Below are 115,343 nucleotides of genomic sequence, written 5' to 3'. Positions count from 1 at the left end.
CGCCAATACCCTCGGAGATGTATTCGAAGGTATAGGAAAATGGGAAATTGAACTGGACTTTATCGTTCAGTAACACCTCGTCAATAAACAAAACCCGCCGCAAAAATTCTGTGAAAAACTTTTCACGGTTTTTGCGCGCGCACGTCTTGTTGTTATTCAGACCATTTATTCAGGAAAGTTATGGACAATCAAGCTCTGCAGATAGTCAATCAGGCCCCGAGCAATATCGGGCAAGATTTGGCGAAACTTCGTCAGCAAGGCATCGCTAGGATACAGCAATTTGCACCTAACACTTGGACCGATCATAACCGTTTTGACCCCGGTGTGACCTTGTTGGAAGTGTTGGTGTATGTGCTGTCTGATCTCAGTTATAAATTGGATTACTCGGTCCCTGAGCTGCTTGCGCAAGCAGATACAGGGGGCAGTGTAAAATTCTATGAACCCGAACAAGTGTTATTTAGCCATTGTGTAACAGAGGATGATTATCGACGCCTTGTTCTTGATTTGCTCGACGTTAAAAATGTACATGTCACCACCCGTCAAAGCGTGGATGCAACTACCAATATCATTGACTTTAATGTGCTCCTTTACGCGCCCGATGAAAGCAAAAAAATGGCCGTGACGGAGCAACTAAACCGTGCTTTTGCACAAGCTCGCTGTGTTAACCATACCCTTGGCAACGTCGTATTTTATGACGTCAGCAAGGTGAATGTAGGCATGACGTTATCGCTCAAAAATGTGGATAACTTAGTTGCGCTCCTCGTTGAAATTTACACCCTGATTGGTCGTGAGATCTCACCGGATATTCCCAAGTATTCGGCTGAGCAACTACTGCAAAGGGGCCTTAGCATAGATGACATTTATCAAGGACCAAAACCTCAGTATGGGTTTGTACTGGATGAAGATTTACATAAGTCGGCTTACAGTGTGCGTTTATTCAGTTCCAATATTTTAAGTGTGCTGCATGAACATGAGCACATTGAGCAAGTGAATGCCTTTCACTTTGTCGCGGATCAAAACGGAAGTAATTACAACGCACAAGAGGGTTATGAGTTTTGGCAAATTCAATTTGGCAGTGACGACAATTCGCAAATCGTCAATATTGCAGAGCTTGGTTTTGATGAAGCTAACTTTTTTAATGAGTTAGCACTACTCATCGACGGCCAGCCCTATCAACTAACCGACGATGAAAAAGCTGCCATTCGTGCAGGCTTGCAAGGGCTTAAGCTACCGCCATCGCTGCCTGCAAACAGCATGCTGCCGCGCTATCAAAGTGGTGAATATTTAGGGCTCAGTGACTACCGCTCGTTGCAGCACGAATTGCCGCAGGTGTATGCCGTCACGGAACAAACCTTAGATGCGCGTATCGACAGCGAACAAAAAGCACAACTCCTTCAGTTCAAAGGTTATTTACAGCTATTCGACCAAATACTGGCGGATCAGCATAAACAACTGGATGTACTTCCCGATATTCTTTCTTTGCCACAAGCAAGCGTATTTGAAGGTTTAGGTAAGTTGCTAGATCGCATGCTTGCCAGTGAATCACTGAATGAAGAGCAAGTGAGCACATTCTGGCAGCAAGTCTGTGCTTTACCCCATACGCAATTGAGCCAAGCGCTAACCGGTATCAGCGGTATTGAACATCTGTTAGATACCGCTTCTTTGGCTTATTGGCAACGAGGTATGCAACTGAGTCTTGAAAGTGATTTTTCTATTGCGCAACTCACGCGACTGAATCAAAGCGCTCAGCATTTATTGGCGCGTTTTGCAGAACGAGCGGTAGATGGCAATTTACTGAAATACAAAGCGGTATTTGCGTTTTATGCACCGAGCTTAGAAGATGCGCGAGATCCAAACCCACAAGAGTCATTGCTAGAGCGTTTGGTGTTACTGCGTCAGTACATTGATAAATGTCGGTTGCTCAATGAGATTGGCATATTGGGTGAAAATCGCTGCCAAGGCTACGACTATCTGGCCAATGATATTGGGCAAAGCCAATGTAGCAGCATGGCAAAAGGCATCATGCGCCGACTCGGTTTATCGCATCCCGCTCATATGCCGTTAGCAATTCACAACCGTGAAAGCTTTTATCTGGTCGAAGGCAGCTTAGTTGAAGCGGGTATACAGCAAGGTGATGAATTGGACGCCGCACAGCGTATGCAACTTAGTCGCAGCCTGTACTTTGTGTTGCCCGATTGGACAACGCGCTTCGCCTCATTGGCGTTTCGTCAGTTTACTGAGCGCAAAATTCGAGAACAGACCCCTTTGCATATGCCCGTATATTGCTTGTGGCTTGATAGAGAAACCATGAGTTTATTTGAGCGTTTGTATTACGGTTGGTTGAACTATTTTTCTCAAACGCAAAAGGTACGTTTTACTGAGCCCAATGCGTCATTGTCTTCGGTGTTGCAGCAGTTAAGCAAAATTTTGGCCGAGTTTTTCACCTACCCACTGCCAATTGACCCAAACACGGGTCCAGCATGGCCATTGTCAACTGTGTTACTGGCGCATCAAGCCGGTCCTAACAATGAATGGGATGACGTGAAAGCGACCATGGTTGAGATACTCGACATGTATTGCACCGATGAGCCAGGCCATGAATTTGTTATAGAAGGTCAAACAAGTAGCGCAATTTACCAAAGCGTTGCCGCCAATATTACGCAGCATGTTGAACATTTTCCGAGTGGCTTTAGCGCCGATGATATTTTCTATCTCAGTGCTCAACATTATATCGACGAAATTTGCCGCCCCAGTATTTCGGACCATGTAGAGCGCTCACAAAGGCTGACGATTGGTTACACACCTTTGGCTTATTTAAGGCCGCTCTATCCGGTGTCTATTTCAACCATTAATCCCAGCACCGCTGCACAGTCCAAGTTTATCGTTGCCTACAGCAAGCCTAATCGTATTTAATCAAGGAATAACTCATGAACACAATAAATGAGCAAGAAGCTACGCTATCTGCACAAGCGACCACTTTGGTCGAAAAAGAAGGCCGTCAAACGCTAATTGAGAAGTTTGATGATTTAAAAAGCCCAACCGGTGATGACTTTGAAGCGATGATCCGCTCAAGCTTCAACCAAGTGGATGATCCCATCAAGGTGGTTGAACAAGACGGACAAACTGAAATTGAAGTTAGCTCCGCAGTGTCGGTTCGAACGGATGAGCAGGCTAATGAGCAATTGCGCCTTACACCGTCGCAATTGAATATGACGCAAGGCGGCGCAAACACGCTGAACGTCGATGGCGACACCATGGTGGTATTTGATGATGTATTAACCGTGTCCAATAGCGATAAAAAAGTCACCGTAGCCGATACACTGCAAGCCGATAACGTGATTGCGAATGCACAATTGAGTACAGCGCAAGTACAGACACAGGCTCTGTCGGTATCTCGTGGTGAGCTTGATGTGATGCGCGCGGAACTTGATGGCAATGATCAGCCTCGAGTGAGTGTGTTTGGTGATGCAGGTATTGAAGGCTCACTGAATGTCATCGATACCGTAGAGGCGGCCAATTTGAATGTCTCTGAGACGGCTTCTTTGGCAGAAACCCATATCAGTACACTAACCGTTGACGGGGAGACAGTCCTTAACGATAAACTAACCGGTCGCAACGGGGTATTTACCCAGCATTTAGAAGCCCGCGATGGCTTGGGTATTGGCATTGATGCGCAAAGCTCGCAAGCTAAATTACACATTTCTAAAACCAGCAGTGATATGGACGCCTTGTTACGTGTTGATGATCACAACAACGATAGCACGCCGTTTTACATCGACTCTGAAGGCAAGGTGGGCGTTGGCACGACTGATATTCAAGCCGACTTTCAGGTTGATGGCACCGCGCTTATCGGAGAATTATCCGATAGCCACTATGTGCAATTGAATGCGCAAGACAAGAGTTATTTCCAAGGCAACGTGAGCGTTTCTGAGTCGGTTTCAATTGGCTCTGACGAATTGCCAAGTGAAGCGGGGTGTTTATCGGTTGATGGAAAATTAGCTTTAGGTAAAACCAATGGAGATGCCAAGTTAGATGTGTTGGGCGATACCGACTCGGCATTATTTAAGGTTTCGACAGACTCGGCTACGTTTGTAAAAGTGACTGATGCGCCAATGCAAGGCGAGTCAAAAGTTACTCTATATCAACAAACAAATATTAAAGATAACTTACACGTTGATGGTGATACCACAGCCAGTAATTTGACTGCTCAAAATCATTTAGCCACTGACACTGCTTCAGTTGCGAGCAGCTTAAATGCAGGCCAAACAACCACCAATGCGCTAACCGTTAATGGTAATGCAACGGTGACGCAAAAAACCACATCGCAAAAATTATGGGTGGGTGATACACAGCAAGACGTATCAGAACAAGACAGTGCGACAGGCGCGCTCATCAATACCACCATGACGGTAAAAGAACGTGCCCAGTTCAAAGATATTCACGCCAGTGAAATGATTTCTACCCAAACGGCACTCAAAGCGCAAAGTGCCTATATCAACCAAGGGGTAAATATTGGTGATTTAGGTGAGTCGCTGCACGCTAAAGTCGCGGTAAAAACGGGTGGGGAAGATGAGTCTGCGCTGCTCGTTAAAGACTATGAAGATCACACGCTGCTGCGCGTGAAAAAACAAGGTGTGCAAGTGGGTTCTGCTGCAATGGCTGTGCCCGTTAATGTGGAAGGAAAAATCACCTCACCTGAGTTGAATGTGACTTACCACGCACAACTTGAACAGGCCAAAGTAAACAAAGGCGTTCATATCGCTTCACCTGTTGATATGTCGAACTGGCAACCCAGTGCCAAATTGGCGGTACTCAGTAATTTAACCAATAATACCGGCCTTGATGTCAGCTATTTTGATGGCCAAGGTATTAAGCCAATCATCACCACAAAGGCTGACAAACTCGGTATATTTGCATCTGAGCCATTAAAGCCATTCCACGTGGATTGTGAAGCCCTGTTAACGGGCCCAGTTGAGATCTTGGATGATGTGAATATCACTTACGATGACAATTGTTTGTTTAGTGTTAAAGACATGATGGTCACAGTTGGGCAAGCTGATTTTGCAACGCCATTTCAAGTGTTTGGTGAGAGTGCGTTTTGGGGCAGTCATAAGGTAATAGGCAGTTTTTCGGCTTATAACGAAGACGAAAAACAGCTCATCTATATTGGTGAATCACAAGTTCAGGTGACACAGCACACAGATGCCGCGGCATTAAGCATTAGCGATCTACAAAAAAGCAAGGCAACACATGTTGCTGCGGGGCAGCTAGCGATTAACCAAGCACTGCCTGAGGCTGATGTAAACTTTGCGCTGACTGGACAAGCGCATATCACAGGTAATGTGTACATCGACGGTGATGATGTGGCCTTGCATGTGGACGGCGATACACACCTAAACAATGACTTGGACGTGCATGGCGCGACAACAATTGAAGATGGACTCACTATTAGTGTGACCAACAACACGGCTGAGTTTGCCAAAGATGCTTTAACGGTAACGGGCAACACCACGTTGGACGGTACTTTATCGGTAACCGATTTAGTTGACCTACACAATGGTTTAACGGTCACCAATGGGCAAACGCACTTAAATGAAGCGCTGACGGTTGAAGGGCAAACCTTGATTGATAACACCCTGACCATCAGTGGCCGAGTAAATGCGAACGATGGCGTTAAAATCGCGAAGCAGTTCGAGGGCAATTCGCTGCAAGTTGAGGGTAAAGCACAATTTGATAGCCACGTAGATATTGATGGCGACTTAAATTTATCCGATAAGCCAGCCAGTGCGCGTGTGCATATTCAAGAGCAAGGCAAGCAAGGGCTATTGATTGAAAGGCAAGGTGGACAAGTTGGCCTCGTGTTCAACGATGGCCGCTTAGGCCTAGGCGTTGAGCGTCCAGATTATGCCCTCGATGTGGCGGAAGATAGTCAATTTAGAAAAGACGTGCAGATCAAAGGCCGCCTTGAAGTAGACGAAAGTTTGCATGTAGATGAGTACGCCAGCTTTAGAAGTAACATTAATGTGCATGGCAATGCGGAACTGGCTGGCGAAGCGCGTTTTGGCTTACCGTTTAGCAGCGTTATCGATGAACAAACTGTGGGCATGCCAGCAGGCATTGCGCAGGTGGCTATCGATCAAAATCACTTTGCAAAGGCCTTTGCGGTATACCATCAAGGTGAAAAACCGATTGTTATCGAAGATGGCAAGCTGGGTGTACAAACAGACTCGCCAAAAGAAGCCTTGGACATTAACGGCAACGCGGTGTTTAGGGGCGACATTGAGCTAGATGGTGTGTTGCGCGGTTCAGGTCGCTTAGAGTGCTTTGATGGCGCGAAAATTTTCGGTGATGTGGAACTACGCTCCGATTTAACCGTGCACGACGATGCCCGGTTAAAAGACACGTTAACGGTGGAAGGCAACGCGACATTTAACCGCCAAGTTGAGGTGAACAGTGACAGTACGTTCCAAGCGTCGGTGCGTTTGAACGATGAATTGTCAGTACAAAAACGTACGCTGCTACGTGATAACTTAGTGGTTGCCAAGCACACAACGCTGCAAGGTGGCTTAACTGTCGAAGGGCTGGAAGCAGACTCGCTTGTGGCCATTTCTCCCGCCGCCACCTTCAAAAGCGATGTAACTGTGTATGGTCAAGTGGCGTTTTTAAGTTCACTACAAACGGCCCATGAAGTGAGCGCCAAAGCGGTGCAAATCGTGGGTGAGGTGGGCGAGCATGCAATTTCAATTGATTCAAGCCAACATGCTGCACCTCTTAATATCAGTACTGCAGAGTCCGATGCATTGCATATCACATCAATGGGTGAGGTGGGCATTGGCACACAAGCACCTAGCCATAAACTGGATGTTGCGGGAGATGTACGGGTTCGCAATAGGCTGGTGGTTGAGCAAGGTTTAACCCTAGCACAAGGTGCAACCGCCGAAGGTGATTTCACGGTACAAGGTGCCGTGGCCTCTGCGTCACTACAGCTTGGAGAGACACTGGCTATTTCTGGTGTGTCGAGCGATGTTGAGCTAGGTGGCGACATGGCGTCGGATGAAACACTCGCAACGCAGGCGGCGGTAAAAGCCTATGTGGATGCGCATTGTTGGACGCTGGCAGAAAACAACAAGGTGTTGTTGATACAAAACCAGTTGGAATTCGATGAAGTGATGAGCCGCGAGATATTGTCAAATGTGACCATTTTGCTGTTACCACACATGTGCCATCCACAAATGAATCGCGCTTACAAATTGAAGCAACCGGTTCGTATTGGCTCTAACGTCAGCATTATCGGCTTTAACGAGCGTGAAACACGCATTGTTAAAGAGTATGCAGGCTGTCGTTTCCTTATTCACGGCCAAAGTGATGCACTGGTGAAAAGCGTCGAAATGCGCGGTTTCACTTTCGATGGCTCGCTGATGAACGGTGGCGTGTACGAAGGCAATGGGGGGGCATTCCACTTACGTTATGTACAAAGTGCCAAACTGAATTGTGTGATTGAGAACCATCATGTGAATGGCGATGGTGGTGCGCTCTACGGTGAAGCAGAAGTCAGCGGCATTGAGGCTCGCAACATCAAAAACTGTTCAGCCACACGTCAAGGTGGTGGGGTATTTGGTGTGACTGAGTCAACCATAAATGTTGCTAATTGTCGTGCTGAATACGGCGGCGGTATTGCCTATTGTGATGATTGCCAAGTGGTGGCGCGTTCGAATGTTGCTTTGGTGTACGGCGGTGGCGCTTACAAATGCCAAAGCCTCATGGCACAAGGTTACTGGCGTGACAACCGAGCGCAAGGTGATGTGGGTCATCATATTTATAGCTCTGGCTGTGATAACCCTGATGATGGACACACCCATCACGATTACTTGTGGCACGCACTGTACTTAGATGCGCCAGTGATGTGTGGTACGCAGCCTTGGCGTCATGACCATATCTAGTTATGAAACTGTCCATTAAACAAATAGGGGCCAATATTTTGGCCCCTAAATCGACCCTAGCAGCCACGGATTCCAGCCTAGCAGATATCGAAAATGAATTTGCTAGGTGGATTATGCGTGGCTTATCGCAGATGGATTGGTCTGAATTTGAGTCTTATGAGGTTGTGATTGACACGCTCAAATTGCCGGATATCGATATCGATTTGGCGCAAATCGATTGGCAATATGTGCAACTAGACCCATTTTCAGCATTCAAGCAGTATGTCTATCCACAATTTAAAAACGTGCTTGAGCGGCACCTAGAAAAGGCAAAACAAACCAACACCGCGCAAAGTCAATATGCGGTCAGTGAAGCGGTTAAACGCCAAGGTATTGCGCATTTGAACCTTGATGTGCAGCGTTTGCTTATTTACTTGTTGGCAGACAAACCGCCCACACAAATAGCCAAAGCCACTGTAAAACTTGAGCTAAAACGACTGATAACGCAGGCGTTCAAAGCACAGAAAAATGCACTGGCCGTTTTGCAACATCACCCGAGTTGGGCAAAGTTTCGTAGCCAGCTCGTGACGCTGTTTAGACACGAACCTGTGGTGCTATTTGAGCTATTAGCCCCGCTTTATCCAAGTGATGTGCATGCACGGTTAATGCAATTGTTCACTAAGCTATCGCCCAAACAGGTGTCGCGCTTCATTAGTTGGCTGGAGCAGACTTCAGGGAGTCAGACAGGATTGCATGCAAGCGACCAGCAACAGCGACATTTGCTGCTGAGTGTGCATGAACAGTTTGCAGCAACTCGTCATTTTGATGAGCGATTACTACAGCAAGTTTGTTTGGCTTTGAATTGGCCTAAACATCGACAAGCCATTGCGATGTGGTGCGCGGTGCAAAGCGGTAAAACAGACACAGGCAGTGTGGCGCATTTAAAGCGCATTGTGGCACATGCCGCCGCAAATACCGATCTCACGATAGAGCTGGTTGAAAGCCATACACTGGCGTCAAAGGCCAGCATGTCGGCATCAACGCTTAGCCAATCACGGTTACCAGCGCAACAACTGTTGGGCGCGAGTCGGGTGGCGAACAAGCTGGGGCGACGTAGCAAAAGTGCGTTGCTGCGCGACACGCTTGTTCAGCTACGAGGCTTGTTGCAACGGCTTGTTGAACCACAGGCTTTACTAGAGCAAAAAATCAAAGCATGGTTTGCTTTACAAGCCATGAGAGCAAATCAGTCGCTGTTGACTGCAGAGCTTGTTAAGCAATTGGCGTTGATCAGCAAAGAAATCAGCGACACTTGGTTGGTGCAAAATACGCCGCACGCTATTTTGCATCAAACCGAACAGCTCATCACCCGTTTGCAGGCACAAAAGACGAGTAAATCGCGCAATGCTATTAGCCGCTTTAGTTTGATGAAGGTGTATCGCTTGCTCGCTCAATTGCCGGATGTGCCCGCATCGTTGCTTGTTGTGCCAAGTTTGGCTGAAGAGGCGGATGTTAGCACGGAGCACGCCGTTACGAGTTGGCTGGATAAGGTCAGCGCTTGGTGCGCGCAACAACAAAAAATCGTAAACCAAAAGTCAGGTTCGGTGTTTGCAGATGCGATAGCGCCACAACGTTTTATTACCGTGTTAAGCGAATTAAAAATTTGGTTGCGTGCACAACAAGCGTCGCTGCAAAAGGCGCAACAAGAGTCACGGCAGCCCAACAATCATCAAGAAATAAGCATCTTATTCAGCGCACAAGTGGTGCTAAAAAGCTTGCCGATTGTGGGCTACTCCAATTTTTGGCTACAGGTGAATAGCATTAGCAGTATGGCCAGCTTACATAACGTGTTAGACAAGCTGCTGATCTATTGCCAGTCGGCATCAAGCAAAGAACACATTGAAAACCATGAAATTCAATCGGTTTACTCGGTTCAAGCAGAGGGTCGAGACTTAGAGCACACGCTGAGCCAACAAATTGAACTTGCATATCAGCAACTGAATTCAAACTTGCATGGGATGCAGCAGCGGTTTGAGCAACCACAGGCGTTATTGCCAGAGGGTTCTGCACAACGAAATACGCAGGCGCAGGTTTGGCAGTGTGCGCTGCGGGTAAAACAAATCGCCCAACTGGCCCACACGTTGCAGTTAAGTTATCAAGGCGCAATCGGTCGTTTATATGTCTTTATTACGGCGCAAAAAACGTGGTTTACTCATGAATTGAGCCAACTGCCAAGTAATAAAGCAGCATTGGGTGAGCAAGGCGAAAAACTGGTTAAGTTGTTAGCCGCGCATATCAAAGCACTGCAAACCATGAGCAAAACGATGACACAAGCTGTGCCACAGATTGCTCGCGCTTATTCTGGTCCAGATGCTTGGTTGCAGCCTTTGCTTGATGGCGTGTGTGAGCAAGTTGATGGTGATAACCACGCATTAATAGCCTCTTTGCTTGCGCCCATCGTGTCATTGCCAAGTGAGCAAGAAAACGCGCATAAGCCCGTATCGAGTATGGCTACTTCAAGCGGATTACCAGTGGAATTACAGGCACTTTATGGAGCGCAAGCCAATAATAATGCGCAGCCATATCAAGAAGGTGTTAGGCATGAGTTTGTAGAACAGCCTGTAAAAAGCGAAACCAGCACGACAGCACAACGCCAAGCACAGCTTACCCCTGCGTTTGATTTTGAAAGCCCAAATGTGCAATCAAGTGATCAACACCATTCTCAGGTGCAACACGCTGAACATGCTAGAAGCCAACAGCAAACATCAGCTACAGCGGCAAGTGATCAACGCTTTGATGAGGTTGTAGGGCAAGCACAAGCAAGCGATCAACATCATGATGAACAAGAGGTAAGCGCAAGCCAAGCGACTAAGTTATCCCAGCGTCAGCGCATAGACGAATTTGAGGCAACAGAGCAAGCAGCTTCTCAGCTCAGTCGCTCTGATCAAGTTGTCTCTAAAGAACAAAGCAACGCACAAGACAATAACTCTGTGCATGCCGTATTTCCTGAGCAAATCGCTGCGGTGTCAGTCACTCACGCTGTAAAAGATGAAACCTGTGCACAGCAACCCCCTGTAAGTTCTGATACTCATTCTGAGCCAGCTCGACTCGTACGCGCTTTAATGCAGGTGCAAACTGTGCAACAAGCACAGCAGCTATTGGCGAGTATTGAACAGCGCATTGCCGCACAGTCGTTGCCTGATATCACAACTGAAAATAGAGCGCAGTTACAAAGCGCTGTCACGCAAACTCGAAATAAGCTGCGTACATTGCATAAAGCAACCGCAAGCAAAGCCGAGCAAGGTTTAGTGACTAAAGCCATGCAGCAAGTGAAAGCACAGCTAGAACAACTTCAGCAGTTTGACGAGCAAGTAGTGAGCCCCGTTACCTTTGATGTGGGCTTAGTCATTGTGTGGCCATTCTTACCAACCTTGTTCTCGAAGCTCTCGTTATTGCATGACAGTGACCATGAGCAAGCGGGTATGTTTGTTGATGAATCTGCGCTTATGCAAGCTCATGCACTGCTGTGTTACATCGCCAATGTTGACCCGTTAATTGAAGTTAGCCACACCGCCAATGCGTTACTTGGTTTGCCTTTGGACATTGAAATTGAGGAAGTTATTGAGTTGGATGATGACAGCAAAGCGGCGGCCGATTACATGCTTCACGCTTTAATTAGCCGCTGGGAAATACTCAAAGGGATGCCTGTGGCTGAGTTTGTACGCTTATTTATCATGCGAGAAGGGCAGGTAGAACAAACCGATACGGGTTATCACATTAGCGCAGAAACCATGCCTCAAGACGTACTTATGGCAAAGCTCCCTTGGGGATTGGGCATGGTGCAATTGCCTTGGTTGGAACAAACACTCCTGCACATTGAATGGAAATACGGATTTTAACCGCAAGCTATTTTACAGAGGATTATTATGCATACCTATAATGAAGCGAATACCCATGAGCTGATCCTTGAGCATCAGCACCGGGCACAACTTTACGCCGATGCGAAAGCCAATGCCGATACGGTGGTGACGCACAATGAATATTATCGCAAACGCTATCTTGATGAATTGTTTTCCCATAGCGTGCTGATACAACTCAACGATGTGAAATCCGAGCTTGCCAGTCATGGTTATGGTAGCGAAATCGCCATAAAAAAGGAGCAGCTTGAAGACAATGGTGTGGTGGTTGACGTTATCTATGAAGTCGCCTTTAAGTTTAGTGGCAACTTGCAAAGTGATACGCCAGTGGTATCCGATGACAGCCAAATGGTATTTTTTACGCAAGCAGGCAGTCACTATATAGCCTGTCGTTATAAAACAACTCAGCTTACTAGTCAGGTGCAGGTGCTGTATTTTGATGATGAAGGCTATAGCCATTTTAGAGCGCATGGCAGTAGCAGAACCCAGTGGCATGAGCACACCAGCAGCGGCTCGGAATTGGCATCCATTATTAGCGATTTTGTGTCACTGATTTTTATTCAAAAAAGAGGCAATTTAAGCCGAATTTAACGTCACGTTTTTGCCAGTAGCTCGTCATCTAAAAAAGCCAAAAATGAGGTTTAAGATGGCAAGTTACACGCAAGCGTTTGAAAAAGTAATGGTGTTTAGCCATGAACAAGCTGATATTTATACCGTTGAGGCAGAGCAGTTAAACTGTTGGCAAACCATGAAAAACGCCGGCTTTTCGCAAAACGAACTTTACGAGCTATTTAGAAAACAATATTGCGAGGAGATCTGGATACAGCTTCGCGGTGATGAACTGGTTCATCAAAACGTGGCTAATTTATTGTTTAAAGCGTCGCTTAAAGGCTACATCGACATCCTACTGAGTGATTTACAGCAACACTTTTCTTTACCCGTGAGTGGTCAAGTTTGCGACCAAACCTTAGCGTATCTTAATCAACTGGACGTGACGGCTTTAACGACCTGGTTGGGCCTAACCATCCTGTATCTAGAGAACTCGTTGAACCAATCGGCACAACCTGAAAGCAGTGACGCAACGTCATGCCATCAGCCTATGTGGGTTCATTAAACCTTCTTCCTTACCTCTCTCCTTTTTCCTGTTTTGTTTTTATGCATGCAGCGACTGACTTATGGGAGGCGCTTGCCTCCTCCTTCCCTCTCTCAATTTTTGCTATCAATGGAGTATTTTTGATGAAAAAAAATTTTGATAACCCCACCGAGCCTAAGCCTCAAAAGCACCGTAAAAAACCACCGCGCTGTGAACATAAGCCCATCATCATGCCACAAGATATTGTGATGGTATTAGTCGGTAAATGGGCGATGCCAACCACAGTGATCTTGGTGCTAGTGACCTGTTTGTCGGGGTATTACCTTGAAGTTGAAGCCTTTACGGCGGTTGTAGGGATGATTTCTCCGGTGATTATGGCGCTGATCATGGTGATCAAAGAGGCGTCGGTTCCCAAGGAAGAAGATGCCACAATCAAGGAAAGAGAAGGTGAACGCAGCGAACGCATTGAGCAATACCATATTGAAAAGGATATTAAAATGGCGCAATTTGCGTTTGATGAAAATCGATACAATCAGGAACTTCATGAAAAAGCGCGCCAGTTTGACCAGTCTCAAGCAACAACTCGTGAGTTTTTTCATATCACAAAGGAAATGAACACCCAACTTGCCGATATGATGAAAAAAGAAACGGAACTGAGTATTGGCGATACCCATATTAAAGTTGCCGATGGCAACACCAAGTTGAGTAGTGTGCAAAAAAAGCAAGGTAGCGACAAATGAATACACAATGCTATGACGGCAAAACAAGAAAATCGGTCACCCATGGGGTGACCGATTTTTTTTGCGCTCAAACTAGAGCATGTTGCATGTAGTCGGTTTTAAACAGATTACTTGTACTGCGCATCCAATGTTAAGCCAGAGAACGAACGGTATGAATACACGCTTAGGTGCCATTTACCAGCAGCAGGCGTTGTAAAAGTACAAGTCTCAGCGTTACCATCATTCCAAGAACGACAATCGAAGCTTGAAGACGTTGGCTGGCTGCCTTGTTTTACATATAAGTCAGCATCACCAGAACCGCTAGAAGTTGTTACTGTGAAGCTATTCATGCCTGCTGGTACATCAATGGTGTAATGTAGCCACTGACCCGTTGATGCTGATAGGTTTGTTTCTGTACCGCCGCCCGGTTGAGGCTCAGTTGGGTTAGTGCCACCTGTGATGTCGGCTTGTAGGTTAACTTGTGCGTAAGCAGAGTAACCGTCAAGCATCACCCAGTATTTGCCTGCTGTTGGGTTATCGATAGTACAAGTTTCGTTGTTACCGCCTTCCCAAGGGCGACAGTCCCAGCTATTGCTTGTTGGTTTAGCACCTGCTTTAACGTACATATCCGCGTCACCCGTGCCACCGCTCATAGCAACGGTTAGTTTGCTTGCGCCAGCTGGTACATCAATGAAGTAGTAAGTTTGGCTGCCTTTTGCTGCGGCTAGGCCTGTTTTTGCCACGCCATCAAGTAGCTCTTCTTCAACAGGGTCAATGATGTCGCCTTTTGCTTTTGCAACAGCCGCTGCCGCATCAACAATACCGGTACCACAGCTTGTACATGTTGCTGGGAAGCTACGTGTAGTCGTTTTTAAAATGTCTTCAATTTCATCTGGCGTAGCAGACGGCTTAGCTTGCTTGATAAGCGCTGCAACACCTGCAACGTGCGGTGCTGCCATCGACGTACCTTGAGAGTAGTGATAGCTGTCTGATACTGGGCCTGTGCTACCCGAGTTATGTGTAGACAGTACGCCTTCAGAGTCATTAGCAAAGCTCTGTGCGCCACCCGGTGCAGCCACATCGATTGAAGAACCGTAGTTTGAGTAGTAAGCACGGCCACCGCTGCGGTTTACTGATGCCACGTTTACTACGCCGTTACAGTTACCTGGGTTGTAGTTATTGGCATTATCGTTGTCGTTACCTGATGCAATAACAATTACCGTACCGTTTGCACGTGCTTGGTTAATCGCATTTTGAGTGGTCGCGCTACATGCTCCACCGCCACCTAAACTCATGTTGATAACATCGGCTGGGTTCGCGTTTGCTGGTACACCAGATACAGAACCACCTGACGCCCAAATAATACCGTCAGCAATGTCTGACGTTAAACCACCACATTTACCAAGTACACGTACCGGTACCACTTTCGCGTCATACGCCACACCCGCAACACCTTCACCGTTGTTAGTAACGGCCGCCACAGTACCCGCAACGTGCGTACCGTGCCAGCTCGAGTCAATATCACGACTTGGTGAAGGATCGCCGTTACTGTCAGTACCACATTCGCCTCGAGTTATGGCATCACCCGGATCGCTTGCGTCGCTATCACGTAAACCGCCATCATTGGCCACGTCTAGGTTAGAGATCATGTCGTAACCCGGTAAAATATTCGCGTTTAAATCGATGTGTGGACGATAACCCGTATCAAGTACAGCCACAGTCACACCAGCACCTGTTGCGCTATCCCAAGCGGTTGGTAGGTTCAAGCCACCGTTCGCTTCATAGTAGTGCCACTGATCTGAGTAGCGCGGGTCGTTTGGTACCGCAAACGGTTTGAGCATTTGGTCAACTTCAATGTACTCAACGTTACCGGATGCAGCAATCTCTTGCATAAATGAGTTAGCTTCTGCTGCTGATAGCTTTCTATCAACGCGCATAACGTGGTGATTGCTGAGCGCCATAGGGCGAACATATTGCGCTTTGACGTTTGATTTTTTGCTCGCAAAGCCCTGCACGAAGCTTTGCGCACGTTGATTCATTGCTGCTGGAGAAACGTCAGCCCCCGCAGTCATCATCATGTGATCATTGTTTTTGTACTTGATGATGAACTGAGTGCCTAGTTTACTTTGGTCTTGTAATTTGACAGCCGTTTGCGCGTAGTTGATGTTTTGCACTGAAAGCGCTGGGTTTGCCATTGCACTATTTGCCGTGAACAGAGCGGTCATTGCTAAAGACAATGCACCTAATTTGAACTGATTTGTTGTTGTCATAATATCCCCTGACATGTTGTTGTGTGTATCGTCTAACTTACACTCGCTGCAAGAAAGACGTTACAGAACGTAAAGTTATGGTTAATTTTTTAAAAGAATCGTTTTGTTATTAACACAAATCATTCTGTTATAAGTGGATGGCTATATGACAAAAATATTACATTAACTATTTGTTTTAAAAGCAATAGCTCTAATTTTTTACATAAGGATAAATTGGTCTTTTGTTATGTAAATGATTGTAAATGTAAGCGGTTTTTTATTGTTTTGGTAAAAATATGTTCATTTGATCGTCAAATGTTCGATATTTTATTTTTCTAGCTAAAAGTGTTTATGAATGAGAATGGATAATCCAGGTTACGAACCTGCTTAAAAACTAGGTATAATGCGCGCTTGGCTTCTATTTGTTGGGTAAAACATGACGCAATTTGATGTTGTAATTATTGGTGCTGGTGCCGCTGGGTTAATGTGTGCAGCGCAAGCTGGTTTCCGAGGGCGCTCGGTGGCGGTGCTGGATATGGGTAAAAAGCCGGGCCGTAAAATTTTGATAAGTGGCGGTGGTCGCTGCAATTTTACCAATGAAGGTGCCTCTCCCAGTAATTACCTATGTGGCAATCCGCACTTTGTTAAATCCTGTTTAAGCCGCTATACCCAACATGACTTTATTGAACTGGTAGACCGTCATGGTTTGGCCTATCACCACAAAACCTTAGGTCAGCTATTTTGCGACAATAGTGCACAAGATATTGTTGATATACTTACAACAGAATGCGATTGGGCAGGCGTACAGTTATTTTTACGCAACGAAGTGCTGAGCGTGCAAGCCAAAGAACAAGGTGGCTATATTATTACCACTAACGAGCAAGCTTTTGAGTGTGAATCCTTGGTGATTGCATCAGGCGGTTTAACCATGCCAAAACTCGGCGCAACCCCCATAGGTTATAAAATCGCCGAACAATTTGGACTCAAAGTGCTACCCACTATGGCCGCATTAGTGCCGTTCACTTTGCACGATCACGACAAAGTACGCTTTGATGGTTTATCGGGTGTAAGTATTCCCTGCGAAGTGAGTAGCGAATGCGGTACACATTTTAAAGAAAACATCCTGTTTACACATCGAGGGCTGTCTGGCCCTGCGATATTGCAAATATCCTCATTTTGGCGAGCAGGGCAGGCGGTAACAATTAACCTTTTACCAGAGCAAAATCTCAATGAAACCATTCACCAATGGCGTGTTGAAAGCGCCAGTAAATCATTGAAAAACGCCCTCGGCGCCATTCTACCCAAGCGCTTTGTGGAAGTATTGATTGCCGAACAAGCCATCCCTGATAAAGCCTTAAACCAACTCACCCACGCTGAAATAGACGCCATTGCCAACTATCTCCACAATTGGCAAATAAAACCCAACGGCACTGAAGGCTACCGCACCGCCGAGGTGACACTCGGCGGCATCGACACCGATGAACTCAGCTCAAAAACCTTCGAAGCGAAAAAACAAAAGGGTTTGTATTTTATTGGTGAAGTCACCGATGTAACGGGTTGGTTAGGCGGTTACAACTTCCAGTACGCATGGAGCTGTGGATTTGCTGCAGGGCAGGCGGTTTAGTTAAGAGCCAAGTAGCTGGCCGGCTGCGATTGTTGCCTCAGTTCGCGAATATGTAGAACTAGCAGCAGTTGCGCCAGACCGTCTGGTTGGCGCTTCAATGCTTGAGCAGGCGCAGTACTTCCGTTCGTTCTCAGAGTTGCAACTGCGTTGCTCCAACAGTGCCCCTGCTCGACGCACGCGTCGAACAGTTCCTTGAGGCGTTTCAAATTAAACATGGTTTATCCACCCGGCGCCGTTTGGTTTGGGTTTATGCCGACCAAACGGGCAGTCTGCTGTGCAATTTGATGGTACTGCGACTCGGACGTCAGCTTGCTTTGCAACAAGGGCGCGGCGGCTGCGACTATTTCGCGGGCATTGTTGGTTTCACCCAGATGCCATAGGGCCTGCGCATCTTTAAGGCGGATTAATTGGCCCTCGACTGAACCCGGGGGATGGTATTTATCCGTCAAGCCCCAAGCCCGAGCTAGCACCTTGTGGGCCTCATGCCATTGTTGCGTCGCCAAATAGTGATCGCCTTCGATACGAAGCAAAGCGATATGGGCCACATGCTCTGGTGGGAAGTGAGCTTCGAAATTGGCTTTGGCAACCTGTATCTTGCGGCCTGCTTTTTCGAAGTCGTGACCGTTAAGGGCGACTGCGCCTTGCAGCAGTGAAACTAGGCCCAGATTATAGTCACCTTTTGGGAACTGCTGCTCGGCCTGAGCATAGAGCGCCTCAAGTGACCGTTCAGCAATGTCGGCTTCACCGAGAAACGAGCGACTGTATGCCAGAAATAATCGGGCCGGGAAGGTATCTAGGCTGGAATCTGGGTAATGGGGTCTTAACAGGCTTAACGCTTGTTCGAAATCGTCCTTACTGGCGTGAAAGTTGCCCATTTCTAGGTGGGCCTGACCTCTGTCAGAGTGATAACTACCCAGCGTGATGGGGTTGGTCAGACCGCCCGCCAGCTCTTTATTGAGAAGATCGATTTCTTCCTGATAGCGGCCCAGATCGGTGAGCAGATAGACATAAGACTGGGTCACCGCCTGATTGAGTTGCGAGTTTGGCTCAAGGATCCTGTCGGCCAGTTGATAGGCACGCACTATGCTGGTTTCAGCCTTGTCATAGTCACCGAGGTTACGGTAGTTGTTGGACAACATCCTCAGGGTATTTAGGTTCTGCGGATGATTTTCACCGAATAATCTCTGTGTGTCAGCTAACAGCGTAGTCAGTATCTCTATGGCCTGAGTATATTCTCCAGCATAGTAATGGATGTAGGCAATTTGAAAACGGATCTCCAGTGGCGTCGTTTCTTGTTCGTCCGGATGTTGCTGCCAATACGCATCAGCCTTGTGATAATAGTCCTGAGCCTGGTCGAATTGGCTTTGTTTTGTAAAGTAGAGACCTAGATAATAATCCACCAACGCCCGATCTTGTCCGCTGACATCGGGAGCGTGTGCCATCCGCTCCCCTTGGCGCAAGTAGTTGAGCGCTTTATCAAATTGACCTGCGATGATATAGGCGCTGCCAAGTTCGGCGAAATCGGCCACGGTTGGTTGCCCGCCATTTTGCTGTTTCAGTTTGAACGCTTCTTCCATCAGGGCGACGGCCTGTTGATCCTCTCCTAGGTTGTTTTGCACCTTCGAAAGTACCCCAAGCAGACGGGATTTAATATCAGGCTGTTGCGACAAGGTATTGCGGGTTTTGCTGATCGCGGTATCGACCAGCTTGGCAATACTGATGGCTTCACCTTGGGCGTTTTCCGGTGAGGCAGCTTCAAACATGTCGGTCAAAAGCTCTATGACTTTCTCCGAGGTATGAGTTTGTTGTTGCAGACCTTTTTGGGTGGCAATCAGTTCGTCTCTTTGCTTTGTCAGGCTTTGATTGAGGCTGTTGGTTACCACCAATCCCGTGGTCATCGCGATGGCCAGGGCCGAGCTCAATACCGCGGCAAGCGGGTGGCGTTTGAGCAATTTGCCAAGCAGATAGGCTGGTGTGGGGCGGGTCGCCGAGACAGCTTGCCCCTTGAGATAGCGTACGACGTCCCGAGCTAGGTTGTCGACGTTCTGGTATCTGTCTTCGGGGAGTTTTTCCAGCGCCTTGAGTACGATATTGTCAAGATCCCGGTGGATCTTGTTGTTATGGGTACTCGGGGCGGCCGGTTTATCGCGGCAAATGGCTTTCAGGGTCTCGGCCATTTCTTGTTTGTCTGTGGTATGAGGAGAGTGGTCGCTCAGCAGCTGATACAGTAGGGCGCCCAATCCATAAACGTCGGTCGCCGTGGTGGTCGGTTCGCCGAGGACTTGTTCGGGACTGGCGCAGGAGAGCGTCATGGCCAGCAGTCGCTGAGTATTTTCTTCGTCATGACTTTGTTGCAATACTCGGCTGGTGCCAAAATCGAGCAGTTTGACGACGCCGTCACTGTTAACCAGTATGTTTTCTGCCTTAATGTCGCAATGGATGATTAAGCGGTTGTGGGCGTAGCTGACCGCATCACAGACTCGCAAAAAGAGCTCGAGTTTTTCATCCAACGACAGCTGGTACTCAGAACAGTAATCGCGCAGGTTCTGCCCTTGGATATACTCCATCACCAGATAAGGTCGTCGATCATCGGTCAGGCCGCCGTCGAGCAGCATGGCGATATGGGGATGCTGTAGCTTGGCCAGCAACTGACGTTCCGAGGCGAATTGTCGGGCATCGTCTTCATCGGAAAACGCCGGGGCCAATTTGATGGCGACCTTCTGCTCGTATTGGCCGTCGGCCCGCTCCGCGAGAAATACCACACCCATGCCGCCGGCACCGATTTGTGCTTGGATCCGATATGGGCCGAGTAGTTGGCCAGGCTGCAATTGTTGCCCTAGTTCGCGAATATGTAGACCTATCAGTTGTTGCGCCTGACCGTCCAGATGTAATACCTGAGTCGCATTGAGGTGGCCGAGCAGGCGTTTTACTTCCTTGCATTCAGCCTCGTTGCATCCGCTTTGTTCGAGAAAGGCAGTGACTTCTTCGGATGAAAGGTCGATACAGGCGTCAAACAGCGCCTTGACGCGTTTAATATCAGGCATACAGGGTATTTCCTCCCGAGCTGAGGCGGTCGTGTAAAAAGGCACGGGCGAACGTCAGTTCCCGCTCGACGGTGCGCAAGCTCAGGCTGAGTGTGTCGGCGACTTTTTGCTGAGGAAAGCCGGCAAAATAATGGAGTTCGACAATCGACTCCATTCGCTCTCCGAGGGTGCACATTTGCTTGATGCACTGTTCAACCGCCAGCAGCCCCTCGTTTTCGTCGTCTTCACTGAGCAATTCGTCAAGCCACTGGGTTTTTACGGCGCTGCCGCCACGCTTGGAGGCCGACTTGGCGCGGGCGTAGTCGATCAGTAAGTGCCGCATCGCCTTGGCGGCTGTGCGGAACAGGTGTTCCTTGCTTTGATAGCTGCCATCGGCTTCGATCAGTTTTACACAGGCCTCATGCACTACCTCAGTGGTTTGCAATGTAATGTTGTTGCCGTATTGGGCCAAAATACGGTTGGCGCACGCCTTAAGTTCCCTGTAAAGCGTCGGGCTTACCATTAAGTCGGCGGGGGTAAGTTGGGTATCCATAGCTGGGACCTCTCTAGCTGATATTGGCAAAGCTGACATAGGCTCTGACGTTTTGGTCGTTGATTTGCATTCCATGTTGCAAGGTTCAACTTTAGAAAACATTAAGCGTTAAGTTCCATTTGACACGGCGAAGAGAAATTGGACCAAGATTATCTCATGTTCGAATTCGCTCGTCATGGGGTCGTGCTTACTTGCGCCGCTAACTTTAAGCATCGCGGTGCTAATTAATAGAAAGCACAATAAGTTTTTCAAGCAGTTTTTTTCACTTTGTTTTAGCCCCTTTAAGCAGTTCGTCCATCAGCTGCTCTATTTCCCTGCATTTCGCATCCAGCCTAGCAAACGCCTCGTCGGTGTTGTCGTACATACCGTCCTGAAGGGCTTCGACATATAACTTGATAACGGACAGCGGCGTACGCAACTGGTGGGACAGCGTCGCCAGAAACTGCGCCTTTTTGGCTTCGCACCCTTCTTCGCTCAGAGGGCCTTTGCTGCCATACTCTGGTAAGCGGGTTGCCCTGTCGGGGTGTTTCATCGGTTTTCAATCGCCATGTAAAATAGGTTCAACGCGAATTAAAACACACAAATATGCACTGAGAATGCAGAGAGGGAGTTTTTGGCAGTGAAATCGTCAGCAGCGGGATCCTGACGAATGGCCGGAATCAGCTCATCTCAAATTTATATCCAGCCCCGTAAATTGAGCGGATCAGGTCCTGTTCAAGGGGGAGTTTGGCGAGCTTTTTACGGATATTGCGGATATGACTGTCGACAGTGCGCTCAGAGGTATCGCTGTATTCTTGGTACACCAGATCCAAGATCTGCTGGCGGGAATAGATGCGATTTGGGGTTGAGTACAATAGATGAAATAGCTTGAATTCAACCGCCGACAATTCGACGGTCTCATCGTTCAGGCTGATCATAAAGCTGCTGTTATCGACCGTTAGGCTGTGTTCCGGCTGCAGGGGGCGATTCAACCGCCTGAGCTGCACCTTGACTCGGGCGACCAACTCCTTAACCGAATAGGGCTTGCAGACATAATCGTCCGCGCCGATTTCGAGGCCCACTAGTCGGTCAACTTCTTCCACCTTGGCGGTGGTGATAATGACGGGCACAGCACTAAAGGCGCGAATTTCCCTGCACACGTCCAGCCCCTGTTTGGTGGGCAGGTCGAGATCCAGCAATACCACTTCAGGCTCGTTGGCCCTGACCCAGTCGGCTACGCCGACCCCGTCCGCAAAGTATTGTGTGTTCATGCCTGCGGCATGCAGGTACAGGGTAACTATGTCGGCAATTTCCTGATCGTCTTCAACGATCACTATGGTGTCTGTCATGGGCATTCGGTATCTACAGCGGAAGTTTAATTGTAATGCCTAAACCACCCAAAGGGGAAGCCGACGCCGTAATTTCCCCGCCGTGGGCTTCGACGATGGAGCGGCAGATCCAAAGTCCGAGCCCGGAGCCCGACTTGCTTTTATCGCGGGTGGATTTTGCGCGATACAGGCGCTCGAACACCTGTTCAAGCTCCGTTTCGCTGATGGCGGGGTGGCTGTCTTCAAAGCATATCACAGCCCTGCCGTCGCTCTGCGTAAGGGTAATGCGAACGTGGCCCTGTTCGTCGGTATAGCGGTAACTGTTTTTCATCAGGTTGTTGAGCACTTGGTTAAGCCGGCTCTCATCAAGCATGAGTTTAAGTTCGCCGGAGGTGTCATCACGCAGTTCAAGGCGGATATTTTTTTGCTGCATCATGGGTCGGAAGGAATCCACCGCCGAGGCCAGTAGTTCGCTTAAATTCACCAGTTGCTTATTTAAAACAAGCACGTTCGACTCCATCAGCGATAATTGGTAGATGTCGCCGACCAGTTGGTTCAGCCCAGCAATGCGCTTTTGCATCGTCTCGTAGGATTTTTCATCCGCTTGCAGCACTCCATCTTGCAGTGCCTCAAGCTGCATTTTCACCATGGCCAGCGGGGTGCGCAGATCATGGGTTACCTCCGCCAGCATTTTATTTTTTTGATCCATCAGCTCCGTCATCATCTCTGCCCTGCGGATCGCTTCACGCTTTTCATAGGCCTCACGCTGTTTGGTTTTGGCAAGCGCCAGACGCCAGCGGAACAGGGCGGCGATAATGGCCGCACCGAGCAGCAATACAAGTGCCTTGAACCAGCCAGTTTCGAAAAATTTGGCCTCGACCGATACCGTCAGAGTCAGGGGGGCATTGCTCCAGTTGCCGTTGCGATTGCTGCCTTCGACAAGCAGGCTGTATTCTCCCGGCGGCAACGAGGTGTATTGAGCCTGTCGCACATCGGCTGGGGTGTCTATCCAATCGGTGTCGTAGCCTAGCAGTTTATAGCGGTAGCGGTTTGCCTTAGGGGCGGAATAGTCCAGCGCCGCGAAACGTAACGAAAATTGGTTCGCCGACGCGGGAACTCGAATATTTGGTCGCGTATAGTCGAAGGTTAGGGGCTGATTTCCTACGCTAAGTTCGGTGACGACCAAAGGGGGCTCGTAGCGCCATGGCTCGCCGGCGTCTTGTGCCATTAACACCAGGCCGTTAATCGAGGTATGCAACAGGCTGTCGTTAACGGGGATAATGCTTCTGCCGTGGCCGCTTTTTCGCACGCCGTCCGCTTCGCCAAACGTATGAACTGGCTTACCGTTTTCATTGAGCAAGAAGTGGGCGCCGAGTCTGTACTCACCGTTTGCCAGCTGAAACAGCACATCCTCGTTGTCCATATCGGCCGTTGTCTGTTCGGCAAAGGGAACTAGGTGCATGATGTTATTTTTATGCTCTAGCAGACGATCGATGCCGGATTTATTGTAAATCAGGATTTCACCGCGGCGATTTTGCAGAAACTGTACAATGGTGTTGTGCCTTAGGGTGCCTTCGGTGCCGTTTTCTTTGCTGTATAAACGTACTTCGCTCCGATTTTTATCTATCACTCCAAAGCCGCTGGTGGTGCCGACCCAAACGCGATTTTGCGTGTCGACCATCAGCTCCCGTACATAGTTGATAAAGGGCGTGCCGTCGCTATTGGCAGGTCTGGAAAACGCTAGCGTGTGCACGTTCAACTTGGCTAGACCTCTGTCCGAACCGATCCAAAGCTCACCATCGTGGCTAAGCGCGAGGTGCCTGACAAACACCCCGTCAGTTTTCGCCAGCGGCAGCTTGAATTCGTTTAACATTCGGCTGGTGGTATCGAAGCGGAATACATTGCCGTTGCCACCGCCAAGCCAATAGACATCTTCGGATTGTTTTACGCCGCTGAAAAACTGGATGTTGTTATAAGCCGGCTCCTTGAGCAGGGGCTTGGCTTGGCCGGTCGTTAGATCAAGCAGGGTCGGTGTATGCTGATTCAAAATGAGCAGTTCCGACTCGCTCACCTTTAACACGTTAGCCAGATAAGAATCGAAAGTGGTTTTTAACTGGGGCGCGTACTTGTCGAAATGACGGAATTTATCTGACTGCGGGTTGTAATATTGCAGGCCGACATTGGTGACGCCGAGCCACACCAGCCCCGAGCGTGCTCTCAGCAAGGGGTAGACCAAATCGCCCCGCAGGCCGTATTTGTCGAGCAGGTTACCTCGCAATGTTTTTTTCAGTCGACCGCTGGCAGCGTCGCGAATTTCAACGCCCATGGTGCCCGAAAGCCATACCTCGCCGTTATCTGTTTCAGTAATGGCCGTATTGGCGGCGGCCTGACGGGAGGGTGGGGTCTCCAGTTTGAGCACTGATTGGCGGTCACCGCTGATGACATAGGTGCCCTGCTTTTGCGTGGCAAGCCATATTCGGCCGTCTTTGGCAGTATAGAAGCGCCTGATCACTACGCCTTTGAGCAGGCGCTTAAAATCGCCCGTTTGCAGCAATGAAAATCGCTGCTCCTTTGGATTAAGCTTTGCCAGCCCCTTGGCTGTTGCAAGCCACAGCGAACCGTTCGTGTCGGTTTCCAGATCAAGCAGGTAATTAAAGTAGCGGTCCTCGGGGTTGTCGGCGGAGAGATGATGGCTAAATGTCAGTGTTGAGACATCGAACTTGTCTAGGCCGAAACTGTGAGCAATCCAGAGGTTGCCTTGTGAATCCTTCTGTAGGCCGTTGACCTGGTTGCCGCCAAGGGAGGCTGGGTTGTCTTTTTCCCGTTTGAAGTGACTGAATTGATAGCTGCGTAGATCGAGCCGAAACAGGCCGCTTGCCATGGTGCCTATCCATAAATCATCCCCGTCGGCCAGCAAGGAGCGCACGTAGATATTGGTCACGTCGAATGGCATACCTTCGGATGTCATTCTGCGGTTTTCATAGCCGTCGTAGCGGAACAGGCCGCGCTGGGTGCCGACCCAGATAAAGCCTTGGTCGTCTTGGGCCAGTTTTAATATTTCTTTGTTGGCCAGCTCCGTATGGGCGTCGGCGGTAAAAATAGTGGGGGCGAACAGGCTCGGGTGATAATCATTCTTCGCCTGAGCGGCGGAGCAAAATACCAACAATAAACAAAAGAACAGCTTGGTATAAAACGGGGACATATAAATCGTATCGGGCCTGTAGTTTCAAGAAGTTTGTCATAGTGCGGGCGGGAAAGCCAGCGACCGCCCCTGAACGACTGTTTGTGTGGTGAGTGGTTTCTCTGCTTACGTCCCGTATCCTAAATTCTCATCGCACACTTCCTAGGTTTAATTCGCCGCCTTGATGAAAAAATTTATTTTTTTTGGCGGGTTTTGCCGGGGCAATCCGTTTTTGTATTTAAGGCCGTTCTTTAGCCTGCGTGTCGGGCGAGGCAAACAGAATCGAGTTTATAGTATTTTCTGATTTATGGAGTCGTAATGAATAATGAATATCTAGGTGTTGAAAACAAGGTGGGGCGTCAGCCCCAAACGGGCAGCAAGAAGCGTTTGGCTCGCAGCTTGGTGGCCGCCGGTGTGCTCGGCGCTTTGGCAAGCCACAGTGCTCAGGCAGAAATCCTCCGCGATACCAGTATCGGCGGCAGTTCGTTCCAGATGGTGTCGCTTGATGGCGGTAAAGGCTGGTTTGACAGTACGTTCGAGGTGTCCGACCGGGTGACGGTGGATGCTCAGGGTCGGATGCTGATGGTCGGCATCACCAATCCTGGCATAGAAATGGGCGACGAGATCTATATCGAACGTCGCTTAGGCGACAACAGCCTAGACCCCAGCTTCGGCAACGGCGGCAAGGTGATGCTCAGCGACGCTAACTATAGCTTGAGTGGATTTGTCATTACCCTCGACAACCAGGGTCGTATTCTGGTTGCCGGTTATAGCAGCAACAAGGAAATGCGCCTGTACCGATTGCTCGAGAACGGCACCCTGGATACCAGTTTCGGCGAGGGCGGCGAAGCCATTTTCGCCATTAACGGCCAGGGCCCGAAAGCGACCAGCATTCTCAGCGACGCCCAGGGCCGTATTTACCTGGGCGGTTGGGTTTATCAATCGGGCTGGGATGCCTTTGTCGCGCGCTTTGACGCCAGCGGCAACATTGACACCAGCTTCAACGGCACCGGCTACCAGCTACTGGAAGATTCCGGTGGTGACGATCGCATCAATGCGCTGGCCCTTGCCGGCGACGGCGCGCTGCTGGCGGCAGGCCATATCGGCTTCAAATCGACCCTGTTCCGCTTCAGCGAAGACGGCACGTTTGATGCCAACTTCGGCACAAGCGGCATGGTGACGGTGAGCCGCTCGGCGACCCAATCCAACCAGGCGTACGACCTGGTCGTCGACGCCGGCGGCAAGATTTTGGTGACCACTACAGAACAAGCCAGCGACCTGGACACCACTGAAATCTTTAACCTGTACCGCTACAACAGCGACGGTACTCTGGACAGCAGCTTTGCCGACAACGGCTGGTTTGGCCTGGATGTGAACGGACAGGGAACCAGCGGCAGCAATACCTCGACGAGTATCAAAATAGACAGTCAGGGCCGTATTCTGCTCGGCGGCGAGATCTATAACGGCAGCACCAGGCATATGGCGCTGCTGCGCCTCAGCGATAGCGGCGTGCTGGACACCAGTTTCGGCGAGAGCGGCATCGGCAGTTATTATCTGGAACCGGGCAATGACAACAGCGACCCCTTGCTCATTCAGCAGGACGCCGCCGGCAATCTCGATATCTTCTCCCATCAAACAGGCTCTAATGACGACCTCGGTTGGAGCAGAGTAGATGCTAACGGCCATGCCACCCGGCCCTTTGCCAAAGACGGCGCGGTGATCGCCGGCGCCGACGACTTGACCCTGCCGTTTGACGCTAGCGAAGATTACAACTTGGTGCGGGTCGATGCCGAGGGCCGCACCCTAGTGGTCGGTTATGGCCAGGACAGCAGCAAGACCACGGGCAGCGACATTATTCTGCGTCGCTATAATGTCGATGGCAGCCTGGACACCGGTTTTGCGAGCAATGGTTCTTACCTGCTGCATGTCGGCAGCAACGACTATCCGCAAGACCTGCAGATCGACGCCAACGGCAATATCTGGCTGCTGGGGCAATCGGCGTGGAATGCCACAGGTTTTTACCTAGTGAAGCTCAATGCCGGCGGCCAGCCGGACGCAGGCTTTGGCACGGGTGGCCTGCTTGATATGCCGGATACCCTGAAACCTGTGAAGCTTATGCTGCACGCCGACGGCAGCATGCTGGTCGCCGGCGATAAATATAAGTTGGCGCGCCTGAATAGCGACGGTAGCTTGGACACCAGCTTCGGTAATGGCGGTACTTTCGCCGCCGCCGGTCTCGGCATGAACGACCACTTGGCCTACGCAGGTGAAGACAGCCAGGACCGTTTCCTGCTGACGGGTAGCTACTGGGATGGGGTCAATCGGGTCAGTAAGTCGATGACGATGCGGGTCAATGCCGACGGCACCCTGGACACCAGCTTCGGCACCGATGGCGTGACCATTTACACCCTGCCGAACCAGAGCTATACCGGGTTTAAAGGTGCCCTGGTCGAGGGCGACACCCTGTGGTTGGCGCTTACTGCGGGAACGAGCCTCAACTATCTGCTGCGCCTCGATGCCTCGGGCGCGGTCGATACCAACTTTAACGGCGGCACGCCGCTGCAGTTCGGCGCCGGCCAGAAGCTCTATGTGAAGGACATGCACAAGGACAGCGCAGGGCGTTTCCTGTTTGCCGGTAGGGTCGGCACCGACAATTACGATTTTGCTTACGTGCAGCGCCTCAATGCCGACGGCTCGGCGGACGAGAGCTTTGCCCCTGGCGGCGTGCAGACCTTTGATTTCGGCAACGGTGTCAACTTTGAATCCCTGGCCATCAAGCCGAACGGCGATTTGGTGGCGGCGGGCTATTACAGCTTAAATAGCGACCGCGGCATTCTGGTGCATTTGACCGAGAATGATGCCCCGACGATTAACGGCATGCCGGCAACCAGCGTCAACCAGGATGCGGCCTACAGCTTCACCCCGGCCGCTATGGATGCCAACGGCGATACCCTGACGTTCAGCATTCAAAACAAGCCGAGCTGGGCGAATTTTGATACCACCACAGGCATGCTTTCCGGCACGCCGGGCAACGCGGATGTCGGCAGCTACAGCAATATCATGATTTCGGTGAGCGACGGCCGCGAGACCGTATCTCTTGCGGCGTTTGACCTGACCGTGGTCAACGTTAACGACGCGCCGACGATTTCGGGTCAGCCCGCTATTTCCGTCGATCAGGACGTAGCCTACAGCTTTACCCCATCGGCCAACGATATCGACGGCGACACCTTAACGTTCAGCATTCAGAACAAGCCCGGCTGGGCGAGCTTCGACACGGCAACCGGAACCATTTCAGGTATACCGAGCAACGCGGATGTCGGAGAGTATCTCGACGTGTTCATTTCCGTTAGTGACGGCACGGTTTCAACACCGTTGGAACCTTTCCCGCTCACCGTTGTGAACGTTAACGACGCGCCGACGATTTCCGGCACGCCCGCCACATCGGTCGATCAGGGCGTGGCTTACAGCTTTATTCCATCAGCCAACGATATCGACGGCAATACGTTGACGTTCAGCATTGTGAACAAGCCCACGTGGGCCAGCTTTGATACCGCGACGGGAACCCTCAGCGGTATTCCGGGCAACGCGGATGTAGGCAGCTACAGCAATATCGTGATTTCAGTGAATGACGGCACAGTCTCAGTAAACCTGGCGGCCTTTGGCTTCACTGTGGTCAACGTGAACGACGCGCCGACGATTTCGGGCACGCCTGCGACGTCGGTCGATCAGGGGGCTGCCTACAGCTTTACCCCGACGGCCAACGACATCGATGGCGACTCCCTGACGTTCGTGATCGCCAACAAGCCAAGCTGGGCAAGCTTCGACACTAGCACGGGCACGCTTTCCGGCACGCCGGGTGATGCGGATGCGGGCAGCTTTGCAAATATTCAAATTGGCGTGAGCGACGGTACACTAACCACTAACCTGGCAGCGTTCGACATTGTGGTCGTCGACAAGGTTGCGCCGGTACTGACCCTGAACGGCGGTACCAGTGCCTCGGTTGGTCAGGGAGCAAGCTTCAAAGATCCTGGCTATACGGCTGTTGATAATAGCGACGGCGACATCACTAGCAAGGTTGTAGTGAGCGGCGCTGTGAATACAGGTACGCTCGGCGTCTATACCCTGACGTACAGCGTATCGGATGTGGCGGGCAATGCCACAACCGTGACGCGCAGTGTGTCTGTGGTGGACGAGATGCCACCGGTGATCACGGTCCCTGCGGCAATGACAGTGGCAGCGACAGATGCGTCGGGCACGGTTGTGACGAACAGCGCGATTGCGGCTTTCCTTGCCAGCGCTACGGCTAATGATGCGGTAGATGGGTCGCTTGTGGTGACCCATGATGCGCCAGCGGTGTTGCCGCTTGGTGCTAACACCATCACCTTTGAGGCGGTGGATGCAAGCGGTAACAGAGCAAGTCAAACGGCGGTATTGACCGTTGTTGACCAAACCAAACCTGTGCTGAGCTTGAACGGCAGCAACGCGATAACGCTCCCAGTTGGCGACGTATACAGTGAACTCGGTGCCAGTGCGTTGGACAATGTCGATGGTGACATCAGCGCTAAAGTGGTTGTCAGTGGTACGGTGGATAGTAGCACGGTGGGCGTGTACACCTTGACGTATACGGTGAGCGATGCGGCGGGCAATACCGCGACTGCGACGCGTAGTGTGTCAATTCAGGATGCCAGTGCACCGGTGGTGACGCCACCCAGTGATTTGGTGGTGGCCGCAACGGATGGCACAGGCACGGCAGCCAATGACGCAACGATTGCAACCTTCTTGGCTGGTGCGACGGCGCTGGATGCCGTCGATGGTGATCTGAGCAAGCAGGTAAGCCATGATGCGCCAGCGGTGTTCCCACTGGGCACCACGCAGGTCAATTTCAGTGTCACTGATGGTGCAGGCAACACGGGCACGGCGCGTGCGAGCGTGACGGTTGCAGATCAAAGCAAACCAGAGTTGGTACTCAGTAGCGGTAATACGTTGGTACTGAGTGTGGGCGAGGCGTTTGTTGAGCCGGGGTATACGGCATTGGATAACGTCGATGGTGATATCACCGCCAACGTAGTGCGCACGGGGACGGTGGATGTGAACGCCAAAGGGGTTTACACCCTAAGCTACACGGTTAGCGATGCGGCAGGTAATAAGGCCTCTGCGACACGCAGTGTCACGGTACAAGATGCGGCAGCGCCGGTGGTAACGGCACCGGCCAATATTGAGGTGGCGGCGACAGACGCAGAAGGTACGGCAGACACGGATGCGACGATTACAGCCTTCTTAACAGGCGCAAGCGCCCTTGATGGGGTTGACGGCGCGGTGTTGGTCACGCATAACGCACCACGGGTATTCCCTCTGGGTGTTACCACGGTTGTGTTCTCGGCAATAGATAAAAGTGGTAATACCGGTACAGCACAGGCCACAGTGACGGTGTCTGATCAGAGTAAACCCGTTATTACTTTAACGGGCGAATCTGCCATGCGCATCAGTCTGGGTGAGACGTTTGTTGAGCCGGGTTTCAGCGCACTAGATAATGTGGATGGTGATGTGACCACCAAGGTCAGTGTTAGCGGCAACATCGATACGGCGACCCTCGGTGCGTACATCTTAACGTACAGCGTATCGGATATTGCGGGTAATGCTACAACCGTGACGCGCAGTGTGTCTGTGGTGGATGCGGCAGCCCCGGTGGTCACGGCACCAGCCAATATTGAGGTGGCGGCAACAGATGCGTCGGGTACTGTGGCAACGAACAGCGCGATTGCGGCTTTCCTTGCCAGCGCTACGGCCAACGATGCGGTGGATGGCGCACTTACAGTAACCCATGATGCGCCAGCGGTGTTGCCGCTTGGCACGACAACCGTGACCTTTAGCGCGACCGACACGGCAGGCAACGTAGCAACCGCTAGTGCAACGGTGACGGTTGTAGACAGTAGCGCACCGGTGATCACGCTGACCAATGGTGCATCGCAAGAGTTAAATCTGGGTGAGCGATTCGTTGAGCCTGGTTTCAATGCAGTGGATAACGTGGATGGAGATGTAACGGCAAACGTGACGGTGACGGGCACGGTAAACACGACAACGGTGGGTGTTTATACGCTGAATTACACCGTACGTGATTTAGCAGGTAACCAAGGTAGTGCAAGTCGTACCGTGAGGGTGGTCGATAACACACCGCCTGACACAGCAGCCCCAGTGGTTAATGCCCCAGCGGGCGTGTCTGTGGTTGCACAAACGAGCAGTGGTTTAGCTGCCTCGGATGTTGCTATCAGCGCCTTCTTGGCAGCGGCAACGGCGGTAGATGCAGTAGACGGTGCGCTTACGGTGAGCAACGACGCACCAGCGGTGTTCCCAATTGGTGTGACCTCGGTAACCTTTACCGCAAGTGATAACGCGGGTAACACGGGGACGGCGACGTCAACGGTTACGGTGACGCTTGCGGTTGACAGCGAAGCCCCTGTGTTCGGCAGCGAACTGGCGGTGTTGGAAGTGGAAGCCACGGCGGCACTGACGCCGGTTGAGCTGGGTACGCCTTCAGTGACGGACAACAGTGGTCAGTTTGAACTGGTTGCGGACAACAAAGGGCCGTATCCGCTTGGCGAGACGGTGGTGACTTGGACGGCGGTGGATGCATCGGGTAACAGTGCAACGGCGACCCAGTTGGTACGCGTGGTAGATACCACGGCGCCTGTGATTGCCGGTGTGGCAGACCTTAACATTGATGCCCGCGGCGTACTAACAGACATCGGCAAGCGCCTGGCTTTAAGCGCCAGCGACTTGGTCGACGGTGACGTGAGCGTAGTGATTGAGGGCAGCAGCCAGCTGCGCTCTGGTGCGCACAATGTCTTGGTGAGCGCCACGGATAGCAGTGGTAACCGTGCACAAGCGACGCTTGCGGCGGCGATACGTCCACAGGTTGGTTTGGGTATTGACCGTATTGCCGAGAGTGGCGGCAGCGCGCGCATTGCGGTGCAGTTGAGCGGCAAGGCGCCGAGCTACCCGGTAACGGTCAGCTATGCTGTGACGGTAAACGGCAGCACAAGCAATGAAAGCGTGACGATTGACAGTGGCACATCGGGCGCGATAGCGGTTACGGTTCCGGCGACGCTGGTGACCGGCGATGTGGTCGAGGTGGTTCTAGTGGGGGCGACTAATGCAGTGCTTGGTGGCGACACGCAAGCGGTGGTTAACGTGGTGACGGGCAACAAGGCGCCGACGCTGAAGCTCAATGTAGCGCAGAATGGCCAGTCCGTATCGCAGGTTGACCCGGCGGGTGGTGTAGTGACCGTGAGTGCGGTTGTGAGCGACGTGAACGCGAACGACAGCCACGCTATCGAGTACGCCAACGATGCACTGGGTAACCTGGGCAGTGGTGACAGTATTGCCCTTGACCCGGCGACTCTGGCGGCGGGCTTCTACAGCATTGATGTGACGGCGACAGAAACCAACACGGACCCGGTGCTTGGCACGACGGCAAGTATCAGCTTCCGAGTGCTGGACGCGGCGCCGGTCCTGTCGGATACGACGGATACGGACGGAGATGGTATTGTCGATGCCCTTGAAGGGTTTGGCGACAGCGACGGCGACGGTATCCCGGACTATCTGGATGCGGATGCAGACACCGCACGACTGCCGCTGGCGGATAACGGCGATACGCTGCAGGTGCCAGCGGGCCTTGAGATGCGTCTTGGTGACACAATTCAGCAGGGGGCGACCTCATTGGATGCGGGCCTAACGGCGGAAGAACTGGTGGCACTGCTGGGCGAAAGCGCCCGTGACAACGGCCACGAAGGTGTGGGTTATCTGGTGGACTTCCAGGTCACGGGTCTGCAGGCTGGAGATTCGGTGCCTGTGGTAATGCCGCTGCCGGCGGGGCAGAGCATTCCGAGTGGTGCGACGTACCGTAAGTTCAGCCCGGCGCGCGGCTGGTTTGAGTTTATCGACGATGGCGCAAATCAGTTGCTGTCAGCACCGAGAGATGCAGACGGCAACTGTCCGGCGGCAGGCAACAGTGCTTACCGCAGGGGTCTTAACGCAGGCGACACTTGTATGCAGTTGGTGATAGTGGACGGCGGCGAGTACGACAACGATGGTCAGGTCAACGGCTCGGTTGCCGACCCGGGTATGCTGGCGGTGGCGCGCGTGAACAACGCGCCGGTGGCTTCAGTCCAAAATACTGACGTGACGGCGGATGAGCAAACGCGTGTGACGCTGGATGCTTCAAGCAGCACGGACTTGGACGGCGACAGCCTGAGCTACAGCTGGCAGCAGACGGGCGGCACACAAGTGCAGCTTGAGAATGCAGACAGTGCGGTGGCAAGCTTTATGGCGCCAGATATTCAGACGAATGAGCAGCTGATGTTTAGCGTGACGGTCAGCGACGGCATAGCCCAGAGCGTTCTGGACGTGACGGTTGCCTTGAACTTGGTCAACCAATTGCCAAGTTTGAGCGTGGATACGCGCGCAAGCGTTGATTCAGGCAAGAGCGTGCGCATAGCCGCGAGTGGCTCGGATGCGGACGGCCACGGCCTGACGTACCAGTGGGCGCAGCTTGATGGCACGGCGGTACAGCTTGACAACGCAAACGGCGATACTGTGATAGTGAGTGCACCTGAGGTCACGACAGATCAGACGGTTACGCTGCAGGTCAGCGTCAGCGACGGCTTTGATTCGGTCACCAGTCAGGTGATGCTGACGGTTAAAGCCCCAGCGGTAGTTACACCGCAGCCTCAGCCTGAAGCTAAGAGTTCGGGTGGTTCGATGCCGCTGTGGGCACTGGGCTTACTCAGCCTGTTGGGCCTGCGCCGACGCAACAAAAATTAATTACGACATTCCTTAATCGGAATACCCAAAGAGCGGCTTAGGCCGCTCTTTTTTATGGCTGAAGTTTACGGCAAGACGCCTTGTCTGTAGCGAAACCTGCGGATTTCAGAAAACTAGAAGGCCAGCCCGCATTGGTTATCTTCCATTTGGAGATCCAAACAGAACCGACGTTGTTCTTATTTCTTGGCTTTCGTGGCGGTTTTTTCGTGTGTTTACGTATTTACCTATAAAGCGGCATTTTTGCGTCCGTATATAGAGCGGCGGCTAACAAACCTGTTCGCAAATGGCATTTATGTAGGAAACTTGTATGGGAAAAAAATCGTCTCAATCCGACACGTTGACGGTGGAGTTTGGTGTTGAGGAATACAGCAGCAATCAGTTGGGTAGTGTTCTTGAACTAATCCGCGCGGAGCGCCGGGCCTTGGTCCTTGAAAGCCAGGCAAAATATGCGACAAAGCGGGCTGTAAAAGCTCAGGAAAGAAAGCAGGCTCTTAAAACCAAGCGTAAAGTTCAGGGGCTGTACGGCGCCTGTATTTTGGTTATTCTAGGCCTAATATGGAGTAAGTACGGTCATCAGGATATTACGTCGGAGGCGGAACATTTTCAGGAGCCAGCAAAAATTAGCTATAGCGTAGCACAGTTAAACCAGATCGAGCGGCGTATTCGAAGTCGGTTTTTATCCGATGACTGGCGTTTTCACGGGGCTAGTGCAGTAGGGCCGGATGTGATGCTTTACGTAGAGTTACCCGAGCCGCTCGATTTAGAAATTAATTACCAAGTCGATTACATTAAACGGACCCTATGTCCCAAGCCGGGCAGTGAAATATGGGGCTATATTGCACCAAAAAATTTGTTTTTTCACTTGTACGATTACGATATCTCCGATGCGGTTTCAGCCAACTGTGCGTTAAGTGGCGTGGACAAAGCCCGAAGCTAAGTGACTTAGCTGCTCGGGGTCGGGCAAAGGTTTGCTATGCTCGCGGCTACTTTACAACAGGGATTAAGGCTTAAATGCAGCAACGAGTGTTCTGGTACCGGGCGCCGTTTTAGGGGGGAAGGTAAAGCCTGTGAACAAGCTCCTGACCTTCGTCAGGATGACGGTGTGGAGGTTAGGGTGAAGCGTGTAGTGGTTAGGAAGAAATACTCGTTACCCTCAATCGACATTCTTTACACTGAACCAGAATCCGTCACCCTGAACTTGATTCAGGGTCTATGTCACCCTAAGCCGACATCGTCACCCAGAACTAGTTTCAGGGTCTAGTCAGGGTCTACTCAGAGTCTAAGTTTACTCACAACCGCTTTACCCGCTTCACTTAACACATACCGTTGTAAACGGCTGGTGGGTTTATCTGGCAACGTCATTGCAATCAAGCCCAACTCAAGCGCGGGTTTTAAATAACGCGCTTGAAATGACTTTCTATCTTTTAACCCAAGCGCCTGTTGTAAAGAGGTTCTATCAATTGGCGCAGGTTGCCCATCTAATACGAGTAATAGTTTTTCGACTTGGGGGGTGACTTGGGGGGTATTCTGCCCCCCATGATCTTGTAGAGTTTCTAAAATCACGAGTTCAACAGACGAATAAACCCTACAGCACTAAAGGTTATCGCACCGCCGAAGTGACACTCGGCGGCGTAGATACTGACGAGAACAGCTCAAAAACCTTCGAAGCCAAAAAACAACAAGGCTTGTACTTTATCGGCGAAGTCACCGACGTAACGGGCTGGTTAGGCGGATACAAGTTCCAGTACGCATGGAGCTGCGGATTTGCCGCAGGGCAGGCGGTTTAGGTGTGTAAGTAAAACTTTGGGGTTAAGATCTTGATCTTCGTCACGATGACAATGGGTGGTTGTTAGGGCGCGGGAGTGCTGATGATTAGTAAATACCGTGTAATTCGAATTACTTATTAGCAAACGTTTTTTATCGTTGTAAGCAGTTTGCCTTGTAAGGTTAAATTGGTAATATTTTGATGGGCAGGAGTTTAATGTAAGCTCTGGTAGGGGAGTGTTGTTATGTATTGCTAGTCATGGGAGCTTATTTTGGCCTTAACTGCTAGTACTAGCCCAGAGTATGGCAGTCGCCACAAAGCACTGACTTGTGGAAACAAAACTTGTGATAGGCACTCATGTGAATTGTTTTGAATATCGTCATCGGAATAACTGTGTGGTGGTTGAACCATCGCGTTAATTTAGTTCGAGCTTCATATGATTTAAGTCAGGCTTTATTAGTCCGTTATGCTGATGATGTTTTTAGGGTTAGCTACATGCCAGAAGAAGAGATTCTACTAATTTATGATAAAGAGTGTCCTGTTTGTGATAACTATTGTCAGATAGTTAGAATCAGGGAAAGTATAGGTAAGCTGGTGATTGTTAATGCTCGTGAAGAAAGTAAAGTGATGAGAGAGATCACTCAAATGGGCTTTGATATTGATCAGGGAATGGCTTTAAAAATGGGCGGACAAATTTATTATGGCCCAGAAGCGATAAATGCTTTAGCGTTAATAAGTAGCCGCTCTGGTGTATTCAATCGTTTTAACTATTGGTTGTTTAAGTCAAAAAAATTATCTCTGATTTTATATCCAATATTAAAATTACTAAGAAATATTCTGCTAAATATTCTGGGTGTTAGTAAAATTAATAATCTCGAAAAATCGAATAAAAAGTGATTATTACTTTAATCTATAATAAATAGGCTGCTTTGTCGATTTTTACCTAAACGTTAAAGTAATTTAAGTTGTTATAACTCTGTATGAAAGCGACTTTAATAGCAGGGAGGAACTTGTAGCCTAGCACTTGAATGACTATTTTTGAAGGGGATCAATCTCCGAATTAGAATATTCGATTGTTTTGTTATTTACATCATTTTATTGGTTCATTCTGTTCGTCAATCATGCTTAGTATGAGAGCAGGGCAAGATCATGAACTTTACCTTGGCATAATTTTATGATCTTATACTGCTTTTCAGATTAAGCAGCACAATTATGTCAGCCAATAAGTTGTTCGAACACTTTTCTTCAATTGATGACCCACGCCAGCAAGGTAAAGTGCAACATCCATTATTTGATATTCTGTTTCTAACAATCAGCGCCGTAATCGCAGGTTGCCAAGGTTGGGAGGAAATTGAAGAGTTTGCCCATGACAAACTAACTTGGTTACGTAAGTTTATAGCGTTAGCTAACGGCGTGCCGCGGCACGACACGATTGCAATAGTTATAAGTCGTATTGATATGACCCAGTTTCAAGCCTGTTTCTCTCAATGGATGCAAAGCTGTAGTGAACTCACAGACGGCAGTGTGGTTGCCATTGATGGAAAAAGGCTAAAAGGTTCATTTAAACAGCCAGATAGAAAAGATGCTATCCACATTGTCAGTGCGTTTGCCTGTGAAAATGGTGTTACGTTAGGTCAATGCAAGACCGACTCGAAGTCCAATGAAATCACCGCAATCCCAGAGTTGCTACAGTTACTAGAGCTAAAAGGTTGCTTAGTAACGATTGATGCGATGGGCTGCCAAAAGGAGATTGCGAAGCAAATTATAGAAAAAGAAGCAGATTATTTGCTGGCTCTCAAAGCCAATCAGGGCAACTTATTTGAACAAGTGAAACAACTCTTGCAACCAGAAATATCACGCCAGATAGCGACTGATAGCTTATTAAGTGAAGTAGATTATCAACGAGGTCGAGAAGAATTCAGAGCGGCTGTTGTCTGTCATGAAATGGCTCAAATTCCCGCAAGTGCTAGCTGGCCCAATTTACAAAGTGTAGGCGTGATAGTGTCTTACCGTAAATCGGATAACCAACAGCAAGGTGAATTAACCTATCGATATTACATAAGCTCAGCGAACTTGAGTGCGCAAAGACTAGCAGAAGCCACGCGAGCACATTGGTATATTGAGAACAGTCTTCATTGGTGTTTGGATGTGGCGATGAATGAAGATGGTTGCCGTATACGCCGCGGCGGAGCAGCAGAAGTGTTGGCTGGTGTAAGACATATTGCATTGAATTTATTGAAGAAAGAGACATCCTTTAACAAAGGTGTGCGCGCTAAACAGCTAAAAGCAGCTAGAAACGAGTGCTATCTAGAAAAGGTATTGAATAGCAAGTGATTTTTCATGCTCTTGCCCTGAGTATGAGAGTACTCTCATATTACCTATAGCTTTAGAGCAAAACATGGCCATGTATCTGACGAGTTTAACGCTCTCTATGGTTTACCACCTGGGTTACGTAGTGCAGATTCTTACTGAGTAGAGCGTGCTCAATAGTAACGCAGGTGACTATGTCCTAAGTAGATTTAAAAGTACCAAGTAAGAATAAATTCAGCGAAGTCATCATCATTTAATGGGCTGATAGGATCTCTACTATCAGTACCTGAGAAATACCACATATTTAAACTCCATTTAAGCTGGTTATTAATTCTTGATGAGGCTTCTAATTTTGACCAAGATGAATCTAATCCAGAAATGTCTTGGCTAGTCCCCAAAATTATTTCCGTGCCATCAATGTCATTGAATACCCAACGTAAACCTACAAAAATGTCTTGTTGAGAGAAGCTGGTGCTCTGTTCTTTCCTTGAATCGAATTGATATTCTGAGATTATACCTAAATTATAATTGCTACCAAAAAGCCCCGTTATTGAGTACTCAAATCCGGCTACACTTGCAAAATAATTTTCTCGCGTGTTTCGGTGTAAAGCTTCTAACTTCCATAGCCACGACCCTTGGGTTGCTTGCAGATCTAATGAGATTTGTTGCATCTGAGCGTAGTACGGTTGAACTCCTTCAAATGTTGGTAACAAATAGGGGTCACGTTGAGTCCCTTCAAACAGCGCAATACCAAAATCTATGTTATCCAATACATGGCTATATCTGAGAGCCACATCTACGTGTTGTTGCCCTGCGCCAGATTCGTATATCGCTTCTTGCTCAACGGTTAATTTTGAGCTTAAGCGGCCTTTTTTACTCGCAAATGTGCGCTCTCTAAAATAAGGCAATATCCAGCCTTGCAGTGTTCCCCAATCTTGATTAGAGATGATTGATAGCATTGGCTGGCCGAGTTTTTGCTCAAAGTCGACACTTTCAATCAGATCTGTTTGATTAATCGTGTCAACTAAATGGAGTGACTCGGTTACCCCCCAAAAGACCTTTCCAACCCCAACATGTAGTTCATATTGATCAGCAACGTGAATATACATTGCTTCTCTTATATCAAGTTTTGTCCGTTCCGCGTCTTGAAAATCTTTTCTAGCGAATATGTCTATGTTGATCTGATCAAAACTGCTTGAACTCAATCCTCGCCATTCTAGTGAGGTCGCGACTGATGAGTTGCTATCAGTCGCATGGCCGACAGAATGAGGAAACTGTCTGTTTTGTGCACTAACCTGTCCTTGAAAATCCCATTCAAAAGAACTCGCAATGCTCATATGTGAGCAGAATAAAATGGCTGAGCATGGCGCAAGCCAAGAAAAGAGCGTATTTCGCATATTATCTTGTCATTCCCTGTTAATTTTTTTTGAATTGTTTATTACTTAGATTATTTAATTATTATAAAAAATAATAACATTTGCTTTTAGTTTTATAAAGGCTGTGATTTAATACTGCGGCTTTTGCGTGTTATTTAACCGCGATCAAAAGACGCTGAGTGGGTGATGGGTGAATCTTGTTAATTTGTGGTTTATCTGGTTTTCTTGGTGTTGACTTTTTGTTTATATTTTTATTTGCCCTTATATCCTTTTCGGGTTGTTGGCGAAAGTGGGTAAATAAACAGTCGTATTAAAAGGAATATTTTGAAATGACAAAGTTAGGATTCGATCACCAAGATGTACAAACTTGGTTAGTAGATAAATTCGCAATGCGTTTAGAAGTTCCAGCAGAGCAAATAGATGTCAATATGCAATTCTCTGATTTCAATTTGGCTTCGGTAGAAGCTTTGTTGCTCGCTGGAGAGCTTGAAAAATGGCTAAATGTTGAAATGCAACCGACTTCAATGTGGTATTTTCCAACTATTCATGAATTGTCAAAGCATATCGTCGACGACTTACTTTCTCAGTAGTACGGATGAAGGCACATGAAAGTTGAAAAGTTCTCCGCAGTATTTGAGGTCAATACGCCTGCCAATACGCAAGAATTGATAGTGTGTTTACACCCCGGGGGATTATCCTCTAAGCACTATAGTGAATTAATTGATTATTCGAGTGCGCGTTTATTGGTTGTTGAGCTTAGTTTACTGCCGCAATATCAGTTAACAATGACAAGCCAAGAAGATAACTCAGTAAAATATTCAATGGCTGATGTTGTCAATGAAGTACACAAGCAGCTGCAGAAGTATCTAAACACAGATTGTCAAAAAGTCACTATTATTGGGTGGTCATTTGGTGGTGTGCTTGGATATGCGCTAACTGAGCTTATAAACATGCCATGCCAGTTGATTGCACTCGACTCAATTGCACCGCTAAAACAAAATCAGCAATGTACAGAACAAGTTGCACCTAGCATTGTGTATAAGTGGTTTATTGAATTTATAAGTGCGGTAAAAGCACACGAATTAGTCATAGAAACGTCCTACTCTTCTTATACACAAGATGAGTTTGTATCTACCGTGTTTGAGCACGGTCTAGCACAAGGTATTTTTAAACAATTTGATACTATTAATGGTGTAAATAAGCTGTTTGAGACGTTTGCACTTGGTCTAAAGCGTAACATGCTATTGTCTGCTGGTTTTTTCCCTAAACCCAAGCCTGATCTTAATATTTTACTGATACGAAGTCGTTCTGGGTTACAAGAGGTCAGTGCCTATCCAGATTGCATTGGCTGGTCAAAGTTATCATCAAATGTTCATATCGTTAATGTGGAAAAGGATCATTATGCATTATTCACAGACAACATATCTCTAGCCTCTATTTATGGGGCTACCTCAGTGTTTAGTCAATTGAAGTTGAGACATAAACATGGGTTGCTACATAAAATTCGTCGCTTGTTTAAAAAATAAGCAAACAAAGAAAAAATAAAAAAATAAAAAAAACAAAACAATAATCAAGCTTCTGAGCGCTGACGGTGAAAACGCTCGTGTTTTTTGCTGCCTGTTTTTGTTGTTTTGGCTGTAAATTAACTCTGATAAGGAAAGTGTAATGAGTAAAGAACCGATTGCAATTATTGGTTTGTCTAGCCTTTACCCCGGTGCAACTAATCTCAAAGAATATTGGGATAATATATTGATCGGTAAAGATTGTATCACGGATATTCCTGATACCCATTGGAACATTGAAGATTATTTTGACGATGATCCTATGGCTGAAGATAGGACATATTGTAAAAGGGGGGGATTCATTCCTGAAACTGATTTCAACCCCGTTGAATTTGGTATCCCACCTAATATCCTAGAAGTGACGGATGTCTTACAGCTGCTGAGTTTGAATGTCGCAAAAGCAGCATTCCATGACGCCGGATATTTAGCGGACGATGTTGATCATTCAAGGACAGGTGTCATTTTAGGGATTACGGGTGCGACCTCATTACAACATTCTTTAGCGCAGCGACTCGATTATCCAATTTGGCGAGAAGTTTTGACCAGCAAAGGGTTGTCAGAAGAAGAAGCCGAGCAGCTCATTAAGACAGCCAACACTGCGCATGCGCCTTGGGAAGAAAACTCATTCCCTGGCTTATTAGGTAATGTTGTTGCGGGTCGTATTGCTAACCGCTTTAATCTAGGTGCCACAAATTGCACCGTGGATGCTGCATGTGCCAGCTCTCTTGGTGCATTGAGAATGGCGATGGATGAGTTACAGATGGGACGTGCAGACCTCATGCTCACCGGGGGATGTGATTCAGAGAACTCAATTTTAACCTTTATGTGCTTCTCAAAAACGCCCGCTTTTTCGAAAGAAAATAAGATTCGTCCTTTTGATAAACACAGTGATGGCACTTTGATCGGCGAAGGCATGGGTATGATTGCGCTAAAACGCTTGTCAGATGCACAAAGAGATGGTGATCGTATTTATGCGGTTATTTCTGGCTTGGGTAGTGCAAGTGATGGCCGTTTTAAGAGTATTTATGCACCACGTGCCAGCGGTCAGGCGTTATGTTTAAGACGTGCTTATGAAGATGCACAATGTGAACCGAACGACGTGAGTTTAATTGAAGCGCATGGTACAGGTACTCCCGTGGGAGACGCTACCGAGTTCAGTGCGTTAAAAGAAGTATTTACAGAAGGAGATGGGCAGCATATTGCACTGGGTAGTGTGAAGTCGCAAATTGGCCACACTAAAGCTGCAGCAGGGGCTGCATCGCTGATTAAAGTTGCACTGGCCTTACATCATAAAGTGCTGCCTCCAACCAACAACATCACGGCACCCCATGACAATCTAGATATTGAGCAATCGAATTTCTATTTAAACTGTACAACAAGACCATGGTTCAAGCATCCACAGCAAGATAAGTTGAGAGCTGGTGTTAGCTCCTTTGGCTTTGGTGGGACGAATTTCCATGCTGTCATTGAGCAGTACGAGACATCGCAGCCAGCGAAACGTTTAAATAATATGCCTCATGCGTGTGTCATAAGCGCAGCTTCACATGAGCAGTTAATTGAATTGGCTAAGCAGCTTAAAGACATTGATTCCGTGACTGATATACCGTTTATGTCGGCAGAATCACAAGCGCCGAGAGTAGGCTTTGTGTGCCAAAGCATGTCTGAATTTCAAGAGAAATTAGAACTGTTGATCAATCAGTTACAGGGCGCTAAAGCGGATACCGCATGGCAGTTGCCTCAAGGGATATACTTTGCGCCAAATTCAGCCGTGACTGACAATACAAAAGTGGCTGCATTGTTTCCTGGGCAGGGTAGTCAGTATATTGATATGGGCTTGCATCAAACAATGAATGTGCCTCAAGCACGCTCACTGCTTGAAATTGCAAACGAAACTTTATGGTCTCACGCCAATACTGTACTGACGGATTTGATGTACCCTTTCACCAAGTTCACAGAGCAAGCTAAGCAAGCTGATTGGGCTAAATTACAACAGACACAACATGCACAACCTGCGATTGGGTGCGTATCAGCTGGCGCATTTGCATTTCTAAAATCTTGTGGTTTTACACCTGATTGTGTAGCTGGGCATAGCTATGGGGAGTTAACAGCACTATGGTCAGCTAATGTGTATGACGACGAGACATTTGTATCTTTGTCTGTGAAGCGTGGTTTGTCTATGTCTGAAAAGCCAGAAGGTACGCAATCAGGGGAGATGTACGCGGTTGGTATGTCGCAGGCTGATGTGGCGACGCTTATCAGTGAAGCACAATTGTCAGATGTGTACATATGTAATATTAATACGCAGCAGCAAACGGTCATTGGTGGTCACCCTGAGCCATTAGCTAAATTAGCATCACAGTGTGAGCAGCGTGGACAACAGCTTACTAAACTAGATGTATCGGATGCCTTTCATACGCCATACGTAGCACATGCAATTGACAAATTTTCATCTTACATTGAAGAGGCTGACTTTGCGCAGGCCAACTGCCCAGTATATTTAAACGAAGCTGGCACTGCCCACACGGATGCAAGCGATATAAAACTTAGTCTAAAAGGGCAATTAGGTAGACCAGTTCAGTTTCTGTCGGTCATTGAAAACATGTATCAAGATGGTGTACGTGTATTTGTAGAGTGTGGACCTAAAGGCACATTGAGCTCCATGGCAAAACGCATTTTGTCACAATATGACGATGTTACTTATATCAAAACCGATGGTGGAAAAGGTAAGCCTAGTGATAGTGCACTCCTGTCTAGCTTAGTCCAATTGGCGGTAGCAGGTGTGAAAGTCAACTCGCCAGATTTACCAATTAGAGTGTTTCAACCTGCTGAGTCGAAGGGTGGGTTTACAGTGCCCTTTAGTGGCGTGAATTATCAAGATCCTAATCGCTTGAGCCAATACAAAACGGGCTTAGAAGACATTGCAAATTCGGCGATTCAGCAGCAACACAATAATGCTTCCATAACAGAGACTTCAGCTGTGCAACGCTCGCATGATGCGTTCAATATATCCGTTGAGTCAGACGCGGGTAACTCAGTCGACACCACACAGGCACAAGCTGAAGAGTTATTAGTGGAGCCAAATATACCTCAAGTAACACCAGAGCACGTTATGTCGGTGCACAACGCGGAACATACAGGATTGGAAATACTAGGAAGAGCCATGAGCGACAATACAGAATTGCACAAGACCTATCTTAAATATATTGATGACAATGCACGTAGTACCACGGAGTTGGTTGATCGTGTGATCACGTCCACTACTGAACAACCTGCGGTGGCAGGCGCGATGATTCAATTAACTCAAAAAGCATTTGATTTAATTGAAAAAGGTCAAGACGAGACTGCGTTTGCACATCGCGTGTTTTTAGATGCAGCCCTACACGAAGAACGACCAGCCAAAGATGTATTGAGCTCTGATATTCCCTCTAATGTTGCACCTCAACAGCTACCAGTAAGTCAGCCAATCAACAATAAGCTTGTATCTGAACAACAATCAGAAGATAAACCGATTACAAAGCAACATGTTGAGCCAGTCGTGACTACATCGAAAAGCAACGTTGAAGATGTAAAACCGCAGCCTATGTCATCAAAAGCAACACCAAAAGTCAGTGCTGAAGTGGTTGAAATGCAAGTAATGACCATCATTGCAGATAAAACTGGCTATCCGATAGGTGTATTGGATGCGCAGATGAGTTTGGAATCAGACCTTGGCATTGACTCGATTAAACGTGTAGAGATTTTGGGGGCTGTTCAAGAGGCATTACCTGAACTAACTAATTTGCAAGACCATGCATCCGCACAAATCAATACTATTGGTGACTTACAAAAGGTCATTATGGCTGCCTTGCAGTCACCTAGCTCTGTATCATCAAATGAGGCCACAGCGACACCAACTACGGCTGATGTACCTCAGGTTGATATTGAGTCTATATTGCTTAAAGTGGTCAGTGAAAAAACGGGTTATCCATTAGATGTGTTGTCTTTAGATATGCACATGGAATCTGAATTAGGAATTGACTCAATTAAGCGTGTTGAGATTTTAGGTGCAATTCAAGAACAGTATAGTGATTTACCTGATTTGAATGCGGAAGATTTAACTGCATTAGAAACACTCCAAGAAATCAAGTCTTACTTTGAAAACCTGACTAGCAATAGTAACGCACAGAGTGTCGGGGCGCATGTAAAGGACGTTTCAACGAGCATTGATCTAAAGGCGGTATCAGCTGAAATTCTAAGTATTGTCAGTGAGAAAACAGGGTATCCCAAAGATGTGATCAGCCCAACGATGGCTTTTGAGTCTGATTTAGGCATTGACTCAATTAAGCGAGTAGAAATCCTCGGTGCAGTTCAAAGCGCATTTGATAACTTACCAGCATTGGATAGCAATGACCTTACTAACTTAGATACCATTGGGGATTTGCAAGCTTATATTGAAAATGCACTGAGTGGTCAAAGTAATGCTGCAACAGCAGAGAGCCAACAAGAAGAGATCGCGGCTTTTGACGTTGCTGGATTTGAACAAACTCTACTAAAAATTGTAGGTGATAAAACAGGTTACCCTGCCGATGTGCTCAATCTAGATATGGATCTGGAAGCTGATCTCGGGATTGACTCGATCAAGCGGGTAGAAATATTTGGCGCGATGCAACAATCTTTGGGCCAAGATATGGCGCTTCCTGCGGATGAATTGTCGGCTTTGGTCAGTTTAAGAGACATTGTAGATTACGTTGTTAGCCAAGTAGGCACACCTTCATCGGTGACTGATACAGATGTGCGTAACAATCAAGCTGAAAACTACAACCACGTACTGGAGGTGAACAATCAAGCAAAAGTATGTGAATATGACGTTCAGCTTTCAGCTATTCCACCGGTTGATGAAAGCCAAGTATTTTCACAAGGTAGTAAAGTATTATTGGTCTCAGAAGGTAGCCAAAGAACAGTAAAACTTTTCGAGGCTTTACAAGCACGCAAGCTTGCCGTGACTTTGCTGCGCTACCCAAATGTTGCTGATTTAGACGTTGATGCAGATGTGATTGACCTGCAATGGTCACAATCACCGAAAGAAATAGTGGCACATTTTGATAGCTTTAACGCATATGTACTACAAACACTTCCCAGTACTCATTCAATGCTTAGTCCGGCTGGTGCTGATGAACAGTTTAACTGGTTGTCGCAGCATTTATTGTTTGCAAAAGATGTAGTGACAAGAGATGTACATAGCGCAACAGAGCGCGTTGCATTTGTTTGCGTGAGTTACGAAGATGGCCAGTTGGGCTTATCACAACCAGAACAAGGGCTATATAGTGCAGGTGTGAATGGTTTAGTCAAAACCTTGGCACATGAAAATAGTTTAGTTTTTTGTAAGGCTGTTGATGTTGATAGCGCGTTAGACTCTGCATGTGCGGCAGAATATGTGGTCGCGGAGCTTCATGACTATTCAAATAAATACAAAGAGATAGCATACAACGCCGAGGGCCGCCATACGGTAACATTTAGCGAAGCTGTGTATGGTGAAACCGCACATACTAATAACGCTGAGCATGTCATTGTTACTGGCGGAGCTAGGGGGGTGACAGCTACTTGTATAAAGACTCTTGCCAAGGCGAATCAGAGCCATTATCACCTATTGGGACGCTCTGCACTGTTAGCTTCGGATCCTAGTTGGGCAGAAGGGTTAAACGATGCCGCGCTAAATGAAGGGGCAATGATATTTTTGCAATCAGGCAAAGATAAGGTCACACCCAAAGCAATTCGAACGCTGGTGCGTGAGGTGACGAATTCACGAGAGATCCGCGAGACATTAGAAGCAATCAGAGAAGTGGGGTCAAAAGCGGATTATCACACTGTTGATGTTAATAACTTAGAGTCTGTAACTAATTGGGCGAGCGAACAAGATTGGCTTAAAGAGCCAACTGGAATAGCGCTTGTACATGGTGCAGGTGCATTGGCTGACAAGTTGTTGAAAGATAAAACCATTACAGACGTACAGCATGTCTTTGCTCCGAAAATTTTTGGCTTAGTTAATTTACTATCCGTGCTTGACTTGTCGATGCTTGAGCGTGTTGTGTTGTTTTCATCTGTCGCTGGATTGTATGGCAACCCAGGTCAGTCTGATTACGCGATGGCAAATGAAATTCTCAACCGGTTTGCAGTATTACTCAATACGCAGCTAAAAGCACACAACACTGATGCGAGTGCGACATCCATTATTTGGGGCGCATGGGATTCAGGTATGGTCGATGCGAACTTAAAGAAAATGTTTGAACAACGAGGAGTTGCATTGATTGAAGAGTCGCAAGGAGCTGAGGTGTTTAGCAATGTGTTTATGATGCCGACTTCGCCTGTGTTTTTCTTTGGTCCAAACCGGGGACTGGCGGGTTCAGATAACATCGCGTCCATGTTTAAACATGGCTCTTGGTCTGTAAAACGTAACTTACAATCAATTGCGAGTAATCGCCTTCTGGCAGATCACAGTATCGATGGTCATATTGTACTACCGACAACATTTTCCTTAGGAATGGTGTTCAATATCATTGAAGGGTTATTCCCAGGATTGAGTGCTGTTGCATGTGAGCAGCATCAAGTGAAAAAAGGCATTGTGGCAGATGATAAGTTCAAACCAGAGTTAGAGTTTGTGGTGAATAAGTCTGCACAATGGCGAGAAGACAATCTTGTTGTTGATGTCGTTGTGAAAAACACCGCAAATGACCAAATACACTATGTGTGTAATGGCGTAAAACTCATTGATGGTGATTTGATGCCAATGATTGAACGTGCCTCCGGTGCTGAAATTAATCGCACGATGCAGCCGATCTACGATGACAAGATTTTATTCCATGAATCTCGCTTCCAATTATTGAAGACATTTGAACAGACTGCGGATCAGGCGCTTGAGTTTAGTTGCGAGTCGGACTTGATCAGCGACATGGTATTAGAACAACACGCAACCAGTAAGTTGTGTCCATTATATTTGGATGGTGCAATTCAAGCGGCTGCTTATGTGATTTACCACTTAGATGATGTGGTGAACCTACCGACAGAGGTGAGCAATGTCACGCTGTATCGACGTCCTAAATTTGCAGAACGAATTATCATTAAAGCAGTCTTGGTGAAACCCTCAGACTTTACACCAACGTTATCGATAAAGGGTCATACGGAGACAGGGGAAGTTCTCTTTAGCCTTGAAGGTACCTTTATAAAAAATAATGCACTACTTGAGAAGTTCCGCGCGAAGCCAGCACAAGTAGACTAGGGGTGTGAAAATGAGTGGAAAAATAGCGATAGTCGCTGTCTCGTGCATCCTTCCGGGTGCACATTCTCCTGAAGAGTTTTGGGAGTTACTCCAAGCGCAACAAGATGCGCGTAAAGAGGGGAGCGACGCTGATTTTGGGTTACCAAAATCAGAATTTATGAGTGATATACCCGTATCTGACAAGGTATATTGTGCGACGGGCGGGTTTGTAGAAAACTTTGCTTTTAATAGTGATAAGTATGTCCATCCTGATGTGAATATCACTGACCTTGATGATGTATTTAAGTGGCCATTGCACTGTGCTACAGAGGTATTAGAGCGAAAGACCAAACATGCAATAGATTTGAGCAGAACTGGAATTGTATTAGGTAACTATACATTCCCAACCAAGCAGTCTAATGCCCTGTACGTGCCATTTTGGCACGAACAGGTTGCACAGTTTATGGGCAGTGAACTTGATCTTGCGTTAAAGTGCCCAGAGCGTGAAAACATCGCGCCTGAAAACCGTCATGTATGCGGTAGCCCCCCTCAGCTAATTGCTAAGTTGCTTGGTTTAGGTGGCCCAGCATATGGGCTAGATGCTGCATGTTCTTCGGCGCTTTATGCTATCAAGCTTAGTATTCACCACCTGCTGAGTGGTCAAGCAGATCAAATGTTAGCGGGTGGCGTGAGTGCCAGCGATCCTTGGGTATTACACTCTGCATTTTCTGATTTTCATGCTTTTCCTCAAGATGGATATAGTCAACCATTTGAATCTCGTTCGCAGGGCATTCAGATAGGGCAAGGTGCTGGTATTTTTGTATTAAAGCGCCTAGAAGACGCTTTGTTACACGAAGATGAGATTTTGGCGGTGATCGAGGGCGTAGGTCTGTCTAATGATGGTGCGGGCAAGCATATGTTGGTACCTAGTAAGGCGGGACAAATACTTGCTTATGAGCGCGCCTTCAAAGAAGCGGGCATTGATAAATCTCAACTAGAGTATATTGAATGCCATGCGACAGGCACGCCGTTAGGGGATCAAACAGAGCTTAATTCTTTGGCGTCTTATTTCAATGAACAGTCATTGAAAATAGGATCAGTGAAAGGCAATACTGGTCATCTCCTGTCTGCGGCTGGCATCTCTAGTTTGATGAAGGTGATTTTGAGCTTACAGCACGACATGATCGCGCCGACTCGCATATTGTCTGAGACGCGCAGCGCAGATATCAATTTGGCGCTGGATCATAAAATTGTGACTCAGTTAACTCCTTGGCAAAGTGCGCATAAGAGCCGCTATGCAGCTATTTCTGCATTTGGTTTCGGTGGGACTAATGCCCATATGCTGCTTTCAGACAATACGGAATCTAGAGAGACACATGCTGTAGAGTTAAAAACTAACCATACGCCAATCGCCATTACCGGAATGGGTGCACACTTTGGCCCATTCGATAGTTTAAGCCGCTTTGAACAGGCTATTTTTAATGAACACTCTGGGGAGCGTCCGTTGTCTGAACAGCGCTTAAGAGGGTTTTCATTAGATAAGCAAGCCTGTAGCTATGTGGATGAATTTGATTTTGAGCCACTGCGATTTAAAGTGCAGCCTAAAACTTTGGCACAGTTCAATCAGCAACAGCTCTTGATGTTAAAGGTTGCCGAAGAAGCGCTTAAAAGTGCGAAGATAGAAAAAGGTAAATTGCGCAATGTAGCCGTTATTTTTGTTATGGAGTTGGACTCTTTTGCGCACATTCGTAGAGCGAAAGTGGAACTGCCGACATACATTGAAAATGTACTTCAAATCAACGGCATTAAATACGACGCTGAGCGTTTGTCACAATGGACTGAACAATGCGCCGAAGCGATATTCCCAAAAATTGGCTCAGATGAGGTACTCAGTTATATTGGCAATTTAATGGCGAGCCGCATTTCGTCAGCTTGGGATTTTAATGGACCCGCTTTTACGCTATCTAGCACGGGGGATGGGCTTCATTATGCAATGGAAGTTGCCAAACTATTAATGGCGGCGTCTGAGGTGGATGGCGTGTTAATCGGCTCGGTTGATATGGGCTGTAACCCTGAAGAGCTTTGGCTCGCACAATCGGATGCACAGAGTGTGCAACCAGGAGAAGGGGCAGGGGCTGTATTCTTGGAGTCGTCTGAATTGGCGCAAGAAAGAGCTGCTCGCGTGTTCGCTCATATTGAGCCTCAGTCAATGAATACTGAAGCAATGAACCTTGGCCTTATTGAAGTGCCTCAGGGTCATGCCAATACGGCAGATTTGGCGCAACGAATCCAAAATAGTGCTCAATCGGTAGCGATGGGAAGTGTACAGTCGGTGACTGGAACTGGCGCACAATCAACAGCATTGGCTGGATTAATTAAAGCAGCGTTATGTTTGCATCACAGATATATACCTAAATCAACAGCAGCTAGTACTTTGTTTGAACCGCTTCTGCAGACTCAAAACTGGCATGTTGCACAGCAAGGCTATCCGTGGGTATGCGATACGCGTAAATTGAAAAAGGCCGCCTTGGTCCACTTGTGCCCTGAGCAAGGGGCCCTGCACAATTGGTTGCTGACGGAGGGATGTTGGCCAAGCGACAATCATATTCTGGCGAACGAATTTATGATAATTCCATTTGCTGGTGAGTCGCTAGAACAACTCAGAACAACCTTGAATCAAGCCGTTGACGCCGTCAGCTCAGACAAGGATTTGATTGTACTTAGACGTAATCGCTTATTGGAATACGATGCCACTATTAGTGGCACGATGCGTGCTGCCATAGTGGCACAATCAGTAGAGCAATTTAAACAAGAAGTCGGTCGATTATTGCAGCATTTTGATTCCTCCGAGTTTGCATCTCGAACTCAATGGAAAACGCCTACAGGAAGCCGCTTTGAGGTGATCATACGGGATGAAGCACTGCCCGTAGCCTTCGTATATCCTGGTGCGTTCAACGCCTATGTTGATATGGGGAGAGGTTTCTTTAGATTATTTCCACAATTATTAAAAGGGTTTGAACAGCAATGGAAGGACCCCCACTTTGCAATGGCTATGGAGCAGGTGTACCCAAAGGCATCTGGTTCCTTGAGCCGTCGTGATTACATGCAGTTAGAGCTGGCCTTGCAAGATGATGTTGCGGCAATGATGTGCAGTGGCGGAAGTCTGGCCATTTTCCACACGCAGATGTTTAAGTCACAATTTAATGTCACGCCAGATTTTGCGTTTGGATACTCCCTAGGTGAAAGTTGTATGCTATTTGCCAATGACGTTTGGCAAATTGAGGGAGAGACATTCTATGAGCTTAAAACCAGTCCTTTATTTGAAGATGTGTTAGTCGGGCCGACCAAGGCTGCAAGACATTATTTTGGCGTTGAAGATTCATCAGAACCGGTGTGGAATAATTACGTTGTATTGGATGACGCACAAAAAATTATGCAACTTTGTGAAGGGAATGACGCAATCTTTCTCACCCACATCAATAGTCCATCAGAGGTTGTTATCGGTGGACAACCAGCAGCCTTATCATCACTGATAGAGACACACTCGTTGAGTGTCATTAAGACGCCAAACGGGCACATGTTACACAATGAAGCAATGCGAAGTGCAGAGCCTTTATTTAGAGATATGTGTGGATATCAAAGTCAAGGTGATGTGTCGGTACGCTTATTCTCTGGTAGCCAACAGGGTGAAATCATTGACTTCACAGCTGAGACATTGACACATAACATTGCCGATATGTTATGCAGAATGGTTGACTTCCCAAATATTATTCACCGTGCATATGCTGAAGGGGCAAGGTTATTTATTGAAGTTGGTCCAGGTGGTACATGTAGCCGGTGGATAGCAGAAACCCTTGCAGACAAACCGCACACAGTATTGAGCGTTGATTCGAGGAATCTGAGCGATATTGATGGCTTGAATCGTATGTTTGCACAGTTGTTTACGTTAGGTGTCTCCATTGATGTATCACACTTGATACCGGATGAACCGAGTAAAGTGATGTCTTTGCCGATTAAGGTTGGTGGACGTAACATGCTGGCAGATATCCAAGCACAAACCCCCGATATAGACTCATTGATTCAGGCTACGCCAGTGATTGATGAGCATACTATGTCTTCGTATGATGCAGAGGGATCTGTATCTCACCCTGTAAATAACACATCAACTATGTACAGAAAATCCGTTAATCACGATTTGTCGAGCAAACCAGTGTTGCATATTGAAGTTGCTGACAATGCTCACATCACTATTCGCACAGGCGCTTCAAGCAGTCTTGTTGCGCAATCAAGTGATCAAGCACATTTAACCGCAAAAGTGTCTGAATTGACCAAGCAAGGCTCGGTTGTTCGTGCTCAATCAAACAGTCAGTTGCCAGCAGAAGTGGAGCCAGTTACCTCGCTGCTTAATACGCAGCGTTTAATAAGTAAAGGTCAAGCGCATAAAGCCACACTGCATCATGCTTATTTGCAAACCCAGACAAAGTTAACCGAACAGGTGTTTGATTATGTACATACACAAATAGATGGAATGACGGGCACGGATACGATCACTAAGCCGGTTGCGGAAACGGTCTCCTTGCAACCTGAAAATGTTTCCACCTCTTGTGAGGTTGTTGAAGTTATTCCACATACAGAACATGAAAATGTGAAAATGGTAGGCTCGACAGAGGCACTGAACCACGTTACTCGTGATAACAAGCCTGAGGACGAGCAATTAAAACCAGTTGAAATACTGGGCTACAAAGAGCTTAAGGCGTTCGCCGCAGGCAAAATCGCAGATGCATTTGGTGAAGAATATGCCGAAATTGACCAATATGCTACGCGGGTTCGATTGCCTGATGACCCTTACTTTTTTGTCAGTCGAGTCACTCGCTTGGAAGCCAAGCTTCACGAACTCAAGCCGTGCATGTTGACCACGGAATACGATATTCCAGAGGATGCTTGGTATCTTATTGATGGTGTGGTGCCTCCGGGAATTGCAGTTGAAGCTGGACAGTGTGACTTATTATTAATCAGCTACTTAGGTGTCGATTTTTTCAATAAGGGGGAGCGTCGTTATCGATTACTCGATGGCAAAATGACGTTTTTAGATAACTTACCTCGTGGTGGACAGACACTAAGATTCGACATCTATATTGAAAACTTCGTTTGGCAAGGCGATGTACTGTTATTCTTCTTCCGATATGATGGCTATGCAGACGATAAGCCAATCATGCAGTTAGAAGGTGGCTGTGCTGGATTTTTCAACCAGCAGGAATTGGATAATAGTCTAGGCGTGGTGTTGAGTAACGTCAAAACACCAGTTCCGCAATTTGTTAAGCCGCTTTTACAACACAACAAAACCAGCCTAACTCGCGACGACTTGATTCAATTGAGTCAGGGGAAAATTGAAAACGTATTTGGAGAAACTTACAAAGTTAACCCTAGAAATACGTCGATTAGATTACCAGATGAAAAGCTAATTATGCTCGATGAGATCACGCATATGGCACAACCACAAGCTTCTGGCACCGTGAAGATGATAGGTACTCAGTATCTGGACCCCGAAGCTTGGTTCTTTAAGTGTCATTTTGTAGATGATCAAGTTATGGCTGGCTCATTGGTGGCTGAAGGGGCTATTCAGATGCTACGAGTTTACCTAATTTCATTGGGTATGCATCATTGTTTTGAGTTGTGCGAGTTCCAACCTGTCCCAGGCGAGCTTATGGATATTAAAGTACGGGGTCAAATTGATAACACGGTGCCGTCGCTGCGATATGAACTTGAGATATTTGAAACTGGCTTTGTGCCTCGTCCATACGTCAAAGCACATGCGGTGATTTACGATGGTGATAAGCCTGCTGTATTGGTAGAAAATCTTTCCTTTAGGATCACGGAGTCACCTAACGCGCAGATAGCACCAAGGGCAAATGATCCCGCCTATTTCAGCGGCAGAGTATGTAGTGATGGTACACCAGCGGTACTCAATGAGTTTCATATGGCACATTGTGGCACTGGCAGTTTAGGCATTGCCATGGGCAGTGACTTCGAATTGTATGATGGTCGAGTCGCGCCGAGGGTTCCTAATTTGGACTTTAAGTTTATTGACCGTGTCGTTGAACTTAATGGGCAATGTAAGGAGTATACCGATGGCTCAACCATGATTGCGGAATATGACGTGCCTAACGCTGATTGGTACTATGATGATAACTATGGAAAAATGCCACTTACGGTGTTGCTTGAAACCAGTTTGCAGTCTGCGCTGTGCTTGGGCTATTTGTTGGGTCCTACACTTAACTACCCCGACAAAACTTATCATATTCGTAACTTACAAGGCACCACGACCTATCTAAAAGATATCGACCTTCGCGGTAAAACGATCCGTCATCATATTACTTTACTGTCGACCACCGTCATGCCCGAATCCATCTTACAAAATTTACGCTTTGATATTCGCGTTGATGGAGAGAGTTTCTATCAGGGGGAATCTGTATTTGGATTCTTTACGCATCAAATGATGGCGAAGCAAGTTGGCTTGGACAACGGTGATACCACAAGCTTTTGGTATGAGCAGCAAGCATTAGATATCACGCCTTATAAAGTGGATGAAGCCAAAGTGAAACCAGCTTTAGATAACCAAGACGTGTTTGCGGTATCAAAAGGGCGTTTATCAGTAATGGATGAAGTGTATTACTGTCCGCAGCAAGGTATTCACAAAGCGGGTTATTTATTTGTTAAGAAGTTCATTCAGCCAGATGATTGGTACTTCCAATATCATTTTCATGATGATCCGGTCATGCCTGGTTCTTTAGGTATTGAGGCGTTTGTACAGGCTGTACGCTTATTTGCGGTAGCTGAAGGCATTGGCAAGGAGCAGTTTAGCCAGCCAAGTTTCAGTGTCGCCACAGAAATACCGATGAATTGGATGTATCGAGGTCAAATCTTGCCCACAGATGACATGATGAATGTTGAAGTGCATATAGAGCGCATTGAACATCAAAGCGACAGAATACTTATATTTGCTCAGGCAAACCTATTTAATGACCATTTAAGAATTTATAACTCAGACAGCGTTGTAGTTGAGATTAAGGAAAAACAGTAATGAGTGTATCAACAGCAAAATCACATATCGAAATTGACCAAAGCTTATTCTCTCAATCGTATATAAAGGAGACGCTGCTGTCGCTGGATAAAGCATTGTCTGTTTATGAATATCAAGGTCAAATTACAGCACTAGCGCGCACAGGTTCTAGCTTAGGCGAACCATACAAGCATATATGTGACTTACCTGCCACTTCTGGCACCTTGCTGGGAAGTGAGGCGTTTCTACGTGCTTACAATTTAAAATATGCTTATATGACAGGGGCTATGGCCAATGGCATTGCATCAGCTGATTTGGTTATTAAAGCTGCGAAGGCTGGGTTGCTTGGCTCATACGGTGCAGGAGGCTTGCACCCGAGTATTATCGAACAAGATCTCATTAAGATTTCAACTGCACTGACTGATGAATCATACGCTGTGAACCTCATCCACTCTCCAATGGAAGGCATGCTTGAAAAGCGCTGTGTTGAGCTGCTGTTTAAGTACGGTGTTCGTGTTGTAGAGGCTTCGGCCTTTATGAGTGTGAATGAGAACATAGTACTGTATCGAGTTGCTGGCCTTTACCATGATGGTGAACGCGTATGCGCAAAGAATAAGGTGATTGCAAAAATCTCTCGCCCAGAAGTGGCTGTGCAATTTGCATCGCCCGCGCCAGATCACATTTTAAATAAGCTCGTAGAGTCGGGCCAGATCACGCAACAACAAGCGCTTTGGGCGAAAGAAGTTGCAGTTGCGGATGATATCACGGTGGAGGCCGATTCGGGAGGACATACGGATCGCAGAGCATTGACTACATTGTTCCCGGTTATTCGTCGTTTGGTTAGCCAACAAAATGAGCAATATCAATACGTGACGCCAATTCGTGTTGGTGCAGCAGGTAGTATTGGTACACCCGATGCCGTGTTCGCAGCATTTTCTATGGGGGCTGATTACATTGTTACTGGGTCAGTCAACCAAAGTTGTGTTGAGAGTGGTTCCAGCGACAAAGTGCGTAAGGTACTGGCAAACGTATCGATTTCAGATGTGGATATGGCACCGGCCGCAGATATGTTTGAAATGGGGGTGCAACTTCAAGTGGTCAAAAAGGGGACGTTATTCCCCATGCGAGCAAAGCAACTGTATAGCCTGTATAAAGAATATACTTGCATTGAAGAAATTCCCATGGATGTGAAACAAAAAATAGAGAAAGACATTTTTCAAGATACGTTAGAGGGCGTATGGGATAAGACTAAATCTTATTTCGAACAACGTGATGCAAGTCAGATAGAAAAAGCATTGGCAGATCCAAAACAAAAGATGGCACTCATTTTCCGATCATATTTAGGACAATCCTCCTATTGGGCAAACCAAGGTCTCGATGGTCGAGAAATGGATTATCAAATTTGGGCTGGCTCTGCGCTGGGTGCATTTAATGACTGGGTTGCGGGCACTGAATTAGAAGCGATAGAGAATCGACATGTTGATGTTGTAGCTAAAACATTGATGTGGTCAGGGGCTTATCTTCAGCGTTTATCAATTCTCAGAGCACATGGATTAGAAGTTTCTCCTTCTTATTTTAACGTTAAATCTATATAATAATGACAATTGTAAATGGAGTGTTTTTATGTTGTCGCTTATTAAGGAATTAAGTGAGCTGGCGAATGGGCTTGGTTGCCCATTTGATGATGACAGTGTTTTGTCTTTTAAGAATATGATGCGACTGGACGATCTGGATGAGTTCCCAAGAGAAGCCGTTGAGCATCTAAAACGCAGTGGTATTTTTGACTACACGGTATGGCATGAATTTGATGGGAAAATGACTGATTTCCCACAGATTATGTACATTATTCGGCTGTTGTCACAGCGCAACCCCACCGTGGCATTGCAGTTTGTATTGCATTTTATTGGTTATATCAGTGTCCTTTTAAAGGGGACTGATGAGCAAAAGCGGTATTATTCAGCGGCCTCCCTCAAGGGCAAGGGGATTTCTTGGGGCATTTCAGAAAAAGCAGTTGGCAGCGATATTGTGGCTAACCAAACCTCGTTTCGCGTGGATGACGATGGTTACTATTTAACTGGTGAAAAATGGCCAATTGGTCATTGTTATCAGAACGATCTAGTCATTGTACTTGCCAAAGATGAGAACAAGTCGGGACCTGCGGCCCATACCATGTTCATTGTGGATAAAAAAAGTGTACCACAGAAGCAGTTTCAGGTGCTGCCAAGAACTCGGTTACTGGGTTTGAGGGGAATGGACCTCAGTGGTGTTCGTCTCGATAATGCGCGTGCAGATCATGTTATTGGAGCGCAAGGTCGCGGTTTAGAAGCGATGCTTTGCAGTCAGCATGTTTGCCGAATTGGTGTTGCTGCTTTTGCCAACGCACTGGTTGATACATCGTTGCGAATTGCGCTGACGTTCGCAACTAAACGCGAACTATTTGGAAAGCCTGTTTGTGAGCAACCAATTACTCGACGTACTTTGGTTGATGCATTTGCCGACTTGTTAAATGGTGACATAGCGCTGATGGTGTCTGCTCGAAGTGTACATGTAACGCCAAAGAGTGTGAGCTTTTTGTCCTCTGTTGCAAAATATCATGTTCCTCACACTTATGAGTCAACGATGAATTCGCTTAGAGACGTGCTGGGCGCGCGCTCTTATTTAAGAGACGATTGCTATTTTGGTATATTCCAAAAGCTTTATCGAGACATTAGCTGTACAGGCTTTGTGGATGGCAATAAGCAAGTTAATTTGAATAATATTACGGCACAGCTGAGCGCCATATTAGGCCAATGTGGTGTTTCTACCGTTGAGGAAGAGTGCGTCAAAGCACTGTATGATTTCAATGCTGAAATGCCTGATGTTCGGTTAAATGAAATCACTGTGCTTAGTGGTAAACATGAATGTACTTTATTGAATCTTGCCAGTCATGTAGAGCGTTTGCCCAAACGCTTATCCTCTCTTGGCGTGGATAACATTTTAACTCAGTCGATTATTGCTCATGGGCAAGCTTTGTCCGCTGAATTGAACCGTCTAATCGATGATGAATTATCGGCCAAGTCAGCGCTTGGTCATCATTACTTCTCAAGTGTTGAATCGTTTGAGCTAAGTGCTCGAGCAGCACGGATTGTCATGGGATCACACGTTATAAGCACTCTTTTGTATACGGATTTTACGGAACAGTTTGCCGACCTGTCTTGGGTTGCGGTGTGTTTAAATCGGTTATTATCCTCGCCAACAGATTGTCCAGTGCCAAGCGAACTGTATGAGCGTGCGTATGCAGTGATGCAAGCGCTAGCTGATAGTGATCGTGCATTTTCAATTGTAAATTATCATATCGGCGTTAAAGAGCAATTCGCTGCTGGAGACTTAAATTTAGGAGGGAGTCATGCAAAATGAAACAACGATGAAAGGAGAATTGGCTTATCGTGCAGCACAATTCTTTGTGGCTAAGCGAAAAATATTAGCTTTACTGTCCTTAGTTTTGTTTGCCATTACATTGTTGGGGTTTCAGAATTTCAAGATCAGCGCTGACTATAAATCATTTTTTTATGATGATGATCCCAATATGGTGGTGTTTAACAAGCTACAAGAAACGTTCAATAAAAGTGACAACATTTTCATTGCGGTGAGACCAAAGCAGGGGGATGTCTTTACTCCTGAGGTATTAAAAGTAGTTGAGCAAATCACTGAAGAGTCGTGGTTAGTGCCGTTTTCTAAACGTGTTGATTCAATCATTAATTACCAATATACCTGGGTTGATGGTGATGATCTGCTTGTGCAGGGGTTATTTGATTCTCCTTCGCAGTTGTCTGCCAACGAGATAGAAAGTCGACGTCAAATAGCGCTACACCAACCGGAAATTCTGCACAAAATTATCAATGCGGATGGCACGGTAACAGGTATCAATATCACGACGGAATTGCCAGGGCTAAACAAAACAACGGAAGTGCCTGAGGCGGTTGGTTTTGTCCGAGAGATGGTTGCTAAGTACGAGCAGTCACACCCGAATCTTGAGCTGTATTTAGCTGGAAGCAATATGCTCAGTATGGCTCATCCTGAAGCGAGTAAAGCAAATAATAAGCTTTATGGAGTGATGTTGCTTGTGATTCTTATCATGTTGTTTGTGATTTATCGCAGTTTTAATGCCTCTTTTATTACGCTATTGGTGATATTGTTCTCAGCGCTGTCTGGGATCGCGTTTATTGCTGCTTTTGATGTAACGTTTACCGCGATAGGGACTTCTGGTCCTATTATGATCCTTGCTTTGACGGTCGCTCACTGTATTCACTTAATCCAAGGGTATTGTAATCAGCTTAAGTTGACCGCATCGACCGAGCAAGCGCTAATAAGCTCACTGGCAATGAATATGAAGCCGATCCTATTGGCTTCAGCTACGACGATTATCGGCTTTATGACTTTAAACTTCAGTGCAACTCCGCCATTTGGTGTACTGGGTAATGTGGTCTCAGCAGGTATTGGTTACTCCGTTATTTTTGTTTTTTGTCTTTTGCCTTTTTTATTGTTGTTATTTAAAAACACTAGCGTAAAAGGTGGCAATGTTGTCAATATGGGGACTTTTGCGGATTTCTTAATCGCTAAAAAGAAACCCGTTTTTGTATTGTCAGCGCTTATCTCAGTGACTTTGTCTGCATTTCTGATGAAGAATATTATCAATGACAATAACTTTAATCACTTTGACGAAACCACTGAATATAGAAAAAACATTGATTTTGTAGACGAGCATATCACGGGCGTCAAAACCGTTTATTACAAAATTGCGGCTGAACAAGCATATGGCGTCGTTGACCCTGAATATATGCGTATCCTAGAAGAGCTTGCTCAGTGGATAAGAACTCAGCCCGGTGTAGTTCATGTGTCTAGCTTCACCGATATCATGAAGCGACTCAATCAGAATATGAATGGAGGCGATTCAAGCCTTTATACCCTACCATCGGATAAAACCTTGGCATCTCAGTACTTATTATTATATGAATTGTCTCTGCCTTATGGCTTGGGGCTAAATAATATCGTGGATATGGAGCAGTCAGCCACGAAATTAACCGTGTCGATAAATAAGCTCTCTGATGTAGAAGTATTCAAGTTAGAAGAAGGCATACGCTTATGGTTGCAACAAAATGCGCCAGAGCATATGTGGACAAAAGGAACGGGTCAAAACATGATGTTTATCTATGTTCAAAAAAGTAACATAGAAAGCCTACTAAAAGGAGTATTCACTGGTTTAGTTCTGATTTCAATGATACTTGTCGTGACCTTTAGATCGATTAAGATTGGGTTGTTGAGTTTAATTCCGAATATTCTACCTGCGTTGATAGCTTTTGGGATTTGGGGAATTTTTGTTGGAGAAGTTGGGCTTGCTTTGTCTATGGTAATGGGTATGACAATGGGTATTGTCGTCGATGACACGGTTCACTTTTTGAGTAAGTACCTACAAGCTAGAAGGCAAGGGGAAAGTTCAGAGGCCGCTGTGAAGTACAGCTTTATACACAGTGGAGAAGCAATCGTGATCACCACGATCGTATTATGTATCGGCTTTTTGGTGCTTTGCATTTCGCCATTTACGCTCAGTGCTGATATGGGTCTCATGTGTGCGTTAACGATATTTATAGCGTTATTAACTGACTTACTATTGTTACCAACACTACTGATGCTATTTGATCGAGACAAAGAGACTGTCACTTCAGATTCAAAAGTAGAAGCTGAATTGGCCTCGTAACGCTTATTTTAAGGACAGATATGAAAAATGTGACTAAAGGTATATTAGGTGTATCATTGATTTTGTTTGGTCAGCACGCGCTAGCGCAGACAAACTTTGAAAAGGGTTTAGAAATCGCGACGAAGGCTGAACAAAAAGACGATGGATTTAAAGATGTTAAATCTACAGTTGAAATGATTTTGACCAATAGAAGTGGTGCAAGTGCTACCAGACAAATGACTGTTAAAACAGTTGAAGGCACTGGCGGTGAAGGTGATAAAAGTATACTTGTCTTTAACTCCCCAAATGACCAACGGGGGACCGCACTACTTACACACAATAAATTTGGTAAAGATAATGAACAGTGGCTTTATTTGCCCGCATTGAAGCGAGTTAAACGGATAGCGTCGAGTAATAAATCGGGGCCTTTTGTTGGAAGTGAATTTGCATTTGAGGATATTGGTGGAAGAGAGTTAGAAGATTATAGCTACTCGTATATTAAAGACGACACTTTCAATGAGCAAGATTGCTATGTGATTGAAAGTTATCCTAAAAGCAAGTATTCAGGGTATAAGCGATTGCGCACATGGTTTGACAAAGAGCATTTAAGGGTGCAAAAAATTGAATTTTACGATAAGAAAGATAGCCATTTAAAAACATTACTCGCAAAAAGCTATCACAAGTATGATGAACGGTTTTGGCGGGCACACACATTGGAGATGGTTAATCATCAAACACAAAGTGTAACAGTGTTAAAAAGCTCTGAATATCAGTTTGGATTAGGGATGACTAAAAGGGAGTTTAGTCAGGCTGCATTGAAGCGGTAGTGCTTATAGCTCAGTGTCATTTCATTAAACACTCAACAATGAAATGGCACTGAGTCTCACTTGTGTTTTTTTAAGCAAGTTGGCAGCGGGATGTCTTAAACTTATTCCATGGATAGCGCTGAGTAGACGATTATAAAAATAGCGGCTATGGCTAAGTAACAAGGAAAATATGCAACAGATTTTATTATTTGCACAAAGGATTTCGGCTCCAAGAACGGTAGAGGCTGCCCCATTTTTATTCGAATTGTAAGCAGGAATGGGTAAATACCAGCGGACTTGTCAATTTAGCGTAACCTGCTATCACGTATATCCAGAAGAAGTATAATGACCAATAACCTAAGTGTTATTGATTTGCTAGTGAGTTGGACAGAGCTAACAAATAACGATACTTTTAAGAAAAATGGCTATCATCTTCTTATAAATAAATGACATTCTTAGTTGCGTTTCCAAAAGTATACAATGAATATAGAGCATTGTACTTTCCAACCCCAAGATTTTGATCAGTTAATGAATTTGTTTTCTACCCCCATCACGCTTGAAGTAGTGAGTTTGTTGCAAGTGGTGTTTGCGTTTATGACCGCATTTGGTGCCGCGCTGGTGTTTCAGGTGGCTAAGTTTCGGTTGTTGGCGTTGTTTTTGGCGTTTCAAAGTGTGTTGTGTGTGCTGAATATTGCTGAGAATAATGGGCTGTTGGGGGAGGTGTTGATCACGCCGGCATTTACCTTGCTGTTTGGACCTTTGTTGTATTTGTTGGTGAGTGCGCTAACGGGGAGTGAGCCAAAGGTAACGGTGAAAACGGCCGCGCATTTTTTACCGGCGTTATTAGCGTTGCCGTTTACCTCACAGGTGCAAACGGTGGTGTTGCTGGGCACGTTCAGTCAGCTGGCTTATATCTTTGTGTGTTTTATCAAATTGAGTCAATACCATAGCTTACTTAAGTCGGTCAGCTCGCAAGTCGATACTTACTCATTAAAGTGGCTATCAACGGCACTTGGGGTGTTTAGCGCTTTATTGGTGTTAGATTTAGTGCGAATGAACACCCAAACCATCACGCCGTTGTTACTCAAAAAGGGGCTGTATTTTGCCAGTGAACTGGTGTTTTTTAGTTTGTCTTGTTACTTAATTTTTAAAGTGGTGCGCAGCCCCGAGGTGTTTGACGATGTTAAGCGTTATCAAAGTTTGCTGAATGAGCCAGACAATGAGAAGCAAGATGATGCTTTGGCACAGACTATTTTTAGCGAAATTGAACAGGCGGTTTGGCATGAAAAGCTTTATCAACAGCCTAAATTGACCATTGCCGAATTGGCTGAACATACCGGGTTTAAAGTGCGAGATATTTCTTGGGCGGTGAATTCCATCGCGCGGCGCAACTTTAGTGATTACATTAACAGCCTGCGTGCAAGGGCGGTGAAAGAAATCATAGAAACAACGCCACATTCAACTCTGCCGCTAATAAATATCGCTTTAGATCATGGGTTTAATTCAAAGTCGACGTTTTTTAATAGCTTTAAAAAGGAGTTTGAAGTCACGCCAATGCAGTTTAAAAAGCAGTTATTTAGTCGCGGATCAGGATCTTAAACCTGATTTGGGGCGGGCTTTGTTATGCTGGTGGCAAGTAAATCGCGATAGCGGTATTAATCGCAAAGGAGACGTTGAATGTTGTATTTGAGTGGGCGCATGTTGTTAAGTGCTTTGTTGTTAGTTGGTGTGAGTTTCAATGCCGTGGCGCAAAATAAAGCCACCGAGATGGTAAACCAAGCCGACAATGTTTACCTTGCCAGCCAAGTTAAAAAACCAACGGACTATTTTACTGATAAACAACAAGCGGTGAAGTTTGCCAAGCAAGCTCAGTGGCAACAAGCCAAGCCTTTATTAGAAAAATTAACTAAGCAATATCAAAACGATGGTGCTACTTGGTATTTATTGGGGTTGGCGTATTTTAATCACAAGCAGTGGCTTGAAGCGGTGGGTGCGTTTGAGCAAGCGCTTTCGCTGGGCTATCGCTTAACAGGCATCCCCGATGGTGCCAGTACACCAAACGATTTGATGGTTAAAATTGCCCAGGCGTATGGCTTTGCAGGCGAACAAAGTAAAGCCATTGAATGGCTCAACAAAGCCCTTGCCGCGCGCTGGGATGATAAACCTAAACTGGCTGGCCGCAGTTTGTTCAGCCGTGACACCATGGCCGCGTTTAAGAGCATGGAAAATAGCGATACGTTTAAGCGCGTCGCAGGTGTGATTGATACACAAAACATAAGCCGAGATGAAGGCTGGCGCAGCGATTTAGCCTATCTTTATGCTGAAATTCAGCGCCTGCACGTCAATCCGTTTCATTCTATCAGTCAAGCTGACTTTAAAGCGCAAGTTGATGCGCTAGACAAACGTATTCCACAATTGAGCGACCAACAAATTGTGTTTGGCTTTATGCGGTTGATTGGCCTGCTTAACAATGGTCACAATATTTTAATTCCAGCATGGGGTGCGCAGGGGAATTTTGCCCAGTTGCCCGTGCAGTTTTACCTATTTAACGATGGCTTGTACATCGTTGCAGCAAGTGATGACTATCAACATTTGATTGGCAGTAAAGTTGAGCGTTTTGGTGATGTGAGCGTCGCTAAAGCCATTGAGTTGGTAGGCAGCATTAACGCACGCGACAATCAAATGCAGCAAAGTTGGTTAGCGCCGTATTATTTAAGCTTGGTCCCTGTGCTGCAAGGTTTAGAAATTGTACCGGCTGAGCAAGCGGTGACGCTGACGTTACGTAAACAAGACGAGCAGTTTACGGTAACACCAAGTACACGAGCTATGCGTTTTGGCGGATTTCCCAAATTACCTAAGCTACCTAATTTGCGCGCAAGCGAGTTACCGACTTACTTAAAACATAACGACAGACCTTATTGGCATGAACACTTCGGTGAAAAAGGTTTTTTATATGTGCAAGTGAACGATGTGAGAAATCGCAAGGATGTGTCACTGGCTGAATTTAGCACGCAGCTCAGAGATATAATTATAAGTAAAGATATCAATCATCTAGTTTTAGACTTACGCCATAATAGCGGCGGTAATGGCTCCATTACACCGCCCTTGATTGCTTTAACTGCGTTTTTTGAACTGTATAAACCACAGGGTAAGTTGTTTGTGATGGTGGGCCGTAATACCTTCTCGGCAGGCCACGATATTTTGGTTAAAGTGCAGGCTATTACAAACCCAATTATTGTGGGTGAGCCGTCGGGCACGCGCCCCAATACCATTGGTGAATCGGGCTGGTTTAACTTACCGTATAGCGGGCAGCACGGTTTATTGTCGTCGCAATTTCATCAAACCAGTGCGCCGGAAGATCACCGTATTTGGGTGGCACCCGACTTACCCGTAGAGCTCAGCGCTGATGATTATTTTGCGGGCAAAGACCCTGCACTTGATGCCATTTTCTCGCTCATTGAGCAAAACTAACAATCACGAGCGCGCACTCGGTGTGCGCTGCAGTATAGCTATTCGCGTAACTCGATTACTTTCTGATCTATACCGATAAACTGCTCCAGCAGGAGTTGCTCATTGTGTAAGTCAGTCACTTTCCACGCGGTGGGTTTCAGGGTTTTAAGTGTTTGAATAAATTGCCCGTTTAAGTGGTATTGGTTTAGGGCAAAGGTTTGCTTATCAACGCTATAGATAAACTCATTTTTGACCAATAAAGCTTTACCGTTGAGATGGGGGAGCGCAGTAGAGGGCGTTAAATTTGGCGCCAACGCACGACTAAATACTTCGCCTTGTGCGTTACTGTAAATCAGTTGCTTGTGACTGACCCACGCATTTTCAACGCCATCGATGTTGTATGGTGTGAGTGCATTTGTGATGATATTCAACTGGTAAAGCTGTGTAGTTAGCTTGCGCTTAATCAGTACTAGCACGGTGTCGTTATCCAGCCAGCGCAAAACAGAAAATAGAGGTTGGTGGGTACTTACAAATTTGCTCTGTTTTTTTAAATCAGAGCTTTTTAAATCAAAGCCTTTTAAATTATCACTTTGAATGCTGGTGAGTGCCAGTTGGCCATTGTCTACCCAGGCAATTGTTCGGCTATTCGCAGACCATGCATAACCGTGAATTTGACTGTGACTTTTTCGATGGGTTAATTGCACCGCATTGCCTGTATTTTGCCATAGCCATAATTCATCTTGCCCTGTTTGATCGCTAACAAAAGCGATGTTTTGCCCATCGGGAGAAAAGCGTGCCATGCGCTCTTGGGCGGGAGTACGAGCGAAACTTGGGTAGGGTGTGACAACGGTATTTAGGTCTACAACGAGTTGTTGAGTTAAATCAGCGTTTAAATTTAAGCGTGCAATGTCGATGTCTTTAGCCCCCTGAATAGCCAGTAAGGTGTTGTTAGTTGGGTGTTGGCTTACGGAAATTAAACGCTGGCTAGGTGTGTTTACCTTGCTCACTCGGCCATCAAGTTCAACTTTATAAAGATGCTGATTGTGTACGGCAAGTAAGTACTCACCTTGAGTTGAAAATTTAGCTGTAAAAAGCAGGTTTGTATCAAACTCGAGCTCAGTTGTGAGCTTTGCCTGTTTTAGCAGTTGGCCACTTTTATTGAGTAAAATAAGCAGGGTTTGCTGGTTATCATTTTGCGCAAATAACGCAAACTGCTGACGGATTGGGTGATAGTCAAAATGGTAAACCGACAGGTTATTATCACTAAACAAAGGCGTAATTTGCTTAGTCAAATCGTTGTAATGCATCAAGGTATAGTCAATACCATCAGATTGCAAAAAGGCATACTGGTGGTTGGCGAGTGCTTTTGGTGTTTTTATTTCAGTGGCTTGGCATTGATAACGGGTGCTCGGCGTTTGCGGCTGAACCAGTGCTTGGGCAAAATCTAACGTGGCTAAGGTCCAACAAGAGTTCATTCGTGACGGGCTAGAGGTTGTTTTTTCACACGTATCGTTTGCAGTAAATACCAGCTCTCTGCCATCGGTTGTAAAGCTTGGTGCACCAAATTGCCCCGCATTATCCGTAAGTTGCACTTCTTTGCCTGTGCTGAGTTCCTTAGACCAAATATGACTTTTACAATTGCCCGCATAACGGTTAAACACGATGTATTGAGCATTTGGGCTATAAATGGCGTGAGACTCGTGGGCATCGGTATGTGTGAGTTGTGTAATTTGCGTGTAGTGTGTATTGGACGCTTCTGTCCAAAATAAGGTAATGAGCAACAGCAGAATAGAGATAAACGTCATGGTAAATGCTACGGGTGTTAGCCCAAATATGCCTGAGTGTTTTGTTTCATGCGGCTGGTTGTGTTCATTCGCTGGAGTTTGCCATGTGACCTCACACAATAGTCGATAACCAATTTTGGGGTGAGTGGCTATCACCGCAGGAGATTTAGCATCATCTCCAAGCTCTTTGCGCAATATCGCAATACACCGTTGGAGTGCGTTAGGCACTACTTCTGCACCTTGCCAAACTTGTTCCATGAGCGTTTGGTGCGTGACTACTTCATTGGGGTGCTGCGCCAATACATACAATACCTTGAGTACCTTAGGCTCCACTTTTGTTTGCTGCGTTTCGTGTTCTATGACTGAACGTGACAAGTCAATTTTATAATGTCGGATATAAAAAGTGGGCAGCTGTGTCATGGTAGTTACTCATTATTCTCTGGCCACAGTGTATGGGCTATTGATTTTGCTGTCTAGGCGCGAGTAGACGAAGGTTAGGTTGTTTAGAAATTAAATAAGTTTATAAAACAAAGTGTTAAAATGCATCAGCGATTAATCAGCTTTTAATAAGCTTGCCTTTGTGGTGTATGCTTTACTGCATTTGTTTACTTGCGATGAATTAGAAAAGCAAAGGCAGTGTGATGACAGAAAAAAACAATATTAATACTGGGTGCTGGGTTGCTGTGATCTTACTAATGTTATTCAGCACCAAGCTGTTGGCAGATGACCGAGCACAGCAAGTGATTGAGCACGCGGTGAGCGCATATGGCGGTGAGCAGCTCAAACAACTTAAGAGCATCTCAGTACAGGATAAGCAGCTGCATTTTTCACAGTGGCAAAGTGGCCATGCATTGCAGGGCGACATGGTGAGTTATTTAAACGAGCAGCAACTTGAGTTGGCGATTGATTTTATCGCACAGCGAAAAGTGTTTAAGCGTGCCACATCGAGGTTAGTGGGTGGGCATGGCTCGGATAGCCCCAGCGTGATGCACCGACTTTACAGCAATGGAAAAGGGTATGGGATTGATCATGCCTTGGAGCAATATCGTTCTTCTGAGCGGGTACGTTTTGATAATGTAGACATAGGGCAAAGCCAGTTGATTGATACGCTCATTGTCAAAAGGTTAATTGACGATGAAGCTGCTAGTGTTTGGACGGATCGGGCCTACATTCAAGGGCAAGCTCATGATGTGCTCACGATGCACAAAGGCACAAAGCATGAGTATACCGTTTATATCAACCAAACTTCAGGTTACTTAACGCGGTTGCTCAAAAAACAGCATGGTCAGCGTGTGAGTGTCGATTTTTTAAATCACAAAACAAGTAATGGGCTGGTATGGGCACAGCAGGTGTTCGCAGGCACAGCGCAAGGGCCTATTTTTCATAGCAACGCAAGGCGAGTGATGTTTAACTCAGTGCGTAATGGCCAATTTGCTTTACCAACAAATTACCACACCCCTCCAAGCGATGTGCCAGTGGATGTATCACAGCACACTATTAGAGAGCTAGCTCGCGGTGTTTATTATGTGGGTAAAGAATGGTCATACAGTTTGTTTATTGATGTCGGTGATTATTATATTTCGGCAGGCGCTTGGCAACTGGATGAACACAGTCAAGATTGGCTGAACAATGTGGCATTGCTCAGAGCAACCACCCACAGCGATAAGCCTATCAAGCAGCATGTCGTTACTCATCACCATGGCGATCATTTAATGGGCATAAACGATGTGCTTGCGCAAGGCGCCGCTTTGATTGTGCATGCCAATCATCTAGATGCGGTGCAAAAACACCTCAACAAGCAATTAGCGCCAAACCAGCTGATGAGTATTACTCAGCCAACACAATTAGCTGACGGCAAGGTGCAGCTATTTGATGTGCCAACAAGTCATGCCAGCCATAACTTAATGATTTATCTGCCAGAGCATAAGCTCCTGTTTAGCGAAGATATATTTGGTAGCAGCTGGCAAACAGGCTTTGATTCGCCCAGTAACTGGCCCGACGGTGATGCCTATCATCGCCTTGCGGTATTGATGAGTAAAGTGGATGAGCTGAGCATTGACGTTGAGCAGCTTGTGTCATCGCATCATGCAAGGGTGCTGACTAAAAAAGACATTCAGCGTGCAAGAGCAATACCTCTGGCGGATAAACTGACGTTGCTAAAGCGTGTATTCGATTGAGCTTTATTTGTGTAAAGCCTGCCAATAAATAAGAACTAAGGCTCGTTAGGGCTATCTCCATCGGCCTCTTTTTTCTTGGGCTGCTCTTGTTTTGCTTTTTCTACATTTTTAAACACAGTGGGTGGAATAGGGAAAAGCGAAATAAGCGGAAAAAAGGCTAAAAATATAAATGCCCCTTTGGGCATTTTTTTACCCCACCTAACCATAGCAAATAGTGCTTTTATCACCACATAAAGCACCACGATGAATAGTGAATACTGCGCCAAAGTGCCCCAAATACTTGAAGTAGAAAATAAGTTCATAGCCTTGCTTTGATTGTTTCTAAAATAGTTATTTGAGGGCGCGTTGTTGAAATTACAAACTTTTTCGTCGGTCGCGATAAGCGAATCGCCGTCCAACGTCGCCGCAATTATTAATCACGGTATGCTGGTGTGGCTTCGCTTTTCTTTTAAGTTATGTGCTTTACAATCCTTGGTTCACCATATCTTTTATCTTACGGGCCTTTTCAAAATGGTCTAGCTGGTGGGTTTGGATCCACCATGTTGCGGCTTCCATAAGTAGTGCTGGGTCGCTGTTTTTATTAGCAAAAAAGGCGTAAAACGACAGCCCAACCGTGTCGCCTTTGGCGGCCATTTTTTTATCGCAGACTTCAATGATTTTGGCGCGTAGGCTTTCTCGCATTTAATTTTCCTTTGTCGTTAGAGTACGCACGGTGATGTCGTTTATGTCACAGGCGTTATGCTGGCAAGCAAGGCGAAACCCTTGTTCGATTTTACTTTTTGACAACTTTGCTTGGTCGGCTTGCGTTACTTTTACAGTTTGTTTTGTTTGTATTCTACATAAACCACAGGTGCCGCCACCACCGCAATTTGAGGGGAGTTGTATGCTGTGTCGAAGCCAAGTTACGTGGCAATGCTCATACTATTGATACTTAAATTTTATTTCATGCTTTTTTTCATGTTGTTGCGTGTGAATATGTAGGCTCTTTAACCAACATGGAGAGTTTTATGTTTTCTAAAATCAATTTACTTATTATTCTTTTCAATGTCTTTGTAAGCTATGCAGTAAAAGCTTATGACTTTGATGATTTTAATGAATTAGGGTATCACTTAGAATTGTGTAATGCGTGTGACAGCTTAGGGCAATATAAGCAAACAGCATTGAATGCAAGCCCTGGTGACGCTGATGTTGTTGTTGTAAATTTGAAATCTCAAAAAGTAAAAGCATTTAAAGTGTTTAAAGAATATGATCCAGAAAGAGGCTGGCTGTCAGATGTTTCACAGATTAACGTCCCAACATCAGCCCTAGAGTCAGCAAATAAGGTATTTCAATTGTTATCTAGGCTGGATACTGTAAACAATCAATTATCAGCTTTACAAGAGAGTAATCTCTCTGGACAAGTTTCCAGAGATAATCCATTACTTGTAGTGCCGATTCCTCCTACTTTGAATACTATTAGTACTCATAGCGCGAGAGTCGTTATTACTAGTGAAAGTTCAGCCGATGCGGTGTCGAATTATTTGCGAGCGAAAACACTGATTGGCTTTACAGACTATGTATCAAAGTCTTTTAAGATACTTGTTTTGAAAATGAACATTTCTGTTACTACAGTTTTTTCAGATGGCACATCAGTAGATTGGTTATTGGGCAACCCTTTTGAAAGCAAAAGACCTTACAGAATTAAACGTGGGTCGGCAAAAGAAAGAGACGGTAGTACTATCTATGATCCATTAGATCCAAATGGCGGAGCTGGCTCATATTATGAAAGTAAGCTTGTTGAGACATATCACAGATATGACGATACAATTAACCAAAGTTGTGTTCGGTACGTTGTGAGTTATTCAGACGGTGGCAACCCCTCTTTTGGTGTTGTTTGTTTCGTCACTTACTGATAGACAAATCAAATGGAGGTCCTATGAAAGCTTTATTTATCGCACTATCATCATTTTTACTCGGTGTTTTGACCACGGGCTATATCGGCTTTAATATCGCGGTACTGCCAAGCTATGCAGGTCAATATAGTATGGCATTGGACTATTACTCCGATTTAGAGCAGGGTAAACAGGAAGATGCGCTAATTAGCCTTAAAAAGGTCTACTTTCCTAATCAAAGTTGCTTTATACATCAACTTGTTGCATCTCCTTGGGTGATCAACAAAGCGAATTATGAAGCATCTTTGCAGTCAGGGTTTGCGCATATTGGGATTGAAAAGAACCAAATAGAGTCTTTTTGTGATGATTTAAATGAGCTGAATTAACCTCTATTTTAGTGAGAGCAACAAAAAGCTTGTTGCTCTTGCATTTAATTTTCCTTTGTCGTTAGAGTACGCACGGTGATGTTGTGTACGTCACCGGCGTTATGCTGGCAAGCAAGGCGAAACCCTTGTTCGATTTTACTTTTTGACAACTTTGCTTGGTCGGCTTGCGTTACTTTTACAGTTTGTTTTGTTTGTATTCTACATAAACCACAGGTGCCGCCACCACCGCAATTTGAGGGGAGTTGTAAGCCTTGCTTCTGTAAGCTCTCAAATAGTGTGCTGTTTTTATCAAGCGCTAGTACATGGGTTTGTTGAGGGTTACTCACATTGACCGTCACGCGTTGGGTTTTGTGTTGGCTTGTAAAGCTGAGCTGCCCGGCTTGATAGCGCTCAATAAGCCAGATTATCCCAGTGATACTCAAAACTAAGCTCATGAGTGCAAATGCGATGATCAACCAATGATTAAATCCGCCCGTGCCGAGGTAATCCATAAAGTGCAGCTTGAACATGAAGTCGCGTAGTCGGCGATCATCATTAATATGAGCAATCACAGCACCTGACGTCGGATCTATGTATACATGGGTGTGTTGCTCATCTTGCAGTTTTACCTGCCACACTGGGTTTTCTTGCCGTGGCAATTCATCGATGGGGGGCATTAGCATCTCGGCGCTTTGAATATTTACCGCGCCTTTGTATGACTTGAGCGCAATAGTGCGTGCCAGTGTTTCATTAAAAGTAAAAGGTTCACCTGTGTAGGCATCAAACAAGGTTATTTGATTTGCTTGGTAACTATGTGCACCTTGCTCAGTAACCACTTGATAATAAGGTTTAGCAAATAGCCAAAGTAAACGGATCTGCTTTGCCTCCTGTATGGGCAGTTGTGTGATTGGAAACAGGCGTTCCGGGGCTATGTTACCTTGATGCTTTATTTGCTGTAAGTTGCTATTACCCGAGGCTTTTTTATGATCCATCAAGTTAAAGTACAAGCCAGTGACCAGCCAAACCAATAACTGAATACCCACCAGCAGTGATAGCCATTTATGAAATGATTTAGTCCATTGTGGCATCAGCTTACTCCTTGATGTGATTTAAAGACGCGCTGATAGGTTAAAAACAAACCACAGCTTGCCGCGAGCGAACCGAGTAGGGCAATCACAAGTAGCAGCCAGTTGGCGACGTTTTCACCATCGTCATAATCCATGATGTGCAAGCGCCACATCCAATCAAAAAACCGCCAAAAATCATGGCGTTTAGTGACAATTTCGCCACTATGCTGGCTGATGTAAAAGGTATCGGAAAACGCCCCTGAAAAAGTCACTTGCCAAACAGGCAAGTGACGAGGAGAAAGTTCGCTGGGTATTGCTTTGGGGTTATCCAACAGTTGAATCGATTGAATAGCTGGTGTTCCTGTGTATTGATGCTCAGTAATCCGCATTGCCATGTTTTTATCAATGAGTGCTAAACGTTGCCCTGTGGCTGCATCCACCATTATTTTGCCAAGCTGGGTATCATCTAAGCGATACACTTGCTTATCTAACAATTGGCCTAGTTGAATGTTATGTGCCTGCGGGTACTCACTGAGCAAAGCGCTCAGTGAGTAGGCGACTTTATCAAGCTCAAGGTGATGAGATGGCTTTTTTTGTAACGATTCACCATGAATAAAATGAATATCCATGGTGACCATATACAAGCCGCTTAAAGACCACACAAGAAACTGTATGCCGGCAAAAGCCATCAGCCATTTATGTGCTTTTCGAAGCTTAGTGATTTGCATGGTTAATGCCTTTGTTAAATTGACCGACGCTAGGGGCTTTAACCAGACTATAGATAGCAGGAAGCACAATCAAGGTGAGCAACACGGCGCTGCTCATACCGCCCACCATTGGCGCGGCAATACGGCTCATGACTTCAGAGCCTGTGCCACTGCCATATAAAATCGGCATTAAACCAATAATAATGGTCGCTACCGTCATCATCACGGGACGGACGCGTAACCCCGCGCCTTGCAATAGCGCAGTACGATAGGCGTCGGCGCTAATTGCTTGGCCACTTTGTTGGGCTTGCGCTTTAAGTTCACTCAGAGCTTGGTTTAGATACACCAACATGATCACGCCAATTTCTACGGCGACACCCGCTAAGGCAATAAAACCCACCCCCACGGCAACAGAGAAGTTAAACCCTTCTAAGTACATTAGCCACAAACCACCTATCATGGCCATCGGCAAAGTAACAATAATAATGGCCACTTCGCGAAATGCTCTAAAGTTGAGATAGAGCAAAATGACGATGATCGCTAAGGTCAATGGCAGTACATAGCTGAGTTTTTCTTTGGCCCGTTCCATGTATTCGTATTGGCCTGCCCAAGTGATGGAATAGCCCGCTGGCAGGTTTAAGTGTTCGCCTAAATGGGCCTTGGCACTTTCTACATAACTACCTATATCCACACCATCAATGTCGATAAAGGTCCAACCGTTGATACGTGCATTTTCACTTTTTATGCCCGGTGGGCCATTCTCAATGTAAACATGGGCCACATCACCCAGGGCGATACGTTCTCCCGATGGTGTCACTACGGGTAAACGAGCTAGCTGTTCTGGCGAATCGCGATAGTCTTGCGGATAGCGCAAGTTAACTGGGTAGCGTTCTTGGCCCTCCACAGTTTGCGTGACATTCATACCACCAATGGCGGTAGCCACAACTTGCTGTACATCGGCAATGTTAAGGCCAAAGCGGCTGGCTTTTTCACGAGAAATATCCACCTTGATGTAACGCCCACCCGCAACACGTTCGGAGTAAACTGACGCTGTACCTGCAACATCAGGGAGCAGTTGTTCAATTTGCTGGCCAATTTGTTGGATCACATCTAAATCAGCGCCCGCCACTTTGATACCCACAGGGGTTTTAATACCGGTGGCAAGCATGTCGATACGGGTTTTGATAGGCATAACCCATGCGTTGGTTAAGCCTGGGAATTTCACCAAGTTATCAAATTCCGCTTTAAGGCTTTGCGTGGTTACGCCTTCGCGCCATTGTGATTTCGGCTTAAGTTGAATAAAGGTTTCTATCATGGTTAATGGCGCAGGATCGGTGGCTGTTTCAGCACGACCTACTTTACCAAACACGTTTTCTACCTCGGGCACCGTGCGGATCAGCTTATCGGTTTGTTGTAACAACTCTCGCGCTTTACCAATCGAAATGCCAGGATAGGTGGTAGGCATATACATTAAGTCGCCTTCATCCAACGGTGGAATAAACTCACTGCCAATTTTGTTTACGGGGTAAAAGCCAATGGCTGTTACTGCAATCGCAAGGATGATGGTTAGTTTTGGAAACTTTAGCGCTTGCTTAAGCACCGGCATGTACAGGGCGATTAATAATCGGTTAAGCGGGTTTTTCTTTTCTGAAGTCACTTTGCCACGAATAAAGTAACCCATCAGTACAGGTACGAGCGTAATAGCTAACCCGGCAGAGGCGGCCATTGCGTAGGTTTTAGTAAAAGCTAATGGCGCAAACATGCGTCCTTCTTGTGCCTCTAAAATAAATACAGGCAAGAATGATACGGTAATGATCAGCAAGCTAAAGAACAATGCTGGGCCTACTTCTGAGGCCGACTTGGCGACAATTTGCCAGCGGTTGTCATCGGTCAGTGGCGTTTTCTCCATATGCTTGTGCATGTTTTCGATCATCACAATCGCGCCATCGGTCATGGCACCTATGGCAATGGCGATGCCGCCAAGTGACATGATATTGGCGTTAATACCTTGCATGGACATGATGATAAACGACACCAAAATGCCCAAAGGAAGCGTGATCACAGCCACGATAGATGAGCGTAGGTGGAACAAAAATACCACGCACACGAGTGCGACAACGGCCAACTCTTCCAGTAGTTTGCTCCAAAGGTTATCTACCGCGTTTTCAATTAAACGCGAGCGGTCATACACGGTGACCACTTCCACCCCTTCGGGAAGTGACTTTTCAAGGGAGGCGAGTTTTTCTTTTACGCCATTAATGGTGGTTTGCGCGTTTTCACCAAAGCGCATCACCACCACGCCACCAACCACTTCACCTTCACCATTGAGTTCGGCAATGCCTCGGCGCATTTGTGGGCCGAGGTTAACGGTTGCCACATCGCCAATTCTCAGCGGCGTGCCTTGCGCATTGGTGCCCAGCGGAATTTTCTCAATATCACTGACCGATTGGATATAGCCCGTTGCGGTGACCATGTATTCGGCTTCGGCCATTTCTACCACTGAGGCACCGGTTTCTTGGTTGCCACGTTTCAGCGCAGTTTGAATGTGTGCCAGCGGTATGTTGTAGGCGCGCAGTTTGTCTGGGTCTACTTGTACTTGGTACTGTTTCACCATGCCACCCACGGCGGCCACTTCAGATACACCGGGTACAGTTTGTAGCTCGTATTTTAAAAACCAATCTTGAATAGAGCGTAATTGGCTTAGGTCGTGTTTACCTGATTTATCGGCGAGCGCGTAAATATACACCCAGCCCACCCCCGTAGCGTCTGGACCAAGCTGGGGTTTGGCAGTATTGGGCAAGCTGGCAGCAACTTGGCTTAAGTACTCCAAAACTCGGCTGCGGGCCCAGTACAAGTCAGTTTTATCATCAAAAATGATGTACACGTAAGAGTCACCAAAAAATGAGTAGCCGCGCACGGTTTGTGCGCCGGGGACTGATAGCATGGCGGTGGTGAGTGGAAAGGTGACTTGATCTTGCACGACCTGTGGTGCTTGGCCGGGGTAGCTGGTTTTGATGATCACCTGTACATCGGATAAATCGGGAATGGCATCTACCGGGGTATTTTTTAAAGAAAACACCCCAACAAAGGCAATGATCACGGTACTCAGCAACACAAAAAAGCGGTTGCCAATGGACCAACGAATAATGGCTTCAATCATCAGTGTGCTCCTTACTCGTGGCTCATATGTTGACTATGGTCGGTTTGCTCCATGGTCATTTTTTTGTTTAATGCCACCACCACAAAGTCATCACCAACCTCAAAAGTAAAGGTAATGTTGTCGCCAACTTTAAACGACTCAAGCGCAATATCTGGGGCAATAACAAAGTCCATCGTGGCTGCAGGGCGGTTCCATTTTTCTATGGCGCCGCGGCTGATATTCATCACGCGCGTTGTGGTGTCAATTGCGTTAATGGTGCCATCCACGGTAGCGCTGGCGACATCAGGCGTATCTGATGGTTCAGACATAATATGAATGCCGGTCAGCAGGTAGCCACCGTCATCGGTTTTCGTCACTTCAAAGTGTAGTGTTTGACCCGTCTTAAAGGTGTTTATATCCACTTGCTCGGCGACATCAAAATCCATCGTCATCGTTGGCCAGTCCCAAGCTTCCACAGGATCGTGGGTGATATTCACCATACGGTGGCCAGCCATGATGTTATTCACTTCCCCTTGCATCCAAACGGAGCTTGGCGCTTGCACTTGGCTCATACGTTTGAAATCAGAGCTTTTGCTTGATTCGGAATCAATCAAGAATTGCGCGGATGTAACCACCGTATCTTGGTCGGTTAACCCTTCCAATATTTCAATTTTATGCTCACCGACGCGGCCAATACTCACGGCAATCGACTTAAACTGACCATCTCCGAGTGCTAGCACCACTCTATCTTGTTTTCCGGTACGAATAACAGCTTCTTTTGGCACCAAAATAACGGGCTCATCTTGGTTGGCGTTGATGGTCACTTGCGCAAACATATTGGGTTTGAGTTCGAAGTCTGGATTGTCAAACTTGAGTCTGACTCGCAATGTGCGGGTTTTGCTATTGAGAGCCGGATACACGTAATCGACCATACCTTGCCATTGCTTACTCGGCAGGTAATCTAGCGTCATCGACACAGGCAAACCTTGTTTTATTAGGGCTGAGTCGCGTTCAAATACTTCCGCTTCTACCCACACTTGGCTCAGTTTTGCGATACTCATTAAAGTCGTGCCGGGCTTAACATAAAACCCTTCACGAATTTTTAAGCCATCAATGACCCCCGACTGCGGCGAATAAAAAGTAATGGTTTGCTGCACTTTACGTGTTCTTTCCAGCTGGCGAATAAAAGACTGAGAAAGCTGTAGCGCTGCTAATCTGTCTTTGGCGGCCGCGATCAGTTCTTGGTTGTTGCGCTTGAGTGCCAGTAGTAGCTCTTCTTGTGCATTTACCAGTTGTGGAGAATAGAGCGTGTAAAGTGGCTGATCTTTTTCGATCGGATTGCCCGCAGCTTTGACATATAACTTTTCTATCCAGCCATCAACGCGAGGGTGAATGTGGATCAAGTTATCTTCATCGTATTGCACGTAACCCACCGTCGATATTTGCGTGTGCATGGGAGCGAGTTCAACAGACGCGGTACGCACGCCTAAGTTATTGACTACATGCGGCGCAATTGTCACCGCACCGGGGCCTATATCATTAGCACTGTTACTTTCTTCATAAACGGGAATGAGATCCATGCCCATAGGTGACTTGCCGGGCTTATCACGTCGATAATTTGAGTCCATTGGTGCAACCCAATAAAGCGGCTGTTTTTCTTTGGCTGTATCTGCTTGCGTGTCACTTGGTGTATCACCGGGGATGGCTTTTATCACAACAGCGCCCAGAACAGCGCCGACCAATAAAGCGACGATGGTTTTTTGATTAGAAGTCATTAGTTTAGATCCTGTTCTGTTGGTGTTGTTATGATGCTTGATTGAGTTAATAAGTAGTTTATGCGTGCCACTACTTTTAACGCGTCGACATCAATTTTCAGGGCGGCAATACGTGCGTTTAATTCGGCAATACGTGCTCGCACCACTTCGGCAAAATCGCCGTCATCATTGGTATAGGCAGTTAAAGCGGCTTCAGCTTGGTAATGGGTTTGCAGTAATAGTTGGTCTTTGTAAAGAGCTTGTCTGTCTGACAGGCGGTTTAGCTGTCTTAGCTCTTTTTCTACCGCACTTATCATCTTTTTGACCATTAACAGTTTATCGGTTTGTACCGCTTGCGATTGGGCAATGGCTGCGGCAACTTGCTGATCTTGTTTATGCTCTGTAAACAATGGCAGATCAAAACTCACCCCCACTGAAAATAGGTCGGCACGACTCATGCCGGAGGGCATATCATCACGATAACCATAACTGGCATTTACACCCCATTGTGGTTGATATTGCTCTTTGCTCAAGGCGATACCTTGTTCAGCTACTTGTTGTTTAATGTCAATAGCGCGGTTTGCTGGGTGATTAAGCAGTAGTTTGGCAAGTTCATGGCGCACGTAGTGCTCAGGCTTTAGCAGCTCAGCAAAAGCTAGCTTGATGCTCGGTAATACTTGCGCGACTGAGATCACCGGTTTTTGATTATCAAAGCGCATGGGTTGCGCCAACTGCTGTGCATCAAATTGATATAGCCATTCGTTTAGCTGAGCGAGTGCCGTTTCTAGCATCTGCTGTTGAACGGTAAGCCTATCTTCCAGTTGCACCATTTCTAATTGAGCGCGAACGACATCCTGTTGCCGAGTTTTACCCACCACACTTGAGTAACTCGCTTTGGCAACTTCGGCCATTTGCTCAAACAGCACACTGTCTTGCTTGATCAGCGCAATGGTTTTTTGTGCTAGATAGGCATCTAACCAGAGCTGAGTGACAGTGCTAATCAGCTGGGCTTTTCTATCTTCCCTTTGCAGCGGAAACTGTGAAGCGGCAAGAGATAACTGTTTGCTCTGAATAGCCAAACTGTCGCCTCGCGGGAACATCTGTGATACCCCCACTTTAAATTGTGTCATGCCTTCTTGAGCAAAATCCCAGCCATCGGTGGGTAAGTTCATCAAGCCAACGGATACCTTGGGGTCGGGTAAGGTATTGGCTGCGACACTTTTATGTTCCATTGCTTGTTGCTGTAATTGGTTGCCGTGTAGCCATGGGTCGTTCTTTTGCGCTGTATCTAGCGCGTCTTCTAGTGTGACCGACGATTGCGTATTTGCCTTGGCGTATAGCGGTGCGATGAGCACACAAAGCACCGTGATCGTGGATAAATACTGTTTCATATATGTCCCCAGATTTAACTGGATTGAATTAATTCGCGTTAAGCGTGAAAACGATTAAATAGCAGTTTATGGGCGCACAAATTTTAGGCGCACCTATCCTAGGTTAGGCGAAAATCGGTGGACGATAGAGTGAAGAGATAGATGCCACCGGGTGTTTTGGTAGTGGCTCAACAATGCTGCCATGTGATATCGAAATCATTTGGCTAGGAAAATAAGGGTTTAAAAACACGAAAGAAGTGCAAGCATTTGGTGGGCAAGTACAGTCAGTATCACAGCAATCCATGGTACTTGAAGCGCCCATCTTATCGTGTGACATCGTGTCAGCTGTCATGTTCATCATGGCATGATGATCGGCCAAGGTCATGTCACAAGGCATCATGGTTGCACTGAATACTTGACCCGTGAAGGCAAGCAAAATAGCAAACACAACAAATACTTTGGACAACGACTTAAACATAACGAACCTGAAAAATGAATTGCTTCTATGCTAAGCCAATTATTGTGCCAAGTAAATAATTAAGCGATACAGAGCAGGTGGGGCGGGCTTGCAGTCAAATTATCGACGCTTATTCATGCTTTGGGTTAGCTTGATACGGTGACATATTAATAAATCAATATCGGTACAGAGTAATTGTTTGCCACAAAATTGTCATAAAGTCTTGCTAGTTTGTTGGGTTATTATTTGGTCAGTTGGTTATAAGCGTGAGTAAAGCGGTAGAGCTAGAAAAACAAGTATTACAACAAATATTAGAGCACGGTAGTGTGAATACTTTATTTCAGCCCATCTATGACATCAGTCAGCAAGCGGTGCTTGGGTTTGAAGCATTGAGTCGGGGTGTTGAGTGCCTAGAAATGCCTGCGCAACTATTTGAAGCTGCAGCAAAATATAACAAACTGTCTGAATTGGAATTACTGTGTCGTGAGCGCGCGGTGGAGCGCTTTGTCTCTTTGGATTTGCCAGGTAAATTGTTCTTAAATGTGAGCCCAAGTACCTTATTGGACCCCAGCCACCCGCGAGGTGAAACGCTGCATATTACCGAAAAATATGGCTTGGCCACAAATCGTGTGGTGATTGAAGTCACTGAGCAGGACAAAGTGGATGATGGTTTTTTATTGCTCAGAACCATTGAACATTATCGTCGACTGGGTTTTAGCATTGCGATTGATGATTTAGGGGCCGGTTATTCTGGACTTAAGCAGTGGTCAGAATTATGTCCAGAGTATGTCAAAGTTGATCGTTATTTCATTGATTATTGCGACCAAAGCATTGTTAAAAAAGAATTTTTAAAGTCTATTTTAGAGCTAGCTAAAGCGACAGGCACCGAGGTCATTGCTGAGGGCATTGAGCGGGTTGAAGAACTGGCTTTGCTTGAAAAATTGGGTATTGTAAACGCACAAGGTTATCTATTCGCATACCCAGAATCACAACCTACGATTGATTTAGAAGCAAGTCAGTGGTCCGCTTTTAACTTAACCCCCAGACCAAACGTTGTTGATAATTCCGTTGCCATTGGCTGGTTAACGCAATCACAGTCAGCGATACACCAATTTACTCAGTGCAAAGATGCACACAAAAACTTTGAAGCGAACAGAGATTTAACGAGCTTACCCGTCGTCAATGACGCTCGAGAACCGATTGGGTTATTGCACCGTGATCAGCTCACTGAAGTATTTGCCGCGCCATATGGGCATGCCTTGTATGCGAAAAAGTCGGTGATTGAACTAATGGACAAACAACCGCTTGTTGTGGATGAAAATGCCTCACTCGATGAAGTGAGCCAACAAATCACGGAGCAAGAGTTTGATATTCGACGTCATATTATTATTACCCGTGAGGGTCGATATTTAGGCTTAGCTCCGCTTCGGGATATTCTTAAACACATCACGGAAGAGAAAATCCGCAATGCCCAACATGCCAACCCATTAACGATGTTGCCCGGCAATGTGGCTATCAACGAAGCAATAGAAACGAGGTTGAAGAAGCAAGTTGACTTTTCTTTGGCATACATCGATTTGAATCATTTCAAGCAGTTTAATGATTTGTATGGCTATGCCAGTGGCGACAGTGTGATCAAATTACTGGCAGATGTGACGGTGAAGGCATGCGAACATAGCATGTGTTTTGTTGGGCATATAGGTGGAGACGATTTTATGGTGGTGTTTGACTGCGACGATGCCGAGCGACTTTGCCATATCATCATTAATGAATTTGAACAGCAATCTCGCGCATTTTTCACACCTGAACACGTCAAAGCGGGTGGCTATTGGGCGACTAACCGTGAAGGGCAAAAGCAGTTTGTACCGTTGCTGACGCTATCAATTGGTTTGGTGCGCCCTGATATAGAAAGTTGTAAAAACAGTCATCAGGTTGCGGCGTTGGCGACCGATGCAAAAAAAGAAGCGAAGCGTTATCGCAATAGCTATTTATTCGTATGCAATCGTCGTAAACCTAGTGTTTCAGTGGTACGTTTGCAAGAGGAAGCGGAGTGTTCAGCGTAAAAGCTTGAGTAAATGCTCGGCTCGGTGTAGCGTTAACAAAAACAGATTTGGAACAGGACGATGCGATATTTCGTATTTCTGTGCCTATTGTGTAGTTGGGCTGAATCAGTAGTGGCGACTGACACCATTTATGTCGCAAAAGAACAACGGGCATTGTACGACCGTGACCTGTATCTGTATGAATTGCTTGATATGGCGCTTAAAGCCGCCAACTACAAAGTCAATATTGAGCACGTTAAAGTTCATCCTCATCAACAAAGAACGCTGCTTGCACTCAGTCATGGTAAGGTCGACTTGCATTGGAGTATGACCAGTCCAGAGCGAGAGAATATCGCCACGGCGATCCCTGTCCCTTTGTTTAAGGGGTTTATTGGCAAACGCGCATTATTAGTTAACCAGCAGCATATAGCGCAATTTGCTGACATTGATTCTCTTGAAAAGCTGAGTAAGTTAACCGCAGTGCAGGGGCATGACTGGCCTGATACCAAAATTCTGGGCCATAATGGCTTAACAGTTCGACCCATGGCCAATTATCAGGCTATGTTTGCAATGGTCTCTCGGGGACGACTTGATTATTTTCCGCGTTCATTTATTGAGATTGGCGCTGAAATTGACGCACAAAGTAGCGGCAATTTGGTCATTTTACCCAGCATTTACTTACATTACCCCAGTGCATTCTACTTCTTTGTGAATAAGCAAAAGCCTAAGCTGGCTGATGCACTGACGGTTGGTTTGAAAAAGTTACAAGCGAGTGGTCAATTCGATGCTTTATTTGAGCGCTACTTTGCAAGCATGTTGTCGCAGCTGCCGTTCGATGAAAACACCAAAGTGCTTGAATTACAAAACCCTTATTTTCAGCCTGTGCTAGTTAAAGTGCAAAGTGAAGACAGTAATAAATGACGGGCACAAAAAAAGGAGCCGTAGCTCCTTTTTATACTATCACGTGATTAACGTAATAGTGACTCAGTTAATACTGGGCGAATTTCTTTAACCATAAGCTGACACAACTTAGGTGCACCACAAATGATGTTACCGCTTTGGTTGTAACCTGCACCACCTGCAAAGTCCATTACCATACCACCGGCTTCTTTAACCAGTAGTTCACCTGCCGCAGTATCCCACGGTTTAAGACCGATTTCAAAGAAACCGTCCACACGGCCCGCGGCAACATAAGCCATATCAAGCGCTGCAGAACCCGCACGACGAATATCAGCAGTGTGTACAAACAGTGCTTTAAACGCTTCTGTGTACGCATCAATGTGATGTTTTTGCTTAAATGGGAAGCCTGTTGCAAGTACAGAACCTGCAATTTCAGTACTTTTTGTAACGCGAATACGCTTAGAGTTTAATTGCGCGCCTTGACCACGTGACGCGGTGAACAGCTCACTGCGGATTGGATCGTAAATAACAGCTTGTTCAACACGACCTTTCACTTTTAAGGCGATAGAAACAGCAAAATGAGGAATGCCTTTGATGAAGTTAGTTGTGCCATCAAGCGGATCGATAACCCATTGGTAATCAGCATCTTTGCCTTCTATTACACCTAACTCCTCACCCACAAGTGAGTGCTCGGGAAAGGCTTTAAGAATGGTATCACGGATGACGGCTTCAGCGTCTTTGTCTACGTTAGTTACGAAGTCGTTAGTGCCCTTTTGTTGAGCTTCGACTTTGGATAAATCTTCACATGCACGTAAGATCACTTTACCTGCATTACGCGCAGCGCGTACCGCAATGTTTAACATTGGATGCATAGCATTACCTTTGGGTTGTAAAAGAACATATTCGTTTTGAGCCGGCGTATTCTAGCGATTTTTATCACAAAGTAAATAACCTCGAGCAAATAAAGTTGGTTGTTTTTTATACCGCACTGTTCTGGAAAGGGAATTAGTTTCTGCATTAAATTTACTATGGAGACCAACCTTGGCTGTGATAAACTGCGCCATTATTTTTCTGGTCAGTTTTTCAGGGCAAGTTTTTCAATGGCATTAGAAGACATTCGTATTGTATTAGTAAACACCTCTCACTCAGGCAATATTGGTTCAGTTGCACGCGCAATGAAAACCATGGGTTTATCAAAGTTATACTTGGTAGATCCAGCATGTGAAGTAGACAGTCATGCCAGTGCTTTGGCTGCCGGTGCAACGGATGTATTAGGTAATGCGACGATTGTGAACGAATTATCTGACGCAATTGCTGACTGTGCGCTGACCATTGGCACCAGTGCGCGTTCGCGTACTTTATCTTGGCCGATGGTAGAGCCAAGAGAATGTGCGCAAAAGCTGGTTAAAGAATCAGCTAACGGGCCGGTGGCGTTAGTTTTTGGTCGTGAAAACAGTGGTTTAAGCAACGAAGAACTACAGCTGTGTAATTATCATGTGTGCATTCCAGCTAACCCTGAATACAGTTCATTGAACCTTGCTATGGCGGTACAAACGCTCACTTACGAAACGCGTATGGCGTTTTTAGATAGCCAAGATGCACAGCCTGAAGTTGATGACGCGGTTTATCCAAGTGCCAAGCAAATGGAATTATTCTATGAGCATTTAGAAAGCACCTTGAATGAAACTGGCTTTATCATCAAGCAACACCCAGGCATGGTGATGACAAAACTGAAGCGTCTATTCAATAGAGCACGTCCCGAAGATCAAGAACTGAATATTCTACGCGGTATCTTGACCTCAATTAACAAATCAACCAATAAGTAAAATGGCTTTCTTAGCCGCGCTTTTTTTGGCGGGGCTTAGCCGTTTTTCCAGTGCTATAAAGCGCAGAATAATACTTGACTAAAATACTCAGGTAATTACAATGAACGTATTACTTGAGTAATTTACTCGGGTATTTTTAGACTTTAGTGACAAATGGGTCAGTAATACTTGACTATCTTAGTCAGGTAATTAAAATTTGCGGCTTGGTAAGCAAGCTAGGGGGCATCAATGAAACTGACATCTAAGGGTAGATATGCGGTAACAGCAATGTTAGACGTTGCTTTGCATGCAGAAATTGGCCCTGTCCCGTTGGCTGATATTTCAGAACGTCAGGAAATATCATTATCTTACCTTGAACAATTATTTGCGCGACTACGTAAACATGGGTTAGTGAAATCTGTACGTGGTCCTGGCGGCGGCTATTTATTAGGCCGTGACGTCAAAACAATCTCTGTGGGTGATGTCATCAACGCCGTCGATGAATCTGTTGATGCAACTCGCTGTCATGGCGAAGGGGGCGGCTGCCAAAGTGGCATGCGCTGTTTAACCCACACACTTTGGTCGGACTTAAGTGTTCGTATTGAAGAATTTTTAAATAATATTTCCCTTGCTGAGTTAGTCGCAAATTCTGAGGTGCAGTCTGTAGCGTCTCGCCAAGATAGCGGCGTCAACAGTGCGATGAAGCAATTAGACAATATTCAAGTGAGCTGTCAGCTGTAAGGTTGACGTTAAGCGGAGAAACAAATGAAATTACCGATTTATCTAGATTATGCAGCAACCACTCCGGTTGATCAGCGCGTTGCAGACGAAATGATGCAATGTCTGACTATGGATGGCAACTTTGGTAACCCAGCTTCACGCTCGCACCGTTTCGGTTGGCAGGCAGAAGAGTTGGTTGACCAAGCGCGTAATGATATCGCTGATTTGATCAACGCTGATCCACGTGAAATTGTATTTACTTCTGGCGCGACAGAATCAAACAACTTGGCAATCAAAGGTGCAGCGCATTTTTATAAGAAAAAAGGCCAGCACATCATCACCGTAAAAACTGAGCACAAAGCGGTACTTGATACGTGTCGTGAGCTTGAGCGTCAAGGTTTTGAAGTGACTTATATGGACGTTGAAGACAACGGCCTACTTGATTTGAAAAAGCTTGAAGCAGCGATGCGTGAAGACACTGTTTTAGTAAGCGTAATGCACGTAAACAATGAGCTAGGTGTAATTCAAGATATCGCGACCATTGGTGAAATGTGTCGTGAACGTAAGATCATGTTCCATGTCGATGCGGCGCAAAGTGCGGGCAAGGTGCAAATCGACCTACAAGCATTGAAAGTTGACTTTATGTCTTTCTCTGGCCACAAAGTTTACGGCCCTAAAGGCGTTGGTGCTTTATATGTTCGACGTAAGCCTCGTGCTCGTTTAGAAGCACAAATGCACGGTGGTGGTCATGAGCGCGGTATGCGTTCGGGCACACTGGCGACACACCAGTTGGTGGGCATGGGCTCGGCGTTCCGTATCGCTAAAGAAGATTTTGAGAAAGACCACGCGCACATCAGTGCACTACGTCAACGTCTTATCGACGGTGTTATGTCAATGGACGAAGTGTATTTCAATGGTGCAATTGAGCAGTCTGTGCCTGGCATCGTAAACATCAGCTTCAACTTTGTTGAAGGTGAATCGCTGTTAATGGCAGTGAAAGACATTGCCGTATCATCAGGTTCAGCTTGTACGTCAGCAAGCTTAGAGCCATCGTATGTATTACGTGCGCTTGGCCGTAACGATGAGCTAGCACACAGCTCAATTCGTTTCAGCATTGGCCGTTTTACAACGGAAGAAGACATTGATTACACCGTCAAACTAATCAAAGAGTCAATCGGTCGTTTACGTGAAATGTCTCCGCTTTGGGAAATGCATCAAGAGGGCATTGACCTAGATAGCGTTGAGTGGGCACATCATTAAGCAAGTTTTTGTTTGTAGCCCCGAGCTATAAACACAAAGTGAGGAAATAGTTATGGCGTACAGTGAGAAAGTAATTGACCACGTGGAAAACCCACGTAACGTTGGGTCGCTTGATAAAAACGATCCAAGTGTAGCGACTGGCATGGTAGGCGCGCCTGCATGTGGTGACGTAATGAAACTACAAATCAAGGTGTCAGATCAAGGTATTATCGAAGACGCGAAGTTTAAAACTTATGGCTGCGGTAGTGCGATTGCCTCATCATCACTGGTGACAGAGTGGGTAAAAGGCAAAACACTAGACGAAGCTGCAAGCATCAAAAATACCGACATCAGTGCTGAACTTGAATTACCGCCAGTAAAAATTCACTGCTCAATTTTGGCAGAAGACGCTATTCAAGCAGCGATTGCAGACTATAAAAGTAAACAAGCGAAGTAAGAGTAAAGAACTATGGCAGTGACATTGACAGACGCAGCGGCAAACCGAGTTAAAGCCTTTTTGAGCAATCGTGGCAAAGGCATAGGTTTACGTGTTGGCATTAAAACCACGGGCTGTTCAGGTCTTGCATATGTACTTGAGTTCGTTGACGAACTAGACGAAGGCGATGAAGTTTTTGAATATAAAGACGTCAAAGTGATTGTGGATGCAAAAAGCCTAGTTTACATCGACGGCACTGAGCTTGATTACACCAAAGAAGGTCTTAATGAAGGGTTTAAGTTTAACAACCCCAATCAAAAAGACGAATGTGGCTGTGGCGAGAGCTTTACGGTTTAACGGCCGCATAGGTTGATTTTCAAAGCCCTGCCTTGGTAGGGCTTTGTCGTATTTTTTGCCGTGCGCTTTTGCACGCACCCAGAGTGAAGTGAACGAACATGCGTTATTTTGAGTTGTTTGATATTCCAGTACAGTATGATGTTGATCTTGCAAAAATAAACCAGCATTACCTAGAATTACAGCGCGTTGTTCACCCTGATCGTTTTGCAGGTAAAAGCGAGCGAGAGAAACTCCTTGCGGTGCAAAAAACAGCGGAGATCAATGATGCTTTGGCTGTACTAAAGCATCCGCTGAAGCGCGCTGAATATATGCTGAGTGAGCGCGGTGTGGATATTCGCGCCGAGCAACAAACTTTGCAAGACCCGATGTTTTTAATGCAGCAAATGGAGCTGCGTGAAGCGCTTGAAGAGTTGTCTGACAGTCACGACGTAGACGCTGCCATTGAAGACTTTGAAAAACAGATCAAAGTACTTGATGAACAGTTTAGTCATCAACTCGCTGCGCAATTGAGCAGCGACAATGAGCAGGACTTACACTCAGCGGCTGACAACATTCGTAAGCTCAAATTTGTTTACAAGCTACGCGAAGAACTGGCGCGTATTGAAGATAGTTTATTTGATTAATTTTAGTGGCTCACATGTTGTTGTGAGCCTCAACAGTGAAGAGCATTATGGCATTATTGCAAATTGCTGAGCCGGGGCAGAGCGCGGCACCACACGAACACAAATTAGCAGTCGGTATAGACTTAGGTACCACTAACTCGTTAGTCGCTACGGTCCAAAGTGGCGAAGCGAAAACACTCGCTGATTTTGACGGCTCAGTGATGTTACCTTCCGTGGTGCGCTATCAAGCGGATGACGTAGTGGTAGGCAGTGCTGCACAGCAAGCTTCAGCTGAAGATCCAACTAATACCTTGATCTCGGTAAAACGCTTCTTGGGCAAAACGGCACAAGAAATCGAGCAAAGCTATGGTCAACTGCCGTATGAATTCGTAGTAGCCGATGGTGGTCTTGCGATTAGCACGGTGGCGGGTCCAATTAGTCCGGTGCAAGCGTCAGCGGAAATTTTAAAAAGTTTACGCAACCGAGCTGAACTAAGTTTTGCTGGGGAAGAGCTACAAGGTGCGGTGATCACGGTGCCTGCTTATTTTGATGATGCACAGCGTCAAAGCACGAAAGATGCAGCAGAGCTTGCTGGATTGAAAGTACTTCGCCTGTTAAATGAGCCTACGGCAGCAGCTGTTGCCTATGGACTGGATTCAGGTCAAGAAGGTGTGATTGCCGTTTATGACTTAGGTGGTGGTACGTTCGATATTTCCATTTTGCGTCTTAACCAAGGTGTATTCGAAGTGCTGGCTACAGGCGGCGACTCAAGTCTTGGCGGTGATGACTTTGACTCCGTGCTGGTGAATGTATTCAAGTCGCAAACCGGTATTAACGATTTAAACGCCAAAGAACTACGTTTGTTCATCAACAAAGCCAAAGCATGTAAAGAAGCGCTTAGTAGCTACGAAACGGTGAATGTGAAGTTAGAGCTGCGCGAGCAAAGCCACACGGTGACTATCACACGCGCTGAGTTTGCTGAGTTAGTGAGCCCATTGGTTAAGAAAACCCTCAGAGCTTGTCGCCGAGCGGCAAAGGATGCGGGTGTCAGCAATGAAGAAATTTTACAAGTGGTCATGGTGGGGGGGTCAACCCGTATGCCAGTTATTCGTGAAGAAGTTGAAGCCTTCTTTGCGAAGAAACCATTGACCTCAATCGACCCTGACAGAGTTGTAGCGATTGGTGCGGCTATCCAAGCGGATATTTTGGTGGGCAATAAGCCTGATTCAGATATGCTGCTACTGGATGTCTTACCACTGTCTCTTGGTTTAGAAACCATGGGTGGGTTAGTCGAGAAAATCATTCCTCGTAACACCACCATTCCTGTAGCGCGTGCGCAAGAATTTACCACGTTTAAAGACGGTCAAACGGCCATGTCATTGCATGTATTGCAAGGTGAGCGTGAGTTAGTAGATGATTGTCGTTCTTTGGCTAAATTTAGCCTCAAAGGCATTCCACCAATGGCTGCAGGGGCGGCACATATTCGCGTTACTTTTAAAGTCGATGCTGACGGTTTGCTAAGCGTTTCTGCGATGGAAAAGTCGACAGGTGTACAAGCAGAAATTCAAGTGAAGCCATCATTTGGCTTATCTGACGACCAAGTGGCGCAAATGCTTAAAGACTCAATGAGTAATGCCAAAGAAGACATGCAAGCGCGTATGCTTAAAGAGCAGCAAGTTGAAGCGCTGCGTGTGCTTGAGGCCCTGGAAGCGTCGCTTGCTACCGACAGTGCATTACTGAATGAGCAAGAGTTAACGCTGCTGCGTGAGCAAATGACGTTACTAGCCAATGTGCGAGAGCAGGCAAAATCGCCAGATGAAATTAAAGACGCTATAGAAAAAGTAGACGCGGCAAGCAGTGAATTTGCTTCACGCCGCATGGATGTATCAATCAAACAAGCACTGCAAGGGCAGTCGGTAGACGAGGTTTAATATGCCACAGATCATCTTTTTACCCCATGAAGAGCTGTGTCCTGAAGGGGCCGCTATTGAAGCACCAAAAGGGCAAACGGTACTAGACGCAGCGCTTAAAAACGGCATCAGTATTCCACATGCGTGTGAGAAGTCATGTGCTTGTACAACGTGCCACGTGATCATTCGTGAGGGTTTTGACTCATTAGAAGAAAGCGATGAGCTTGAAGACGATATGCTAGATAAAGCATGGGGCTTAGAAGCTGAATCTCGACTTGGTTGCCAAGCGGTGATCTCAGATGAAGACTTAGTGGTTGAAATTCCAAAGTACAACTTAAACATTGTTAACGAAGAACATTAATCGGCCTCGATTTTAAAAAAGGGCAATAACTCTAGATAGTTATTGCCCTTTTTTCATGCTGGTGAATTACAACGCTTGAGCCGGTATTAACATAAGTGCCCTGAAAACAAGTGGAATGTAAAATTTCTGTTTTGAAGTTCCAAAGTATATAATTCATAACACATTGAAAAATATTATTATTATAAAAAGCAAAGGAAATAAATAAAATGAAGAAGTTATCAATTATCTGCGCATCTTTGCTCGGTCTAACTGCTTGTGGTGGCGGAGCTGATTCGAGTACAGCAGTGGGTGCAGACGTTGATGCAGGTACAAGTATTGATGCAGGAACTGGAACTGGAACTGGAACTGGAACTGGAACTGGCACAGGTGAAGGTACAGGTGGTGATGCGGGTACGACCACTCCGCCTCCCGAACCAGTAACACCTGAACCTGAGCCGGTAGAACCTGAGCCAGTAGTACCAGAAACATATACCCGAGTTACGACTGATCAACCAGATACTACAGGTGACTCATACAGTGTTCACATCGTATATGCAGTCCCTTCTGGTAATGAAGATCTCGAACGCGATAAGAGTTACCAGATACAAACTTCAGTGCTGGCGGCTAATAATTGGTTTAGTTACATCTCAGGAGGTCAGAGCCTTAACCTGGATATGCAGGATAACGGAGATGTAGATATTACTTATTGGGCACTAGATTCAACGAATGAAGAGTTGATGAAATCAGACTGGCAGATGCGCGACACCATTGAGGCACAACTGAAACAAACTGAGTGGTACAACCCAAACAAGTTGTACGTTGTTTACTTTGAAGGGTCACATCAAAGGACTTGTGGTGATGCTTCTACTGCGGGAGGCCACGTCGTTGGTATCTACCTCCATAATGCAGGGCTAGAGCCATCCTACGACTGTGCGCGTAATCAACTCGCCACGACTACAGATAATAGTGGTTACTTCGAGCATGCGCTTATACATGAAGTTGTTCACGTATTCGGCGTGCAGCACACCTCTGATTCGAACAATGATCTGATGTATGCAGGCGATCAACCATGGCTGCCTAACATCATAGATTACAATAACGATGATTATTATCTACTTGATAATAATAGTGATAAGACTGATATTCAGTATCAAATATTTCTGACGCCAAGACGTGGTGATGACCTACCGAATAACTGGCGCGCGAACGACTAAATTGAGCATTAGTCTAAGTCAAAGTTTTTAACCTTTTAAGGTGCATTGCTTGTTTGGTAGACAAACCTCTCAGTTAAGTTGAACAAGCATAGCAATATCTATTTGAATTTGGTTTGTTGCTAGAGAGGCTTCTATAAAGCTAATGCATAGCAAGTTAGTTAAAACCAACGTTGAATAACCTTAAAAGAGAATTAAAGGTTAGCCACCTATGTTTAAAAACCACAGCCTAGTCTGTGGTTTTTTTATGTCTAGCTCATCAGGCCCAGCCATTTGCTTTTCGGAATATTTAACTTGTAATTTATTGCACTTAATTTATTGAAAATAAGCACTATATTTTCAATAGAAAAATTTCAGTTATTTTATTGAATAATCAGAGGCTTTGTCTTTTCGCTCTAAGTACCTTGAAGGCGATTTTAAAAACGAGGTACATATGAGGAATAAAAAACTGAGTACGCAATTAACTTTGTCGGTGGTTTTATGTTGCGCGGCTTTAAGCATTCCTAGCTTTGCCAGTGATTTTATTGCGCCCGCGATGGTAAATATCCCTGAAGGTGAGTTCATGATGGGCAGTGATATTGGTGATAAGTCGGCAAGTCCAATGCATCACGTCTACGTAGAGGCATTTCAAATGGCCAAATACCCGGTTACAGTGGCTGAATTTAGAAAATTTGTAGAAGACACCAATTTTCCGATTGAAGCGAACTGTAAGGATAAGCTAGATAAGAACTGGTTGTCTGGACCCGATGACATCGGCACTGCACGTTGGGATAAAAATCGTTACTTAAAGAGTGAATATCAACCCGTCACTTGTATGAATTTGCGAGAAGCCAAGGCTTACATTGATTGGCTTAATGAGAAAACGGACGGCGAATACCGATTACCAACTGAAGAAGAGTTTGAGTATGCGTTAAAGGCCAACACCACGAGTCGCTACTTTTGGGGCGATGACTTTGATATGAGCAAAGCATGCTTGTATGGTAATTTTGCCGATCATTCTGGTGAATATCACCCAAATCAAACTTATGGTGCGAGTTATGTTGGTTTTATCGGTCACGCTAATTGTGATGATGGCGAACCGTATATTTCTATAACGGGGTTATATCGTCCCAATCCGTTTGGGCTTTATGATATGGCAGGCAATACTTCACAGTTGCTTGGTAGTTGCTATTACGAAGGCTATCAGGCTAGAACAGAGCAAGAATTGGATATTGAGCAATGTGAGTTTATCGGCCACCGAGGAAGTAGCTGGCACTTCCCACCACAGCCTTCGCAAGATAGAGGTCGTTATAAAAGAGTTGGCTGGACAGCTGGGTCCATGATGGGGTTTAGATTGGCAAAAAGTGGCCATAGCGCGAAAATCCATAGCTCTACTGTTCAGTTTGAAAAAGACTTACTCAGCGCACAACAACATCGTTTGGCAACACGGCCAACGCTTCCTCACGCGCCGAAAGGTGTGCAGTTGTTATCGACCTCAGACGGTGGCTACACATTACGCTGGCAACCTAGTCACGATAGGAAAATCATCGCATATGATATTTATCGCTCTACAACACGTTATGGGCACCTGCTTGGTGGATTTTTCGAAAACCATTATGAAAAAATCAAAACAGTATCGGCAGATCAGGCATCGACCTCGGTTTCAGGGACTGATGAGGGGAGAAGTTTTCGAATTGTTTCAAAAACAGATGAACTAGAGAGCTTACCGACTCCTGCGGTGGTTATAGCACGAGAAAAGCGTGTCCAGATCCCAGGTCGCTTTGACATGCGTGATGCAATCAAATTAGATAATGTTTGGGCTAGACATCGAAAAGCTAAAGAGGCTGAGCCTGAGTTTTATTACCTCTCCAAAGTGAATCATTTACATGAGCAGCTGGTCTCGACGGTTCATTTTGAAATCCATGTTGATCACTCAGGTTGGTACAAGCTCAATTACCGAGGTAATAGCCGCCAAAATGGTGAGTTTTTTAAGCTCTGGATAGGCAACAAACTCATAAAGCGCGTAAGTTACGATAGTGACATTGATGATAAACAAGGTGATAGACACAAACTTTATTTGGAAAAAGGACAACACCTATTAGAGCTTACCGTGCAGCGAACTGGGTTTGATTACTGGGCGTTGGGGTGGCTTGCGTTCCAACCTATCGAGCTTTAAAGACGTGATAATATTGCTATTGAGCAGCCCATTATTAAGTGCTGCTTTGTACAATTTCTGCTAGTTGTTGATTTTGGCTGCGCCACCTTCGGGTGGCATTGGTTTTGATGTACTGAATAAATTTATTGGCCTCGGTTTGATTATTCACGCTGGTATTGAGCTTCACTAACAACAATGCCCCATCAAGTGCATCTATTTTATGATGTGCAAGTAGTGCTTGGTTATATGCATTGAGTGCGTGTTCAATCGCGTTATTAGTTTGATTTTGGGCCTCGGCTACATGTGCTTGCGTGAGCAAGGTAAATGAGGAACGTTGCCATGGTTTAATCGTGTCTAATGCACTTTGCCATTGCTGTTTGCTGATAAATGTGTCTCTTGCATGCTTTGCCGCGTTGTAGAAATCGTATTGATATTCAGCTGCGTAGGGGATGTCTAACAATTGCAAATTATAGATAAGCGCTTCGTCAGGTGTCTTCGCAATCCAAGCTAAATGGCTGAGCACAGGTACCTGGTGAACACTGGCGAGTTGATGTAATTGGATGAGCTCTTTAGCTAGGTTTAACTGGGCATACATGAGTTCGGTTTGCCCAGATTTAGAAGCCATAAAGGATTGCGTGAGATGAGCCGTGACTTCTAATTGCCGCTCGTTACCTACTCTGGCTTTACTGACAGCCTGATTCAAAATGCTAATGGCTTCCCTAAAGCGTTGTTCAACGAGATATAACCACGATGACTCAATTAATGCTTGTGCTTCAAGGTGCGGTAATTTTAACTGGCGAAATAAGCTTATCGCATTATTGATATCGCTTTGCGCATGTGGCCATTGTCTATTCCATTGACTTATTTTGCTTTTTAATAAATACGATAGCCCTTGGCGTAGTTCAGATGAGGCATTTTTAATGAGATCAGAAGCAACTGCACTGGCAGTATCAAGTTCATTTAGATTGAAATAAAGCTGTGCGAGTTGCTGCATAAGCAGCTCATTTTGTGGGTTTTGGTCAATGAGTACTTGCAGTTGTGCCAATGCTTGCATGTCATTATCAAGCGTAAAATAGTGCGTGGTTGCCAGCATCGTTTGCAACTGTGCTAATTTCTCAGCAGCTATTTGTTGATTAGGCGCAAAGATATGATCTTGCCATCGTCTTTTTTCCCCTTGAATATGAAAGCGTAGCGCGCCCCCAGATTGCATTGGGTACCACACGCTACCAATCAGCCATTGTTGCTTATGATTGGCGTATTTACTCCAAGTATCAGTGGCAGAATCAAACAAAGTACGCGCTTTGAGGGTCGTTAAAGTCTGGCTATCTAGGCTTGGTAAGTTGGCAAGTGTTACTTGCTCATATGCTGTGTCTGAAGCGTTTTTATGTTGGCTGACGAATCCCCATGTTAATAAGCTCAGTAAGCCTGCAATGAACAGAAAAATGGCAATTTTGAAGGGACTTTTGGGCGCAGGCGTTTGTATAGGTGCTTTTACTTGAGCTATTGCTTTTGGCACGGTGGCTTCAGGTTGACAAGGTGCGACATCAAGCCGCCATTGATAACCTTTTTTACTGAACGTTTTGATTGCATCAGGGCCGAAAAGCGCTCTTAATTGGCTGATGTTTTGAAAAATCACTTGATCGGATACCACTCGATCTGACCATACCGTATCTAATATATGTGCTTTGCTCAGCAGCTCGTTAGGGTGTGTTAAAAACAGCGCCAGCAATTGTGTGGCTTTATCATTTAACGGCACTATGTTGCCTCGCTCTGTTAGGAGTTGTTGTTCAAGGTCGAACTGAAACTGTGCAAAACTTAACTTCATTTTGAAAGGTTATGGGTTAAATGATGATTGTTTGTAATGCGCAGAGTATCACTTTGTGACAATTCAACAAAGCGGTGAATTTACTTCAATGATGTTCGTTTACTACAAGTTATCAATCGCTTTTATATCTGTTTGCCACTGATTGGCAAGGTGATCAATAAATGCCCGTACGGCGGGTCTTTGATAGCTTCTAGACAAATATACGGCCCATAACGACATGCTCGGTAATACGGTGTGTTTCATGAGCTGAACCAGCTTGCCTGATTGCAGATGCGGATTGGCTAAGTCACAAGGTAGATAAGCAATACCAAGGCCATCAATACAGGCATTGATCAGTACCGAGACATCGTTTGCTTTAATGTTACCGTTAACGTCGATGCTTTTTAACTGCCCTTGTTCAACAAAAGTCCAGCTTCTTTGAGGTATGTGTACAAGACAATTGTGTTCCGTGAGCTGTGTTAGTGAGGTAAGAGGACCATTTTTCTGTAAATATTCTCGAGAGCAACAAAGTGCGCTATCAATATGCATCAATTTACGTGCAATGAGCGTATCACTGGGCTGATTGGTATACCTTAATGCCACGTCTATATGTTCTTCAACTAATTGCGCATTGCTGTCAGACATCACCAATTGAACACGCACTTTGGGGTGTTGTGAGGCAAAAGGAACTAGCGCCTTGTAAAGTAAATTTTGACCTAAGCCGATGGGGCTGGCGATACGGATCTCGCCAATGAGTTCTTCGTTGTGACTATCGGCAATGCGTTCTAATTGAGACACTTCATGTAACACGCGTTCGCACTGCGCTATTAATTCTTCTCCCGGCGCGGTTAGGCTTACTTTACGGGTGGTTCTATGCAGCAGGCGTATGTTTAACCAATCTTCCAGCTCTTTTATTTGGCGAGTGACTTTAACTCGACTAATGCCTAATTGTTCAGCGGCCTGCGTGTAGCTGCCTGTGTTGGCAACTTCTGCGAAGCTTTTCAATGCCTCTAGTTTATCCATTGGGTAGTTCTTTTGTTTCTTATTTTGAACTAATTATATTCAAATGAAGGTGTTTATTACAATTTCTCTCTTGTAGATAATGTCACCACTTTCAACAATACAGTTCAAAATGTGGAGAATTAGATGAAAATAGCAGTGATAGGTGCAACGGGCTGGATAGGTTCGACTATCGTCAATGAAGCGCTAGCGCAAGGTCACCAAGTGCGTGCAATAAGCCGCCAGTACCCTGAAATAGACCATCCTAATGTCACAGTTCATGCGTTTGATTTGCTGGCTCAAGGTGGGTTAGAAGAAGCGGTATCCGGCGCTGATGTTGTGATCAGTTCGATAGGCGGCAGGGCTAAAGGCAATCATGAGATTGTGGCGAGTACTGCAGAGCGCCTGTTAAAGGAGTTGCCCGCAATAGGCATTGAGCGCCTGATTTGGGTTGGGGGAGCAGGAAGTTTACAGGTTGAGGGGGGGCATACATTGTTGTCGCTGCCAGATTTTCCAAAGGAATATAAAGATGAGGCGATTGCACAAGGGCAAGCGTTAGAGGTGTTCAAAAATACGCACAGCATGTTGAATTGGTTGTTTGTCAGTCCTGCTGCGCAAATATTTCCAGGTGAGCGCACGGGCACATATCGAATAGGCGGCGATAAATTATTGCTAGACAGTGATGGCAAAAGCACTGTGTCGGTGCAAGACTATGCCAAAGCACTCATTGACGAAGTGCAAAATCAGTTTTATCACCGCCAACGTATTAGCGTTGCTTATTGATATTGCTAATGCCTCAGATATTTGTTGTTACAAGGTTTTAGGATTAGTATTACCCCAAGAGTTAAATAAACAATAAACCGCAGTGAATGTTGCGGTTTTTTTATTTAAGAGGTTGGGTCATGAGTTTACTAGCAAAATTGGAACATTCACTGATTGCGGGAGAAGCATATCAGGGACAAATGCATTTTTCGGTGTTGAATCCAGCGACACAAGCCCAAAAAGCGCATTTATCCGAGGTGGATGAGGCGGGCGTTCAGCGAGCACTTAATGCCGCAATAGAGACGTTTGAAGAGTTAAAGGCAACCAGTGCGGCTCAGCGCAGTCATGTTTTACAGCGTTGGTATGAACTGGTCATTGAACACAAAACGGTTCTAGCGCGCTTGTTAACAGAAGAGCAGGGTAAACCACTCAAAGAAGCGTTGGGCGAGGTCGACTATGCAGCGGGCTTCATTCAATGGTATGCAGAGCAAGCGAAAAGAAGCTACGGCGAAATTATTCCCGCCAATGATACCCAGCATCAATTACGCACTGTGAAACAAGGTGTTGGGGTGGTGCTTGGCATCACTCCGTGGAATTTCCCCTTGGCGATGATCACCCGTAAAGTGGCACCCGCATATGCGGCGGGGTGTAGTTTTATTCTCAAGCCTTCAGAGCAAACGCCTTTGTCTGCACTCGCATTGGCGCAACTTGCATTACAAGCTGGCATGGAAAAAGGTGCGTTTCAAGTACTACTCACCACAGATTCTGCGCAGCTGATTAAGCCTTTGTGCGAAAACCCTGATATTCGCAAATTGACGTTTACAGGCTCCACACAGGTTGGCCGGATCTTGCTGGCACAATGTGCTGGTACGATAAAACGAACGTCAATGGAGCTCGGTGGAAACGCGCCATTTATTATTTTCGACTCGGCCAATATTGAACATGCGGTAACAGGGTTAATGGCTGCCAAATTCAGAAACGCTGGGCAAACCTGTGTAGCGGCAAACCGCATTTTGGTTCAGCAAAGCTGCGAGCAGGCAGTCTTAGAGCGGCTGATCAAATCCGTCGAGCAGTTAGTTGTGGGTAATGGCTTAAATGAAGGTGTCGATATTGGTCCCTTGATCACATTACAAGCCAAACAAAAAGCGCAAGCATTGGTTGATGATGCGATTGCCAAAGGCGCGACCGTGGCTTATCAAGGGCAGCAGCAGTCAGGTTCATTTATGGCGCCGATCATATTAACAGGGGTGACACAGGACATGGATATTGCCAACCGCGAGGTGTTCGCTCCGGTTGTCAGTGTGATGTCATTTACAAATGAAGCACAAGCTTTAGCAATCGCCAATGCCGTTGATGAAGGGTTGGCGGCATATTTTTACTCACAAGATGTATCACAGATCCACAGAGTATCCATGGGACTAAATTACGGCATGGTTGGGATTAATGAAGGGATGATCTCTAACCCTGTTGCGCCTTTTGGTGGCGTAAAACAATCCGGTCTTGGTCGAGAAGGGGCACATCAGGGTTTAGAAGAGTATTTGGACATCAAATATCTATGTCAAAAGTTTGATTAACGCAACTTTTGCAATGACTTTTCATTAGTCATAAAGCAAGTTACACTTTCGCGCCTGTCTATTTGTCATTGCCGTTATAAGGAGCGAACTGTTGCAAACGAAAAAGAATGAACCTGTTTTGGTGATACTTGCAGCAGGTTTAGGGAGTCGCTTTGGCGGCGGTAAACAAATTGCAGCGCTGCCGCTGCTTGATTGCACCATCATGGAGTTGAGCATTCAAGATGCCTATTTAGCTGGCCTGAAAACGGTAATTTTAGTGATCAATGACGCAGTGCAAGATACGATTGAACGCGCAATATTGCCTCGCTTACCCTCGGACTTAGAAGTGAAGTTAGTTCATCAGTCTATTGATAACGTGCCGGCGAAGTTCGCTCGCTGTATTGCGATGCGCAACAAGCCATGGGGGACAGGGCATGCCCTGCTGAGTGCAAAAAGCCATATCCAGGGACCTGCGATAGTGATCACCGCCGATGACTACTATGGTCCTCAAGCCTATATACAATTAATGGCGCATTTTCAGCAAAATCAGGATGAAATGGCAATGGTAGCCTATCCTTTAAAAAATACCCTGTCAGATCAAGGTGGTGTTAATCGAGGTATTTGCCAACTCAATAATAACAAGCTGGAACGCGTGGCGGAATATACCAACATTTACCAGAGCGAAGCAGGGATCGTTGGCACTTACAATGGTAAAACATATGGATTGCCGGATTTGGCTTTAGCATCGATGACATTTTGGGGGATCACTCCCGCTTTTTTGACTGACCTAGAAAAAGGATTTTACGAGTTTCTAGAAGGTTATGACAACGATGTCAAAAAAGAGTATTATTTGCCGAATTGTGTTGAGCAAAGCATTGTATCCAGTAGATTAAAGGTTGCTGTGTATTCAGCGCGGGATCATTGGTTTGGTGTAACCTATAAAGAAGAACTATTAGCGGTAGCGAGAAAAATACATGAACAACGCAAGCAATGAATGCTTAACGAGTATGCCGCTAAGCAATGAGGTTAGTATGGAAAATAGTGCGGTAGCTGCACACTTATCACAGCAATTTGGACTCGATGGCGAGCAGCCTGTGATGAACCCAATAGGAAATGGTCATATCAATACCACCATGTTACTCAAAGATGGTAAGCAAGCGGTGGTGGTGCAAAAACTGAATACTGATGTGTTTCCTAACCCAGAACAACTGGTTGAAAATGCCAGAGCCATAGAGCAACACCTATCAAATAAAGCTGATAGTGGTGAGTACGGTTTAAATATCATCAAGCATTTGCCAACAATAGAAAATAATTATCTCGTTGAGCATGCTGGTGGCATTTGGCGAGCGCTTGAATTTATTGGCGGTAGTTACAGTGAAGACGTTGTTGATTCTAGCACTAAGGCACAAACGGCCGCCAATGCATTTGGCCAATTTGCCCGCGCGCTAGAAGATTTTGAAGCGCAGCAGTTACATCATGTTATTCCTGATTTTCATAACTTAGCAAAGCGTGTAGCCACCTTTGAGCATACTTTACAACAAAATGCACATGATCGTGCCAAGCTGTGCGAAGCGGAAATTGCTTTTTGCCAGTCGCAATTTGGCTTGGCCGATGAACTACAGTCTGTACTTGGCGCTATTCCACTTCGTCCATGCCATAATGATACTAAAATCAACAACATGTTGTTTTGTAATAAAACAAACCAAAGCAAAGCTGTGATTGATATGGATACCTGCATGCCGGGTTATTGGTTATTTGACTTTGGTGATATGGTTCGTACTTTTTGCTCACCGGAAGCTGAAGATTCTCAGGTTCTTGATAAAGTGGTTGTACGCGAAGAAATTTTTAAAGCCATCGTGAAGGGATATGTTGAACCGCTATCAGGTACATTGACTGAGCAGGAGAAGCAAAGTTTCTTATTAGGCGCAAAGGTAATGCCATTCATGATTGGATTGCGCTTTTTAACCGATTATTTGGATGGCGATAATTATTTTGCAGTTCACCGTGAACAACACAACTTACAACGCGCACGTAATCAATTTAAGCTGTATCAAGATGTGCTGGCTAAAGAGCAAGTGCTCAAGGGTATTCTTAGCCAGTTCTAAATGGGCGCATTAGCGCCCCTATTTATTTCTCCCCCTTAATCCTCTTTGGTCGCAATCAAGTTGCAATGAAATATGCTTCACGTAGCGTACCGCGATGAAGTATCGATTAAGGAAAAATAATAATGAAGAAAATGAATCGTCGCGACTTTATCAAAGTGGCTGGTGCTACTGCCGCTGGCGTCGCGTTATCTGGTTGTGCGAGTCGCACAGATAGTTGGTCTCCAACGCGCCAGGGCCACTCTGTAATGGGGTTGATCACAGAAAAACTCGATATTGTGAGAGTAGGCTTTATTGGTGTAGGGCAACGTGGTTATGGTCATGTAAAACGCATGAGCAACATAGCGGGTACGCAAATAGTGGCTATTTGTGATACGCATGATGAAGTACTCAATCGCGCAGCTAACTTTTTGCAAGACAAAGGCTTGGATAAACCGGCTTTATACCACGGTGCAGAGTTGGCGTATCAAAACATGTTAGCGAGAGATGATATAGATATTGTGATCATCTCAACGCCTTGGCGATGGCATGCGCCGATGGCGATCGATACCATGAACAGTAATAAACATGCATTTGTCGAAGTGCCGCTGGCGTTAACCGTTGACGAAATGTGGCAAATAGTTGATACCGCAGAACGAACGCAACGTCATTGTATGATGATGGAAAACGTCAATTATGGCCGTGATGAACTGATGGTACTGAATATGGTTCGCCAAGGTGTGTTCGGTGAACTTTTACATGGCGAAGCTGCCTATATTCACGAATTGCGTTGGCAGATGAAAGAGGTTGAACATAAAACCGGGTCTTGGCGGACTGATTGGCACACCAAGCGCAATGGTAATTTATATCCAACGCATGGCCTTGGGCCGGTTTCTCAGTATATGAATATTAACCGGGGTGATCGCTTTGACTATCTTACCTCAATGAGTTCCCCCGCATTAGGTCGAGCGGCCTATGCGCAACGTGAATTTTCAGCGGCGCATCAGCGTAACCAAGTCAACTATATTAATGGTGATATGAATACCACGATGATTAAGACGATAAAAGGCCGCAGCATCCTAGTTCAGCATGATACGACCACACCTCGACCGTACTCGAGACACAATTTGATCCAAGGTACAAATGGTGTGTTTGCAGGGTTTCCTAATCGTATCGCGCTCGAGTCGGGCAGTGATAAGAGTTTTCACGAATGGGACTACGAAATGGCGGATTGGTACAAACAATACGATCACCCATTATGGCTACGCATGGGCCAAGAGGCACAGCAAAATGGGGGACATGGTGGCATGGACTTTTTGATGTTTTGGCGAATGATATATTGCTTACGCAATGGTGAGCCGCTCGATCAGGATGTGTATGATGGCGCCGCTTGGTCAGTTATTTCACCGTTATCGGCTCAGTCAGTAGCCAATCGTAGTGAGTCGGTGACCATACCTGATTTTACGCGGGGTGATTGGCAAAGTGCAAAGCCATTAGAAATAGTTAATGTTTAACGATAACAACTTAGTTTTCAGCGGTGCTAAACTATTTTTAGATAAAGAGTTTGAGCCATCGCTTATGCTATAAGTAAATAAATATAGGAAAGGATTGGAATCAGAATGCAAATTTCAGTTGAGATCAGCAAATATCCATTACATGAAGACTATGTGCCTTTTATCAAGGATTTTATCGCGCGTTTACAGCAGCAACCAGCGTTGAATGTGGTGTGTAATACCCTGTCAACCCAAGTATTTGGTGACTATGATGTGGTGATGGAACAATTACAAATCAATATCAAGCGCTCTTTTGAGCAATACGGCAAAGTGGTATTTGTGTGTAAATTCATTCATGGCGACTTATCACCTAAATGCTAGAAACACTGGACTTCTCTCTTGTTAGTTTCACGGCCATGTCCTCATGGGAATATCTGGCCGCGCTGCTAGCGTGCATATATCTACTCCTTGTAGTGAAAGAGAATGCATGGTGCTGGCCGATAGGATTTGTCAGCACCTTAATTTACACTTTACTCTATTGGAACGGGGCATTGCATATTGAGTCGAGTTTAAACTTGTACTATATGTTGATGGCCATTGTTGGCTGGTACCTGTGGCGACCCAATTCGCATCGAAATGCTGTACCAATATGCTCATGGTCTTTGAGCATGCACCTTATTATTATTTCTGGAACCACCTTAGTCGCGGTACTGACCGGATGGTTTATTGACTCTTTTATCAATGCTGAACTTGCATATCTGGGCAGTTTTACGACATGTTTTGCTGTTGTTGCAACTTATCTTGTTACCCAAAAAGTTTTAGAAAATTGGCTTTACTGGATAGTCGTTGATACGGCTTCAATGTATTTATATTTTCTTAAGGGCTATTATCCAACCTTGGTGCTGTATGTGTTTTATATACTAGTGGTTTGCTGGGGCTACAAGTGCTGGTATGAGAAACATGAACTTGCCCACGGAAAAAAACTGAGTGCATTGTAAAATGAAAAGTGTCGAACCTGCTTTAGCATTGCAGATGTTAATGCCACGGTTGTCAGTGTTTAAAATGCACAAATTAAGTAAAGGCACCAACAACGACAATTATTGGTTAGATACCTGCAAAGGCACGTTATTACTCAAATGCTATCGAACTGAGTTTCCAAAGCTTGCCATCGTTGCTCAACACCAATTTGCACGGCAAACTCGATTAACTCAAGAGGTCATTGCTTGGAATGAGCAAATAAAAGCAGCGTTGTTTAGCTACGTGCCACAGCAAGGAGAAAGTGATAGGTTCGCTCAAGATTTACCCAATGTGCTCCATTCGTTGCATCAGCTTCAACCTGCTGGTGAAGTAAATAGCATTAATATTCCACCAATTGTGGCAAAGCTAAAAATAACGGCTGAGCAGCATGCGAAGTCAGCTAGGCAGTGGAGTCATGACTTCATATCACAACAGCCTGTATCAATTGGCTTTTGTCACAATGATTTGGTTGCGGATAACATCTTAACGACTGAGCAAGGCGCAAAATTAATTGATTTTGAATATGCAGCGTACAATGATGTGTTTTTTGACTTGGCGGCTTTATGTTGTAGTTTTGATTTGTCTGAGCAGGCGTCGTTGAGTCTTTTAGAGCGGTACCTCGTGTTAACCACGTTAAAAATGCAAAATGCGGACGAACAAAAATTATTGGCGTATCAAATACAGTATTTGTTGCTAAGTATTGATTGGTATGAACAAAGAGGGTATTTCAAGCAGGCAGCTCCCTTGCGCGCTCGTTTCAATAAGCTTGTGGCTCAGATCCCGCCTAGGCGTTGAGCTAACTCTTTATACTTCTCTACATCAGTTTTATCGAAAATCGGCTGGCCCTGAGCATCTTGATCTTTAGCAACTAATAAGTTTTCTCTAGCCAGTCTCTTCACACGCTCCACTTTCACACCTAAAAATTCAGCAACTTGCTCAGTGGTCATCGGGGTCATAAGTAAAATCCTCTTGATGTTTAAAATGCAACGCCGCGTTGTTGTTAAAATAATGCGACGGGCGATTGCTTTGCTTTCGATTATCACAGCGCTTAACGAAACGACCGTAACTATAAGCATAGTTAAATATCGCGTTTTTTGTGTCTTGTATAGCTTTTTTTTAAAATTTAGTTTGTTTATTAACCATCTAGCATACAAATGCTAGTAATTATTTAGCGATGCCATTATCATTAGCGCACTGACACTCGCTGTTAGGCTCTCGTGGTGAAATGGATATCACGTAGCTCTCCGGAAGCTAAGTTGCAGGTTCGATCCCTGCCGAGAGCGCCATTTTTACTGCGCCTACCTGTATAGCTACAACCATCTTTTCATTCTAAAGTAATAGCTAATTCCACCAGTTAATAGGCATAAAGATATAACAAAAAATGCGAACGCATAGGGGGATTCGGTGCCAGGTATACCCCCGATATTGACGCCTAGTAAGCCAGTTAAAAACCCTAAGGGTAAAAATAAGGCCGCCACAACAGACATTACGTACATGCGTTGATTGAGTTGCTCACTGAGCTGGTTCGATAGGCTATGTTGAATGACCTGTGCACGCTCAATGGCCGACTCAAGCTCTTCAATATAGCGACTTAGCGCATTATTGGCCTCATCAAGTTTATGTATTGCATCGTCATCAAGCCATTCGAGTTCGCATTCGACGAGTTCAGAAATGGCAACGCGTTGCGGTTTTAAATACCGTTTTAACGCGATTGTTTGACGACGAGTAGTCGACAGTAACGGGGCATCTATCAGTGAGTTTTGGTTATCTAGGGCATCTTCAAAGGCATCGAGTTGTTCATCTACTTGATAAATCACATCTTGCATTCGTGCGGTTAAACGTTGTACTAAGCTACTAAGTAGATCCGCGATGTTTTTTGGCCCTCTATTATTCTTTAATGAATTGAAAATGTCTTGGGCCGACATGAGTTGGCGCTTTCTAAACGTGATCAAGATATGTTCATTCACAAAGCAGCGAATGGATACCATATCTTCAGGACTTTGCTGTGGATTAAGGTTTACACCACGTAGAAACAACAGTAGTCCGTGTTCGGCTTGTGTAACACGAGGGCGAGTTTCGTCAGTGGTGAGTGCTTGTCGCTCCCATTCTTCAATAAAAGGTTGCGCTTTTAACCACGAAATCGTTTGTTCATCACTATAATCAAAATGCAACCACAGTGGTTTATTTTGAGCTTGCAACTGCAAGATATTGTCCAGATTGTCTAGCTCTTTAGCACCGCCTAAACCATCCAATTGCACTGCATGTACTAAGCCTTGATTCATTGTTCTCTCCTGCGCGTTAGAACTAACATGTTTGTACAAAATAATTGATAATTCAATGTGATTTTCTAATTGTTTGGATAAATATTACTTGCTGTTATATGCTGAAAATTGCTGTATAAGACAGTTTTTTTTAAGGAGCGATTATGTCGGACATGATCTGTGTTGGCTGGCGTGAATGGTTGGCTTTACCTGACCTTGGTATTGCTCGTATCAAAGCTAAAGTTGATACCGGTGCACGTACTTCGTGTTTGCATGCATTCAAGGTTGAGCAATATGAAAAACAAGGCCAACCTTGGGTCAGATTTTGGTTGCACCCAGAGCAAGAGCGAACCGATATCGAAGTCTATTGCGAGGCCCCAATAAAAGATGAGCGTCAAGTTACCGACTCTGGCGGTCATAAAGAAATGCGCTACGTGATAGAAAGCAACGTAGTGATTGCGGGGCAGAGTTGGCCAATCGAATTAACTTTGACTAACCGCGACAACATGAAATTTAGAATGTTATTAGGGCGCACAGCTATGGCAGGACGAATCACCGTTGACCCATGCGCTTCATACCTAACCAAAAAAACGGATTAAAAATGAAAATAGCGATTTTATCCCGCAACAAAAGTTTATATTCAACACGTCGTTTAATCGAAGCCGCACAACAACGTGGTCATGAAATTCTCGTGCTGGATGCGTTGCGTTGTTATATGAATATTAATTCTCAAGAGCCTGAGATCCATTTTAAAGGCGAGAAAATAACCGATGTTGGTGCCATTATTCCAAGGATCGGCGCATCAGTCACGTTTTATGGCTGCTCAGTATTACGTCAGTTTGAAATGATGGGTGTTTACCCATTGAATGAGTCGGTGGCGATTACTCGCTCACGTGACAAATTGCGTTCACTGCAGTTGCTATCACGCAAAGGGGTGGGTATGCCTATCACCGGTTTTGCAAGCAAGCCTGATGACGTTAAAGACTTATTGGAGATGGTGGGTGGCGCGCCGGTGGTGATCAAACTACTTGAAGGTACGCAAGGCATTGGTGTGGTGCTCGCTGAAACACGCAAAGCGGCAGAAAGTGTGATTGAAGCCTTTATGGGCCTAAAAGCGAACATCATGGTGCAAGAGTATATTAAAGAAGCGGGTGGTGCTGATATTCGCTGCTTTGTGATCGGTGATAAAGTGATTGCTGCAATGAAGCGCCAAGCACAAGAGGGTGAATTCCGTTCGAATTTACATCGTGGTGGCAGCGCAAGTTTAGTCCGCATTTCACCTGAAGAACGTAAGACAGCGGTCGCAGCGGCAAAGGCGATGGGCTTAAACGTCGCTGGGGTTGATTTACTGCGTTCAAGCCGAGGTCCACTGGTGATGGAAGTGAACTCGTCACCGGGTCTTGAAGGTATTGAAAAAGCAACAGGCAAAGACATTGCTGGCATGATCATTGATTTTATCGAAAAGAATGCCGCATCCAAGAGGACAGCGACACGTGGCAAAGGCTAGAATAAATAAGCCATTCACGTTGTTAGATACGTGTATTGGCGTTGGAGAACGAAAAACTTTATCGTTGGAAGTTGCCAAGCTGTACACGCATACGCCATTGACTATCCCTATTGAGGTCGTTAATGGCATAGAAAAAGGCCCTGTAGTGCTGGTCTGTGCGGCGATACATGGTGACGAACTAAATGGTGTCGAAGTGGTGCGGCAATTACTTGCGAGGCTAGATGTTCGCGAACTGAAGGGGACAATCATCGCGGTGCCTGTGGTGAATGTATTTGGCTTTGTGCATAAGTCTCGTTACTTACCTGATAGGCGTGATCTTAACCGTTGTTTTCCAGGCTCGGATCGTGGTTCATTGGGGGCACGCATGGCCCACATGTTTTTTAGCCAAGTTGCTAGTTTATGCACACACATCATTGATTTGCATACAGGTGCGATACATCGCTCAAACCTACCGCAGGTGCGTGCAGATTTATCTTGCCCGGCAACTGCTGAAATGGCACACGCATTTGGCACGCCAGTGGTGATTAACGCGACGCTGCGTAATGGATCTTTACGCAGTGAAGCGAGTAGTCGTGATATTCCGGTGATCACTTATGAAGCGGGTGAGGCACTGAGATTTGAGCCTCTGGCGATTGCAGCAGGCCTGCAAGGTGTTGAAAATGTGTTGAAGAAACTACGCATGCTGAAAGGGCGTAGACGTAAAAAAGGTCCTGATCCGGTTATCGCGGCTTCAACTAGTTGGATCCGTGCTGATGTTGATGGGATTGTTCGAGCGCAAGTGAACTTAGGTGAGCGAGTCACGAAAGGACAGGTACTTGCCTACATTGATAACCCACTCGGTAATAACGAGCTTGCGGTGCTTGCACCACGCAGTGGTATTGTAATAGGCCAACAAACCCTACCGTTGGTGAATGAAGGCGATGCAGTTTTTCACCTTGCTTATTTTGCCCATGCCAACACGATGGTGGAGCAGCAATTAGGTACGTTTATTGACGAGTTGAGTGAAAACGCAGACTTAAATGGCAGTACTGAAATGAACAATTAACCAGCCAATGGCTGGTTATTTTTTGGGGCCCAAAACACGCTTGGGAGCACTCGCAGCTTTTGGCTTTTTGGGCTCATCACACAGCACAAGCACTGGGCGTGTAACAAATAAGTTGTTTGGATAAATGACACGGTGTCCATCGATGTTGATGAGCACGACATTCATCAAGCCCATTTCAACGATTCGGCCTTCTACGTAGTTTGCACCTTCTACAATGCGCACCCAATTACCTACACGACAGTAGTTTTGGATAAACATCAGCAAAAACGAGGTTAAGTTACTTAACAGCGACCAGGCGGCAAAAAGTGCCACGCCCAACATTGCAAAGAGCGATGAGCCAAGTACTAAAAGGCCTCTAAGTTCTATGCCCCAAAATACCAGCAGTAAACACACCAGCACCATAGCGGTGATCATCTTAAGTAGCAATTCAGCCCTTTGCTTGCGGTGAGTATCAATTTTTCCGCGCGTCACTTTAGCCAATAAACGCTGGCTAGACTTAAAAATAATCGGAAAAAGCAGTAACACTGCGAAGGTGATGACCAAGCGATACTGCTCAGCTAATAAACTAGTTAAAAACGACAAGAACGTACTCTCAAGCAAAAATTTTCACGTTTATAACACAGGCAATTACTGCTTAAAAGCGATTCTTAACGGTGAATAGCCACTGCACACCATCAATGTCTTCTGGCCCATTAATGGGTGCTGCCACATCTAAGTGAAGCATTAAGCCTGCATTTGCGCGACTGGGGGCAAGTCGTAACCCCATACCAATATTTTTTAAATAATTTGGATCAGTTTTTACCAGTGAATTGCCTCTCACGCGTCCAATATCGAAAAATATCGCCCCACCCACCTTAAATAGCTGAAGCAGGTCGTACTCCCAGTAATAACGCCTTTCTAGGTTTACTAATACACTCTTACTGCCGTGTTGATACTTGATGGGGTAACCTCTTAGGCCCGTTTCACCCCCTAAGGTCAGTTGTAGGTCTTCTGTGAGGTTTTTGGCGAATCGTAGCTCAACATTAGCAAACCACGAAGTTTGCAGTGATGAGTTTAAATAATATTGCAAGTTGGTCGTTGAAATTAAATTTCGTGCTCTGTCTTGCTCGCTGTTCCACTGTCCATCTAGGCTAACAGCCGCACGTAGTAGGCTTTTTTCCGAAGTAAAGTGGGCGGTATGTATGCGAAACTGGTATATAAGGTGGCTATCATCATCACTTACCTGATTATCCGAATAGCCAATGAGTGCGTTAATATTCCACCCTAAATTTAAATCCTCGGTACGATAGATAGAGTCAAAATTTCTAACCTTTATAAAGTCATCTTCAAACCACTGCGCCTTTATATAAGGGTAGGTTAACGTGCGATCGTCAGCCACGGGTAAGTATGACCTAGGCAATGGGGTGAACTTTTCTTCGTGATGGCGCACACCAAAACTTAATCGTTGAGTCCAATCACTTGCGAATTGTTTAGCGACCCCAAAATAGGCATCAATCACATCGGTATTTTGAATAAACTCAGAAATGTCATCCCCTGCTTGATAAAGACTTTCCTCTCGGCGGTTATGAAGATATGACGCTCCATAACTGTATGGCGTATCTGTTGAGTAAAATGGCATTTGTACGCCTAGGAAATGCCGCTTACCATCGTCATTATCTGCATATTCTAATCTGCCTTCGTGGCGAGAAGATAAAATATTTGGGTCGTCATAAACGAACAGGTACCCAGAGCGGTCCTTATCACTGGTATGAGACAATGACAGGCGTTTCCCCCAGCCAAATAGATTCGATTCTCTAAAGCCAATACGGGAAGTATTTTCTCCACCGCTACGACTAAAGCTCAAATCAGGCAGCAAGGTCCAGAGATCTCGAGTTACAACGCTGACGTCAATATTACCATCGCAGTCTTCTTGGGCAAAAATACGAGCGTCATATAAGTAGCTTTGTCTACGCAGTAAACGTTCAGACTCGACTAATTTTTTTTGAGAATAGAGGTCTCCTTGCTCAAACAGCAAAATACTTAAGATGACCTCGGGTTTAGTGGTGATATGCGCATTGTTTGCAAAGCGGAAGATAGCATTATCTTCTTCGGGTAAACTGGTATCGAAGACATTAAGCTGGTGGAGACTAATGTTGGTTATTCGCTTATTTTTGCCTTCTTTTGGGAAGTTTTGGTTCTTGTCGAGTTGTCTTTGTAGATTGCTATTGGATGGATCTTGAGGTCTTTTATTAGCGCAACTTTCAAGCAAACTGGGCAGTTCTGAGGCGGGTGCCGTCAATGAGATAAGCAGGCCTAACATGATACAAAGTCGCTTGTAAAATATCGCTTTCATTCACAGCCCCTTACCAATTATTCAATTATAAGAATAGCTTACTATAGACAATACCTCATAAATAAGTCTATTTCATAATCAAGAATTTGGCAGAAATAAATGGGCTAATGCGTCAAGTTGTGTTGCTGCATCTTGGCCTTCGGGGCTTACCCAAATACTCTCGCTGTAATGCTCAAAGTTGAGGTTAAAGCACTGTTCGTGGTACTTAAAGCGCAACTGGTGTCGGTCCGCTCCTTGCGCAAAGTCGAGTATTTGAATGTGCGCTGGATGATGTAAAAAAATACTCGCCCACAGTTCAAATTCATCAGCGTCTGGAAGTATTTGTGGTTTTATAACGATCACATTATGTGCGCTATCAAACTCGATTGGACTCATTGTGACCTCACTTATTAATTAGTTTGCAGCAAGATAATTGCGGATCAGCTGCATAAAAGGTGCGCCGTACTTGCTGAGCTTGGTAAATCCAACGCCCGACACTTTTAAAAACTCGCTATCGTTGGTTGGCATTAACTGCGCCATTTCTGCTAACGTTTTATCGTTAAACACCACGTAAGGAGGCACATCGTCAGCATCCGCGAGTTCTTTGCGTAAACTACGTAGTTTGGCAAACAGTTTTTTATCGTAGTTGAATTGGGCCAGCTTATCCTGATAAATGTGTTGTGCTTGTAAGCGCGGTTCAGCAAGTTGCAATGCATATTCGCCTTTTAAGACTGCTCTGGCTGCTTCAGTTAAGCGTAAACTCGCCCCTTGCGTGATGTCTTGGGTTAATAAACCATGGTGAATAAGCTGGCGCAGAACGCTGAGCCAAAACTCATTACTATGTTGTTTGCCAAGACCGTAGGTGCTTAAGTTGTGATGCTGGTTATCTCTAATGCGGCTTGTGTTTGCGCCTCTGAGTACATCAACAATGTAACCAATACCAAACCTTTGCTCAGCGCGGTACACACACGATAAAGCCTGTTGCGCAACGAGTGTGCCGTCAAAGCGCTTTGGAGGATTTAGACAAATATCACAGTTGCCGCAAGGCTCTCGCTGGTATTCGCTGAAGTAGTTGAGCAATATTTGTCGGCGACAGGTTTGTGCTTCTGCAAAGCTGGCCATGGCATTGAAGCGCTGCTCCTCTACGCGCCGTCTGTGCTCATCCTCAATGTCTTCAAAAAAGCGTTTTACACGACCAATATCGGCTGGGTCAAAATACATAATGGCCTCGGCAGCGAGTCCATCACGTCCAGCTCGGCCTGTTTCTTGATAATAGGCTTCGATGCTTTTAGGTATGTCGTAATGCAATACGAAACGTACGTTGGGCTTGTTAATTCCCATGCCAAAGGCGACGGTTGCAACAACAATATGAATATCATCCCTGGCGAATGCAGTTTGCACAAATTGACGTTGCTCGTTACTCATTCCCGCATGATATGCGGCCGCGTTAAAGCCTGCATCGGCCAACTTTTCAGCTATTTCGTCAACCCGTTTACGACTGGTGCAATAAACAATACCACTTTGTCCTTTTTGCGCTTTTAAATAACGCATGAGCTGAGATAGGGGTTTAAATTTTTCTTCGATGGTATAACGAATATTAGGCCTATCAAAACTGCCTGTATGAATATAGGGCTGAATTAATCCAAGCTGTTCAACAATGTCTTTACGTGTGGCGGTATCAGCTGTGGCAGTTAGCGCCATCATAGGGATGACTGGAAAGTGCTGTTTCAATTCACTCAGGCGGCAATAGTGTGGGCGAAAATCGTGGCCCCAATGAGACACACAATGAGCTTCGTCAATTGCAAAAAGGCTTATAGGCAAGTGTCTTAAGCGTTCTATGAATTCATATTGCAACACCTTTTCGGGGGCAACATATAGCAGTTTAATTTCATTGTGATGAAGTTGCTGATAAATGGCTTGCTGTTGCTCAAAGCTCAAACTGTTGTTAACAAACTCAGCCTTGATTTCTAAAGCTTGCAGCTGTGCAACTTGGTCTTGCATCAGTGAAATAAGCGGCGAAACAACAACGGTTATGCCCGGCAATGTCAGTGCAGGAATTTGATAGCATAGTGATTTTCCACCACCAGTAGGTAGCAAAACGAGTGCATCTTGACCATTCAGTGATGCTTCAATTACCGCTTGTTGACCATCACGAAATTCACTGTAACCAAAAATATCTTTGAGCACAGTGTGAGCGGTTGTGTGTTGAGAAGAGAGAGCAAGGTTTTCCATCGCTGGGCATTTTAGAGCTTTTTTATCCGCTTGTCTGTAACTTTTAATGCTTGCTAAAAGGTGTATTCCAGCTTAAATTTTGCTGGTCAGATGAGTTTGGGGTTATTATGGATAGAACGTTATTGATGAGTCAGGTTGGCAATATATTTGTTGAAAAAATGCCTTTTAATCGCTTTTTAGGGATTTCGATAGAATCCTTAGATAAAGAGCATGCGCGTATTCAATTGCCTTGGAAAGATGAATTGATAGGCAATCCAAGTCAGAAGATATTGCATGGTGGGGTGATCTCGGCGGTTTTAGATAATGTTGGTGGCCTGCTTGCTGCGGCGTCCATTATTGACAAGCTGGACGATGCAGAATTGCACAGTGTACCGAACAAACTCGCAACACTCGGCACAATAGATATTCGTACTGATTTTCTGCGACCAGGTAGAGGTGTGTATTTTATTGCCAGTGCTACGTTGATCCGTTCAGGAAATAAAGTCTGTGTTTGCCGTATGGAGCTGCATAATGAGCAAGATACCCAAATCGCATTTGGCACGGGCACCTATTTAGTCGGCTAATTATCAACAACAATTAATATAAAAATGGGTATAATGCCGCCTCTTTCAAAAATGAGGTGGTGTGGTGGACACAGCAAACGCAAAACAAGGCTATTTATTCGCAGCTCTTGCCTTTTTCATGTGGGGCTTAGCGCCTATTTATTTTAAATTAATTGATACCGTTCCTGCACTAGAGATTTTAGTACATCGCGTTATTTGGTCTGCATTATTTATTGCGCTCATTATTGCTGTTCTTAAACAATGGCATAAGGTGCAACATGTCATAAAAAAGCCTAAGTTATTGGCTTTGTTATGTATGAGTTCGACTCTTTTAGGATTCAATTGGGGGCTGTTTATTTGGGCCATAAACAACAATCATATGTTGGATGCAAGTTTAGGCTATTACATCAACCCGTTGCTCAACGTATTACTGGGCGTGATCTTTCTTGCTGAAAGATTAAGACGTTGGCAAAAAGTCGCCGTTGTTTTAGCTTTTGTTGGTGTGGCTATACAGGTGATTAGCTTTGGTTCATTCCCTGTGGTTGCATTTTCTTTGGCAATTTCGTTTGCTGTATATGGACTTATCAGAAAGAAAATTCCGGTCGAATCATTACCTGGTTTACTCCTTGAAGCGCTCATATTAACGCCTTTTGCGTTGATGTACTGGTATATGTGCGTCCCCAGCGCTTCGTCGGATTTAACGGCAAACAGCGCAATGATCAATATCTTGCTGGTAAGCGCAGGCGTAGTAACGACATTACCCTTATTATGCTTTACCGCAGCAGCGAAGCGTATTCCTTACTCTACACTTGGCTTGTTCCAGTACATCGGCCCAAGCTTAATGTTTATTTTGGCTGTGGTGTTTTATGGCGAGACTTTCTCTGCTGAGCGAATTGTGACTTTTGCTTGTATTTGGGGCGCATTAGCATTATTTAGTTGGGATTCGTTGCGAGCAGCTAAAAAACGTTCAAAACTGCGTGTAGAGCATTAATGCTCTACACGATTTCTACCATTATCTTTTGCTAGATACAGTTTGTCGTCTGCTAGTTTAAGTAGGGTGTCAATTTTTGGTTCACTCTTGGAGACAAAGCCAATTGAAATAGTAAATGGAATTTCATACTTAGTGAGTGAAGTACTCTGAGTATCAATATACTGCCGAAATGCTTCTAGTGCTTCTACACTTTGCTCAAGGGTCGTTTGATTAAAAAAGATCACAAACTCTTCTCCCCCAAAACGTGCGACAAGGTCATCGGCAAAGAATTGCGAAAATGATTTTGCCAGCGCGCGAATGACCTCATCTCCAGCATCATGCCCGTAGTTATCATTTATGCGTTTAAAGTGATCAATGTCAATCATCGCGATGTGACTGGCTTTGTGCTTTATCTGACGAATTTTTTGAGTACGTTGTGCTTGTTCAAAAAAGTAACGGCGATTGGGCAGTTTTGTGAGGTAATCGGTATTCGCTTGTCGTTTTATGGTCGCAATTTGCTCGAGCATATCCACGTTCAGACTGAGTCGACAGTAAAACTCTTCCGCATTAAATGGCTTACGAATATAGTCGTTGGCCCCACTTTTTAAAAAACGAGTTGATAAATGTGGTGCATTAGAGCCTGAGATACCAATGATCACTTTGTCTTCGTTTGAATAGCGTCTTCGGATCTCGGTACATAATTC

General features: G+C 45.8%; 78 protein-coding genes, 1 tRNA gene and 1 pseudogene (2 of these 80 only partly in view). 52 read left to right on the top strand and 28 right to left on the bottom strand.

Annotated elements, in window-relative coordinates; translation table 11 throughout:
* The 7 genes from AC5FX4_RS17495 to AC5FX4_RS17465 form a co-directional block, all read left to right on the top strand.
* On the top strand, window positions 1-73 hold the final stretch of the coding sequence (locus tag AC5FX4_RS17495; protein WP_493607593.1) for a baseplate J/gp47 family protein. The gene continues 3,125 nt to the left of window position 1, outside the view; only the last 73 of its 3,198 coding nucleotides appear in the window; its start codon lies off the left edge, out of view; the stop codon is at window positions 71-73.
* Between the two features lie 107 nt (window positions 74-180).
* On the top strand, window positions 181-2,913 hold the full coding sequence (locus AC5FX4_RS17490; RefSeq protein WP_493607592.1) for a baseplate wedge protein: 2,733 nt from the start codon (window positions 181-183) through the stop codon (window positions 2,911-2,913).
* 14 nt (window positions 2,914-2,927) lie between these two features.
* Window positions 2,928-7,940, top strand: a complete 5,013-nt coding sequence (locus AC5FX4_RS17485; protein WP_493607591.1) for a hypothetical protein — start codon at window positions 2,928-2,930, stop codon at window positions 7,938-7,940.
* Window positions 7,941-7,942: 2 nt separating this feature from the next.
* Entirely contained in the window at window positions 7,943-11,815 is a 3,873-nt protein-coding gene (locus tag AC5FX4_RS17480) for a contractile injection system tape measure protein (RefSeq protein WP_493607590.1), read from the top strand.
* A 27-nt stretch (window positions 11,816-11,842) separates the two neighbouring features.
* Window positions 11,843-12,424, top strand: coding sequence for a hypothetical protein (locus AC5FX4_RS17475; protein ID WP_493607589.1), 582 nt, complete (start codon window positions 11,843-11,845; stop codon window positions 12,422-12,424).
* Between the two features lie 43 nt (window positions 12,425-12,467).
* Entirely contained in the window at window positions 12,468-12,947 is a 480-nt protein-coding gene (locus AC5FX4_RS17470; protein ID WP_493607588.1) for a hypothetical protein, read from the top strand.
* 122 nt (window positions 12,948-13,069) lie between these two features.
* A complete protein-coding gene (locus AC5FX4_RS17465; protein ID WP_493607587.1) occupies window positions 13,070-13,666 on the top strand; it encodes a hypothetical protein in 597 nt (198 codons plus the stop codon).
* A 107-nt stretch (window positions 13,667-13,773) separates the two neighbouring features.
* On the opposite strand, the gene AC5FX4_RS17460 is transcribed toward AC5FX4_RS17465, so the two are convergent.
* Window positions 13,774-15,915 carry a S8 family peptidase gene (locus AC5FX4_RS17460; RefSeq protein ID WP_493607586.1) on the bottom strand — a complete coding sequence of 714 codons (2,142 nt, stop codon included), beginning with the start codon at window positions 15,913-15,915 and terminating at the stop codon, window positions 13,774-13,776.
* Between the two features lie 415 nt (window positions 15,916-16,330).
* Between AC5FX4_RS17460 and AC5FX4_RS17455 the strand changes: the two genes are divergently transcribed.
* Entirely contained in the window at window positions 16,331-17,518 is a 1,188-nt protein-coding gene (locus AC5FX4_RS17455; RefSeq protein ID WP_493607585.1) for a BaiN/RdsA family NAD(P)/FAD-dependent oxidoreductase, read from the top strand.
* Window positions 17,519-17,736: 218 nt separating this feature from the next.
* Here the strand turns inward: AC5FX4_RS17455 and AC5FX4_RS17450 are convergent, their stop codons facing one another.
* The 5 genes from AC5FX4_RS17450 to AC5FX4_RS17430 all read right to left on the bottom strand — a co-directional run bounded on the left by AC5FX4_RS17450 (window position 17,737) and on the right by AC5FX4_RS17430 (window position 25,603).
* Complete coding sequence (locus AC5FX4_RS17450) at window positions 17,737-20,562, bottom strand: protein kinase domain-containing protein (protein ID WP_493607584.1); 2,826 nt, start codon at window positions 20,560-20,562, stop codon at window positions 17,737-17,739.
* Window positions 20,555-21,094 carry an ECF-type sigma factor gene (locus tag AC5FX4_RS17445; protein ID WP_493607583.1) on the bottom strand — a complete coding sequence of 180 codons (540 nt, stop codon included), beginning with the start codon at window positions 21,092-21,094 and terminating at the stop codon, window positions 20,555-20,557. Before AC5FX4_RS17445 ends, AC5FX4_RS17450 begins: the two co-directional genes overlap by 8 nt.
* Before the next feature lie 262 nt (window positions 21,095-21,356).
* The gene (locus AC5FX4_RS17440; RefSeq protein WP_493607582.1) at window positions 21,357-21,626 is read right to left on the bottom strand and encodes a histidine kinase dimerization/phospho-acceptor domain-containing protein; all 270 of its coding nucleotides are present in this window, start codon (window positions 21,624-21,626) and stop codon (window positions 21,357-21,359) included.
* Between the two features lie 127 nt (window positions 21,627-21,753).
* On the bottom strand, window positions 21,754-22,422 hold the full coding sequence (locus AC5FX4_RS17435; protein ID WP_493607581.1) for a response regulator: 669 nt from the start codon (window positions 22,420-22,422) through the stop codon (window positions 21,754-21,756).
* A gap of 13 nt (window positions 22,423-22,435) precedes the next feature.
* Window positions 22,436-25,603, bottom strand: coding sequence for an ATP-binding protein (locus tag AC5FX4_RS17430; RefSeq protein ID WP_493607580.1), 3,168 nt, complete (start codon window positions 25,601-25,603; stop codon window positions 22,436-22,438).
* Window positions 25,604-25,900: 297 nt separating this feature from the next.
* On the opposite strand from AC5FX4_RS17430, the gene AC5FX4_RS17425 reads away from it, so the two are divergent.
* Window positions 25,901-34,402, top strand: a complete 8,502-nt coding sequence (locus AC5FX4_RS17425; RefSeq protein WP_493607579.1) for an immunoglobulin-like domain-containing protein — start codon at window positions 25,901-25,903, stop codon at window positions 34,400-34,402.
* A 307-nt stretch (window positions 34,403-34,709) separates the two neighbouring features.
* Window positions 34,710-35,339, top strand: a complete 630-nt coding sequence (locus AC5FX4_RS17420) for a hypothetical protein (RefSeq protein ID WP_493607578.1) — start codon at window positions 34,710-34,712, stop codon at window positions 35,337-35,339.
* 335 nt (window positions 35,340-35,674) lie between these two features.
* Here the strand turns inward: AC5FX4_RS17420 and AC5FX4_RS17415 are convergent, their stop codons facing one another.
* Window positions 35,675-35,965, bottom strand: coding sequence for a Fic family protein (locus AC5FX4_RS17415; protein WP_493607577.1), 291 nt, complete (start codon window positions 35,963-35,965; stop codon window positions 35,675-35,677).
* Window positions 35,966-35,982: 17 nt separating this feature from the next.
* On the opposite strand from AC5FX4_RS17415, the pseudogene AC5FX4_RS17410 reads away from it, so the two are divergent.
* The 3 genes and pseudogenes from AC5FX4_RS17410 to AC5FX4_RS17400 all read left to right on the top strand — a co-directional run.
* Window positions 35,983-36,189 (top strand): annotated as a pseudogene (locus AC5FX4_RS17410) (NAD(P)/FAD-dependent oxidoreductase); the annotation flags it as partial.
* Window positions 36,190-36,560: 371 nt separating this feature from the next.
* Complete coding sequence (locus AC5FX4_RS17405) at window positions 36,561-37,064, top strand: DCC1-like thiol-disulfide oxidoreductase family protein (RefSeq protein ID WP_493607576.1); 504 nt, start codon at window positions 36,561-36,563, stop codon at window positions 37,062-37,064.
* 315 nt (window positions 37,065-37,379) lie between these two features.
* Entirely contained in the window at window positions 37,380-38,501 is a 1,122-nt protein-coding gene (locus AC5FX4_RS17400; RefSeq protein ID WP_493607575.1) for an ISAs1 family transposase, read from the top strand.
* A 185-nt stretch (window positions 38,502-38,686) separates the two neighbouring features.
* Here the strand turns inward: AC5FX4_RS17400 and AC5FX4_RS17395 are convergent, their stop codons facing one another.
* Window positions 38,687-39,814 (bottom strand): hypothetical protein, encoded by a 1,128-nt coding sequence (locus AC5FX4_RS17395; protein WP_493607574.1) that lies wholly within the window; start codon window positions 39,812-39,814, stop codon window positions 38,687-38,689.
* 368 nt (window positions 39,815-40,182) lie between these two features.
* On the opposite strand from AC5FX4_RS17395, the gene AC5FX4_RS17390 reads away from it, so the two are divergent.
* The 10 genes from AC5FX4_RS17390 (at window position 40,183) to AC5FX4_RS17345 (ending at window position 65,696) form a co-directional block, all read left to right on the top strand.
* Window positions 40,183-40,443, top strand: a complete 261-nt coding sequence (locus AC5FX4_RS17390) for an acyl carrier protein (RefSeq protein ID WP_493607573.1) — start codon at window positions 40,183-40,185, stop codon at window positions 40,441-40,443.
* A 15-nt stretch (window positions 40,444-40,458) separates the two neighbouring features.
* Window positions 40,459-41,379, top strand: coding sequence for a thioesterase domain-containing protein (locus AC5FX4_RS17385; protein WP_493607572.1), 921 nt, complete (start codon window positions 40,459-40,461; stop codon window positions 41,377-41,379).
* 139 nt (window positions 41,380-41,518) lie between these two features.
* A complete protein-coding gene (locus AC5FX4_RS17380) occupies window positions 41,519-48,667 on the top strand; it encodes an SDR family NAD(P)-dependent oxidoreductase (RefSeq protein ID WP_493607571.1) in 7,149 nt (2,382 codons plus the stop codon).
* A gap of 10 nt (window positions 48,668-48,677) precedes the next feature.
* A complete protein-coding gene (locus AC5FX4_RS17375) occupies window positions 48,678-55,727 on the top strand; it encodes a beta-ketoacyl synthase N-terminal-like domain-containing protein (RefSeq protein WP_493607570.1) in 7,050 nt (2,349 codons plus the stop codon).
* Window positions 55,727-57,301 carry a PfaD family polyunsaturated fatty acid/polyketide biosynthesis protein gene (locus tag AC5FX4_RS17370; protein WP_493607569.1) on the top strand — a complete coding sequence of 525 codons (1,575 nt, stop codon included), beginning with the start codon at window positions 55,727-55,729 and terminating at the stop codon, window positions 57,299-57,301. The genes AC5FX4_RS17375 and AC5FX4_RS17370 overlap by 1 nt, the downstream gene beginning before the upstream one ends.
* Window positions 57,302-57,329: 28 nt before the next feature.
* The gene (locus tag AC5FX4_RS17365) at window positions 57,330-59,102 is read left to right on the top strand and encodes an acyl-CoA dehydrogenase family protein (protein WP_493607568.1); all 1,773 of its coding nucleotides are present in this window, start codon (window positions 57,330-57,332) and stop codon (window positions 59,100-59,102) included.
* Window positions 59,092-61,440: an efflux RND transporter permease subunit gene (locus AC5FX4_RS17360; RefSeq protein WP_493607567.1), complete on the top strand. Its 2,349-nt coding sequence runs from the start codon at window positions 59,092-59,094 to the stop codon at window positions 61,438-61,440. Before AC5FX4_RS17365 ends, AC5FX4_RS17360 begins: the two co-directional genes overlap by 11 nt.
* Window positions 61,441-61,460: 20 nt before the next feature.
* Window positions 61,461-62,246, top strand: a complete 786-nt coding sequence (locus tag AC5FX4_RS17355) for an outer membrane lipoprotein-sorting protein (protein WP_493607566.1) — start codon at window positions 61,461-61,463, stop codon at window positions 62,244-62,246.
* A gap of 459 nt (window positions 62,247-62,705) precedes the next feature.
* The gene (locus tag AC5FX4_RS17350; protein ID WP_493607565.1) at window positions 62,706-63,824 is read left to right on the top strand and encodes a helix-turn-helix domain-containing protein; all 1,119 of its coding nucleotides are present in this window, start codon (window positions 62,706-62,708) and stop codon (window positions 63,822-63,824) included.
* Window positions 63,825-63,902: 78 nt separating this feature from the next.
* Window positions 63,903-65,696, top strand: a complete 1,794-nt coding sequence (locus AC5FX4_RS17345) for a TPR end-of-group domain-containing protein (RefSeq protein ID WP_493607564.1) — start codon at window positions 63,903-63,905, stop codon at window positions 65,694-65,696.
* 38 nt (window positions 65,697-65,734) lie between these two features.
* Here the strand turns inward: AC5FX4_RS17345 and AC5FX4_RS17340 are convergent, their stop codons facing one another.
* Window positions 65,735-67,879: a winged helix-turn-helix domain-containing protein gene (locus AC5FX4_RS17340; RefSeq protein ID WP_493607563.1), complete on the bottom strand. Its 2,145-nt coding sequence runs from the start codon at window positions 67,877-67,879 to the stop codon at window positions 65,735-65,737.
* 221 nt (window positions 67,880-68,100) lie between these two features.
* Here AC5FX4_RS17340 and AC5FX4_RS17335 point away from each other — a divergent pair, with 221 nt between their 5' ends.
* Window positions 68,101-69,636: an MBL fold metallo-hydrolase gene (locus AC5FX4_RS17335; protein ID WP_493607562.1), complete on the top strand. Its 1,536-nt coding sequence runs from the start codon at window positions 68,101-68,103 to the stop codon at window positions 69,634-69,636.
* A gap of 35 nt (window positions 69,637-69,671) precedes the next feature.
* On the opposite strand, the gene AC5FX4_RS17330 is transcribed toward AC5FX4_RS17335, so the two are convergent.
* The 3 genes from AC5FX4_RS17330 to AC5FX4_RS17320 all read right to left on the bottom strand — a co-directional run bounded on the left by AC5FX4_RS17330 (window position 69,672) and on the right by AC5FX4_RS17320 (window position 70,521).
* Entirely contained in the window at window positions 69,672-69,938 is a 267-nt protein-coding gene (locus AC5FX4_RS17330) for a hypothetical protein (protein ID WP_493607561.1), read from the bottom strand.
* 160 nt (window positions 69,939-70,098) lie between these two features.
* Entirely contained in the window at window positions 70,099-70,317 is a 219-nt protein-coding gene (locus AC5FX4_RS17325) for a DUF6500 family protein (RefSeq protein ID WP_493607560.1), read from the bottom strand.
* Complete coding sequence (locus AC5FX4_RS17320; RefSeq protein ID WP_493607847.1) at window positions 70,318-70,521, bottom strand: 2Fe-2S iron-sulfur cluster-binding protein; 204 nt, start codon at window positions 70,519-70,521, stop codon at window positions 70,318-70,320.
* A gap of 122 nt (window positions 70,522-70,643) precedes the next feature.
* Here AC5FX4_RS17320 and AC5FX4_RS17315 point away from each other — a divergent pair, with 122 nt between their 5' ends.
* Together AC5FX4_RS17315 and AC5FX4_RS17310 are read left to right on the top strand one after the other, a co-directional pair.
* Window positions 70,644-71,528, top strand: coding sequence for a hypothetical protein (locus AC5FX4_RS17315; protein ID WP_493607559.1), 885 nt, complete (start codon window positions 70,644-70,646; stop codon window positions 71,526-71,528).
* A gap of 23 nt (window positions 71,529-71,551) precedes the next feature.
* Window positions 71,552-71,893 (top strand): hypothetical protein, encoded by a 342-nt coding sequence (locus tag AC5FX4_RS17310; protein ID WP_493607558.1) that lies wholly within the window; start codon window positions 71,552-71,554, stop codon window positions 71,891-71,893.
* Window positions 71,894-71,937: 44 nt separating this feature from the next.
* Here the strand turns inward: AC5FX4_RS17310 and AC5FX4_RS17305 are convergent, their stop codons facing one another.
* From AC5FX4_RS17305 to AC5FX4_RS17280, 6 genes are all read right to left on the bottom strand, one after another.
* Window positions 71,938-72,960, bottom strand: coding sequence for a PepSY-associated TM helix domain-containing protein (locus AC5FX4_RS17305; protein WP_493607557.1), 1,023 nt, complete (start codon window positions 72,958-72,960; stop codon window positions 71,938-71,940).
* Window positions 72,960-73,667 (bottom strand): PepSY domain-containing protein, encoded by a 708-nt coding sequence (locus AC5FX4_RS17300; protein WP_493607556.1) that lies wholly within the window; start codon window positions 73,665-73,667, stop codon window positions 72,960-72,962. Before AC5FX4_RS17300 ends, AC5FX4_RS17305 begins: the two co-directional genes overlap by 1 nt.
* Window positions 73,654-76,806 carry an efflux RND transporter permease subunit gene (locus AC5FX4_RS17295; protein ID WP_493607555.1) on the bottom strand — a complete coding sequence of 1,051 codons (3,153 nt, stop codon included), beginning with the start codon at window positions 76,804-76,806 and terminating at the stop codon, window positions 73,654-73,656. The genes AC5FX4_RS17300 and AC5FX4_RS17295 overlap by 14 nt, the downstream gene beginning before the upstream one ends.
* Before the next feature lie 11 nt (window positions 76,807-76,817).
* The gene (locus AC5FX4_RS17290; RefSeq protein WP_493607554.1) at window positions 76,818-78,560 is read right to left on the bottom strand and encodes an efflux RND transporter periplasmic adaptor subunit; all 1,743 of its coding nucleotides are present in this window, start codon (window positions 78,558-78,560) and stop codon (window positions 76,818-76,820) included.
* The gene (locus AC5FX4_RS17285) at window positions 78,560-79,930 is read right to left on the bottom strand and encodes a TolC family protein (protein ID WP_493607553.1); all 1,371 of its coding nucleotides are present in this window, start codon (window positions 79,928-79,930) and stop codon (window positions 78,560-78,562) included. The genes AC5FX4_RS17290 and AC5FX4_RS17285 overlap by 1 nt, the downstream gene beginning before the upstream one ends.
* A 103-nt stretch (window positions 79,931-80,033) precedes the next feature.
* A complete protein-coding gene (locus AC5FX4_RS17280; RefSeq protein ID WP_493607552.1) occupies window positions 80,034-80,387 on the bottom strand; it encodes a hypothetical protein in 354 nt (117 codons plus the stop codon).
* A gap of 245 nt (window positions 80,388-80,632) precedes the next feature.
* Between AC5FX4_RS17280 and AC5FX4_RS17275 the strand changes: the two genes are divergently transcribed.
* Window positions 80,633-82,429 carry a GGDEF domain-containing protein gene (locus tag AC5FX4_RS17275; protein ID WP_493607551.1) on the top strand — a complete coding sequence of 599 codons (1,797 nt, stop codon included), beginning with the start codon at window positions 80,633-80,635 and terminating at the stop codon, window positions 82,427-82,429.
* 60 nt (window positions 82,430-82,489) lie between these two features.
* Window positions 82,490-83,329 (top strand): substrate-binding periplasmic protein, encoded by an 840-nt coding sequence (locus AC5FX4_RS17270; RefSeq protein WP_493607550.1) that lies wholly within the window; start codon window positions 82,490-82,492, stop codon window positions 83,327-83,329.
* Window positions 83,330-83,376: 47 nt separating this feature from the next.
* Here AC5FX4_RS17270 and suhB read toward each other — a convergent pair whose 3' ends face one another.
* Entirely contained in the window at window positions 83,377-84,180 is an 804-nt protein-coding gene (suhB, locus tag AC5FX4_RS17265; protein WP_171627030.1) for an inositol-1-monophosphatase, read from the bottom strand.
* Window positions 84,181-84,408: 228 nt separating this feature from the next.
* On the opposite strand from suhB, the gene trmJ reads away from it, so the two are divergent.
* From trmJ to AC5FX4_RS17215, 10 genes are all read left to right on the top strand, one after another.
* Complete coding sequence (gene trmJ, locus AC5FX4_RS17260) at window positions 84,409-85,134, top strand: tRNA (cytosine(32)/uridine(32)-2'-O)-methyltransferase TrmJ (protein WP_493607846.1); 726 nt, start codon at window positions 84,409-84,411, stop codon at window positions 85,132-85,134.
* 228 nt (window positions 85,135-85,362) lie between these two features.
* Window positions 85,363-85,854: a Fe-S cluster assembly transcriptional regulator IscR gene (gene iscR / locus AC5FX4_RS17255; RefSeq protein WP_476290541.1), complete on the top strand. Its 492-nt coding sequence runs from the start codon at window positions 85,363-85,365 to the stop codon at window positions 85,852-85,854.
* A gap of 24 nt (window positions 85,855-85,878) precedes the next feature.
* Window positions 85,879-87,093 carry an IscS subfamily cysteine desulfurase gene (locus AC5FX4_RS17250; RefSeq protein WP_493607549.1) on the top strand — a complete coding sequence of 405 codons (1,215 nt, stop codon included), beginning with the start codon at window positions 85,879-85,881 and terminating at the stop codon, window positions 87,091-87,093.
* 52 nt (window positions 87,094-87,145) lie between these two features.
* Complete coding sequence (iscU, locus tag AC5FX4_RS17245) at window positions 87,146-87,529, top strand: Fe-S cluster assembly scaffold IscU (RefSeq protein ID WP_105167480.1); 384 nt, start codon at window positions 87,146-87,148, stop codon at window positions 87,527-87,529.
* A gap of 12 nt (window positions 87,530-87,541) precedes the next feature.
* Window positions 87,542-87,865, top strand: a complete 324-nt coding sequence (gene iscA / locus AC5FX4_RS17240) for an iron-sulfur cluster assembly protein IscA (protein ID WP_476290535.1) — start codon at window positions 87,542-87,544, stop codon at window positions 87,863-87,865.
* A 98-nt stretch (window positions 87,866-87,963) separates the two neighbouring features.
* A complete protein-coding gene (hscB, locus tag AC5FX4_RS17235; protein WP_493607548.1) occupies window positions 87,964-88,488 on the top strand; it encodes a co-chaperone HscB in 525 nt (174 codons plus the stop codon).
* Window positions 88,489-88,535: 47 nt separating this feature from the next.
* Window positions 88,536-90,398: a Fe-S protein assembly chaperone HscA gene (gene hscA, locus AC5FX4_RS17230; protein ID WP_493607547.1), complete on the top strand. Its 1,863-nt coding sequence runs from the start codon at window positions 88,536-88,538 to the stop codon at window positions 90,396-90,398.
* Between the two features lies 1 nt (window position 90,399).
* The gene (gene fdx / locus AC5FX4_RS17225; RefSeq protein WP_493607546.1) at window positions 90,400-90,738 is read left to right on the top strand and encodes an ISC system 2Fe-2S type ferredoxin; all 339 of its coding nucleotides are present in this window, start codon (window positions 90,400-90,402) and stop codon (window positions 90,736-90,738) included.
* A gap of 206 nt (window positions 90,739-90,944) precedes the next feature.
* Window positions 90,945-91,931 carry a hypothetical protein gene (locus AC5FX4_RS17220; protein WP_493607545.1) on the top strand — a complete coding sequence of 329 codons (987 nt, stop codon included), beginning with the start codon at window positions 90,945-90,947 and terminating at the stop codon, window positions 91,929-91,931.
* A gap of 430 nt (window positions 91,932-92,361) precedes the next feature.
* A complete protein-coding gene (locus tag AC5FX4_RS17215; protein ID WP_493607544.1) occupies window positions 92,362-94,083 on the top strand; it encodes an SUMF1/EgtB/PvdO family nonheme iron enzyme in 1,722 nt (573 codons plus the stop codon).
* Window positions 94,084-94,117: 34 nt separating this feature from the next.
* Here the strand turns inward: AC5FX4_RS17215 and AC5FX4_RS17210 are convergent, their stop codons facing one another.
* Window positions 94,118-95,887, bottom strand: coding sequence for a winged helix-turn-helix domain-containing protein (locus AC5FX4_RS17210; protein ID WP_493607543.1), 1,770 nt, complete (start codon window positions 95,885-95,887; stop codon window positions 94,118-94,120).
* 102 nt (window positions 95,888-95,989) lie between these two features.
* A complete protein-coding gene (locus AC5FX4_RS17205) occupies window positions 95,990-96,889 on the bottom strand; it encodes a LysR family transcriptional regulator (protein WP_493607542.1) in 900 nt (299 codons plus the stop codon).
* 123 nt (window positions 96,890-97,012) lie between these two features.
* Here AC5FX4_RS17205 and AC5FX4_RS17200 point away from each other — a divergent pair, with 123 nt between their 5' ends.
* The 8 genes from AC5FX4_RS17200 to AC5FX4_RS17165 all read left to right on the top strand — a co-directional run bounded on the left by AC5FX4_RS17200 (window position 97,013) and on the right by AC5FX4_RS17165 (window position 104,566).
* Window positions 97,013-97,648, top strand: coding sequence for an NAD(P)-dependent oxidoreductase (locus AC5FX4_RS17200; RefSeq protein ID WP_493607541.1), 636 nt, complete (start codon window positions 97,013-97,015; stop codon window positions 97,646-97,648).
* Between the two features lie 119 nt (window positions 97,649-97,767).
* Window positions 97,768-99,201, top strand: coding sequence for an NAD-dependent succinate-semialdehyde dehydrogenase (locus tag AC5FX4_RS17195; protein ID WP_493607540.1), 1,434 nt, complete (start codon window positions 97,768-97,770; stop codon window positions 99,199-99,201).
* 91 nt (window positions 99,202-99,292) lie between these two features.
* Complete coding sequence (locus AC5FX4_RS17190; protein WP_493607539.1) at window positions 99,293-100,174, top strand: nucleotidyltransferase family protein; 882 nt, start codon at window positions 99,293-99,295, stop codon at window positions 100,172-100,174.
* A 37-nt stretch (window positions 100,175-100,211) separates the two neighbouring features.
* Window positions 100,212-101,285: a phosphotransferase enzyme family protein gene (locus AC5FX4_RS17185; RefSeq protein WP_493607845.1), complete on the top strand. Its 1,074-nt coding sequence runs from the start codon at window positions 100,212-100,214 to the stop codon at window positions 101,283-101,285.
* A gap of 122 nt (window positions 101,286-101,407) precedes the next feature.
* Entirely contained in the window at window positions 101,408-102,775 is a 1,368-nt protein-coding gene (locus tag AC5FX4_RS17180) for a Gfo/Idh/MocA family protein (protein ID WP_493607538.1), read from the top strand.
* 105 nt (window positions 102,776-102,880) lie between these two features.
* The gene (locus tag AC5FX4_RS17175) at window positions 102,881-103,135 is read left to right on the top strand and encodes a hypothetical protein (RefSeq protein ID WP_493607537.1); all 255 of its coding nucleotides are present in this window, start codon (window positions 102,881-102,883) and stop codon (window positions 103,133-103,135) included.
* The gene (pnuC, locus tag AC5FX4_RS17170) at window positions 103,129-103,752 is read left to right on the top strand and encodes a nicotinamide riboside transporter PnuC (protein WP_493607536.1); all 624 of its coding nucleotides are present in this window, start codon (window positions 103,129-103,131) and stop codon (window positions 103,750-103,752) included. Before AC5FX4_RS17175 ends, pnuC begins: the two co-directional genes overlap by 7 nt.
* 1 nt (window position 103,753) lies before the next feature.
* The gene (locus AC5FX4_RS17165) at window positions 103,754-104,566 is read left to right on the top strand and encodes a phosphotransferase (protein WP_493607535.1); all 813 of its coding nucleotides are present in this window, start codon (window positions 103,754-103,756) and stop codon (window positions 104,564-104,566) included.
* Here AC5FX4_RS17165 and AC5FX4_RS17160 read toward each other — a convergent pair.
* Window positions 104,545-104,727: a helix-turn-helix domain-containing protein gene (locus tag AC5FX4_RS17160; protein ID WP_476290513.1), complete on the bottom strand. Its 183-nt coding sequence runs from the start codon at window positions 104,725-104,727 to the stop codon at window positions 104,545-104,547. The two genes, AC5FX4_RS17165 and AC5FX4_RS17160, sit on opposite strands and share 22 nt — an antisense overlap.
* 255 nt (window positions 104,728-104,982) lie before the next feature.
* Between AC5FX4_RS17160 and AC5FX4_RS17155 the strand changes: the two genes are divergently transcribed.
* Window positions 104,983-105,057: transfer RNA gene (locus AC5FX4_RS17155), tRNA-Arg, on the top strand.
* Window positions 105,058-105,081: 24 nt separating this feature from the next.
* On the opposite strand, the gene AC5FX4_RS17150 is transcribed toward AC5FX4_RS17155, so the two are convergent.
* Entirely contained in the window at window positions 105,082-106,053 is a 972-nt protein-coding gene (locus tag AC5FX4_RS17150) for a zinc transporter ZntB (protein WP_493607534.1), read from the bottom strand.
* A 143-nt stretch (window positions 106,054-106,196) separates the two neighbouring features.
* Between AC5FX4_RS17150 and AC5FX4_RS17145 the strand changes: the two genes are divergently transcribed.
* The 3 genes from AC5FX4_RS17145 to AC5FX4_RS17135 are packed head-to-tail and all read left to right on the top strand — an operon-like array spanning window position 106,197 to window position 108,584.
* Window positions 106,197-106,631 carry an ATP-dependent zinc protease family protein gene (locus AC5FX4_RS17145; protein ID WP_493607533.1) on the top strand — a complete coding sequence of 145 codons (435 nt, stop codon included), beginning with the start codon at window positions 106,197-106,199 and terminating at the stop codon, window positions 106,629-106,631.
* 2 nt (window positions 106,632-106,633) lie between these two features.
* Complete coding sequence (gene rimK / locus AC5FX4_RS17140; protein ID WP_493607532.1) at window positions 106,634-107,539, top strand: 30S ribosomal protein S6--L-glutamate ligase; 906 nt, start codon at window positions 106,634-106,636, stop codon at window positions 107,537-107,539.
* A complete protein-coding gene (locus AC5FX4_RS17135; RefSeq protein ID WP_493607531.1) occupies window positions 107,526-108,584 on the top strand; it encodes a succinylglutamate desuccinylase/aspartoacylase family protein in 1,059 nt (352 codons plus the stop codon). Before rimK ends, AC5FX4_RS17135 begins: the two co-directional genes overlap by 14 nt.
* Window positions 108,585-108,599: 15 nt before the next feature.
* On the opposite strand, the gene AC5FX4_RS17130 is transcribed toward AC5FX4_RS17135, so the two are convergent.
* The 4 genes from AC5FX4_RS17130 to recQ form a co-directional block, all read right to left on the bottom strand.
* Window positions 108,600-109,166 (bottom strand): mechanosensitive ion channel domain-containing protein, encoded by a 567-nt coding sequence (locus AC5FX4_RS17130; RefSeq protein ID WP_493607844.1) that lies wholly within the window; start codon window positions 109,164-109,166, stop codon window positions 108,600-108,602.
* 52 nt (window positions 109,167-109,218) lie between these two features.
* A complete protein-coding gene (locus AC5FX4_RS17125; protein ID WP_493607530.1) occupies window positions 109,219-110,916 on the bottom strand; it encodes a BamA/TamA family outer membrane protein in 1,698 nt (565 codons plus the stop codon).
* A 78-nt stretch (window positions 110,917-110,994) separates the two neighbouring features.
* Complete coding sequence (locus AC5FX4_RS17120) at window positions 110,995-111,291, bottom strand: DUF3630 family protein (protein ID WP_493607529.1); 297 nt, start codon at window positions 111,289-111,291, stop codon at window positions 110,995-110,997.
* A gap of 18 nt (window positions 111,292-111,309) precedes the next feature.
* Window positions 111,310-113,127 carry a DNA helicase RecQ gene (gene recQ, locus AC5FX4_RS17115; RefSeq protein ID WP_493607528.1) on the bottom strand — a complete coding sequence of 606 codons (1,818 nt, stop codon included), beginning with the start codon at window positions 113,125-113,127 and terminating at the stop codon, window positions 111,310-111,312.
* Window positions 113,128-113,234: 107 nt separating this feature from the next.
* On the opposite strand from recQ, the gene AC5FX4_RS17110 reads away from it, so the two are divergent.
* Together AC5FX4_RS17110 and rarD are read left to right on the top strand one after the other, a co-directional pair.
* On the top strand, window positions 113,235-113,690 hold the full coding sequence (locus AC5FX4_RS17110) for a thioesterase family protein (protein WP_493607527.1): 456 nt from the start codon (window positions 113,235-113,237) through the stop codon (window positions 113,688-113,690).
* A 61-nt stretch (window positions 113,691-113,751) separates the two neighbouring features.
* The gene (gene rarD / locus AC5FX4_RS17105) at window positions 113,752-114,660 is read left to right on the top strand and encodes an EamA family transporter RarD (RefSeq protein WP_493607526.1); all 909 of its coding nucleotides are present in this window, start codon (window positions 113,752-113,754) and stop codon (window positions 114,658-114,660) included.
* Here the strand turns inward: rarD and AC5FX4_RS17100 are convergent.
* Window positions 114,657-115,343 carry the 3' portion of a GGDEF domain-containing response regulator gene (locus AC5FX4_RS17100; RefSeq protein ID WP_493607843.1) on the bottom strand. It continues 549 nt past the right edge of the window, so 687 of the gene's 1,236 nt are visible here — the last part of the coding sequence; its start codon lies beyond the right edge, outside the window; its stop codon occupies window positions 114,657-114,659. The two genes, rarD and AC5FX4_RS17100, sit on opposite strands and share 4 nt — an antisense overlap.

Source organism: Pseudoalteromonas sp. ATL1, assembly GCF_058933015.1.
Note: the sequence above shows the minus strand (reverse complement) of the source record. Positions and strands in the feature narration are given on the sequence as shown.

Bases quoted from the DNA above. Each gene is read 5' to 3' on its own strand.
- AC5FX4_RS17490 (WP_493607592.1), top strand. From the start codon at position 181: ATGGACAATCAAGCTCTGCAGATAGTCAATCAGGCCCCGAGCAATATC.
- AC5FX4_RS17485 (WP_493607591.1), top strand. From the start codon at position 2,928: ATGAACACAATAAATGAGCAAGAAGCTACGCTATCTGCACAAGCGACC.
- AC5FX4_RS17480 (WP_493607590.1), top strand. From the start codon at position 7,943: ATGAAACTGTCCATTAAACAAATAGGGGCCAATATTTTGGCCCCTAAA.
- AC5FX4_RS17475 (WP_493607589.1), top strand. From the start codon at position 11,843: ATGCATACCTATAATGAAGCGAATACCCATGAGCTGATCCTTGAGCAT.
- AC5FX4_RS17470 (WP_493607588.1), top strand. From the start codon at position 12,468: ATGAGGTTTAAGATGGCAAGTTACACGCAAGCGTTTGAAAAAGTAATG.
- AC5FX4_RS17465 (WP_493607587.1), top strand. From the start codon at position 13,070: ATGAAAAAAAATTTTGATAACCCCACCGAGCCTAAGCCTCAAAAGCAC.
- AC5FX4_RS17460 (WP_493607586.1), bottom strand. From the start codon at position 15,915: ATGACAACAACAAATCAGTTCAAATTAGGTGCATTGTCTTTAGCAATG.
- AC5FX4_RS17455 (WP_493607585.1), top strand. From the start codon at position 16,331: ATGACGCAATTTGATGTTGTAATTATTGGTGCTGGTGCCGCTGGGTTA.
- AC5FX4_RS17450 (WP_493607584.1), bottom strand. From the start codon at position 20,562: ATGCCTGATATTAAACGCGTCAAGGCGCTGTTTGACGCCTGTATCGAC.
- AC5FX4_RS17445 (WP_493607583.1), bottom strand. From the start codon at position 21,094: ATGGATACCCAACTTACCCCCGCCGACTTAATGGTAAGCCCGACGCTT.
- AC5FX4_RS17440 (WP_493607582.1), bottom strand. From the start codon at position 21,626: ATGAAACACCCCGACAGGGCAACCCGCTTACCAGAGTATGGCAGCAAA.
- AC5FX4_RS17435 (WP_493607581.1), bottom strand. From the start codon at position 22,422: ATGACAGACACCATAGTGATCGTTGAAGACGATCAGGAAATTGCCGAC.
- AC5FX4_RS17430 (WP_493607580.1), bottom strand. From the start codon at position 25,603: ATGTCCCCGTTTTATACCAAGCTGTTCTTTTGTTTATTGTTGGTATTT.
- AC5FX4_RS17425 (WP_493607579.1), top strand. From the start codon at position 25,901: ATGAATAATGAATATCTAGGTGTTGAAAACAAGGTGGGGCGTCAGCCC.
- AC5FX4_RS17420 (WP_493607578.1), top strand. From the start codon at position 34,710: ATGGGAAAAAAATCGTCTCAATCCGACACGTTGACGGTGGAGTTTGGT.
- AC5FX4_RS17400 (WP_493607575.1), top strand. From the start codon at position 37,380: ATGTCAGCCAATAAGTTGTTCGAACACTTTTCTTCAATTGATGACCCA.
- AC5FX4_RS17395 (WP_493607574.1), bottom strand. From the start codon at position 39,814: ATGAGCATTGCGAGTTCTTTTGAATGGGATTTTCAAGGACAGGTTAGT.
- AC5FX4_RS17390 (WP_493607573.1), top strand. From the start codon at position 40,183: ATGACAAAGTTAGGATTCGATCACCAAGATGTACAAACTTGGTTAGTA.
- AC5FX4_RS17385 (WP_493607572.1), top strand. From the start codon at position 40,459: ATGAAAGTTGAAAAGTTCTCCGCAGTATTTGAGGTCAATACGCCTGCC.
- AC5FX4_RS17380 (WP_493607571.1), top strand. From the start codon at position 41,519: ATGAGTAAAGAACCGATTGCAATTATTGGTTTGTCTAGCCTTTACCCC.
- AC5FX4_RS17375 (WP_493607570.1), top strand. From the start codon at position 48,678: ATGAGTGGAAAAATAGCGATAGTCGCTGTCTCGTGCATCCTTCCGGGT.
- AC5FX4_RS17370 (WP_493607569.1), top strand. From the start codon at position 55,727: ATGAGTGTATCAACAGCAAAATCACATATCGAAATTGACCAAAGCTTA.
- AC5FX4_RS17365 (WP_493607568.1), top strand. From the start codon at position 57,330: ATGTTGTCGCTTATTAAGGAATTAAGTGAGCTGGCGAATGGGCTTGGT.
- AC5FX4_RS17360 (WP_493607567.1), top strand. From the start codon at position 59,092: ATGCAAAATGAAACAACGATGAAAGGAGAATTGGCTTATCGTGCAGCA.
- AC5FX4_RS17355 (WP_493607566.1), top strand. From the start codon at position 61,461: ATGAAAAATGTGACTAAAGGTATATTAGGTGTATCATTGATTTTGTTT.
- AC5FX4_RS17350 (WP_493607565.1), top strand. From the start codon at position 62,706: ATGAATATAGAGCATTGTACTTTCCAACCCCAAGATTTTGATCAGTTA.
- AC5FX4_RS17345 (WP_493607564.1), top strand. From the start codon at position 63,903: ATGTTGTATTTGAGTGGGCGCATGTTGTTAAGTGCTTTGTTGTTAGTT.
- AC5FX4_RS17340 (WP_493607563.1), bottom strand. From the start codon at position 67,879: ATGACACAGCTGCCCACTTTTTATATCCGACATTATAAAATTGACTTG.
- AC5FX4_RS17335 (WP_493607562.1), top strand. From the start codon at position 68,101: ATGACAGAAAAAAACAATATTAATACTGGGTGCTGGGTTGCTGTGATC.
- AC5FX4_RS17330 (WP_493607561.1), bottom strand. From the start codon at position 69,938: ATGAACTTATTTTCTACTTCAAGTATTTGGGGCACTTTGGCGCAGTAT.
- AC5FX4_RS17325 (WP_493607560.1), bottom strand. From the start codon at position 70,317: ATGCGAGAAAGCCTACGCGCCAAAATCATTGAAGTCTGCGATAAAAAA.
- AC5FX4_RS17315 (WP_493607559.1), top strand. From the start codon at position 70,644: ATGTTTTCTAAAATCAATTTACTTATTATTCTTTTCAATGTCTTTGTA.
- AC5FX4_RS17310 (WP_493607558.1), top strand. From the start codon at position 71,552: ATGAAAGCTTTATTTATCGCACTATCATCATTTTTACTCGGTGTTTTG.
- AC5FX4_RS17305 (WP_493607557.1), bottom strand. From the start codon at position 72,960: ATGCCACAATGGACTAAATCATTTCATAAATGGCTATCACTGCTGGTG.
- AC5FX4_RS17300 (WP_493607556.1), bottom strand. From the start codon at position 73,667: ATGCAAATCACTAAGCTTCGAAAAGCACATAAATGGCTGATGGCTTTT.
- AC5FX4_RS17295 (WP_493607555.1), bottom strand. From the start codon at position 76,806: ATGATTGAAGCCATTATTCGTTGGTCCATTGGCAACCGCTTTTTTGTG.
- AC5FX4_RS17290 (WP_493607554.1), bottom strand. From the start codon at position 78,560: ATGACTTCTAATCAAAAAACCATCGTCGCTTTATTGGTCGGCGCTGTT.
- AC5FX4_RS17285 (WP_493607553.1), bottom strand. From the start codon at position 79,930: ATGAAACAGTATTTATCCACGATCACGGTGCTTTGTGTGCTCATCGCA.
- AC5FX4_RS17280 (WP_493607552.1), bottom strand. From the start codon at position 80,387: ATGTTTAAGTCGTTGTCCAAAGTATTTGTTGTGTTTGCTATTTTGCTT.
- AC5FX4_RS17270 (WP_493607550.1), top strand. From the start codon at position 82,490: ATGCGATATTTCGTATTTCTGTGCCTATTGTGTAGTTGGGCTGAATCA.
- suhB (WP_171627030.1), bottom strand. From the start codon at position 84,180: ATGCATCCAATGTTAAACATTGCGGTACGCGCTGCGCGTAATGCAGGT.
- trmJ (WP_493607846.1), top strand. From the start codon at position 84,409: ATGGCATTAGAAGACATTCGTATTGTATTAGTAAACACCTCTCACTCA.
- iscR (WP_476290541.1), top strand. From the start codon at position 85,363: ATGAAACTGACATCTAAGGGTAGATATGCGGTAACAGCAATGTTAGAC.
- AC5FX4_RS17250 (WP_493607549.1), top strand. From the start codon at position 85,879: ATGAAATTACCGATTTATCTAGATTATGCAGCAACCACTCCGGTTGAT.
- iscU (WP_105167480.1), top strand. From the start codon at position 87,146: ATGGCGTACAGTGAGAAAGTAATTGACCACGTGGAAAACCCACGTAAC.
- iscA (WP_476290535.1), top strand. From the start codon at position 87,542: ATGGCAGTGACATTGACAGACGCAGCGGCAAACCGAGTTAAAGCCTTT.
- hscB (WP_493607548.1), top strand. From the start codon at position 87,964: ATGCGTTATTTTGAGTTGTTTGATATTCCAGTACAGTATGATGTTGAT.
- hscA (WP_493607547.1), top strand. From the start codon at position 88,536: ATGGCATTATTGCAAATTGCTGAGCCGGGGCAGAGCGCGGCACCACAC.
- fdx (WP_493607546.1), top strand. From the start codon at position 90,400: ATGCCACAGATCATCTTTTTACCCCATGAAGAGCTGTGTCCTGAAGGG.
- AC5FX4_RS17220 (WP_493607545.1), top strand. From the start codon at position 90,945: ATGAAGAAGTTATCAATTATCTGCGCATCTTTGCTCGGTCTAACTGCT.
- AC5FX4_RS17215 (WP_493607544.1), top strand. From the start codon at position 92,362: ATGAGGAATAAAAAACTGAGTACGCAATTAACTTTGTCGGTGGTTTTA.
- AC5FX4_RS17210 (WP_493607543.1), bottom strand. From the start codon at position 95,887: ATGAAGTTAAGTTTTGCACAGTTTCAGTTCGACCTTGAACAACAACTC.
- AC5FX4_RS17205 (WP_493607542.1), bottom strand. From the start codon at position 96,889: ATGGATAAACTAGAGGCATTGAAAAGCTTCGCAGAAGTTGCCAACACA.
- AC5FX4_RS17200 (WP_493607541.1), top strand. From the start codon at position 97,013: ATGAAAATAGCAGTGATAGGTGCAACGGGCTGGATAGGTTCGACTATC.
- AC5FX4_RS17195 (WP_493607540.1), top strand. From the start codon at position 97,768: ATGAGTTTACTAGCAAAATTGGAACATTCACTGATTGCGGGAGAAGCA.
- AC5FX4_RS17185 (WP_493607845.1), top strand. From the start codon at position 100,212: ATGGAAAATAGTGCGGTAGCTGCACACTTATCACAGCAATTTGGACTC.
- AC5FX4_RS17180 (WP_493607538.1), top strand. From the start codon at position 101,408: ATGAAGAAAATGAATCGTCGCGACTTTATCAAAGTGGCTGGTGCTACT.
- AC5FX4_RS17175 (WP_493607537.1), top strand. From the start codon at position 102,881: ATGCAAATTTCAGTTGAGATCAGCAAATATCCATTACATGAAGACTAT.
- pnuC (WP_493607536.1), top strand. From the start codon at position 103,129: ATGCTAGAAACACTGGACTTCTCTCTTGTTAGTTTCACGGCCATGTCC.
- AC5FX4_RS17165 (WP_493607535.1), top strand. From the start codon at position 103,754: ATGAAAAGTGTCGAACCTGCTTTAGCATTGCAGATGTTAATGCCACGG.
- AC5FX4_RS17160 (WP_476290513.1), bottom strand. From the start codon at position 104,727: ATGACCCCGATGACCACTGAGCAAGTTGCTGAATTTTTAGGTGTGAAA.
- AC5FX4_RS17150 (WP_493607534.1), bottom strand. From the start codon at position 106,053: ATGAATCAAGGCTTAGTACATGCAGTGCAATTGGATGGTTTAGGCGGT.
- AC5FX4_RS17145 (WP_493607533.1), top strand. From the start codon at position 106,197: ATGTCGGACATGATCTGTGTTGGCTGGCGTGAATGGTTGGCTTTACCT.
- rimK (WP_493607532.1), top strand. From the start codon at position 106,634: ATGAAAATAGCGATTTTATCCCGCAACAAAAGTTTATATTCAACACGT.
- AC5FX4_RS17125 (WP_493607530.1), bottom strand. From the start codon at position 110,916: ATGAAAGCGATATTTTACAAGCGACTTTGTATCATGTTAGGCCTGCTT.
- AC5FX4_RS17120 (WP_493607529.1), bottom strand. From the start codon at position 111,291: ATGAGTCCAATCGAGTTTGATAGCGCACATAATGTGATCGTTATAAAA.
- recQ (WP_493607528.1), bottom strand. From the start codon at position 113,127: ATGGAAAACCTTGCTCTCTCTTCTCAACACACAACCGCTCACACTGTG.
- AC5FX4_RS17110 (WP_493607527.1), top strand. From the start codon at position 113,235: ATGGATAGAACGTTATTGATGAGTCAGGTTGGCAATATATTTGTTGAA.